Source organism: Azospirillum sp. B21 (assembly GCF_008364825.1).
In the GTDB taxonomy this organism is placed as follows: Bacteria; Pseudomonadota; Alphaproteobacteria; order Azospirillales; family Azospirillaceae; genus Azospirillum.
Genome location: NZ_VTTO01000016.1, coordinates 1 through 111,980, shown reverse-complemented (window position 1 = coordinate 111,980; position 111,980 = coordinate 1). Strand labels below are relative to the sequence as shown.

The window sequence follows — 111,980 nt, the reverse complement described above, 5'->3', positions numbered from 1 at the left end:
GTTTCATGCTGAACTTGGAAAATTGACTTTCAGACCACTCTTCCTCTTTAGATTCCTTGGAGGCGGCGACGCGGGCGGACAGGAATTCGACGAAATCGAAAACTTCGGCCTGCTTATCTTCGGGAAGGGCTTGCAGCTTCTTAATCAATTCAGCATAACCCATATCAGCCTCCTTTTCGGCAACCTATGGCCGATGACGAAACATAGTAGCAGGATCCGGCGGAACCGGCAGCCCTGCGCCGGCAGAACTCCCCTCACGCCCTCTCCCGCTCATCCTCGGACGGGCGCAGGGCCTGTCCGGTCGGGCACAGGCGCAGCAGCACGCAGCGGTCGCAGGCCGGCGCCTGATAATAGCAGCAGCGCTGGCCGTGCAGCATCATGACCTCGTGGTTGTCGTAGACCTGCTGGGCGTCCCATTCCGCCGGCAACTGCGCCGACAGCACGGCGTGGGAGGGGCCGACGGCGACGTTGGCGGGGATCAGGCCGGTGCGCACGGCGACACGGTGGTGATGGCTGTCCACCGGCAATGCCGCCTGCCGCAGTGTGGAGAAACTCAGCACCGCCGCGCTGGTCTTCGGCCCCACCCCCGGCAACTCCTCCAGCCAGGCACGGGCCTCCGGCACCGGCATGCCGGACAGCAGGTCGAGCGACAGGCTGCCGACCCGCTCGGTGATTCGGCGCAGGATGGCCTGGATGCGCGGCGCCTTCTGCTCCGGCCATGTGACGCCGGCAATGGTCGCCTCCACTTCGGCGACCGGGGCGTCGCGCACCGACTCCCAATCGGGCCAGCGCCGCCGGAGCGCCTTGAAGGCGGCGCCGGAGGCGGCATTCCTGGTGCGGTGCGACAGCAGCGACGACACCAGCTCGCTCAGCGGGTCGAGGCTGTGGAAATAGGCGACTGGGCAGCCGTAGACGGTGCACAGCAGCCGGTGGATCTCAAGCGCCTTGTCGCGCAACGCAGCCGGGTCGGTCATAAGAACCGACAACAGCCGAACCGGTAAGGCGTTACCGGTAAATCATCACGCCACTTTCCAGCCGCACTATCCCACCAGCCCCGACATCACCGCGCGCAGCTGCGCCGGCTTCACCGGCTTGTTCAGCACCAGACAGCCCGCCGCCTTGGCCTCGTCGGCCAGTTCCGGCGTACGGTTGGCGGTGACGATCACGGCGGGCAGGATGCGGCCGCAGGCGGCGCGCAGCCGCGCCACCTCGTTGACGCCCAACGCTCCGTCGTCGAGGTGGTAGTCGGCGATCAGCAAATCCGGCGGCTGCGGCATGCCGGACAGCAGGGCCAGCGCCTCGTCGCCGTTGGTGGCCGACACCACGTCGCAGGCCCAGCCACGCAGCAGCGCTTCCATCCCCGCCACCACCGCCGGCTCGTTGTCCAGCACCAGCACCGAGGTGCCGGCCAGCCGGTTGGTCATCGGCCGGGCGGCGACGCTGGCCGGGCGCACGGCGCGGCGCTCGGTCCCGCGCGGCACGGTGACGGCGAAGACCGAACCGCGGCCCGGCTCCGACCGCACGGTGATCGGGTGGCCCAGCATGCGGGCGACGCGGTCGACGATGGCGAGGCCCAACCCCATGCCACGGTCGCGCCCCTTGGTGACGGGCGTGTCGAGGCGGCGGAACTCCTGGAAGATCTCGGCGATCTTGTCGCGCGGGATGCCGGGCCCGTTGTCCCACACCTCGATCCGGATGCCGTCGCCGGTCCGGCGACAGCCGACCACCACCCGGCCGCCTTGGACATAGCGGAGCGCGTTGGACAGGAAATTCTGCACGATCCGACGCAGCAGCCGCATGTCGCTGCGCACCACCGCTCCCGAAGCCACCACCTTGAGGTCGATGCCGCGCTCCGCCGCCACGGCGGCATATTCGGTGGCGAGCGGCGCCAGGATGCCGCGCAGGGGGAAATCGGTCAGCTCCGGCGTCACCGCCCCGGCGTCGAGCTTGGAGATATCCAGCAGCGCCGACAGCAGATCCTCCACCGACGCCAAAGCCACGTCGATGTTTTCCACCAGTTCGATGTTGCCGGCCGGCTGCTCAAGGTCGGCCAGTGCCGAAACGAACAGGCGGGCGGCGTTCAGCGGCTGCAGCAGGTCGTGGCTGGCAGCGGCGATGAAACGGGTCTTCGACAAATTGGCCTGATCGGCCTGGGATTTCGCCTGCTGAAGCTGGTCGTTCAGCATCATCAGGGCGGATTTCTCCGCCTGTTCGGATGCGCGCCGCCGCTCCTCCTCGCGCTTGATGACGGTGATGTCGGTGTAGACGCCGACGATGCCGCCGTCGCGGGTGCGCCGCTCGTTCACCTGGATCCAGCGGCCGTCGGACAGCCGGTTCAGGAAGACCCCCTTCAGGTCGTGGCGATGCTCCATCCGCTCGCGCAGCCAGACGTCGGGCGGCGGTTCGCTGACAGCACCTGCGGCGGCGACCATCGCCACCAGATCGTTGAAGCGGATGCCGGCCTGGATGCGCCCGGCCACCGAGGGCCAGTAGGACAGGTATTTGCGATTGCACAGCACCAGCCGGTCCGCGGAGTCGAACAGGGCAAATCCCTCGTTCACCGACTCGATCGCCTCGAACAGCCGGGTGCGCATGGTATCCGCCAGCTCCTTGGCGCGGGCGAGGTCGCGGTTGCTGTCCTCCAGCTTGTGCAGGGCGCGTTCCAGCTCCAGCGTGCGTTCGCGGATCTTCTGCTCCAGCACGATGGCGGTCTGGAACAGCGAGAAGGCGCCGCCCTGGAAGTCCATCGACCGCTCGACACGGTCCATCAACACCTTGTTGATGCGCTGGAGCTTGGCGTTCTCGCGCTCAAGCTCGGCGATGCGGTCGGCGGGGTCGATCGTCCCGGCGGTCAGGCTGCGGGTGGGGATGCCGGCCATGGCTTAGCGCCCTCCAATGGCGACGCCCGTGAAGGTCTGGTTGACGTGCATGCCGTTCACCTGTTCGCCATAGGCGCAAAATCCGACAACCCGGTGACGGGCCAACCGTTCCGACATCACCGCATTCAATTGCCGCTGCTCCATCTCCAGCCGGCGCAGGATGCAGTCGCAGCCGAGGATCAGGTCGGGCGCGCCGACCTCCGCCTCGATGCCCTCGATCAGCCCATCGAAGTTGGAAACGGGATCCACCCCCTCCGCCACCGTCAGGACGATGCCCTCGTCGATGGCGCAGAAGAAGGTCAGGCTTTCGTCGTCGTTCACCTTCTGGATGGAGCGGACATGGTACTGGCCGCCGACCCGCACCACCACCGGGTGGGAGGCGAAGATCATCGGGGTCAGCGGCTCCCCCTCCAGCCCGACCAGCCGGGCGTATTCGCGGCCCGCCGGCTCAGCATTGATCTCGTGGACGATGCGGTGCTGCGGATCGGCGCCGGTAACCACCATCTTGCGGTCGGAGCTGACGAAATGCTGGGTGCGGAAGACGGTGAAGGGCCGATTGGTCGTGAACAGCGCCACCACCGCCGCATTGGGGTGGAATGCGCCCTCATGCAGGACGAAGGTGCGTTCGAAATGCAGGTCGTCGCCGGCCGAGGCGCCGAACAGCGGGATGTCGATCAGCGCGCTGTGCAGTGCGCTGACCACCGTCTCCTCGCTCATCGACAGGCCGTCGATCAGCAGCATGGCGAAGCTGCGGGCGTCCTCGCCCAGCGGCACCGGCCGCGAGGCCAGCGCGCGGTCGCGGCGCGACAGCAGGGAACGCGCGATGGCGGTGCTGTCGGCGATCTCGAAGCGGTCGACATGATCGACGAGTGCCGTGACGACGCAGAAATCTTCGGTCGGGAAGCCCACCGCGACCAGCGCATTGGTGGTGTAGCCGCCGGGGCCGATCTCCCCCGCCGTGGTGCAGCCGATGACCGGCACCATGCCGAACTCCGCCGCCAGCGCATCGGCCAGGGCGTTGCGGTCGTAACTGGGCGCGCAGAAGACGAGCACCAGTTCCAGCACCACATCGCCCAGCCCGGCGCGCAGCTCCCTTGCCGCCTCGTCGGGGCGTTCGGCATGGGTGACGGCGCGCGGCATGCCGTCGCCGGTCGCCGTCCTCGTCGGCCCCTTCACGGAAGTCTCCCGTGCGGACATGGCTTCCCCCTGCACCTCCCGCTCCGTCCGCGGATGCGATCCGGCAAGGGTACTCCAGGGATGGCGGCGGGCAAGGCCAATCCGCGGGCCGGTGAAGGAGGACATGGTGGAGGATGGCTCCCCGGTGATGGTCTGTCAGAGCGTGTTTGCAGGTTGCGGATCGGAAAGCTCCGCCAATTCCTCATCCGTGAACAGGCGGGCCTTGGCGGTGAAGCGCACGCCGTCCGGCGCCTCGATTGAAAAGCCGCCGCCGCGCGCCTGGATAACGTCCAGGATGACCTGGGTGTTGCGCCACCATTGGAAGGTGTCGTCGCCCATGCAGAAGGGCGCACCGGCGACCATGCCGAGACAAAGGTCGCGCTCGCCCAGACGGAACTCCCCCAGCGGCAGGCAAAGCGGCGCCGACCCGTCGCAGCAGCCGCCCGACAGATGCAGCATCAGCGGGCCGTGCTTGGCCGACAGGCGGACCAACAGGGCGATGGCTTCGGGGGTGGCGATGACGCGCTCTATTGGCGTGGGGGCGGTCGGCATGGTGGTCCTTTATCACGAAACCACGCGGGGAAAGAAAAAAGGCCGGGGGACTCGCCCCCGGCCCAGGTTTGCCCGATAGGGAGGAGCGGGGCTCAGAAGAAGCCGAGCGCTTTCGGGCTGTAGCTGACCAGCAGGTTCTTGGTCTGCTGGTAGTGGTCGAGCATCATCTTGTGCGTCTCGCGGCCGATGCCGGACTTCTTGTAACCACCGAAGGCGGCGTGCGCCGGATACAGGTGGTAGCAGTTGGTCCACACGCGGCCGGCCTGGATGCCGCGGCCCATGCGGAAGGCGCGGTTGCCGTCACGGCTCCACACGCCGGCGCCCAGGCCGAACTCGCTGTCGTTGGCGATGGCCAGCGCTTCTTCCTCGGTCTCGAAGGTGGTCACGGCGACGACCGGGCCGAAGATCTCCTCCTGGAAGATGCGCATCTTGTTGTGGCCTTCCAGGATGGTCGGCTGGACGAAGTAGCCGCCCTCCAGCTCGCCGCCCAGGTGGGAGCGCTCGCCGCCGAGCAGGACCTTGGCGCCCTCGGCCTTGCCGATCTCGATGTAGGAGAGGATCTTCTCCAACTGCTCCTGCGAAGCCTGAGCGCCGATCATGGTGGCGCCGTCCAGCGGATGGCCCTGGGTGATCTTGGCGACGCGTTCCACCGCCAGCTTGATGAAGCGGTCGTATATCGACTTCTGGATCAGGACGCGGCTGGGGCAGGTGCAGACCTCGCCCTGGTTCAGCGCGAACATCGCGAAGCCTTCCAGCGCCTTGTCCAGGAACTCGTCGTCGGCGGCCATCACGTCTTCGAAGAAGATGTTCGGCGACTTGCCGCCCAGCTCGACGGTCGACGGGATGATGTTCTCCGAGGCGTATTGCAGGATCAGGCGGCCGGTCGAGGTCTCGCCGGTGAAGGCGATCTTGGCGATGCGCTTGCTGGTGGCGAGCGGCTTGCCCGCCTCGATGCCGAAGCCGTTGACGACGTTGACGACACCGGGCGGCAGCAGGTCGCCGATGATGTCCATCAGGACCATGATCGCCATCGGGGTCTGCTCGGCCGGCTTCAGCACGATGCAGTTGCCGGCGGCCAGCGCCGGGGCCAGCTTCCAGGCGGCCATCAGCAGCGGGAAGTTCCAGGGGATGATCTGGCCGACGACGCCCAGCGGCTCATGGAAGTGGTAGGCGTAGGTGGTGTGGTCGATCTCGGCGATCGAGCCTTCCTGGGCGCGGATGCAGCCGGCGTAATAGCGGAAATGGTCGATGGCGAGCGGCACGTCGGCGGCGCGGGTCTCGCGGATCGGCTTGCCGTTGTCCAGCGTCTCGGCCAGCGCGATGACCTCCAGCCGCTCTTCCATGCGGTCGGCGATCTTCAGCAGGATGTTCGAGCGCTCGGTCGGCGAGGTGCGGCCCCAGGCGTCCTTGGCCTTGTGGGCGGCGTCGAGCGCCAGTTCCACGTCGGCGGCCTGGGAACGGGCGACCTCGCACAGCGCCTTGCCGGTAATCGGGGTCACGTTGGTGAAGTATTGGCCGTCCACCGGAGCCACCCACTGGCCACCGATAAAGTTGTCGTAGCGGGGGCGGAGCGCGATCTGCTTCTGGAGCGTGTCGAGAGCCTGGTGGAGCATTTGGGCCGTTCCTCTCAGTGTGGCGAACCGGACAGGTCCCCGGTCCAGCGCGTTTGTCTGCGCCATTCAGCCACTCTGGGAGGTGGAGGGTAAATTGTACTATGGAAGGAGAAGATCGGGTGGCGGGATTGTTCGTGCACCACCCGATCCCGCCAGCCTCGGGAGAGCCACCCACCGGGCGGCCGCTCACTCGGCGGCCGTTCACTCTGCGGGATGACGGCCCTCGACATAGCCCTTGCGCAGCTGCTCCTCGTACCAGCGGCGGTGATGCTCAATGGCCCAGGCCTCGTCGACATCGCCGCTGCCCATGGCGTCGAAGGCGCCTTCCATGCCGATGGTACCGATGTAGATGTGGCCGATCACCACCGCGATCAGCACGGCCGCCAGCAGCCCGTGGATGACGTGCATGATCTGCATGCCGCCGATCCCGGTGAAGGCGAAGGGCACCATCAGCAGATAGCCGGTGACCGCCATGCCGATCCCGCCCAGCACGATGCCCCAGAACACCCCCTTCTGTCCGGCGTTGAAGCGCCCGGCTTCCGGATGATGGCCGCCGGCCTTGGAAAACAGGCCGCCGCCGGTCTTGACCCATTGCCAGTCGGACTTTTCGGGAATGTTGTCGCGCATCCAGAGCGCTACGATCATCAGCAGCCCGACGACGAAGGGCACGCTGACGAAGTTGTGGATCGACTTGGAATATTCGGCCAGCGGGGTGAAGGCCTGATGGCCGATCAGCGGGATCAGCAGCGTCCGGCCGAAGGTGAGGATCACGCCGGTCAGCGCCATGGTCAGGAAGCTGACCGCCGTCGTCCAATGGGCGAAGCGGTCCAGCCCGTTGAACCGCAGGACCAGCCGCCCCGCCTTGCCGCCATGGATGCGGATGGTGCCGCGATAGAGGAAGAAGATCGTCAGCACCGCCGTCATGCCGATCGCCAGCCCGCCGATCGCCAGCCGCAGCGTGTGGCTGCGCCATTCCCGCCATTCCCGCCCTTCCGGCTGGACCAGCACCGCCAGCTTCTCGTCGGGGATGCTGACACGGCCGATCAGCTTGTCGTCCTGCGGGACGTAAAGCGGCACCTGCTCCTTCGTGGTGGGCGAGTTGGGGCCGGGCGCCTGATAGAGCTGCGCTTGTGCGAAAGTCGGAGCGGCCAGACTCTGAACGGCCAGCAGGGCGATCAGAAGCAGCAGGGCGTGCAGGGGGCGCATAGTCGGGCGCATGGGTTGGGTCTCCCGTTTAGGCGACTTCTTGCTTCGCTTGCCCCCACCCCAACCCTCCCCCGCTGGGCGGGGGAGGGGGTCAGTTCTTATACGGGAGAGGAGCGGCAGTCCCTCCCCCGCCCAGCGGGGGAGGTTAGGTGGAGGTCTAACGTCGCTCTCCTTCGGAACGCCTCACGCCCCTCCCGTACCCGGCCCGCCGGGCGCGAAGGGAGAGCCGCGGTCGTTGCGGCCGTAGGCGGTGGACCAGCCCGGCGCGCCGGAGCCGTAGCCGCGGCGCAGCGAGCGTTCCTGGTAGATGTCGGCCAGCACGGCGCCGTCGCCGCCCATCAGTGCGCGGGTGGAGCACATCTCCGCGCACAAGGGCAGCTTGCCTTCCGCCAAGCGGTTGGAGCCGTATTTCTGGTACTCCTCGACGCTGTTGTCGGCCTCGGGACCGCCGGCGCAGAAGGTGCATTTGTCCATCTTGCCGCGGCTGCCGAAATCGGTGGTGCGCGGGAACTGCGGCGCACCGAACGGGCAAGCGTAGAAGCAATAGCCGCAGCCGATGCACAGATCCTTGCTGTGCAGCACCACCCCGTCGGCGGTCTGCAGGAAGCAGTCGACCGGGCACACCGCGGCGCAGGGTGGGTCGTTGCAGTGCATGCATGCCATGGAGATCGACCGCTCGCCCGGCTTGCCGTCGTTCAGCGTGACCAGCCGGCGGCGGTTGATGCCCCAGGGGACCTCATGCTCGTTCTTGCAGGCGGTGACGCAGGCGTTGCATTCGATGCAGCGTTCGGCGTCGCACAGGAACTTCATCCGGGCCATGTTCTACCTGCTTCCCTGTCGCGTTCCGCTCACGCCGGCTCGACCCGGCAGAGGGTGACCTTGGTTTCCTGCATGAAGGTGACGGGGTCGTAGCCGTAGGTCGTCACCCCGTTGACCGGTTCGCCCAGCACGATGGGATCGGTTTCCGGCGGGTAGTTGCTGCGCAAGGACTCGCCCTGCCAGAAGCCGGAGAAGTGGAAGGGCATGAACACCGTGCCGCCGCCCACCCGCTCCGTCACCAGCGCCTTCACCTTGGCCTTGCTGCCGTCCTCCGGGCCATAGACCCAGACCCAGGCACCGTCCTTGATGCCCAGCCGTTCGGCATCCCCGGTGTTGATCTCCACGAACATCGACTGCTGCAACTCCGCCAGCCAGACGTTGGAGCGGGTCTCCTCGCCGCCGCCCTCGTACTCGACCAGACGGCCGGAGGTCAGCACCATGGGGAAGCGTTGGCGCAGGTCGCTGTCTGCCACCTTGAACTGCAGCGAGCGGGCAAGCTGGACCAGGCGGAAGTCGCGCCGGTCCTCGATGGCCGGGTAGGCCTTCACCAGCTCCGGCCGCGGGGAATAGATCGGCTCGCGGTGGATCGGCACCGGGTCGGGCAGGTTCCAGGCGACGGCGCGCGCCTTGGCGTTGCCGTGCGGCACGCAGCCATGCTTCAGCGCGACGCGGATGATGCCCATCGACAGGTCGGTCTGCCAGCTGACATTGTCGACCTCCGCCCCGCCGATGGCCTGGATGACGCGCATCTCCTCCGCCGTCAAATCCTTGTCCCAGCCCAGCTTCTTCAGCACGGCCATGGTGAATTCGGGATAGCCGTCCTCGATCTCCGACCCCTTCGAATAGGAGCCGTCGGCCAGCAGCGAGACGCCGTTGCGCTCCACCCCGAAGCGGGCGCGGAAGACGCCGCCGCCCTCCATGACATGCTTGGAAGTGTCGTAGAGCACCGCCGATCCCGGATGCCTGATCTCCGGATGGCCCCAGCTGGGCCAGGGCAGGCCGTAATAATCGCCGGCGCAGGGGCCGGAGGATGCCCGCATGGTGATCTTGTCGAAATCGGCCTGATGCTTCATGTGCATCTTCAGCCGTTCCGGCGACTGGCCGGTGGCGCCGATCGACAGGCAGCCGCGGTTCATCTCGCGCAGGATGTCCTCCGGCACCGGGCGCGTGTTCTCCACCGTGATGTGCTTGAACATCTCGTCGGCGAAGCCCAGCTTGCGGGCCAGCAGGTAGATGATCGTGTAGTCGTCCTTCGATTCGAAGATCGGTTCCACCACCCTCTCGCCCCACTGCATCGAGCGGTTGGAGCAGGTGCGCGACCCGTCCGTCTCGAACTGGGTACAGGCCGGCAGGATGTAGGTGCCGTTGCGCCGCTCCTTGATCGCCGCAAAGGTGGTCGGGTGCGGATCGGCGATGACCAGAAGGCTGAGCTTCTCCAGTCCCTTCACCATCTCCGGCATGCGGGTGACGGTGTTGCCGCCATGGCCGAAGCACATCATGGCGCGCAAGGGGCTGGGCTGGTCGATCTCGCCCGGCTTGGCCAGCACCGCATCGAACCAGCGGGTGGTCGGGATGCCCTTGGCCTCCATCAGATCCTTGGAGCCGAAGCGGCCCCTCAGATAGTCGTACTCGACATCCCAAACGCGGGCGAAATGCTTCCACGCCCCTTCGGCCAGCCCGTAATAGGCCGGCAGGGTGCTGACATCGAGGCCGAAGTCGGTGGCGCCCTGCACGTTGCAGTGGCCGCGATAGATATTGGCGCCGCCGCCCGCCACGCCGATGTTGCCCAGCGCCAGCTGCAGGATCGACAGCGCGCGGACGTTGGCGGTGCCCACCGTGTGCTGGGTGACGCCCATGCACCAGATCACGGTGCTGGGCTTGTTCTTCGCAATCACCTCCGCCACCCGGCGCAGCTGGGCCCCGGGGACGCCGGTCACCCGCTCCACCTCCTCGGGAGTCCATTTCTTCACCTCGGCGCGGATCTCGTCCATGCCGTAGACGCGCTGGCGGATATACTCCTTGTCCTCCCAGCCATTCTCGAAGATGTGCCACAGCAGGCCCCAGGCGATCGGGATGTCGGTGCCGGGGCGGATGCGGACATATTCGGTGGCGTGCGCCGCGGTGCGGGTGAAGCGCGGATCGATGACGATGAAGGGCGCGCGGTTGTGCTCCTTGCCGCGCAGCATGTGCTGCATCGACACCGGATGCGCCTCCGCCGGGTTGCCGCCGACGATCAGCAGCGCCTTGGAGTTCTGGATGTCGTTGTAGCTGTTGGTCATGGCGCCGTAGCCCCACGTGTTCGCCACGCCGGCGACCGTGGTGGAGTGGCAGATGCGCGCCTGATGGTCGACGTTGTTGGTCCCCCAGAAGGCCGCCAGCTTGCGGTAGAGATAGGCGCCCTCGTTGGAGAACTTGGCAGAGCCCAGCCAGAACACCGCATCCGGTCCCGACGCCTGGCGGATATCCGCCAGCTGGTTGCCGATCTCCTCGATCGCCTGGTCCCAGCTGATCCGCTGCCACACGCCGTCGACCAGCTTGAGGGGATATTTGACCCGCCGGGTGCCCTTGGTGAGCTCGCGCACCGATGCACCCTTGGCGCAGTGGGTGCCCTGGTTGATCGGGCTTTCCCAACCCGGTTCCTGCCCGACCCAGACGCCGTTCTGAACCTCCGCGATAACCGTGCAGCCGACCGAACAGTGGGTGCAGACGTTCTTGCGTGTCACCACCTCGATGTTTGGCAGGATGGGACCCGCCTCGGCCTTGCGGATCATCGCACCCGGTAGGACGCCGACGGCGGCGATGCCGCCCGCGGCAAGGCCGGACCGGCGCAGGAAGCCGCGGCGGCTGACGCCCGACTCCAGGCTGTCGGCCAGCGCTCCGAACAGACCGGAGCTTTTGCCACGCGACGCTTTCGCTGAGGACCGTTTGACCAGCATGGACACCCTCCGGACCGCTCTAGAGGCGGTTCAGCGCGTAGAAGCGCTTGACGTGTTCGGTTTCGCGGTAGCGGGCCTTCACCTGCTCCTGCGGCGATTCCATGGCCTGCGCCTCTTCGCCGGACGGCAGCACTGTGGCCACGGCGGCGCCGGCCGCACCCAGGCCCAGCGTCTTCAGGATGTCGCGGCGTTGCAGGGGATTGCGCGGGGGATCTTGCGGCGTCTTCATGCGTCGGCTCCCTCCAACTCGTCGATTTGTCTGTTCAGGGCTTCCTGCTCGATCTCCAGGAACAGGCGGCCGATGGCGCCGACCGGGCGGTAGAGACCGGCAGCCTCCGCCGTTTCCAAATCCTGGAAGAATCGCCCGGCCCAGGGCTTCAGGTGGCTGTCCAGCATGTGCCGCTGCACGGCCGGATCGGCCCCTTCGCGGATCAGCACGGCCATCACGTCGCAGAGCGCGGCGATGTGGTCCTCCGGCTCCGACACGTCGGGAGCACGCTCCAGCCCCAGCGCCTGCAGGTCGGCGCGCAGGGCCGACAGCGGCCGGTCGGTGAGAAAGCCCGTGCGGTAGTAGGAGGCATAGGGGACCAGTTCGCCCTGAACGACGCCGATGAACAGCGCGTTGAACTCCCGCTCCGCCTCCTGCGGGCCGGTGCTGCGGGCGCGCGACGCGAGGTCGTCGAAGGCATTGCCGATCGCCGTGGCATCGCCCGTGAGGCCGCCGAGCAATCCCAGCAGGTCGGCGGAGGGCGGAGCCGCCAGCGTCAGCGCCAGCAGCCGGTAGACGTCGGCCCGCAGGCCGTCCGCGCCGTTTTCCGGATCATGAACCGTCATCGCACTCCCGCAAGCCGCTCCCGACAGATCCCGAAGGCCGCAAAAGGCCCAGACTGGGATAACGGCCGGCGGGCGCAAAGGTTGCCCTGCCCGGTCGGGGCTACCCCACCGGGGTCATCCTTTTCCCCCGCCCACGGGGTTACTTCTGCGGACGGCCGGAGAAGTTGCGGTGTTCGATGGACGCCTCCTCCCCCACCCGCACGCCGGCGGAGGCGAAAGTCTCGTCGGCGCTTCGCGCGAACAGCGTTGGCATGACCGCCCAGGCGCCACCCGCCAGCACGACGATGGCGCAGAGCGCGGCGAGGAAGGCTTTCATCGGCATTTCTCCAGACAGCACGATCCGGGGCGAGGCCGCGCGGACGGCCCCGTCCACGACCGCCACAACACCCCCGACGCCGGAATGTTTCCCCGCCGTCTTTTCCGCTTGATATGCTCTAAGAGAGCACATATGGTTTTGCTCAGAACGAGCATACAGCGGAGCAGCCCGATGCCCGAGGTCGCCGAACTCGCCTACACTCCCGCCGTCGCTGCGGCGACCGCGCCGATCTACGACCGGATGAAGCGCGTCGTGCCGGCCATCGAATGGCCCTTCCACGCGCCGCTGGTCCACGCCATCAACGAGCTGAAGCGGGAACGCAACGCCGTCATCCTGGCCCACAACTACCAGACGCCGGAGATCTTCCATGGCGTGGCCGACATCGTCGGGGACAGCCTGGCGCTGGCCGCCAAGGCGACGCAGACCGACGCCGACGTGATCGTGCTGGCCGGCGTGCATTTCATGGCGGAGACGGCGAAGCTGCTGAACCCGGGCAAGACGGTGCTGATTCCCAGCCGCAACGCCGGCTGCTCGCTGGCCGACAGCATCACCGCCGCCGATGTCCGCCTTCTGCGCGAGGCGCATCCCGGCGTGCCGGTGGTCGCCTACGTCAACACTTCGGCCGAGGTGAAGGCGGAGGTCGACATCTGCTGCACCTCGGGCAATGCGGTGGAGGTGGTGGAATCGCTGGGCGTCGACCGGGTGATCTTCCTGCCCGACGAATATCTGGCGAAATATGTCGCCACCCAGACCAAGGTGGAGATCATCGCCTGGAAGGGCCATTGCGAGGTGCACGAGCGCTTCACCGGCGCGGAGATCGAGGATTTCCGCCGTCGTTTCGACCGGCTGACCGTGATCGCCCATCCCGAATGCCCGCCGGACGTGCTGGAGGCTGCCGATTTCGTCGGCTCCACCGCCCGCATGATCGACTTCGTCGGTTCGGAGAAGCCACCACGGGTGCTGATGGTCACCGAATGCTCGATGAGCGACAACGTCGCCGCCGCCTCGCCCGAGACGGAGTTCGTGCGTCCCTGCAACCTCTGCCCGCACATGAAGACGGTGACCCTGTCGAGCATCCTGGAGTCGCTGCAGACCCTGGAACCACGGGTCGAGATTCCCGACGCGCTGGCCGCCCGCGCCCGCCGCTCGGTGGAACGCATGTTGGCGGTGAAGCCGAAGTGAATCAATCCCCCTCCCCCGCCCAGCGGGGGAGGGTTGGGGTGGGGGCATCCGCGGCAAAGATCTCTTCGGCTGCGCCGAACCCCCTCATCCTAACCTTCTCCCCGCTTTCGGCGGACCACAGGTCCGCCTGTCGCGTCAGCGCAAACGAAGTTTGCGCGTGAGCAGGGGGGAGAAGGGATCCATTCGCGTTGCGTCTAGGAGTCCTCCCATGACCTCCAGCACGCCTTACGATGTCGTTGACGCCGAGGTGATCGTCGTCGGCTCCGGCCTTGCCGGGATGACCGCGGCGCTGCAACTGGCCCCGCGCGCCGTCACGCTGATCACCAAGACCGCCGGCCTGCCCGGCGGCTCCAGCCTCTATGCCCAGGGCGGCGTTGCCGCCGCGGTCGGCCCCGGCGACCGGCCGGAGGACCATGCCGCCGACACCGTCGCCGCCGGGGCCGGACTGGTCGACGCCGCGATGGCGGCCCTGCTGACCCGCGACGGCGCCGCGCTGATCCGCCGCCTGCTCGAGGACGGCCTTCCCTTCGACCGCGCCGCCGACGGCTCGCCGCTGCTGGGCCGCGAGGCCGCCCATGGCGCCGCGCGCATCGTCCATGCCGGGGGTGACGCCACCGGCCGCACGCTGGTCACCGCGATGGCCGAGCGCCTGCGCGCCGCCCCGTCGGTGCGGGTGGAGACGGATGCGTTCGCCGTCGATCTCGTGCTGCGCAACGGCCGGGTCTGCGGCCTGCTGGCCTGCCATCCGCAGGGCTGGGTGCTGCACCGCGCCCCCCGCGTCATCCTGGCGACCGGCGGCATCGGCGCCGCCTTCGCCCGCACCACCAACCCGGCGGAGGCCACCGGCGACGGGCTGGCCATCGCCGCGCGGGCCGGTGCCCGCCTGGCCGATCTTGAGTTCGTGCAGTTCCACCCCACCGCGCTCGCCGTCGATGCCGATCCGGTGCCGCTGCTGACCGAGGCGCTGCGCGGCGCGGGCGCCATCCTGCTCGACCGGGATGGCCGCCGTTTCATGCCCGACGAACATCCGCTGGCGGAGCTGGCGCCGCGCGACGTGGTCGCCCGCGCCATCGGCCGCCGCGTCGCGGCGGGGGAGCCGGTGTTCCTCGACCTCCGGCCGGCGCTGGCCACCAAGCCCGACGGCTTTCCCACCGTGCTGGCGCTCTGCGCCGAGCATGGGCTGGATCCCTTCGCCGAACCGATGCCGGTGGCGCCTGCCGCCCACTACCACATGGGCGGAGTGGTCACCGACGCCGACGGCCGCACCAGCCTGGACGGGCTGTGGGCCTGCGGCGAGGTCGCCTGCACCGGCGTCCACGGCGCCAACCGGCTGGCGAGCAATTCCCTGCTGGAGGCGCTGGTCTTCGGCGCCCGCGTCGCCCGCGACGTGGCCGAACGTCCCCTGCCCCCGCTGCCGCCCTTCGCCCTGCCCCGTCCGCCGGCGGTCGCCGCCGATGTCGGCCATATCCTGCTCGACGCCATCGGGGCGGAGGCGCGCACCGCGCTCTACGAAGGTGCCGGGCTGGTCCGCGACGGGCTGGGGCTGCTTGCCGCCCGGCGCAAGCTGGACCGGCTGGCGGCGGCACTGGACATGCTCCGTTGCGAGGATGACGACGCTCAGGCCCCGCCCTCGGTCGTCCGCCAGTGGGGCGAGGCGCGCAACCGGCTGCTGGTCGGCCGGCTGGTCGTCCATGCCGCGCTGGCGCGGGAAGAAAGCCGCGGCGCCCATTGCCGCAGCGACCATCCGCTGCCGAACCCGGCCTTCACCCGCCGCACCCTGACCCTCAGCGATCTGGCCGGCACCGCCGGCCCCCTGCCCGGAGACGCCGCATGCTGCATCCTCTGACCGTCGAGCCCATCGTCCGCGCCGCCTTGGCGGAGGATCTGGGCCGGGCCGGCGACATCACCACCGACAGCATCATCCCGGCCGACGCGGTGGCGACCGCCCGCATCGCCGCCCGCAAGGACGGCCGCGTCGCCGGTCTGGAGGCGGCGCTGATCGCCTTCCGCCTGCTCGATCCCGGCATCTCGGTGACGGTGGAGCGCGCCGACGGCGACGACGTGCCCCCCGGCGGCACCATTGCCACTCTGACCGGCAAGGCCCGCGCCCTGCTGACGGCGGAACGCACGGCGTTGAACCTGATGGGCCGCCTGTCCGGCATCGCCACCGCGACCCGTGCGCTGGTGCACGAGGTGGAGGGCACCAATGCCCGCATCGTCTGCACCCGCAAGACCACCCCGGGCCTGCGCATTCTGGAAAAGCACGCGGTGAAGCTGGGCGGCGGCTTCAACCACCGCTTCGGGCTGGATGACGCCGTGCTGATCAAGGACAACCACATCGCGGTCGCCGGCGGCGTGCGTCCGGCGGTGGAGCGCGTCCGCGCCGCCATCGGCCACATGGTGAAGGTGGAGGTGGAGGTCGACACGCTCGACCAGCTGGACGAACTGCTTGGCCTGCCGGTCGATGTCGTCCTGCTCGACAACATGGACCCGGACACGCTGCGCCGCGCCGTACGCATGGTGGACGGCCGGCTGCTGACCGAAGCCTCGGGCAACGTCACGCTCGCCACCGTCCGCGCCATCGCCGATACGGGCGTCGACATGATCAGCTGCGGCTGGCTGACCCACAGCGCCCCGAACCTGGATTTGGGGCTGGATATGTGACTTGAAAAGGACCCTCTCCCGCCCTGGGGAGAGGGTCCTTTTCCCCTACGCCGCCAGCTTCTCGACCGTACCGTCCAGGCCCATCAGAAGCAGTTCGACCTCGAGGTCGGGGTGGCGTTCCTTGACCATCGCCTTCAGCTTGGTCAGGTACTGGCCGTGCACCTCGGTCTCCTTGGCCGGATCGGACGCCACGTCCATGCCGAGGAAGACCCTGTAGGCGCCGCAGTCGCGGTGATCCATGACGATCACGCGCTTGATGTGGTGCAACTCCTTGGCGACTGCGACATGGTCCCAGAACGCCTCGCCCCAGGCCGGCTTCTTGTCGGTCAGGGCGCCCAGGCTGGCGCCGGCCAGAATGACGTGGTCGTAGTTCGCCTGCATGTTGCGGGCGTTCATGTAGCCGGCGACATGCCCCATCAGGCGATAATCCATGCAGGACAGCAGAAGCGTGTCGACGCTGCCGGCCTGGGCCGGGCGGCTCATCATCATCGGCGCCATCAGAGTCACGCCGGCACCCAGCGTCGCCAGCTTCAGGAACCCGCGGCGCGAGCTGTGTTCGCCCTGGCAGCAGCCATGGTGATGACCGGTCGAATGATCCATTGTGCCCTCCAACACGCCCCGAACCCATATCGGGGTTTCACGCGCGATGGTGGCGGGAGAATGGTAAAAATTTCAATATAGGGGCTTCCATCAAGTGGAAAAGCAATAAACATTCACCTCTGTGGCATTTTTCGGAAAGTTCGCCCCACAACCGTGTAACCGCAGACCATACGGCACAAAAGAAACGGGCCGCCCGGTGAGGGGCGGCCCGTTCCAAAGCATGGACGTTCCTGGTCGTCAGCGTCCGGCGATCACCCGCCGCGCGTGCTGCTGGGCGCCGGGGTTCCGACCGATCCGACGGTGCCGGAGGCCGGCGGCGGCGACGCGCTCGCGCTGTGGCTGGACGAACACTCCGCGTTGGCGATCCCCGCCGTCAGGAGTGCGGCGAGACCGAACAATGCGGCGACAACCGGACTGGCTCCATGAGACATTGGATCACCTCCTTTCTGAAACGTTGCGACCACCAATAGATTGACACAGCAGGGCGCTGGGTCAATGGACGATTCGACTGCCGCTGCTCCGTCTCCCATACGGACAGGTTTGGAGCCCATACCCGACCATTTTCATCGGGTTTCCAGCAGGCCGCTCATGGTCGCGAACAGCTCCGACTTGGCCTCGAACCCGATGCCGGGCAGGTCGGGCAGGCGCACCCGGCCGTCCTCCACGGCGATGCCGTCGGCGAAGCCGCAGAAGGGCTTGAAGACGTCGGGGTAGGATTCGTTGCCGCCCAGATGCAGGCCGGCGGCGATGTTCAGCGACATCTGGTGCCCGCCGTGCGGGACCACGCGGCGGCTCGACCAGCCGTTCTCCTTCAGCATGTCCAGCGTGCGCATATACTCCACCAGCCCATAGCTCAACGCGCAGTCGAACTGCAGCCAGTCGCGGTCGGCCCGCATGCCGCCATGACGGATCAGGTTGCGGGCGTCCTGGTGGGAGAACAGGTTCTCGCCGGTCGCCATCGGGCGGTCGTAGTGGGTGGCGAGTTCGGCTTGCAGCGCATAGTCCAGCGGATCGCCGGCCTCCTCATACCAGAACAGGCCGTAGGGCTTCAGCGCCTCCGCGTACGCGACTGCGGTATCGAGGTCGAAGCGGCCGTTGGCGTCGACGCACAGGTTCTCGCCCGATCCCACGACCTCCAGCACCGCGTCGATCCGGCGCAGATCCTCTTCCAGCGAGGCGCCGCCGATCTTCATCTTCACGACCTTGTAGCCGCGGTCGCGGTAGCTGCGCATCTCGTCCTGCAGCGCCTTCACATCCTTGCCGGGATAGTAATAGCCGCCGGCCGCATAGACCCACACGCTGTCGTCGGCCACCCCGCCGCGGAAGCGGTCGGCCAGCAGGCGGTAGAGCGGAACGCCGGCGATCTTCGCCACGGCATCCCACACCGCCATGTCGATGGTGCCGACGGCGACGGAGCGCTCACCATGGCCGCCCGGCTTCTCGTTGGTCATCAGCCGCGCCCAGATGCGGAACGGGTCCAGGTTTTCGCCCGTGTCGTCCAGCAGGCTGTCGGGAGCGGCGCTCATCAGCCGGGGAATGAAGCGCTCGCGCAGCAGTCCGCCCGCGGCATAGCGGCCGTTGGAGTTGAAGCCATAGCCGATCACCGGCTTGCCGTCGCGCACCACGTCGGTGACGACCGCCACCACGCTGCAGGTCATCTGGCTGAAATCGATGAAGGCGTTGGCGATGTCGGACTTGATGCCGGCGGTCTGCTCGCGGATTTCGACGATGCGCATGGCGGTTCCTCTTGCAGCGTGGTGGCGCGTTTCGTGCCGGCACTGTAGGGATGGTGCGGGCCACCGGGCCAATGCCAAGGCCGGAACGCATCATGCGGGTTCGGCATGGGGTGGCGGAGGGAACCATACAAAGCCCCTCTCCCCTTGCGGGAGAGGGGCTTTGAGTGGTTGCCCCGTAGGGATCCCGGCCCGGCAGACGTGACGAAGATTGGGCGATGGAACTCTCCTGGCTCGACGATTTCCTGGCGCTGGTGGATTGCGGCAACTTCTCCCGCGCCGCCGACGCGCGCCACCTGACCCAGCCGGCCTTCAGCCGCCGCATCCGCGCGCTGGAGGATTGGGCCGGCACCCCGCTGTTCGACCGCAGCGGCCAGCCGGTGACCCTGACGGAGGCCGGGCGCCGCTTCCGCCCTTTCGCCGACGAAACGGTGCGCCGCCTGCTGCAGGGTCGCGAAGAGGCCCGGCTCGCTGCTCAGTCGGAGGCCGCGACCCTGCGCTTCGCCGCCACCCACGCGCTGTCGCTGACCTTCTTCCCGTCATGGCTGCGGGCACTGGAAGCCCGCGCGCGGCTGGGCGCCATCACCCTGTCGTCGGACAGCATGGAGGCCTGCGAGAGGCTGATGCTGGCAGGCCAAGCGCAGTTCCTGCTGTGCCACGCCCACCCGGCGGCGGCCGGCCGTCTCGATGCGGAGTCCTTCCGCTCCATCGTCATCGGCAGCGACCGGCTGCTGGCGGTGACCGCCCCGGACGCCGACGGGCGGCCCCGCCATCTGCTGTCCGACCGAGAAACCGCGGCGCTGCCGCACCTGTCCTACAGCCGCGAGTCCGGCATGGGCCGCATCCTGGAGGCGGTGCGGGCGGTGCAGCCGTTGCCGGGCGCGCTCGACACCGTCTTCACCTCTCATCTCGCGGCGGTTCTGCGCACGCTGGCGCGCGACGGGCGCGGGGTGGCATGGCTGCCGGAAAGCCTGATCGCCGAGGATCTGGCCCGCGGAACCCTGGTTCGGGCAGGCGTGCCTGCCGGCGACGCACGCTGGACCGTGCCGGTGCAGATCCGGCTGGTCCGTCCCCGCGCGCGCCAGAGCAAGGCGGCGGAAAGCTTCTGGACGCTCGCGGTGGAGGCCGCGCTGTGGCGCAATGCCGAATCGTCGCCGGAGCCCGCCATCGCGGTTGCCGAGTTGGAACATCCCATGGAAAAAGAGTTGTGACGCTCGCCCCTTAAGGCACTTTGTTCGTTGACATTCCCGCCGATGGTCGTTCAACGAGTCGATTTCGCTGGCGCTAACCCTTTCGATCAGGCAAAATTTGCCTAGTTCGGGGTGCAGCCGGGCCTCGACGCCACCGGTCGGATGACCGAAGCCAAGACCTGTTCGCCGGCTGGTCCAAGAAGCGTCGCACCAGCGACCGGAGGAACCATCATGGGCGTGAGCAGCATCGGCGGTATCGGCGGCTATCAGCAGCAGCCCTACGTCACCCCGCTCAGCAGCGGTCCGGCCGCGGCGCAGCGGTCCACCTCGCCGGTCGAATCCGCACAGGAAGACCAGGACGAACGCACCCGCCGCCAGCAGGAGGCGCAGAGCGTCCAGTCCGGTTCCGGCGGCGGCAACACCACCCCGACCCGCGGCCAGACCCTGAACATCACGGTCTGATCGGCACCTGTCGCACGGCCGGAACGGCAGGGGAGTGAAACGGGGCGCCCGGCAACGGCCCGCTCCAGTCAGCGGACAACAGACGCGGGAGGCACCGATGGAGATCCGTGGCGTTTCCAGCACGACAGCAGTCCGCCCGACGGCCTTCCAGCCGACGGAGGGCGGCGTCGCCGCCTCTTCGGCAGCCTCTGTCCGACCCTCCCCCACCCAGACCGATGGTACTGCCACCGGGACGGAAGCGGGGAAGTCCTCCGGCCCCGGCTATATCAGCCCCTATCTGCGCTACGATCAGGGCGCACGGGTCGCGGTGCTCTATTTCCGCGACTTCGATACCGGCGAAACCCAGGACCAGATCCCGTCCCAGCGCGTCGTCGAGGAATACCGCCGCGCCGCCGACCGTCTTGCGCAGGACGACCAGAGGAAATCCGCCGGGACGCAGACGGCAAACGACGGCAAGGCCGATAGGGCTGCCGGTTCCACCGACGGAACGGCCGGGACGGCATCGGGGGCAGGCTCCGCAACGCCCCCAAGCGCCGTCGGGACCGGATCGGGCGGTACGTCGCTGGGCATATCCTTCGCCAGCGCCACCGGCAGCAGCGGATCGGCTGCATCCCCCAGTGTCTCATCCAGCGTTTCCACCGGTGCGGCGCCGGCTGTCAGCAGCTTCACGCCCGTCGCGGCGGGCGGCAGCTATGGCGGGTCGCCGGGCGGGCTCGTCTCCGTTACCGTCTGAGCGCTTCCACCCCTTGTGACGATGACGGCCGCAGCGTTTGGGTCGCGACGGATCGCTCCGCCCCCTGTTTGAAGTCCCGGTTCGGGAGGCTTCAACGACGGGGGAAAGCTACGATGGCCCAGGTTCGGCTGCACTGCACCACGGCAGGTCCCGACGACGGTCCCCTGGTGATCCTGCTGCATGGCTTTCCCGAATACGGCCGGTCCTGGCGCCGGCAGGTCGGGCCGCTGGCGGACACCGGTTTCCGCATGATGGTGCCGGACCAGCGCGGCTACAATCTCAGCGACAAGCCGCCGCGGATCGCCGATTACCGCATCGACCGGCTGGCGGAGGATATCCTGCGCCTCGCCGACGATGCCGGGCGTTCGCGCTTTTCCGTCGTCGGCCATGACTGGGGCGGGATCGTCGCGTGGTGGCTGGCGCTGACCCATCCCGACCGGATCGAGCGGCTGGCCATCCTCAACGCCCCGCATCCGGCGACCTTGCGCAGCCACATGATGCGGCACCCCGGACAGATGCTGAAAAGCTGGTATGTCGGCTTCTTCCAATTGCCCGGCCTGCCGGAACGGCTGATGCGCGCCAACGGATTCCGCATGGCCGAACGGTCGCTGCTGGCCACCAGCCGACCCGGCACCTTCAGCCACGACGATCTCGCCGGCTACCGGCAGGCTTGGCAGCAACCCGGCGCGCCGACGGGGATGATCAACTGGTACCGCGCCTTGCGGCTCCGCCCGCCCCTGCCGACGGCGCGCGTCCGGAGGCCGACGCTGATCGTCTGGGGCGACCGCGACGCTTTCCTGGATCGAAGTTTGGCGGAGGAGGCGGCGGCTCTGTGCGATACAGTGCAGGTTGAACACCTGACGCAGGCTTCCCACTGGGTGCAGCATGAGGAACCCGAAGCGGTCAACCGGTTGTTGGCCGACTTTCTCCACTCCGACGATGCGGCGGATGACCAGGGCCGGGAAGCGGCAACGGCGGAACGCGCCCCCGCCCCCTGACCGACACGGCCGGTGTCCGGCATGATGGCTGGCATGATGGCCTATTCATCGGCGGCACCGGCATTCCCCCGCTTCATCGCCATCGACTGGTCCGGCGCCCGCGGCAAGCGCTATGCCGGCATCGCAGTGGCGGAGTGCCGGGACGGCGATTCGGCCCCCGTCCTGGTGGACGGCCCCGGCGGCTGGTGGTCGCGGACGGCTCTGTTCGACTGGCTGCGAACAGAACTGGCGCGCGAACCGGCATTGGTCGGCATCGACTGCGCCTTCTCCCTGCCCTTTTCAGTGGCTGCGCGCGGCTTTCCCGGCCGGGAAGCTTCCGCCTTCGACCTGTGGGACGCGGTGGAGGAGGTCTGTGCCGGCGAGCCCGATTTCGGCGGCGGCCCTTTCGCCGTCCACCCGCTGCATGGCGCCGGCTTCTGGCATGGCGGCCCGCAGCCGGATTGGTACGAGGACCCGCACCGGGCGACCGAATGGGCCTGCCGCGCCGACGGGCTCGGCCATCCGCAAAGCCCCTACAAGCTGATCGGCTCGCGTCAGGTCGGCAAGGGCGCGCTCGCCGGCATGCGTGTGCTGCGCGCCCTGCGCGCGGCATTGCCCGGACGGCTGGCGGTCTGGCCCTTCGAGGACCCGGCGCCGGACGGCAGCGTGATGGTGGAGATCTACCCGCGCCTGTTCCTGAAACACACCGGCTTCGGCCAGCGCAAGATCCGCGACGCCGCCGAGTTGGACGAGGCATTGCGCCGGCTGGGATCGCGTCCGCTGGAGCGGACCGGCATCATCAGCGACCATGACAGCGACGCGCTGGTGTCGGCCGCCGGCCTGCGCCGGCTCGCCGGCATCCCGCGGGCCTGGACGCCTCCGGGGCTGGACGGAACGGCGCGGCGGCAGGAAGGATGGATTTTCGGCGTGGGGATGACGGGATCATGAGTGCGGTCGACGGTGTGCCGGCGGAAGGTTCAACCCAGGGCACGGCAGGTGGATCCAAAGCGGGCGGATCGCGCCGCCCGGCAATCGACGTCGCGCGTGGGTTGGCGCTGGTCGCCATGGCCCTCTATCACGCCAGCTGGGACGCCACCTATTTCGGTCTCGCCCGCTTCGACCTGCTGGGCGATCCGCTCTGGCTCGCCGCCCGCACGATGATCCTGTCGAGCTTTCTGCTGCTTGCCGGCGTCGGGCTGGTGCTGGCGACCCGCGACGGGCTCGACACCGGACGCTTCCTGCGCCGGCTGGGCCGGGTGGCGGCCGGGGCCGCGGCGGTGTCGGCGGCCTCCTACGCCCTGTTCCCCGACAGCCCGATCTTCTTCGGCGTGCTGCACCACATCGTGCTGGCGAGCGTCGTCGGCCTTGCCTTCGTCCGCCTGCCGGCGGCGCTGACCCTCATGGCGGCTGCGGCGGCGGTGCTGGCCGGCATCTCGCTGTCCTTCCCCATTTTCGACAACCCATGGCTGCGGTGGATCGGGCTGACCACGGTAGCGCCGGATTCCAACGATTTCGTGCCGGTCCTGCCCTGGATCGGCGCCGTGCTGACGGGAATCGGGCTGGCACGGCTATGGCCGGGGATCGGCGAGGGCGTGGCGGTGAGCGGTGCCGCCGGGCGGATTCTGGCGCTGGCCGGACGGCACAGCCTTGCGGTCTATCTGCTGCACCAGCCGCTGCTGTTCGCCATCGCCTGGGCGGCGGCGCAGATCCTGCCGGTGGAGGCGCCGGCGGTGCGCGATTTCCAGGCCGCCTGCGTTGCGAACTGCGAGCGCGCCGGCGTCGCGTCGGCGACCTGCACCGCCAACTGCCGGTGCGTGCAGTCGGAGTTGGCGCGGAAGGGGCTGTGGGAAGGCTTCGTCGCCAATCGCCTGAGCGAGCGGGAACAGCGCGGTCTCGAAGACGCGGTTGCCGTCTGCCGCAAGCCCTGAGAATGGGTGCGGCCGGGTGGCTGGCCGCCCCGAACCGATCAGACCGGATGGATCACACAGACTGGCGCTTTTCCAGCAGGCCGCGCAGCAGGCTGGTCAACGTCTCGGCCAGACGGTACTGGTCCTCGGGCGGCAGGGTGTCGATGACGCCCGCGAAGTCGTTGAGCGGATCGTGGCGCAGCAACTCCAGCGCCTTGGGCGTCGGATGCAGCTGGGTGACGCGGCGATCCTCCGGAACCGGAACGCGGACCAGCAGCTCCTTGCCCACCAGCACTTCCACCATCTGCGAGGCGGCACCGCGCGTGGTGGCGTGGAAATCGGCGAAGGCCGACACGGTGCGCTGGCTGTTGTTGGCGCCGGCGAAATAGCGCAGCGCCGTCCACTGCGACGGCTTCAGCCCGTGGGTATAGCCCAGGCTGTCCGCGATGTGGGCGATCTGCAGCATCACGTCGGCAATGGCCTGCGGCGACGCGCCGCCGGTGTGATCCGAGTGGGCGATGTCCATTCCGGCTCCAATGGGTCCGGCTCCAATGGCCCCGGCACCGATCGAACCCGCCCCGATGGGAGAACCGATCGGAGCGAGATCCAGCGCGCCGTTTTTCCGCACCGACATCCGGCCCGCAGCAACGCCGCGCACTTTTGCAAAGTCCATTTTTCTCCACTCTATAAAGTTTAGTGGCTATACGATGGGCGTACAAAGAGGCAGGCAGCTATCGCTGAAAGGCGGCAGCCACATCGATCATGAGATCGTCACATACTGTAGCGCGACGGAACTGAAAACGGAACCGTGAACACTTTGCCTGTTTGTTGCGAATTGTCGCATCGTCCACGGCGATCCGGCTAAGGCTCGATTGCAGGAAACCCTTGTGGAACACAGGCAAAATCGGCATATCGGCCATGCCGATTCGCTTCTTCGCCATGTTTCACTGGCGTAATCTTCGATTCGGCGGTATACGCGCGCGATGACCACATCCCCCGTTCCGAAGTCCGCATCGCCGGCCGCCGCTCAGACCATGGGCGCCCCGAAGGTCGGCATCGTCAGCCTCGGCTGCCCGAAGGCGCTCGTCGATTCAGAGCGCATCCTGACGCGCCTGCGCGCGGAGGGGTACGAGATCTCCCCCAGCTACGACGGCGCCGACGTCGTGCTGGTCAACACCTGCGGTTTCCTCGACAGCGCCAAGAAGGAATCGCTGGACGCCATCGGCGAGGCGATCAAGGAAAACGGGCGGGTCATCGTCACCGGCTGCATGGGCGTGGAATCGGACCTGATCCGGCAGATCCACCCCGACGTGCTGGCCGTCACCGGTCCCCACCAGTATGAACAGGTGGTCACCGCGGTGCACGAGGCGGTGCCGCCGACGCACAACCCCTTCACCGACCTGGTGCCGCCGGAAGGGCTGCGGCTGACCCCGCGCCACTACGCCTACCTGAAGATTTCCGAGGGCTGCAACAACCGCTGCAGCTTCTGCATCATCCCGTCCTTGCGCGGCGATCTGGTCAGCCGGCCGATCCATTCGGTCCTGCGCGAAGCGGAAAAGCTGGCGGTGGCCGGCGTCAAGGAACTGCTGGTCATCTCCCAGGACACCAGCGCCTACGGCGTCGACGTGAAGTACAAGACGGAGAAATGGTACGACCGCGAGGTCCGCACCCGCTTCTTCGACCTGTGCAACGAGTTGGCGAACTTCGACCTGTGGGTCCGCCTGCACTACGTCTATCCCTACCCGCATGTGGACGAGGTCATCCCGCTGATGGCGGAGGGCAAGATCCTCCCCTATCTCGACATCCCGTTCCAGCATGCCTCGCCCACCGTGCTGAAGGCGATGCGCCGCCCGGCCGCCCAGGAAAAGCAGCTCGACCGCATCCGCAAGTGGCGCGACGAGTGCCCGCATCTGGTCCTGCGCTCCACCTTCATCACCGGCTTCCCCGGCGAGACGGAGGAGGACTTCCAGTTCATGCTGGACTGGCTGAAGGAGGCTCAACTCGACCGCGTCGGCTGCTTCAAGTACGAGCCGGTGGAGGGTGCGACCGCCAACGACCTGCCCGGCGCCGTCCCGGAAGAGGTCAAGCAGGAGCGCTGGGAGCGCTTCATGGAGACGCAGAAGGCGATCAGCGCCGAACGTCTCCAGCAGAAGGTGGGCTGGACGCTGGGCGTGCTGATCGACGAGGTCGACGAGGATGGGGCCATCGGCCGCTCCTACGCCGACGCGCCGGAAATCGACGGCAACGTCTTCCTGAACGGCGAAACCGGCCTGAAGCCCGGCGACATGGTCGACGTCACCATCGAGCATGCCGACGAATACGACCTGTGGGGCAGCGTCGAGCGCGACCTGTAATCCAACCGGACCGCCAGTGACACGCTGATGGAGAGCGCCATGCCCGTCACGCCGGACGATGCCGAACTGATGGACGTCCAGCAGGGCGGGCGCTGCTTCTTCTGCGACGGGCCGGTGGGGGCGAAGGCGACCTTCGACCACCTGATCCCCCAGGCCTATGGCGGGATCGACGATCCGGCCAACGTCGTGCTGGCGCATCGCCGCTGCAACCAGCGCAAGGACGACCGTCTGCCGACCGACGAGGAACTCGACCGCTTCTTCTCCCTGCGCCGCTCCAGCCGGCTCGGCGTCTGGCCCCCCTTGCGCGCGCTGCGCGACGGGGATGAGGGCGCCGACGAGGAGGAGCGGTGGATGGCGGTGGCTCAGGCGATCGCGCGGGAACGGTAAGGCGCCCGATCCGGTTGATGGGAGGATACCTTATATAATGGGAGACTCCCCCCGATGACCGGTTCGCAGAACAAGCAGCCCCACACCGAACAGACCATCCGCCACACCGAGGGCGAGCAGAACACCGGCAATCACAAGAAGCCGGATGCCCCCGACGCCAAGGGCGCCGACCGTTTCGGCGGCACCCGCGCCGGCGCGGAGAATGTCGAGCCTAAGAAGTAGGCAACGGGAACAGGGCCTTTTCGGGCTGGCATCCCATGCCCGGCCTGTGCGAGACCTGTGCGAGATCAGGGGGACGGCGCCCACGGACTTCCTGCCCCAGGCGACCGCCCCCACCCCGCACCCGTGACCCGATGGCCCCTTCGATCTTCAAACGCTACAAGCTCCATTTCACCCGGCCGCTGCCCGGCCTGCGCCCCGGCCGGCCGGAACGGGATGCCATGGTGGAGCGCGTGCGCCGGCTGGCCAGCGAGAACGGCATGGCCGGCGACCTGCACGCCATCGCGCCCAATGCCGGCTTCGGCATCCTCGAAGTCCGCTGCACCGAACGGCTGGCCCGCCGCCTGTCCGACCTGTCGGAGATCGAAACCGTCCAGGAAGCCTGACCGCCGGACGTTCCCCTGCGCCTTACCCCTGCGCCGGTTCGGCGTGCCAAATCGCGCGATGGTGTTATGCGGCTGGCCGCAACGTCCCACAGCCCTAGGTCAGGCTCGACCGGTTCCGATAAGCGGGCCGGAAGCACCATGACCTCAGAGGGGAGACACCGACATGGCGATGCGGCAATCGGACGCCGAATGGCGCGGCGACCTGAAATCGGGCAGTGGCAAGATGCGGCTGGGCAGCGGGGCCTTCGAAGGCGCTTATTCCTTCCCGTCCCGCTTTGAAAACGGCCAGGGCACCAATCCGGAGGAGCTGATCGCGGCAGCCCATGCCGGCTGCTTCTCCATGGCGTTGTCGGCCGGGCTCGCCCAAGCCGGCCACACCCCGACCCGCGTCCACACCACCGCCAAGGTCCATCTGGAAAAGGCCGGCGCCGGCTTTGCCATCAGCCGTATCGAACTGGAGTGCGAGGCGGAGATCCCCGGCATCGACGAGGCCACCTTCCAGGAGCAGGCGGCCGGTGCCAAGGCCAACTGCCCGGTGTCGAAGGCGCTCGCCGGCACCGAGATCAGCCTGACCGCCAAGCTGGTCTGACGCCGCTGCGATCCGTGTGCCGCCCGGTCGACGGGCGGCGCATTCGCCCCTCGGCGTGCCGACAGAGATAATAAATCGACTTGGCCGGCATGAACCTGCCGGAAGGCAAGGGGTCGTCCGCGCCGCTGCTCGGCCGAAGGGCAGATTGACCCGACAGCTTCCGCCCACCCATAGTGCCGCGTTCCGCGCGCGGAAGCTCCCGTCTTCCGTCCGCCGTATCAATCGAACGACGGACAATGTTTGCCGCAGCCACTCGCCTTCTTAAGCCAGCACTTCTTCTGCTTGCGCTCGCGTGGGCTGCACCGGCGGCTGCGACCGATGCCGGCAGGCCGGCGACCGGGCCCGACCCGGTGATCCTGGCGCTGGACGGCGAATTCGGGCTGGCCAACAGCACCTCGGCCGAAGCCATTGAACGCGGCATCCTGACCGCCATCGACGACATCAACCGCCAGGGCGGTGTGCTGGGTGGTCGGCCGCTGACGCTGATCACACGCGAACACCGGTCGATCTCCGCCCGCGGCATCAAGAACATCCGGGAACTCGCCACCATCCCCGACCTGATCGCGGTGTTCGGCGGCCGGTTCAGCCCGGTGGTGATCGAGGAGCTGCCGGTCCTGCAGCAGACCCGCACCCTGTTCCTGGCGCCCTGGTCGACGGCGGACGGCATCGTCGACAACGGGATGAAGCCAAATTACATCTTCCGCCTGTCCTTGCGCGACGGGCTGGCCATGCCCTTCCTGCTGACGCGCGCCGCCGACCGCGGGCTGACCCGCGTCGGGCTGCTGCTGACCAACACCGCCTGGGGGCGCTCCAACCTGGAGGCGGCCAACCGTCATCTCGCCGGGCGTGACAGCCCGAGCGTGGTCGGCACCGCCTGGTACAACTGGCGCGACCGCACGCTGATCGAAAAATACGAGGAGCTGGAGGCCGCCGGCGCCCAGGCCATCCTGCTGGTCGCCAACGACGACGAGGCCGCCGTTCTGGTGCGCGAGGTGGCGGCCCTGCCGCCCGCCCGCCGCCTGCCGATCCTCAGCCATTGGGGCGTCACCGGCGGCGATTTCGTCGGTCAGGCCGGGCCGGCCCTGCAGGAGGTCGATTTCACCGTGATCCAGACGGTCAGCCCCTTCCGCATCCCGCCCGAACGTCTGGCTCCGGTCCTGGAGACCGCCGGGCGCCTGTTCGGCATCCACCGGCCGGAGGACATCGTGTCGCCGGTCGGCTTCCTGCACGCCTACGACCTGACCCGCATCCTGGCGCTGGCGATCGACCGCGCCGGCACCACCGACCGGGCCGCCGTGCGCGACGCGCTGGAGCAGGTCGGCCCCTATCGCGGGGTGATCCGCGATTTCGACCGCCCCTTCACCCCCGGCCGGCACGAGGCGTTGGGACCGCAAGACCTGCTGATGGCGCGTTTCCGCCCCGACGGCGTGCTGGTCCCGGTGGAATGAGCGCGCCGATGACCGGACCCGATCCCTACCGCCCCCCGAATGGCGGCATCCCCCCGAGCGCCATTCCAAGCGCGGCGCAGCGGATGCTGACCTCCGGCCGGCTGGCCCGCCGCTTCGCGCTGGTGTCGCTGATGCTGGGCGTGCTGATCGCCATCCTGATCGGCGCCAGCCTCTACGTGGTGTCGAGCCGCCATCTGGCACGCCAGCATCTCGCCAATGTGGAAGCGAACGCCAGCCTCGCCGCCCGTCAGACCGAAGGGCTGCTGAACACGCTGGCCACCACCGTGCGCGAGTTGGCCGACAACAGCGTGCTCGCCACGGCTCTGGTCGATTCCGCGGGCAAGGAAACCTATCTGGTCCCCTTCCTGGGCAGCTTCGATCACATCGCCAGCGTGCCCCTGGCGATCCTCTTCACCGATTTCGAAGGGGAGCGGATCGCCGACAACGGGCGCCGGTCGGGCACGCTGTCCATCACCGCCGCCGACATGGCTTGGCTGCGTGCGGCCATCGCCGCCGGAAGGCCGGCCGCCACCGTGATCCACCAGGCCGACACCCATTACCTGCTGGCGGCGGAGATGCTGATCTATTCCCGCACCAGTTCGCCGGAAGGGGCGCTGCTCTACAAGGTTCCACTCGACTCCCTGGTGCTGCATCCGGAAGCGGAACTGCTGCACACGGGGGAGGAACCGCGGCCGCTGGCTTCGGACATGATTGCGGTGACCGTTCCGCTCACCGTGCCGAACAGGCTCTCGACGCTCGGGCTGCAGCTTCGGCTGGAGGCGCCGGGCACGCCGACCACCGCTCTGCTGTCCTGGATGCTGCCGGCCTACGGTCTGGTCGCCGTCGCCGCCCTGCTGGCGATCTATATCGGCAGCCGCGCCGTCGGCAGCCACATGACCCGCTCCCTGCGCGAACTGGAACGGCTGGCCGGCTCCATCGCCACCGACGGATTCACCGGCCAGCGCGCCAGGGTGCGCGGCAACGACGAGGTGTCGGCGCTGGCCCGCGGCTTCAACGCCATGCTGGACCATATCGCGGCGATCCAGCGCGAGCGCGAGATGCGCGCGGCGGAGGAGATCACCATCCAGCGCACGCTGGCCGAACGGGCCGAACAGGCGCGCGCCGAGGCCGAAAGCGCCCGCAACGAGGCGGAGCGTTCGCGCCAGGAGGCGGTGATGGCGCTGATGGTGGCGGAGCGCGCCAACGCCGCCAAGACCCATTTCCTGGCTGCCGCCAGCCACGATCTGCGCCAGCCGGTGCAGTCGCTGGTCCTGCTGACCTCGGCATTGGCGCTGAGGCTGGGCGACCATCCCGCAGCTTCGCTGGTCGGCAGCATCGAGGCGTCGATGGACGCGCTGTGCCGGCTGCTCGACGCCATCCTGGACATCTCGAAGCTGGATGCCGGCACCGTCTCCCCCAATGTGCAGACGGTGTCTCTCGGCGCCATCTTCGCGCGGCTGGAGGGGGAATACCGGCTCCGCGCCGCGGAGAAGGGCATTGCCTTCCGCAGCGTTCCCACCGACGTGACTCTGAACGCCGACCCGGCCCTGCTGGAGCGGATCATCCGCAATCTGGTGGAGAACGCACTGCGCTATACCGACCATGGCCGCATCCTGCTGGGCTGCCGCCATGGCTCCGGGACCTTGCGCATCCAGATCTTCGACACCGGCATCGGCATTCCGCCGGAGCATCTGGAGCGGATCTTCCACGAGTTCTACCAGATCTCCAATCCCACCCGCGACCGCGGCAAGGGGCTTGGGCTGGGGCTCGCCATCGTCGACCGGCTGGCACGGCTGCTGGGATACCGGGTGCATGTCGCCTCCCGGCCCAACCGCGGCTCCTGCTTCACGCTGGAAATCCCGATGCCGGCCCTGTCCGCGCCGGCCATCTCACCTGCGGCCGAGGCAGCGGAGCATGCCCCGCAACCGGGGCGCGGCATCGCGCTTGTGATCGACGACGACCCGCTGGTGCGCGAGGGACTGACCCTGCTGATCGAGGATCTCGGCTGGCGGGCGATCGCGGCGGACAGCGCCGGCCATTCGCTCCGCCTGCTGCGGGAGCAACCGCGCCCGCCCGACCTGGTGATCGCCGACTACCGGTTGGAGGCGGGCGCCACCGGGCTGCAGGCGATCCACGCGGTTGAGACCGCACTGAAGGAGCAGGGGCACGCATCGCCGCTCAGCGTCGTGCTGACCGGCGACACCGCGCCCGAACGCATCGCCGACGCCGAGGCCAGCGGCTATCGCATCCTGCACAAACCCATCGCCGCCAAGGAGGTGGCGCAGTTGCTGAGCGACGCACTTCTGGCCGGGCCCGACCGCGACGACGCCCGCGGGCCCACACCTGAGGGCGCCGGCCGCCGCGACTCAGCCATCCTGCAGGGCTGAGCGCGCCAGCCGGCCGCTTCCCGCTGTCGGTACGCTATCCGCCCTGGGATTGCCCGGCAGCATCAACCTGGAGGGCGAGCCGCTCTATGGCGCGCACCGCCATCTCCTGGCGGTGTGCCGGGTCTCGTATTTCCTGCCGCAGATGGGCTGCCGCTGCGTCTTCCAGCGCGCCCCGCGCCTCCTCGGGCGTCAATAGACCCTTTTCAACCATTGCGATCACCAGCGATTCACAAATCGAGAGAGCGGCCATGCCTGCCGCCTCTTCCTCCGCCGTCATCATGCCCCCCGTCTGCTTGTTCCATGCATCGCCCCGGCGCCGGTGCTGCCCATCCGACATCGCAAAAGGCATAGGAACAACAGCGGGGTCTGTGGCGCGTCACACCACGTTTGAAGAAAATATCGGGCCGATTAACCTATGTTGTAGCCCTATTTGACGAAAGCCTTAAACGTTCGATACGACGCGGAACCGGTTGAACTTCGCATCCGTTCATCAAGGCGCCAATATTAGGACAAAGAAGGCAAAGAGACGATCATGACTCGCGCCCCGGCGAGCCGCGCCATCGAGCACACTCCATTGTGGCTCAAATTAAGCAGCTACCTCGTTCTGTCGGATGAGGAGAAATCGTACCTTTCCGATTTGGAAAGGACGATCGTGCGCGAGCCGCCCCGGACGGATCTTCTCCAGCAGGGCGAAAGATACCGGGATGTCCGCATCATGCGCGACGGCTGGGCAATCCGTCACAAAGCCTTGCCGGATGGACGGCGCCAAGTGGTCAACTTCGTCCTGCCCGGCGATCTCATCGGCATGTATTGCACTCTGTTCGAATCCGCGGACCACAGCGTCACCACCCTGACCGCGGTGGAGGTGGCGAGCTTTCCGCCAGAGCGGATCGGCGAGCTTTTCCGCTCTTTTCCGCGTCTTGCCGCCGCCCTCGCCTGGTCCGGCGCGCGGGAGGAGGCCATCGTCGCCGAACGCCTGCTCAGCCTGGGCCGGCGCACCGCACTGGAGCGCACCGCCCACCTGATCGTGGAGCTTCTGCGCCGGCTCAGCATCGTCAACATGGCGGCCGACGGGCATTTCGTGCTGCCGGTGACGCAGGAGATCCTGGCCGACGCGCTGGGGCTGAGCATCGTCCACATCAACCGCACCCTCCGCCGCCTGCGCGACAGCGGCCTGATCGAGTTGAACGGCCAGCGCATCACCGTCAACGACGTACGCCAGCTCGCCTCCGTCGGCCAGTTCGACGAACTGTACCTCCACCTGATCCGCGCGCCCCGCCGCCTGGAACGCGCCTTCTCCGGCGCCCACCACCACAACGGCGCCCGCCCTGACGGCGAAGACCGCCCGAAGGCGTAAGACTGCCTCCCCTTCCAAGACCTTCGCCCCCAACCGGCACCAGTCCCCTCCCCCGCCAAGCGGGGGAGGGTTAGGGTGGGGGCATGCGTGGCGAGGATTCTTGGAAATTCACGCAATGCGTCCCCCTCACCCTAACCCTCTCCCCGAGGGGGAGAGGGGATATTCCAGAGCCATAGTCAGTTATACCTGAGGCAGCGCATCTCCCCCTTCAGCCTGCCTTTCCTGCATCGCACAAAGTCCGACAAACCATACCGTCCGTGTATCGGCGTGAGCCTCTGCGCGCCATTTCCCAGCAGTGTGCCGCCTAGGCCGCACCTCCGATCACCAACTTAAATATCTGACAAAAAACGCTTTTACCCACTCCCACCACCCCACCCGGAAAGCGACACATAATTCCGCTTTACAGTCGTTGATCTGTATCATATTTTTCCCTGAGAAATTGTTCGCTGGACGCGCAATCCATCTCGGGGATGCCGATGTACACGCAAGGTTTGGATGCCAAGACCGAGCAGGGCGCTCAACCGTCTCCCCGGCTGGTGACGGAACAGGACGCCGCTCTCCAGGGCCGCTTCCAGGAGCGCGTCGACGCCGAAGAGAAGATCGAACCGCGTGACTGGATGCCGGAGGGCTACCGCCGCACGCTGGTCCGCCAGATCTCGCAGCACGCCCATTCGGAAATCGTCGGCATGTTGCCGGAAGGGAATTGGATCACCCGCGCGCCGACCCTGCGCCGCAAGGTGGCCCTGCTGGCCAAGGTGCAGGACGAGGGCGGTCACGGCCTCTACCTCTACAGCGCCGCTGAAACTCTGGGCGTGTCGCGCGACGAGCTGGTCGGCCAGCTGCTGTCGGGCAAGGCCAAATATTCCAGCATTTTCAACTACCCGACCCCGACCTGGGCCGACATCGGCGCCATCGGCTGGCTGGTCGACGGTGCGGCGATCATGAATCAGGTGCCGCTTTGCCGCTGCTCCTACGGGCCGTATGCCCGCGCCATGGTCCGCATCTGCCGGGAGGAGAGCTTCCACCAGCGCCAGGGTTACGAGCTGATGCTGGCGCTGGCACAGGGCACGCCGGAGCAGAAGCGGATGGCGCAGGACGCTCTGAACCGCTGGTGGTGGCCGTCGCTGATGATGTTCGGCCCGTCGGACGACCAGTCCGCCCACTCCGCCCAGAACATGGCCTGGAAGATCAAGCGCTTCTCCAACGACGAGCTGCGCCAGCGCTTCGTCGACGCCACCGTGCCGCAGGCGGAATTCCTGGGGCTGACCATCCCGGATCCGGAACTGCGCTTCAACGCCGAGACCGGCCATTACGAATTCGGCGCCATCGACTGGACCGAGTTCAACGAGATCCTGAAGGGCAACGGCCCCTGCAACCGCGAGCGCATCGAGGCCCGCCGCAAGGCGTGGGACGACGGCGCCTGGGTGCGCGAGGCCGCCACCGCCCACGCCGCCAAACGCAAGCAGCGCGCCCTGAAGAAGGCCGGCTGACCAAAGAATTCCGAGGGGACGAAACGATGGACCGTAAAGACTGGCCGCTGTTCGAGATCTTCATCCGGCCGAAGAACGGGTTGTCGCACAAGCATGTCGGCAGCCTGCACGCCGCCGACGCCCGCATGGCGCTGGACAATGCCCGCGACGTCTACACCCGCCGCGGCGAGGGCGTCAGCATCTGGGCGGTTCCGGCCTCCAGCATCGTGGCGTCGGACCCGTCGGAGAAGGCCAGCCTGTTTGATCCGGCCGATGACAAGGTCTACCGCCACCCGACCTTCTACGACATCCCAGCAGACGTGAAGAACATCTGATGAGCACGGATCTCAAAGAGGCCCTGTTCGGCTACACGCTGCGGCTGGGCGACACCTCGCTGGTGCTGGGCCACCGGCTGTCGGAATGGTGCGGCCATGCGCCGGAGCTGGAAGAGGACATCGCGCTGACCAACGTCGCGCTCGACCTCGTCGGCCATGCCCGCATGCTGCTGACCTATGCCGGCGAGTTGGAGGGCAAGGGCCGCGACGAAGACCGCCTCGCCTACCGGCGCGACGTCTTCGACTACCGCAACCACCTGCTGGTCGAGCAGCCGAACCGCGACTTCGGCCACACCATCGTCCGCCAGTTCCTGCACGATGCCTGGGCGGTGGAGCTGTATGAGCGGCTCTGCGCCTCGACCGACACCACGCTCGCCGGCATCGCCGCCAAGGCGGTGAAGGAGGTGCGCTACCATGTCCGGCACAGCGGCGACTGGCTGGTGCGGCTGGGCGACGGCACCGATGTCAGCCACGCCAAGGTCGCCGACGCGCTCGGCCGGCTCTGGCCCTACACCGGCGAGATGTTCGAGCGCGACGAGGCCGAACAGGCGCTGGTCGCCGCCGGCATCGTCCCCGACCCGGCCGACCTGAAGGCCGCCTGGACCGCCCGCGTCGAAGCGGTGCTGGAGGACGCCACCCTCGACCGCCCGGCCGACGGCTGGATGCAGAAGGGCGGCCGCCGTGGCGAGCACAGCGAGCATCTGGGCTATCTGCTGGCCGAGATGCAGTTCCTGCCGCGCGCCTACCCCGACGCGACGTGGTGAGGCCGAGATGCCGGATGCAGCGGGCTGCTGGGGACCGGAACCGGGCGCCGATGCGGTCGTGAAGGCCGCCTGGGACGCGCTGGCCGGGGTGATGGATCCGGAGATCCCGGTGCTGAGCATCGTCGATCTCGGCATCGTCCGCGCCGTGTCGGCGGATGCGGACGGGCGGCTGGCGGTGGCGTTGACGCCGACCTATTCCGGCTGCCCGGCGACCGGCGTCATCGTTCTGGAAGCGGAAACCGCGCTGGCCCGTGCCGGGCTCGACGCCCGCGTCTCGGTGGTGATCGCCCCGCCCTGGACGACCGACTGGATCAGCGACACCGGCCGGGAAAAGCTCGCCGAGGTCGGCATCGTCCCGCCGCCGCACTCCGGCAAGCGGTCGCTGACCGCACCGGACGAGGTGATCGCCTGCCCGCGCTGCGGCTCTACGGACACCCGCCAGATCAGCCGCTTCGGCTCCACCGCCTGCAAGGCGCTGCACGCCTGCAACGCCTGCCTCGAACCGTTCGACGTGTTCAAATGCCATTGAGTGGAAGCGCCGGCCGCGATGCCCCCACCCTAACCCTCCCCCGCTTCGCAGGGGAGGGAACTCCGCCGCCCTTGCACTTAACCCCCTCCCCCGCCCAGCTCTCGCACAAAGCTCCGCTTTGTGCTGACGCGACAGGCGGACCCTTGGTCCGCCGAGAGCGGGGGAGGGTTGGGGTGGGGGCAAGTGCGACGACCACTCCACCGGCCCGACCGAGGACCACCCCATGACCACCCCCAGCTTCCACCCGCTGACCATCCGCGAGTGCCGGCGGGAGACCGCGGACACCGTGTCGATCGCCTTCGACGTGCCGGCCGATCTCGCCGATCGCTTCCGCTTCGTCCAGGGCCAATACCTGACCCTCAAGACCCATATAGGGGACGAGGAGGTGCGGCGCTCCTACTCCATCTGCTCCGGCGTGGGCGAGGGCGAACTGCGTGTGGCGGTCAAGAAGGTCGACGGCGGCCTGTTCTCCACCCACGCCAACCAGTCGCTGGCGCCGGGCGCCGTGCTGGAGGTGATGACGCCGATGGGGCGCTTCCACACCCCCATCGACCCCACTGCGGCGCGCACCTACGTCGCCTTCGCCGCCGGCAGCGGCATCACCCCGGTGATGTCGATCCTGAAGACCGTGCTGGCGCAGGAGCCGAAGAGCCGCTTCGTGCTGGTCTACGGCAACCGCACCGTCACCTCCATCATCTTCAGGGAAGAGCTGGAGGACCTGAAGAACCGCTACATCGGCCGGCTGGTGATCCACCATGTGCTGAGCCGCGAACCGGAAGAGGCCGGGCTGCTGGGCGGTCGCATCGGCGCCGGTCTGGTCCGCGAACTGTGCGCCGGTCCGCTCAAGGCGGAGGACATCGACGCCGCTTTCCTCTGCGGCCCGCAGCCGATGGTGGAGGAGGTGCGCGATACGCTGGCCGCCTGCGGCACTCCGCCTGCCAACATCCATGTCGAACTGTTCGGCACCACGACTTCCGCGCGGCCCGCAGTCAGGAAGGTGGCGACCGACACCCCCACCGATGCCGCGACCATCGCCATCCTCCAGGACGGCAAGCGCAAGGAATTCACGCTGCCCTACGACGGCGAGAGCATCCTCGACGCCGCGCACCGGCATGGCGCCGACCTGCCCTATTCCTGCAAGTCCGGCGTCTGCTGCACCTGCCGCGCCAAGGTGCGCGAAGGCAAGGTGGAGATGGCCGAGAACTACTCCCTGGAACCGTGGGAAGTCGAAGCCGGCTATGTCCTGACCTGCCAGTCGCGCCCGCTGACCGAACGGGTCGTCATCGATTTCGACGCCGCCTGATCCAACGACAATAAGGAAACGCCCCGCCATGACCACCACCCCGCAGAGCCTGTTCGAGACGCACGAGGCGACGCTGCAGAAGGCCGTCGAGGCCTGCCGCAGCCGCGCCTACTGGTCGGCCTTCCCCGAAATGCCGAGCCCGCGCGCCTATGGCGAGACGGCGGCGGCCGATGGCGAGGCGGCCTTCGCAGCTTACCGCGACAAGCCCTTCGAACTGGACCAGCCGGGAGTCACCGGCACGGTGGGTGGCGAGCGCTCGCCCTTCGGCTTCGACCTCGGCATCACCTATCCGGTGTCGGACGTCGATGCGCTGGTGAAGGCGGCCAAGGCGGCGATGCCGGGCTGGCGCAAGGCGGGGCCGAACGGCCGGGCCGGCGTCTGCCTGGAAATCCTGAAGCGGCTGAACGCCCGCAGCTTCGAGATTGCCAATGCGGTGATGCACACCACCGGTCAGGCCTTCATGATGGCCTTCCAGGCCGGCGCCCCGCACGCCCAGGACCGCGGGCTGGAGGCCGTCGCCTATGGCTGGAAGGCGATGACCGACCAGACCCCGGCCGCCCGCTGGGAGAAGCCGCAGGGCAAGAACCCGCCGCTGGTGATGGACAAGCGTTTCGAGGTGGTCGGCCGCGGCGTCGGGCTGGTCATCGGCTGCGCCACCTTCCCGACCTGGAACGGCTATCCCGGCCTGTTCGCCAGCCTCGTCACCGGCAACGCGGTGATCGTGAAGCCCGGCCCCACCGCCATCCTGCCGCTCGCCATCACCGTGAAGATCGCCCGCGAAGTGCTGGCGGAGTGCGGGCTGGATCCCAACCTCGTCACGCTGGCCATCGGCGACACCGTCGCCAAGGATCTGGCCCTGCGGCCGGAAGTGGCGGTGATCGACTACACCGGCTCGACCGGCTTCGGCGACTGGCTGGAGCAGAACGCCCGCCAGGCCCAGGTCTACACCGAGAAGGCCGGCGTCAACACGGTGGTCATCGACGGCACCGACGACCCCAAGGGCATGGTGCGCAACCTCGCCTTCACGCTCAGCCTCTATTCCGGCCAGATGTGCACGACGACCCAGGTCATCTTCGTGCCCAAGGACGGCATCCAGGCCGGCCCGGACCGCATGAGCTTCGATCAGGTCGTCTCGGCGCTCGCCGGCGGCGTCGACAAGTTCCTGTCGGACCCGGAGCGCGCAGTGGAGGTGCTGGGCGCCATCCAGTCCGACGCCACGCTGGCCCGCATCGACGAGGCGGCGAAGCTCGGCACCGTCGTGCTGCCGTCGCGCGCCATCACCCATCCGAAATTCCCCGACGCCCGCATCCGCACCCCGCTGATCCTGACCATGGATGCGGCCGACGAGGACAAGTACGGCCATGAGCTGTTCGGCCCGATCTCCATCATCGTGAAGACCGACAGCACCGCCGACAGCCTGGAGCGCGCGGCCCGCCTGACCCGCACCAAGGGCGCGCTGACCACCGGCCTCTACAGCACCGACCCGCAGCTGATCGAGCAGGCGACCGACCTGTTCGTCGAGGCCGGCGTCGCCCTGTCGGTCAACCTGACCGGCGGCGTCTTCGTCAACCAGTCGGCGGCCTTCAGCGACTTCCACGGCACCGGCGCCAACCCGGCGGCCAATGCCGCGCTGTGCGACCTCGCCTTCGTCGCCAACCGCTTCCGCGTGGTGCAGAGCCGCGTCCCGGTTCTGGAGGCCGCCCAATGAACGAGACTATGGGGACCACCGACAAGACCATCCTCCTCGACATCGCCGACGGCGTCGCCACCATCACGCTGAACCGGCCCGACCGGCTGAACAGCTTCACCGCGGCGATGCATGAGGAGCTGCGCGAGGCCGTCGGCGAGGTGCGCGACGACAAGGCCGTGCGCTGCCTGCTGCTGACCGGCGCCGGCCGCGGCTTCTGCGCCGGGCAGGATTTGTCCGACCGCGCCGTCGCGCCGGGCGCCCAGGGTCCGGACCTCGGCGTGTCGATCGAGACCAACTACAACCCGCTGGTCCGGTCCTTGCGCGCCCTGCCGATGCCGGTGGTCTGCGCGGTGAACGGCGTCGCCGCCGGGGCGGGCGCCAACATCGCGCTGGCCTGCGACATCGTTCTCGCGGCGCGCTCGGCCAGCTTCATCCAGGCCTTCTGCAAGATCGGGCTGATCCCCGACAGCGGCGGCACCTGGACCCTGCCGCGTCTGGTCGGCCATGCCCGCGCCATGGGCCTCGCCATGCTGGGCGACAAGGTCTCGGCCGAGCAGGCGGAGGCCTGGGGCATGATCTGGAAGGCGGTGGACGACGACAAGCTGATGGCGGAGGCCGGCTCGCTCGCCCGCCAGCTCGCCACCCAGCCGACGCGCGGTCTGGCCCTCATCAAGCAGGCGCTCAACGCCTCCTCCGCCAACGATCTCGACACCCAGCTCGACCTGGAACGCGATCTCCAGCGCGAGGCCGGACGCACGCATGACTATCGCGAGGGCGTCGCCGCCTTCGTCGAGAAGCGCGCGCCGAAGTTCGAGGGGCGGTGATGGCGGCGCTCGATCCCTCCGTCACCGTCGCGGTGGTCGGGGCCGGCGCCATGGGCCAGGGCATCGCCCAGGTCGCGGCGCAGGCCGGCCACCCGATCCTGCTGGTCGATACCCGCCCCGGCGCTGCGCTAGCCGCCGTCGAGTCCATCGCCAGGGCGCTGACCGCGCTGGTGGAGAAGGGCAAGCGGACGGCGGCGGAGCGCGACGCCACCGTGGACCGGCTGCGCGCGGTGAACGGCCTGTCCGACCTTGCCCCCGCCGGGCTGGTGGTGGAGGCCATCGTCGAGGACCTCGACGTCAAGCGCCGCCTGTTCGCGGAGCTTGAGAGCATCGTCGACGCCGACGCGATCCTCGCCACCAACACCTCGTCGCTGTCGGTCACGGCCATCGGCGCCGGGGTGCAGCGTCCGGAACGGCTGGCCGGCCTGCATTTCTTCAACCCGGCGCCGCTGATGGCGCTGGTGGAGATCGTCAGCGGGCTCGCCACCGATCCGGCGGTGCTCGATACGCTGTTCGACACGGCGAGGGCCTGGGGCAAGAGCCCGGTGCGCTGCCGCTCCACCCCCGGCTTCATCGTCAACCGGGTCGCCCGCCCCTTCTACGCCGAGGGGCTGCGGCTGGTGCAGGAGCAGGCTGCCGATCCCGCCACCATCGACGCCATCGCCCGCGAGGCCGGCGGCTTCCGCATGGGGCCGTTCGAGCTGATGGACCTGATCGGCCATGACGTGAACTTCGCCGTCACCCGCTCGGTCCACGCCGCCTATTTCGGCGACCCGCGCTTCCAGCCCTCGCTGATCCAGCAGGAATTGGTGGAGGCCGGACGTCTCGGCCGCAAGACCGGCCACGGCTTCTACGACCACAGCCCCGGCGCCGCCAAGCCGGTGCCGCGCAGCGCCGAGCCGGCCGCGAAACCTGACCGCGTGCTGGTGCAGGGCGACCTCGGCCCCGCCGCATCGCTTGTCGGGCTGCTGCGCGAGGCCGGCATCGCCGTCGAGGAGACCGCCGGCTCCGGCGTTCTTGTCGTGGATGGCGTCACGCTCGCCCTGACCGACGGCCGCACCGCCACCGCCCGCGCTGCCGAGAACGGCATCGCCCCGCTGGTGCTGTTCGACCTCGCGCTCGATTACGCCAAGGCCACCCGCGTGGCGCTGGCCCCCGCCGACGGCACGCCGCTTGAGGCGGTCGCCGTCGCCGCCGGGCTGTTCCAGGCGCTGGGCAAGGCGGTGTCGGTGATCGACGACGTCCCCGGTCTGGTGGTGATGCGCACCGTCGCCATGCTCGCCAACGAGGCGGCGGACGCGGCGATGCAAGGCGTCGCCAGCGCCGCCGACATCGACATCGCGATGATCAAGGGGGTGAACTACCCGGCGGGTCCGCTGGCCTGGGCCGACCGCATCGGCCTGCCCCATGTGCTGGCCGTGCTCGACGCGCTGGCCCGCACCTACGGCGAAGACCGCTACCGCGCGTCCGCCCTGCTGCGCCGCAAAATCTCCGCAAGCCTTATTCCCTCTCCCCCCCGGGGAGAGGGTCAGGGTGAGGGGGTCGCACCGCGTGGCTTCACAAGCAGCGGAAACCCCAACGCCACCACCGACACCACGCCGCGCATCCCCCTCACCCCAACCCTCTCCCCGGGGGGGAGAGGGGGTAAGGAGCCGACCCTATGACCATCGACCCCCAATCCCTCGCCGAAGCGGTCGGCCGCGGCATGTACGAGCGCGACCATTGCGCCCAGTCCCACGGCATCGAACTGCTGGAGATCGCCCCCGGCTATGCCCGCATGTCGATGACCGTGCGCAAGGACATGGTGAACGGCCACGACATCGGCCATGGCGGCATGACCTTCACGCTGGCCGACACCGCTTTCGCCTATGCCTGCAACGCGGCGAACGAGGTGACGGTGGCCGCGGGCTGCTCCATCACCTTTCCGGCCCCGGCCAAGCTGGGTGACGTGCTGACCGCCGAATGCCGGGAGGTCCACAAGCGCGGCCGCTCCGGCGTCTACGACGTCACCGTTACCAAACAGGACGGCACGGTGGTCGGCCTGTTCCGCGGCCAGTCGGCGCGCATCGCAGGGACCGTGATTCCGGTGGCCTGAAGCCATCGAAGGCGCTGCCCCTGGCGGCCAGGCCCACGATCCCCATCTGTTTGTTTTCGGAGCGAACCATGCGTGAAGCCTACATCTGCGATGCCGTCCGCACCCCCTTCGGCCGTTACGGCGGCGGGCTGGCCCCGGTGCGCCCGGACGACCTCGCCGCGGTGCCGCTGAAGGCGCTGATGGAGCGCAACCCCGGCGTCGAATGGTCCGCCGTCGACGACGTGATCCTCGGCTGCGCCAACCAGGCCGGCGAGGACAACCGCAACGTCGCCCGCATGGCCGCGCTGCTGGCCGGATTGCCCGAGACGGTGCCCGGCACCACGGTCAACCGCCTCTGCGGCTCCGGCATGGACAGCATCGGCATGGCCGCCCGCGCCATCAAGGCGGGCGAGGCAGAGCTGATCGTCGCCGGCGGGGTGGAGAGCATGACCCGCGCCCCCTTCGTCATGGGCAAGTCCGACAGCGCCTTCTCGCGGCAGGCGGAGATCTTCGACACCACCATCGGCTGGCGCTTCGTCAATCCGCTGATGAAGGCAAAGTTCGGCATCGACAGCATGCCGGAGACGGCGGAGAACGTCGCCGCCGACCACAATATCTCCCGCGCCGACCAGGACGCCTTCGCCGTCCGCAGCCAGCAGCGCGCCGGCCGCGCCCAGGAGTCCGGCCGTCTCTCCCGTGAGATCGTCCCCGTCTCCATCCCCCGCCGGAAGGGCGAACCGACCATCATCGCCGCCGACGAGCATCTGCGCCCCGACACGACGCTGGAGGCGCTGGCCAAGCTCTCCACTCCCTTCCGCAAGGAGGGCGGCAGCGTCACCGCCGGCAATGCGTCGGGCGTCAATGACGGCGCCGCCGCGGTGATCGTGGCATCGGCCGATGCGGTAAAGCGCTATGGCCTGACCCCGCGCGCCCGTGTCGTCGGCACCGCGGTGGCGGGGGTCGCCCCGCGCGTGATGGGCATCGGCCCGGCCCCGGCGACGCAGAAGCTGCTGGCCCGCCTCGGCCTTTCCATCGGCGATATCGACGTGATCGAACTGAACGAGGCCTTCGCCGCCCAGGGCCTCGCCGTGCTGCGCATGCTGGGCCTGCCCGACGACGCCGAGCATGTGAACCCGAATGGCGGCGCCATCGCGCTGGGCCACCCGCTGGGCGCCAGCGGCACCCGTCTGGTCGCCAGCGCGGTGATGGAACTGGAGGACCGCAAGGCGACCCGTGCGCTCTGCACCATGTGCATCGGCGTCGGCCAGGGCATCGCCATGATGGTGGAGCGGGTCTGAACGAAAATCGGCATCGAATAAGGCCAACACCGGCCGTCAAGCGCCGGGCATCAGTACGAAGGGAGAAGCGCACCATGTCCATCATGACCGATACCGGCGTTAACCAGGGCGCGAAAGCCGGCATGGACCGCTACGAGTTCGCCGGCCGCGACGAGATCGTCGCGATGCAGACGGAGCGGCTGGCATGGTCGCTCCGCCATTCCTACGCCAACGTCGAATCCTTCCGCGCCAAGTGCGAGGCGAAGGGCGTCCATCCCGACGACTTCAAGGAACTGAAGGATCTGGCGCTGTTCCCCTTCACCGTGAAGGACGACCTGCGCCGCGCCTATCCCTACGGCATGTTCGCCGTGCCGATGGAGGACATCGTGCGCGTCCATGCCTCCAGCGGCACCACCGGGCGGCCGACGGTGGTCGGCTACACCAAGGGCGACATCGACGTGTGGTCGGAGGTCGTCGCCCGTTCCATCCGGGCGGCGGGCGGCACGCGCAACGACATCGTGCACATCGCCTACGGCTATGGCCTGTTCACCGGCGGCCTCGGCGCCCATTACGGGGCGGAACGGCTGGGCTGCGCCGTGGTACCGATGTCGGGCGGCCAGACCGAGAAGCAGGTCCAGCTGATCCAGGACTTCAAGCCGACCATCATCATGGTCACGCCGTCCTACATGCTGAACATCGCCGACGAGATGCGCCGCCAGGGCATCGACCCGCGCAGCACCAGCCTGCGCGTCGGCATCTTCGGCGCCGAACCCTGGACCGGCGCACTGCGCGAGGAGATCGAGCGCACCTTCAACATCCACGCGGTGGACATCTACGGCCTGTCGGAGGTGATGGGTCCGGGCGTGGCGTCCGAATGCGTCGAGACCAAGGACGGCCCGGTGATCTGGGAGGACCATTTCTATCCCGAGATCATCGACCCAGAGTCAGGCGAGGTTCTGCCCGACGGCTCCTATGGCGAGCTGGTCTTCACCACGCTCACCAAGCAGGGCATGCCGGTCATCCGCTACCGCACCCGCGACCTGACCCGGCTGCTGCCGCCGACGGCGCGGGGCATGCGGCGGATGGACAAGATCACCGGCCGCTCCGACGACATGCTCATCATCCGCGGCGTGAACGTCTTCCCGACCCAAGTCGAGGAGCTGATCTGCAAGATCCCGGCGCTGGCCCCACACTATGAGTTGGTGGTGAGCCGCGACGGCCACATGGACAACCTCGCCGTCCGGGTGGAAATGCATGACGGCGTCCATCCGTCGGAATGGGACGGCCACGCCAAGCATCTGCAGCATTCGATCAAGTCGCTGATCGGCATCAGCACCCGCGTCGATGTCGTCGAGCCCGGCGGCATCGCCCGCTCCATCGGCAAGGCCAAGCGCGTGCAGGACCTGCGTCCGAAGGCTTGATGATGCCCTCTCCCCCCCGGGAGAGGGAGAGAACTCAGCCCTTTTGCGACAGCAGCGGGAAGGCGTCCAGAACACCGGTCAGCAGGATCTGGACGCCGACGCAGAACAGCAGGAAGGCGAACAGCCGCGTCAGCACCCGCACCCGCGTCGGACCCAGGAAGGCGACGATGCGGTCGGCGGAGCGGTAGGACAGCCAGATCAGCGCGGCGATCGCCAGCGCCGCCCCCGACATGCCGATGAAGAACTCCATCAGCCCGCCGGCCCCGCGCGTCGGCCGGGTGGAGCCGAGTGCGATGGCGACCGAAATGGTGCCCGGTCCGGTGGTGAAGGGGATCGTCATCGGGAAGAAGGCCGATTCGGCCAGCCGGTCGTTATCGCCGGTCGGGGCCGCCTGCTCCTGCTTGCGCGCCTCGTGCCGTTCGGGCGCGGTCAGCAGCGCCCAGGCCCGTTCCGCCACCACGAAGCCGCCGGCAATCCGCAGTGCCGCCATCGACACGCCGAAGAAGTTCAGCACATAGGCGCCCGCCCACAAGGCGGTCAGCATGACGATGGCGGAATAGAGGCTGACCAGCCCGGCCAGCCGCGCCCGGTCACGCGGACTGCTGTCCGCCGTCACCTGACTGAAAATCAGCGCCATCGCGAGCGGATTGACGATGGAGAACAGGGCGGTGAAGGCGAGCAGGAAGCTGTCGAGCATGGGATCCGGGCTGTCGGTCGGCTGTCCGAACAGTTAGCTGGGACGGGACAATGCTGGCAAGAGCGGCGTTGCCGCCCCCTGCCTCACCCGGCTCACCCGTTGAACAGCGTCGCGTCGATCCGCCGGACCATCGCCACCAGCCGCGGCGCGAACTCCTCCTCCAGCTTTTGCAGATCGACCATGAAGGCCGGCCCGCCGCAGTTGAAGGCCAGCACCTGAGATCCGTCGCGCGGCACGAAGGGAACGCCGACGGCATGCACCTCCGACTTCCAGGCGCCGATGGAGCGGCAGTAGCCGCGCGTCCGGTAATCCTCGATGGCCTGGAGGATGCCGTCGCGGATCTCGGGCCAGCGCTCCCCCTCATGCTCCTCCAGCTTCGCCATCAAGGGCGCGCGCTCCGCCTCCGGCAGGGCGGCCAGATAGGCGCGGCCCATGCCGGTGGTCGACAGCTTGATGTGGGAGCCGACGTCGAGCGACAGGGTGATCGGACCTGTCGCCTTGCAGCATTCCAGATAGATCATGCTCAGCCGGTCGCGCCCGCCCAGCGCCACGGCAAGGCCGGTCTGGTCGGCCAGGTCCTGCATCAGCGGACGCGCCACCTGCCGGATGCCCATGCCCGACAGGCTGGCATAGCCCAGCGCCAGCACCGAGGTGCCGAGCCGGTATTTGCCGGTGTTCTGGTCGTAGGCGAGATAGCCCAGTTTGGCCAGCGTGTAGGTCAGCCGCGACACCGTCGGCTTGGGCAGGCCGGTGCGTTGTGCCAGCTCCAGGTTGCCCAGCATCGATTCGTTGCGGCGAAAGGCGCGCAGCAGTTCCAGCCCGCGGGCCAGCGCCGTGACGAAGCGCGGGTCCTTCTCGTCCTCCGCCAGATCGTCGGCGACCAGAGCCTCTTCCCGCCTGCGCATGACCCTATCCTCCCGCAAAACATCGCGGGACGATCCTGCCAGCGGCTGGCCGGCACGTCAATGAAACAACGTTTCACGATGCGAAATTTATACCCGCCGATCCGCACCGGCGCCTATTGCGTCGCCCCCAGCCCCAGCGTCACCATGCGTTCGTACAGCGACGCGCGCGAAATGCCCAGCAGCTTCGCCGCCCGCGCCTTGACGCCGTTGGCCTCCTCCAGCGCAGCGGCGATGGCGTGGCGTTCGGCGGCGTGCAGCACCTCCTGCAACGGCCGCGCCCCCGCCGCCAGCGGCAGCGCCGAGGCGCCGGCCGGATGCTGCATGCCGGGCAGCACGCTGCGGATGTGCGGCGCGGTCAGGATCGGCGCGTCGGTCAGCGCCACCACCCGTTCCAGCGTGTTGTAAAGCTCGCGGACATTGCCGGGCCAGTCATAGTCGCGCAGCACCTGCACCGCCGATTCCAGAAGCTCGCGCGGCGGCGTGCCCTGCTGGATCGCCAACTGCTCCAGAATGCGATCGGCGATGCTCTCGATGTCCTCCGGCCGGTCGCGCAACGGCGGAAGGGTGATCGGCACCACATTCAGCCGGTAATAAAGGTCGGCGCGGAACTGCTTCTCCCGCACCAGAGCGTGCAGGTCGCGGCTGGTGGCGGCGATGATGCGGACATCGACCCGCACCACCTTGTTGGAGCCCAGCGGCTCGATCTCGCGCTCCTGCAACACGCGCAGAAGCTTGGCCTGCACCGGCAGCGGCATGTCGCCGATCTCGTCCAGGAACAGGGTGCCGCCGTTGGCGAGCTGGAACTTGCCCTCGCGGTGGCGGCGGTCTGCGCCGGTGTAGGCGCCGGGGGCGACGCCGAAGAACTCCGCCTCCAGCAGGGTTTCTGGAATGGCTGCGACATTGACGCCGACGAAGGGCTTGGACGCCCGCGGGCTGGCGGAATGGATGGCCTGTGCCAGAAGCTCCTTGCCCGTCCCCGTCTCCCCCAGCAGCAGCACGGTGCTGTCCATCTGCGCGGCGCGGCGGCCCAGACGCTTGATCTCGCGGATCGATTCGCTGGCGCCGAGGAACTGCGAAAAGGAGTATTTGGCCCGGCGCTCATGCGCCAGCTCCTGCTGGGTGCGGGTCAGCTCCTCCTGCATCTTCTCGTATTTGCGGACCAGCGGACGCAGATACTCGGCGCGGTCGAACAGCACGAAGCCGATGGCGCCGATGATCGAGCCGTCGGTGCCGAACAGCGGCATCCGCGTCACCACGAAGGACCGGTCGCCGAACTCCATGATGTCCAGCGGCTGGGGCTGGCCGCTGTCGATCACCCGGCGCAGCTGGCTGTTGGGGATGACGTCCTCCACCTGCCGGCCGCGCGGATCGCCGGGAACGCCCAGCAGCGCCTTGTATTTCTCGTCCATCCAGGCGATGCGGCCATTGTGGTCGACCGCGACGGCGCCGACGCACATGGATTCCAGGTGTTCGAACAGGGAGTGCACCGCGCGCTGGCGCAACGCTTCGAAATCGACGGTGTCGCCCACGTCACCCTCCCAGACGGGACCGATCTTCGTCGTCCCGGTGTCGAGGCCCATTGCGGCGCCGGCTTTGGAGCCTGCTGCATTGCAACGCAATTTGCCAACAATATCAGAGGTCAACATAGTAGCCCATCCGTCGGATTAAAGGGAAGGCACACGGGATCGATCGGGTACGCGAGGACGATCCGCACCCGTTCATCAGACCAGAGCTTGACGGCACCGCAAGCCGGGACGCTTTTTAAAAAGGCAACCCGGACCTGTTCTCTACATCCTCCGCCATACCCTCTCTCTTCTTCGTGATTTTCAACCCACGCGGGTAGGAGAAAGGAAAAAGAGGGGGACCTTTCGGTCCCCCCTGGGGGAGTACGCGGAAATGGACGGCGGACTCAGTGCCCCCGCTTGGGCAGCCGGTGCAACAGTTCGCCGACGATGCCGCGGCGGAAGACCAGGACGCAGACGACGAAGATGCAGCCGATCACTACCGGCACCGGCAGGCTGGTGGCGGCGAGATAGCTTTCCAGCGTCACCACCAGACCGGCGCCGACCACCGGACCCAGCAGCGTGCCCATGCCGCCCAGCAGCGTCATCAGCACCACCTCGCCCGACATCTGCCACGTCACGTCGGTCAGGCTGGCGAGCTGGAAGACGATGGCCTTGGTCCCGCCGGCAAGGCCCGCCAGCGAGGCGGACAGCACGAAGGCGACCAGCTTGTAGCGGTCGGTGCGGTAGCCGAGCGAAACGGCGCGCGGCTCGTTCTCGCGGATCGCCTTCAGCACCTGCCCGAAGGGCGAATGGACGGTACGCCAGATCAGGGCGAAGCCGCCGAGGAAGATCGCCAGCACGGTGTAGTACATGGTCAGCGGCTGGTTGAGGTCGAACAGCCCGAACAGGGTGCCGCGCGGCACGCCCTGGATACCGTCCTCGCCATGGGTGAAGGGCAGCTGCAAGGCCAGGAAGAAGATCATCTGGCTCAGCGCCAGCGTGATCATGGCGAAATAGATGCCCTGCCGGCGGATGGCGATCAGGCCGAAGACCAGCCCCATCGCTCCGGCCACCGCAGTGGCGGCGAGCAGGCCGAACTCCGGTGCCCAGCCCCAGACCTTCACCGTATGGGCGGCGATGTAGGCGGCGCCGCCGAAGAAGGCGGCATGGCCGAAGCTGAGCAGGCCGGCGAAGCCGATCAGCAGGTTGAAGGCGCAGGCGAACAGCGCGAAGCACAGCACCTTCATCAGGAAAACGGGATACAGCACGAAGGGTGCCGCGATGGCGACCGCCAGCAGGAGGGCGGCGATCAGGACGGTGCCGGTGCCGCGGGAGGCCCCGCGCATGGCGATGGTGGTGGCGTTGCTGGCGACGGTCATGGATCAGCGCTCCCGTCCGAAGAGGCCCGCGGGCTTGATGAGAAGAACGATCGCCATCACGACGAACACGACAATGTTGGAGGCCTCCGGATAGAAGACCTTGGTCAATCCCTCCAGCAGCCCCAGCCCGAGGCCGGTGACGATGGCCCCCAGGATGGAGCCCATGCCGCCGATCACCACCACCGCGAAGACGATGATGATCAGGTTGGTCCCCATCAGCGGCGACACCTGATAGATCGGCGCCGCCAGCACGCCGGCCAGCCCGGCCAGCGCCACGCCAAAGCCGTAGGTCAGCGACACCATCACCGGCACGTTGATGCCGAAGGCCTGGACCAGCGTCGGATTCTCCGTCGCCGCGCGCAGATAGGCGCCCAGCTTCGTCCGCTCGATGGCGAACCAGGTGCCGAAGCAGATGGTGAGCGAGGCGACGACCACCCAGGCGCGATAGTTCGGCAGGAACATGAAGCCCAGATTCTGCCCGCCCTGGAGGGCTGCGGGGATCGGATAGGGCTGGCCCGACACGCCGTACTGGTGGCGGAACGCCCCTTCGAGGATCAGCGCCAGCCCGAAGGTCAGCAGCAGGCCGTAGAGATGGTCCAGCTTGTACAGCCGCGACAGCATCGACTTCTCCAGCGCGATGCCCAGCAGCCCGACCGCCAGCGGCGCCAGCACCAGCGCCCACCAGTAGCCGAGCCCGAGATAGGTCAGCAGCAGCCACGCCACGAAGGCGCCGACCATGTAGAGCGCGCCGTGGGCGAAGTTGATGACGTTCAACATGCCGAAGATCACCGCCAGCCCGAGGCTGAGCAGCGCATAGAAGGAACCATTGATCAGGCCGAGCAGAAGCTGCCCGAACAGGACTTGGGGCGGAACTCCCAGCAGGCTGAACATATCCGCGTCTCTCCCGGTTCGTGGTTGTTGTTCTTCTGGGTGGGAATTATCGGCTTCGAATGCCCCCACCTATCCTCCCCCGCTGGGCGGGGGAGGGACTGCCGCCACTCTCTTGTATCAGCGCTTGTCCCCTCCCCCGCCCAGCTCTCGCACAAAGCTCCGCTTTGTGCTGACGCGGCAGGCGGACCGTAGGTCCGCTGAGAGCGGGGGAGGGTTAGGGTGGGGGTCTAACTCCGACGCCCCCTCACTTCACCAGCGCGCAGCCGCTCTGCTTGGGGTCCATGAACGCCGTGTCGGCCGGGATGGTCTTGACGATCTTGTAATAGTCCCAGGCCCCCTTCGACTCGGCCGGGGTCTTCACCTGGGCCAGATACATGTCGTGGATCATGCGGCCGTTGGCAGCGATCCTGCCCTTCTTGGCGAACATGTCCTCGACCGGCATTTCGCGCATCTTGGCGGTCACCTTGTCGGCGTCGTCGGTCTTCGCCGCCTCGACCGACTTCAGGTAATGCTTCACCGCCGAGTAGACGCCGGCCTGCACCATGGTCGGCTTCTTGCCGGCCTTGGCCTCGAACTTCTTCGACCATTCGCGGGTCTGGTCGTCCATGTCCCAATAGAAGCCGGTGGTCAGCATCAGCCCCTGGGCCGACTGCAGCCCCAGCGCATTCACGTCGGTGATGAACATCAGCAGGCCGGCCAGGCTCTGGCCCGACTGGGTGATGCCGAATTCCGCCGCCTGCTTGACGGCGTTGACGGTGTCGCCGCCGGCGTTCGCCAGCCCGATCACGTCGGCTCCGGAGCCTTGCGCCTGCAGCAGGAAGGACGAGAAGTCGGAGGTGCCGAGCGGATGGCGCACCGATCCGGAGATGGTGCCGCCCAGCGACTTGACCATCTTGGTGGTCTCTTCCTCCAGCGACTGGCCGAAGGCGTAGTCAGCGGTCACGAAGAACCACTTCTTCTTGCCCTGCTCGTACAGGGCGCGGCCGGTGCCGGCGGCCATGGCGTAGTTGTCGTAGGTCCACTGGAAGCCGTAGGGGCTGCACTGCGCACCGCTCAGCGCCGTCGCACCCGGGCCGGACATCAGGAAGATGCGCTTCTTGTCCTTGGTGATGCCCTGAACCGCCAGCGCGGCGGCGGAGTTCGGCACGTCGGCGATCACGTCGACGCCGCCGGTGTCCACCCACTCGCGCGCCTTCGACGCGGCGATGTCGGCCTTGTTCTGGTGGTCGGCGACGACGATTTCGACGGGGGCGCCGGCGACCTTGTTGCCGAACTCCTCCGCCGCCATCCGTGCGGCGATGGCGGACCCCTCGCCGGCCAGATCGGCGTAGATGCCGGAGCGGTCGTTCATCACGCCGATGCGGATGACGTTGTCCGACACCTGGGCCGCGGCCGGAATTGCGGTCCCTGCCAGCGTCAGCAGGGCGGTGCCGGCGAGAAGAAGCGTGCGCATCGGAAGGTCTCTCCCTCTTGGATTTATTGTCGGCCGGTCCCCGTTGCGGAAACCTGCGGCCGTAATCGGGCAAAGCTCCGGCCGCCCGCCGCCCCGCTCTCGACTGGAGCGGGACGGCGTCGGTGCCGGGAATGATCGGAAGGCTGGACGGGTTACACGCCGAGATAGGTGTGGAGCTTGTCCATGTTGGCTTCGAGCTGGTCGTTGGGGATCATGTCCACCACATGGCCCTCCTCCATCACGTAATGGCGGTCGGCGATGGTGGCGGCGAAGCGGAAGTTCTGCTCCACGAGCACGATGGTGAAGCCGCGCGCCTTCAGCGCCCGCACCGCCACGCCGATCTGCTCGATGATGACCGGGGCCAGACCCTCGGTCGGCTCGTCCAGCAGGATCATGGTGGCGCCGGTGCGCAGGATGCGGGCGATCGCCAGCATCTGCTGCTCGCCGCCCGACAGCCGCGTGCCCTGGGTGCTCCCACGGCCCTTCAGGTTGGGGAACAGGTCGTAGATCTGCGGGATCGTCATCCCGCCCTCTTTCACCACCGGCGGCAGCGTCAGGTTCTCGTCCACGCTGAGCGAGGAGAAGATGCCGCGTTCCTCCGGCACATAGCCGATGCCCAGCCGCGGGATCTTGTGCTGCGCCATGCCGATCAGCTCCTGCCCCTGGAAGCGGATGGAGCCGGTGCGCTTGCCCATGATCCCCATGATGGCGCGCATGGTGGAGGTCTTGCCGGCGCCGTTGCGGCCCAGCAGCGTCACCACCTCGCCCTGCCGCACCTCCAGGCTGACGCCGTGCAGCACATGGCTTTCGCCGTAATAGCCGTGCAGGTCGGCGATCTCCAGCATCGCAGTCTTCGTCTGCATCCCGTCAGGCATGTCCGGTCCCCATATAAGCTTCCATCACCTGCGGGTTCTTGGAGACGACCTCGTACGGTCCCTCCGCCAGGATTTCGCCGCGGCGCAGCACGGTGATGGTGTCCGACAGGTGGGCGACGACTGACAGGTTGTGCTCCACCATCAGCACGGTGCGGTCGGCGGCGACGCGCTTGATCAGCGCCGCGGTGCCCTCGATGTCCTCATGACCCATGCCGGCCAGCGGTTCGTCCAGCAGCATCACCTCCGGGTCGAGCGCCAGGGTGGTGGCGATCTCCAGCGCACGCTTGCGGCCATAGGGCAACTCGGCGGCGGTGTGGCCGGCCCAGGGGGTGAGGTTCACCGCCTCGATCAGTTCCAATGCCCGGTCGTGCAGGTCGTAGAGCGACGATTCGGACTTCCAGAAATGGAAGCTGGTGCCGAGCGGCCGCTGCAGCGCCACCCGGACATTCTCCAGCACGCTCAGGTGCGGGAAGACGGCCGAGATCTGGAAGGAGCGGACCAGCCCCATCAGTGCGATGTCCGCCGGCTTGGTGCGGGTGATATCCCGGCCCTTGTAGAGGATCTGGCCGCGCGTGGGCGTCAGGAACTTGGTCAGCAGGTTGAACACCGTGCTCTTGCCGGCGCCGTTCGGGCCGATCAGCGCATGGATGGTGCCGCGGCGAACCTGCAGGTTCACCTCCTTCACCGCCACGAAGCCCTTGAACTCCTTCGTCAGATTGCGCGCTTCCAGGATGATGTCGTCGTTCGGTGCGGCGTTCATCGGTCGCGAATTCTCCTCCCGTTCGTCCTTATGTCCGGGCTTGTGCCCGGGGCTTATATCCGGGCTCCCGGCCCGGGGGCCGCCATGCGGCGGGACGTTTCACCGATTGTTGTACGCACGAAGCGTGCCACGGCAGGGTTCGCTTCGCTCGGGCCCTTGGACCCATTGTTTCTCCGCGGATTCGCCTCCGCCTCCCTCTCCCCGCTCCGGACCCTGGCACCGGAAAGTGTCGGAATCGCGGACACTCTGTCCGCCAAACATGACACCATCCAAAATGTCGGCGCGCAAGATCGTCCGTGTGGCCGACGCCATATTGCGGACTTGCCAAATCGGCACCGCACTGCAATGGTGGCCGTCCGACGGTGCCCTGCCCGTCCTGACGGGCGGCGGGGATAATAGGGAATGCGGTGCGGATCTCCGTTGCACGGGGTCCAAGGCCGCGGCTGCCCCCGCAACTGTGTGCGGCGAGCGTCCCGTCCATCATGCCACTGGTCCCTTTCGGGGCCGGGAAGGCGGACGGCGATGCCACGACCCGCGAGCCAGGAAACCTGCCGGCGGACACGTCGACCTTTCCCAACCCCGCCGGGTGTGGCGGGACAGCAAGGATTTTGTTCCATGACCACGCGTTCGCTCCACACTGCAGCCGGTTCCGCGACCCGCAGCGCCGCCCAGACCGCGGTCGCCGCCTTCGCCGCGATCCTGCTGGGCAGCTTCCTGCTGTACGGCGTCGGCTTCGCCCAGCCGCAGCAGATCCACGACGCGGCTCACGATGCCCGTCACTCCTTCGCGTTCCCCTGCCACTAAGCCAGGGTCATGGATCTGATCCGGCGGCTGTTCACAGCCGCCCTGGTCGCGGGCGTGCTCTCCGGCACGGCCGCTTCCGTCGTTCAGCAGGCGACGACCGTCCCGCTGATCCTCGAAGCCGAGAAATACGAAGTGGTGACCCCGCCTGCCGCTTCCGCCCCCGCCTCCGCCCCCGAGACGGCCCACCAGCATGGCCCGGTGCGCGAGGTCGGCGAAGGCGTGCCCACCACGCTGGACGAGGCGATGCAGCGCATCGGCCTGACCATCGCCTCCAACCTGCTGACCGGCGTCGCCTATGCGCTGCTGCTGTCGGCCGCGATGCTGCTGGCCGGCCGGCCGGTCGATGCGCGGCGCGGGCTGGTGTGGGGGGCCGGCGGTTTCGTCGCCGTGTCGCTGGCGCCCTCCTTCGGTCTGCCGCCGGAACTGCCGGGCATGGCCGGGGCCGATCTGGAGCTGCGCCAGCTCTGGTGGCTGGCCGCAGCGGCCGGGGCCGGCGTCGGCATGGCCGCGCTCGCCTTCGCCCGCAACCGCTTCGTCATCGCCGCCGCCGTCCTGGCCGCTGCCATGCCCCATCTGGTCGGCGCGCCTCATCCGGAAAGTGCCGAAGGCGCCGTCCCGCCGGAGCTGGCCGCCCATTTCGTCACCGCCTCGCTGGGCAGCGCCGCCCTGTTCTGGGCGATCCTGGGCGCGGTCTGCGGCTGGCTGATGAGCGGACTGGTCGGCGAGGCCGAGCACCGCCCGGCCCTGCGGACCCAGCCCGGCGCGCGTTAAGGAGTTACGTCCCATGTCCGCAGTTTCCAAGACGGCCGCCGGCAAGGTTCCGGCGACCGTCATCACCGGCTTTCTCGGCGCCGGCAAGACCACGCTGATCCGCGGCCTGCTGGAAAAGGCCGACGGCCGGCGGCTGGCCCTGATCATCAACGAGTTCGGCGATGTCGGCATCGACGGCGACATCCTGCGCGCCTGCGGCAACCCGACCTGCACCGAAGACGACGTGATCGAGCTGGCCAACGGCTGCCTGTGCTGCACCGTCGCCGACGACTTCGTCCCGGCCATCGAAAAGCTGCTGGCCCGGCCGCAGCCGCCCGAGCATATCATCATCGAGACCAGCGGCCTTGCCCTGCCGAAGCCGCTGGTCCAGGCCTTCCACTGGCCGGCGATCAAGACCCGGGTCACGGTGGACGGCGTCATCGCCGTGGTCGACGCCTCCGCCGCCGCTGAGGGCCGTTTCGCCCCCGATCCCGCGGCGCTGGAGGCCCAGCGCGACGCCGCCGGCACCGTCGATCACGAAACGCCGATCGAAGAGGTGTTCGAGGATCAGCTTCTCTGCGCGGACCTGATCGTCGTCAACAAGACCGATCTGCTGGCCGACGGCGACCTCGCCCGTGTCGAGGAACTGATCCGCGGCGCCCTCAGTCACACGGTCGGCCGCGACGCCAAGCTGGTGCGCGCTTCCCAGGGGGCCGTCGATCCGCTGGTCCTGCTGGGCGTCGGTGCGGCGGTGGAGGACGACCTCGCCAACCGTCCCAGCCACCATGACGATGAAGAGGGCCACGACCACGACGACTTCACCAGCTTCGTGGTGGAGCTGCCGCCGCAGCCCGATCCCGCCCGTCTGGCGATGACGCTGGAGCAGGTCGCCGGCCTGCATGGCGTGCTGCGCCTGAAGGGCTTCATCGACGTGCCCGGCAAGCCGATGCGCCTGCTGGTCCAGGGCGTCGGTACCCGCATCCAGACCCACTACGACCGCCTGTGGAAGCCCGGCGAGGAGCGCCGCAGCCGCCTGGTGGTGATCGGCGAGACCGGGCTGGATCGTGACGCGGTGACGCGGGCGGTTGTTGGGTAAGGGGCCGAATATGGTGCGGAGTTAGACCCCCACCTAACCTCCCCCGCTGGGCGGGGGAGGGACTGCCGCCGCTCTTCCGCACAAGCACCTGTCCCCTCCCCCGCCCAGCGGGGGAGGGTTAGGGTGGGGGCAAGTGTCCCCGCTCCTTGAACGTATCCGCGGACACCCATGCACCTGCTCGCCGCCCGCCAGGACGAACTGGACGCCGGCCCCCAGGCGGAAGACCTGGGGCAGACGCCGGCCGACCTCGTCATGCTGTCTTTCTCCGACAGCGACCTGACTGCGCTCGCCACCGCGTGGCGGGCCGGGCGCGACCGCTTGCCCAGCCTGCGCCTCGCCAACCTCAACCGGCTCGGCCATCCCCTGTCGGTGGACCTCTACGCCGACAGCATCGTCGCCAAGGCGAAGCTGGTGGTCCTACGCCTGCTCGGCGGCAGCGGCTATTGGCGCTACGGCCTCGACCGCCTGTCCGGCCTTTGCCGCGAGCGCGCCATCCCGCTGGCCGTCCTCTCCGGCGAGGCGCAGCCCGACCCGAACCTGACCGCCTACGGCACCGTCGCCCCCGACGCCACCGACCGGCTGTGGCGCTATTTCACCGAGGGCGGCCCGGCCAACATGGCCCAGCTGCTGGCCTGTGCCGCGACTCTCGCCGGCACGCCCCTGCCCCAGGACGACCCTGCCCCGGTGCCGCGCTTCGGCGCCTATGACGGCTGGAGCGGTCCCGCCCCCACCGACGCTCCCGTTGCGGCGGTCGTCTTCTATCGCTCTCACCTTTTGGCCGGCGATCTCGCCCCGGTCCATGCCCTGTGCGACGCACTGGCCGCCCGCAGCCTCGCCCCGCGTCCGCTGTTCGTGGCCAGCCTGAAGGAGCCGGACTGCGCCGCCTGGATGCGCGCCAGCCTGACCGCGCAGAACGCCGCAGTCGTCGTCAACACCACCGCCTTCTCCGCCGCCCGCGATGACGGCTCCCCGCTGGAAGCCAACGGCAGCCCGGTCCTGCAGGCCATCCTCGCCACCACGCCGGAATCCGGCTGGCAGGCCTCGTCACGCGGCCTCGGACCGTCCGACCTCGCCATGAACGTCGTGCTGCCGGAGATGGACGGCCGCATCATCGCCCGCGCCGTCGCCTTCAAGACGGCGGGGGAGCCCGACCCCGACCTGCAATTCGCCGCCCCGGTCCTGCGCCCGATCCCCGACCGTGTGGCTTTCACCGCCGACCTCGCCGCAAGCTGGGTCCGCCTGTCCCGCATCCCGCGGGCGGAGCGGCGGCTGGCGCTGGTGCTGTCAGACTATCCCGGCCCCGGCGGCGGCATCGGCCATGCGGTGGGCCTCGACAGCCCGGCCAGCACGGTGGCGATGCTTCACCGCCTGTCCGCCGAAGGCTACGGCCTGTCCGCCATCCCGGACAGCGGCGCCGACCTGATGGCGGCCCTGACCTCCGCCCCCACCCCGACCCTGTCGCTCGCCGACTATGAGCGACTCGCCCCGCCGGAGCTGCGCGCCCGCATCGCCCAGACCTGGGGCGAGCCCGAGGCCGATCCCGCCTGCCGCGACGGCGCCTTCGCCTTCCGCGTCCTGCCCTGCGGCAATGCCGTGGTTGCGGTACAGCCCAGCCGCGGCCACGGTCCTCTGACCACCGCCCAGCATCACGACCCCGACACGCCCCCCAGCCACGGCTATCTCGCCTTTTACCTGTGGCTGCGCCATACCATGGACATCCATGCCCTGGTGCAGATCGGCGCCCATGGCACGCTGGAATGGCTGCCGGGCAAGGCGGTGGCGCTGTCGGCCGATTGCTGGCCGGAGATCGTCGGCGGCGCCCTGCCGACCCTTTATCCCTTCATCGTCAACAACCCCGGTGAGGGCGTGCAGGCCCGCCGCCGCCTCGGCGCCGTGCTGATCGGCCATTTGACCCCGCCGCCGGTGGAGTCCGGCCTCTATGGCGAGCTCGCCGCGCTGGAAAACGCCATCGACGAGTATTCGCAGGCGACCGGGCTCGACCCGCGGCGGCTGGGCATGCTGCGCGAGACGATCCTCGACCTCGCCTGGAAATCCGGCGTCGCCGCCGACTGTAACCTGCGGCCCGACGACGATCCCGACGCCATCCTGTCGCGGCTGGACGCCCATCTCTGCGACATCAAGGAACTGCAGATCCGCGACGGTCTGCATGTCTTCGGCCACAACCCGACCGGCGAGCGCCGCGACCGCCTGACCGCCGCCGTTGCCCGCACCGCCGATCCGGTCATGGTCGCCGCCGCGGTGGACGCCTGCGGCGAGGCGGAGATGCGGGCGCTGCTCGACGGGCTGGACGGCCGTTTCGTCCGCCCTGGCCCCGGCGGCTCGCCGGCGCGTGGGCGGGCGGACACCCTGCCAACCGGGCGGAACCTCTATGCGCTCGACCCGCGCGGCGTGCCGACGCCGACCGCCTGGACGCTGGGATGGCAGGCGGCGGACGCGCTGATCACCCGCTATCTGCAGGATCATGGCGACTGGCCGCGGCGGCTGGTGGTCGATTGCTGGGGCACCCCCGCCATGCGCACCGGCGGCGACGAGCTGGCGCAGGCGCTGGCCCTGCTGGGCGTCCGTCCGATCTGGGAGAACGGCTCCGGCCGCGTCACCGGCTACGAGATCATGCCGGCCGGCGTGCTGGGCCGCCCGCGGGTGGATGTGACGCTGCGCATCTCCGGCCTGTTCCGCGACGTTTTCCCGCAGCAGATCGCCCTGTTCGATCAGGCGGTGCGTGCCGTCGCCGGACTGGACGAGCCCGACGACACCAATCCGCTCGCCGCCACCGCGCGGGCCGAGGAACAGCGCCTTGCGGCATCCGGCACCGACGCGGCGGACGCCCACCGCTGGGCCACCGCCCGCATTTTCGGCGCCGCCCCCGGCATCTACGGCACCGCGCTCTCCGGCATGATCGCACGCGGCGACTGGACCACGCGGGCCGATTTCGGCGCCGCCTATCTGGAGGGCGGCTGCCACGCCTATGGTGCCGGGCTGGAGGGGGTGCCGCTGCCGGCATTGTTCCGCCGCCGGGTGGGGGGGGCCGACGCCCTGGTCCACCACCAGGACCAGCGCGAGCATGACGTGCTGTCCACCGACGGCTTCATGCAGTTCGAGGGCGGTTTCGCGGCAGCGGCGGCGCTGGAGGACTCCGAACCGGCGCTTTACCATCTCGACAGCGCCGATCCGGAAAGGCTCGCCGTCCGCACGCTGGCGGAGGAGATCGCCCGCACCCTGCGCGGCCGGGCGGCCAACCCGCGCTGGATCCAGGGCATGATGCGTCACGGCTATCGCGGGGCGGCGGAACTGGCGGCCGGCGTCGACACGCTGTTCGCCTTCGCCGCCACCACCGACGCCGTACGTCCCGCCCATTTCGACCAGCTGTATGACGCGTACGTCGAGGATGCGGAGGTGTGGGACTTCCTGTCGCATGCCAATCCGGCGGCTGCCCGGCACATTCTGGCGCGCATGAGCGAGGCGCTCGACCGCGGCCTGTGGCATCCCCGCCGCAACTCCACCGCGGAGGATCTGCGGCGCCTCCGGGAGACCGCCGCATGACGAACCCTGTGCCGACCCAGCCGAGACGGCGCGGCACCTGCCCCGGCGTGCTGGCGCCGATGCAGGTCGGCGACGGGTTCCTGCTGCGCGTCCGCGTCCCCACCGGCGTGCTGCCCGCCGACCACGCCCGTCGCATCGCGGAGTTGGGCAATCGTTACGGCAACGGCCTGATCGACCTCAGCCACCGCGGCAACCTGCAGCTCCGCGGCATTCCCGCCGACGCGCTGGAGCCGGTGACCGACGCCCTGCGCGAGATGGGCTATGTCTCCAGCGATGCGGCGAGCGAGGCGGTGCGCAACGTCCTGTGCTCCCCCACCGCCGGGCTGGACCCCAGCGCGTTGATGGACGTACGGGCGGCGGCACGTACGCTCGACACGCGGCTGGCGGCGGATACGGCCCTGCACCGCCTGCCGCCGAAATTCGGCTGGCTGGTCTGCGGCGGCGGCATCGGCCATCTGGCGGACAGCAGCACGGACGTACGCTTCGACGCGGTGGACGCGGAGCGGTTCCGGGTGTCTCTCGGCGGGTCGCTGGCGAAGGCCGCACCGTTGGGGCTGTGCCGGGCGGAGGACGTTGCGGATGTGGCCTCCGCGCTGGGCCGCGCTTTCCTGGAATTGCGCGCATCGCTGCCGGAGCCGCCGCGCCGCATGGCCGGTTTGGTTGCCGCGATTGGAATTGAGCCGTTCGCAACGCGCCTCTCCCCGCTGATATCCCCTCCCCCGCCCAGCGGGGGAGGGTTAGGGTGGGGGCAAGTGCCGCACCTCATGGATGTCTTCGGCTCCGCCGAACCCCCTCATCCCAACCTTCTCCCCGGGGGGGAGAAGGGACTCATAGCCGGGAAAGTGGTCGCCTTCCCCTTCGGCCGCCTCACCGCCGCCACCCTCTCCGCCCTAGCCTCCGCCTGCACCGAAATCCGCATTACCCCCTGGCGCGCCCTGATCCTCGTCGGCCCCTCCGCCGACGCCGAAACCGTCGCCCATGCCCACGGCGCCATCCTGTCGCACACCGACCGCCGCCTGAAGCTGACCGCCTGCAGCGGGGCTGGCGGCTGCGATGTCGGCACCACCGACACCCATGCGACGGCGCTCGCCATCGCCGAGCGCGCAGGCCCCTTGCTGGACCATGTGCGAATGGTGCATGTGTCGGGCTGCGCCAAGGGCTGCGCCCATCCCGCCATCGCCGATGTCACCCTGACCGCCCGCGACGGGGTGTATGACGTCGCCCTGAACGCCAAACCCGGTGACGATTCCCCGCACACCGGCCTGTCCCCCGCCGACGCCGTGGCCCGCGTCGCGGATCTGTTGACCGAGGAGTCCGCCGGTGCCTGAGCCGCTCTACGACTATATCCGCGACGGAGCGGCCATCTACCGCCAGTCCTTCGCCACCATCCGGGCGGAGGCCGACCTGTCCGCCATCCCCGACGACCTGAAGCCGGTGGCGGTTCGCGTCATCCACGCCTGCGGCATGGTCGATGCGGCCCAGGACCTGCTGTTCTCCGCCGATGTCGGCGCCGCCGCCCGCGCCGCCCTGCGCTCCGGCGCGCCGGTCCTCTGCGACAGCGAGATGGTCGCCCATGGCGTGACCCGCGCCCGCCTGCCGGCGGACAACGCGGTGGTCTGCACGCTCCGCGACGCCGCCGTGCCCGATCTGGCCAAGAGCATCGGCAACACCCGCTCCGCCGCCGCGCTCGACCTGTGGGGCGACCGGCTGGGCGGATCGGTGGTCGCCATCGGCAACGCGCCGACCGCGCTGTTCTACCTGCTGGAGATACTGGCGGCCGGTGCGCCCAAACCGGCGGCGATCCTGGGCTTCCCGGTCGGCTTCGTCGGCGCGATGGAAAGCAAGGAGGCGCTGGCCGAAAACCCCTTCGGCGTCCCCTATCTGGCGATCCGGGGCCGGCGCGGCGGCAGCGCCATGGCCGCCGCCGCCGTCAACGCGCTGGCGAGCGACGTGGAATGAGCGGCGATATCTCCTCCCCAAATCCGTCCACCCTGGGCACCCTGTTCGGCGTCGGCGTCGGCCCCGGCGACCCGGAGTTGATGACGCTGAAGGCGGTGCGCACCATCGGCGCCTGCCCGGTCGTCGCCTATTTCTGCAAGCGGGGCACCAGGGGCCAGGCCCGCCGCATCGCTGACCAAGCCATCACTCCAGACCAGATCGAGCTGCCGATGGTCTATCCGGTGACGGTGGAACTGCCGCCGACCCACCCGGAGTATGGCCGCCAGATCGAAGCCTTCTTCGATGAGTCGGCCGAGCGCATCGCGGAGCATCTCGCCGCCGGCCGCTCCGTTGCGGCGCTGAACGAGGGGGATCCATTCTTCTACGGCTCCTTCATGCATCTGTTCCTGCGGCTGTCCGGCCGCTTCAAGGCGGAGGTCATCCCCGGCGTCACCAGCATGGTGTGCAGCGCCTCGCTTCTGCCGCGCCCGCTGATGCTGCGCGACGACGTGCTGTCGGTGATCCCCGGCACGCTGGACGAGGCAGCGCTGGTCCGCGCGCTGACCGCCGCCGACGCCTGCGTGGTGATGAAGCTGGGCCAGAACCTGCCCAAGGTGCGCCGCGCCATCGCCGCCGCCGGGCTGGCCGAGCGGGCGTGGTATGTGGAGCGCGCCAGCATGGACGAACAGCGCTTCATGCCCTTCCTGGAGGCGCCGGACGTCGCCCCCTACTTCTCGCAGATCGTCATTCCGGGCGAGGGCAAACGCGGATGAGCGGCCCTGAGAACAATGGCTGGCTCAAAGTCGTCGGGCTTGGCCCCGGACCAGAGGACTGGCTGACGCCGGAGGCCCGGCGCGATCTGGCCGAAGCGACCGACCTCGTCGGCTATTTCCCCTATGTCGATCGGGTGCCGCCGGGAAATCAGGTGCGCCACGCCTCCGACAACCGGGTGGAGTTGGACCGCGCCCGTTTCGCGCTCGATCTGGCGGCACAGGGCCGGCGGGTGGCGGTGGTGTCGGGCGGCGATCCCGGCATCTTCGCCATGGCCGCCGCCATCTTCGAGGCGCTCGACGATCCTGACGCGCCGGAGGCTTGGCGCGCGGTGCCTCTGTCAGTCGATCCCGGCGTTTCCGCCATGCAGGCCGCCGCCGCGCGGGCCGGGGCGCCGCTGGGGCATGATTTCTGCGCCATCTCGCTGTCCGACAATCTCAAGCCGTGGGATGTGGTGCTGAAGCGCCTGCGTCTGGCGGCGGAGGCGGATTTCGTCATCGCGCTCTACAACCCGATTTCCAAAGCCCGTCCCTGGCAGCTTGGCGCCGCCTTCGACGCCCTGCGCGACATCCGCGCGCCCGAGACCCCCATCGTGCTGGGCCGCGCAATCGGCCGCCCGGACGAGGAATTGACCGTCACGACCTTGGGCGAGGTGCGGGCGGAGCAGGCGGACATGCGCACGCTGGTCATCATCGGCGCCTCGCACACCCGCTTCGTGGCGCGGGCGGATGGCGGGCGCTGGGTGTATACGCCCCGGCATTATCGGGGGTGAGGATGTGCGTGACGACCAATCCGCCGCGAGTAACCCTCTCCCCCCCAGGGAGAGGGCTGGGTGAGGGGGACGCGCGGCGAGGATTCTGGGGAAGTCACGTGGTGCATCCCCCTCACCCCGACCCTCTCCCCGAGGGGGAGAGGGGGATTCAGCAGGGGGAAGAGTCAGCCCACCCCCTCCAACCATCCCACCGCCGCATCGACGTCGTGCAATTCCGCCACACCGTTGCCCGCCGGCCGCTCCACCATCACCACCGGCAGGCCAAGCTCGCGCGCGGCTTCCAGCTTCGCGTCGGTGGCGCGTCCGCCGCTGTTCTTGCTCACCACCACCTCCACTCCCTCCCCGCGCATCAGCGCCAGTTCGCCCTCCACGGTGAAGGGCCCGCGGTCGAGGATCAGGCTCATGCGTGGCAGGGCCGGCATCGGCTCCGGCGGATCGACGGCGCGGATCAGGTAGCGCTTGTCCGGCGTCGCCTCGAAGGCCGCGACCTCCTGCCGGCCGATGGTCAGGAACACGGGGTCGCCCAGGCCGCGGAGCGCCAGCGCCGCGACATCCATGTCCGGCACGCCGATCCAGCGGTCGCCCGGCCCCGCCACCCAGGCCGGCCGGGTCAGGACACGCAGCGGCACGCCGACCTGTGCACAGGCCGCGGCGGCATTGGCGGAAATCTGCGCCGCGAAGGGATGCGTCGCGTCGATCACCGCACCGATCCCCTCGGTGCGCAGGTAACCGGCCAAGCCCTCCACCCCGCCGAAACCGCCGATGCGGGTCGGCAGCGGCGGCAGGACCGGATTCTTCGTCCGGCCGGCCAGCGACACGCGGGCGTCGATGCCGGGATGGCCGGCCAACCGTTTCGCCAGCGCCGTCGCCTCCGTCGTGCCGCCCAGGATCAGGACTTTGACCATTTCCCCCTCCCCACCCGTCAGGATCGGCGCCATGGATAGCATGGGAACGGCCCGCTGGCTCAGCATCGTCGGCATCGGCGAGGATGGCTGGGACGGTTTGTCGCCTGCCGCCCGCGCGGCGGTCGAAGGCGCGGCCATCCTCTATGGTGGCAACCGTCACCTCGATCTCGTGCCGGTCGTTGCCGGACAGGAACGATTGCCCTGGCCGTTGCCGATCACCGACGCCTTCCCCGGCCTGATCGCGCGGCGCGGACAGCGGATCTGTGTGCTGGCGAGCGGCGATCCGTCCTGGTACGGCGTCGGCGCCACCCTGTCGCGACTCGTTCCGGCTGCGGAAACGACTGTGATCCCGGCGGCGTCCGCCTTCAGCCTCGCCGCATCTCGGCTGGGCTGGCCCCTGCAGGACTGCCGCTGCCTGACCGTTCATGGCCGTCCGCTGGAGCAGGTCGTTCCGCATCTGCAACCGAACTCCAAACTTCTGCTTCTTTCCTGGGACGGAACGACCCCGGCGAAGCTCGCCGCCCTGCTGCGCGCCCGCGGCTTCGGGAAGTCGCACCTGACAGTGCTGGAGGCGATGGGTGGACCGCGCGAAGCCCGGCTGGAGGCGACCGCCGACGCCTGGACCGCCGAACAGGTCGCCGACCTCAACACCATTGCACTGGACTGCGTTGCCAGCCCCGGCGCCCAAATCCTGCCGCTGGCGCCCGGCCTGCCCGACGACTGGTTCGAGCATGACGGCCAGATCACCAAGCGCGAGGTGCGTGCCGTCACCCTGTCCTTCCTGGCCCCGCGCCGGGGCGAGCTGCTATGGGACGTCGGCGCCGGGTCGGGCTCCATCGGCATCGAATGGATGCTGTGCGACCCCGCCAACCGCGCCATCGCCGTTGAGCACCACCCGGAGCGCATCGACCGCATCCTCGCCAACGCCGCATCCTTCGGCGTTCCCGGCTTGGCTCTGGCGCGCGGCAAGGCCCCGGCAGTGCTGGCCGGGCTCGAGCAGCCGGACGCCATCTTCATCGGCGGCGGGTTGACCGCGGATGGCGTGCTGGCGGCCTGCTGGGACGCCCTGCCCGCCGGCGGCCGGATCGCCGCCAACGCGGTGACGCTGGAAAGCGAGGCGGTGCTGTTCGATGCGCACAAGCGGCTGGGCGGTGAACTGACCCAGATCGCCGTTGCCCGCGCATCGGCGGTCGGCGGCTTCCGTGGCTGGCGCGCCGCCATGCCGGTCACGCTGTGGCGAGCGGAAAAACCGCATGGGGAGGGCACATGGACCGCCTGACGCCCGATGCCCTGCTATTCGGCCCGGTTTTCGTGGGGCTGGGTTGCCGCCGCGGCTGCGGTTGGGAGGAGATCGCCGGTCTGGTCGTCGCCGCCTTCGACGAGGCGGCCCTGCCCGACGCCACGCGCCAATTGGCGGCCCTCGCCGCCCCGGCGATGAAGGCCGACGAAGCGGGGTTGGCGGAGGCCGCCCGCGCGCTCGGCCTGCCGCTGCGCTTCATCGAGGAGGACGCGATGCTGGCGGCGCAGGACCGCGTCCACACCCGTTCCTCCACCGTGCTGGCCGCGGTCGGGCTGGCCTCGGTCGCGGAGGCCGCGGCGCTGGCCGCCGCCGGGCCGGGATCGCGCCTGCTGCTGCCGCGCCGCTCCACCCCCCGCGCCACCGTGGCACTTGCTTTGCCCGCAGTCGCCCTTTCGGAGACCCGTTCATGACCGTCCATTTCATCGGTGCCGGACCGGGCGCTCCCGACCTGCTGACACTGCGTGGTCGCGACCTGATCGCGCGTTGTCCGGTCTGCCTCTATGCCGGCTCTCTGGTGCCGAAGGAGATCATCGCCCACGCCCCCGCCGACGCCCGCATCATCGACACCGCCCCGCTGACGCTGGAGGAGATCGTCGCTGAGTTCCAGGCCGCACATGCCGCCGGCAAGGACGTGGCCCGGCTGCATTCGGGCGACCTGTCGGTCTACAGCGCATTGGGCGAGCAGACCCGCGCGCTGCGGGAACTGGGCATCCCCTACACCATCACCCCCGGCGTGCCGGCCTTCGCCGCCGCATCGGCCGCGCTGGGGCGGGAGCTGACCCTGCCGGAGGTCAGCCAGACGCTGATCCTGACCCGCACCGAGGGGCGCGCGTCGGCCATGCCCGCCAACGAGACGCTGGAGGTGCTGGGCGCTTCGGGCGCCACGCTGGCGATCCACCTGTCGATCCACGTCATCGACCGGGTGGTGGAGCGGCTGACTCCGCTCTACGGCGCCGACTGCCCGGCTGCGGTGGTCTATCGCGCGACATGGCCGGACGAGCGGGTGCTGCGCGGCACGCTGTCCAACATCGCGGCGCAGGTCGCGGCCTCACCGATGGAACGCACCGCACTGATCCTGGTCGGCCCGGCGCTGGGCCATGAGGAGTTCCGCTGCAGCGCGCTGTATGACGGCAGCCATGTGCGGCGTTACCGGGGGCTGGGGGAGTGAGGTTGCGTGCCCAGCACGCAAAAAGGCCCTCTCCCCCCCGCTCACGCGCAAACGAAGTTTGCGCTGACGCGACAGGCGGACCTCCGGTCCGCCGAAAGTGGGGAGAGGGTTGGGTGAGGGGGATCCGCTTGCCGGACGCTCCCCGCCACGCATCCCCCTCACCCTGCCCTCTCCCCGGGGGGGAGAGGGTTCACAAGAGCGAGAGATGGCGCACACCCAACGACCCGCCCCTGGCGGTCGGTGACGAGCACCTCGACAGCGACCGGTGCATCCTCCAGCACCTGCTGCGCGGCTCGGCGGGCCAGCTCGGCCACATGATCTGCCAGCCGCAGGCCGGCGGCATCCGCCATGCCCAGCACCTGCGCCGCCGTGTTGGCGCCGCGCGCTTGCGTGATCAGCTCCGGCCCGGCCCCCAGTTCCGCCAGCCGCCCGGCCAGCCAGTCGAAATCGACAGCATGGCGCTTGCTGTGCAGATCCATCAGCCCGCGCGCCAGCTTGCCGAACTTGGCGAAGCCGCCGCACAGGGTCAGGCGCGGAATGGGATGCCGGCGCAGGTATTTCAGCGTGCCTCCGACGAAATCGCCCATGTCGATCAGTGCCTGTTCGGACAGGCCGTAGCGCGCCACCACCGCCTTTTCCGACAGATCGCCGGTGCAGGCCGCGACATGGGTCAGTCCGGCGGCGCGCGCCACGTCGATGCCGCGCTGGATCGAGGCGATCCAAGCCGCGCAGGAATAGGGCACGACGATCCCCGTCGTCCCCAGGATCGACAGCCCGCCCAGAATGCCGAGCCGGCCGTTCATGGTGCGCTTGGCGAGCTGCTCGCCATTCTCCACCCCGACCTCGACCACCACGTCGGCCGGCTGGCCGGCCGCGGCGGCCGCCTCCCCTACCGCCTGCGCGATCATGCTGCGCGGCACCGGGTTGATCGCCGGTTCGCCGACGGCCAGCGGCAGGCCGGGCAGGGTCACGGTGCCGACGCCGGGACCGGCGCGGAAACTCACGCCGCTGCCCGGCGCTCCACGCCACACCCGCGCCCGCACCAGCGCGCCATGGGTCACATCGGGATCGTCGCCGGCATCCTTGACCACGCCGGCCGCGGTCCAGGGTCCATCCGGCCCCTCCCCCCGCTCCGTCACCGCCAGGGCAAAGGCCGGGGTCTGGCCGCCGGGCAGGGTCACGGCCACCGGATCGGGAAACTCCCGGCCGAACAGAGCTTCAGCAGCCGCCCGCGCCGCAGCAGTGGCGCAGGTTCCCGTCGTCCAGCCGCGGCGCAAGGGTGTAGCATGCTCCCCGGCACCCTCCGCACCGCCTTCCGTCTTCTCCGAGCCCGAGTCCGCGTTCATGTCGTTTGAGTCGTCCATTCCCGAAAGCGTCCTGGTCCCCTTCGCCCCCGGCAGCGTCTGGCTGGCCGGGTCCGGCCCCGGCGACCCCGGCCTGCTGACCCTGCTGGCGCTGCAAGGTCTAAGGCAAGCCGACGTCATCGTCCATGACGCGCTGGTCGGCGAACGGATCATGGCGCTCGCCAGCCCGTCGGCAAGGCTGGAGTTCGCCGGAAAGCGCGGCGGCCGCCCCTCCGCCCATCAGGACGACATCACTAACCGCCTGATCGAACTGGCGAAGGAGGGCCACCGCGTCCTGCGCCTGAAGGGCGGCGACCCCTTCGTCTTCGGCCGCGGCGGCGAGGAGGCGCAGGCGCTGGCGGCGGAGGGCATTCCCTTCCGCATCGTCCCCGGCATCACGTCGGGCATCGCCGGCCCGGCCTATGCCGGCATTCCGGCGACCCACCGCGACACCAACCAGGCGGTGATCCTGGCGACCGGCCATTCGCTGGGCGGCGGGCCGGATTGGCGGGCGCTGGCCGCCACCAGGGCGCCGCTGATCCTCTATATGGGCTGGAAGGCGCTGCCGACCATCGCGGCGGAGCTGATGGCCGGCGGCCTGTCCGCCGACACCCCGGTCGGCGTGGTGACGGAAGCGACGACCGCCAACCAGAAGAGCCTCGTCACCAGCCTCGGCACCTGCGTTGCCGATCTGGCGGCCAGCGAACTGGAGCCGCCCGCCATCATCGTGATCGGCGAGGTGGTGCGGCTGCGCCCGGCGCTGGAGTGGCTGCCGGGCCAGATGGCGCTGCACCATGGCTAATGGCATCATCATCGCCGCCCCGGCATCGGGCACCGGCAAAACGACGCTGACGCTGGGGCTGCTGGCGGCGCTCCGTGCCCGCGGCGTGGCGGTGGGGGCGGTGAAGTCGGGACCGGACTACATCGACCCGGCCTTCCACCGCGCCGCCACCGGCCGGCCGAGCGTGAACCTCGACACATGGGCGATGGGGCCGGACCTGCTGGATGGGCTGGCCGCCCGCGCCGCCGAGGGCGCCGACCTGCTGGTCTGCGAAGCGCTGATGGGCCTGTTCGACGGCGTGGCCGGGGTCGGCGCCACCGGCACCGGATCGACGGCGGAGATCGCGGCGCGCACCGGCTGGCCGGTGCTGCTGGTGGTGAACGCCAAGGGACAGTCGCAGTCGGCCGCGGCGTTGGTGAAGGGCTTCGCCACCTACCGCGACGACGTGACCATCGGCGGCGTCGTGCTGAACAATGTCGGCAGCCCGCGCCACACCGCACTCGCCGGCAACGCCATCGAGGCGTTGGGCATCCCCCTGCTGGGCGCCCTGCCGCGCGCGCCGGACCTCAGCCTGCCTGAACGCCATCTCGGCCTCGTCCAGGCCGACGAGACGGAGGGGCTGGTCGACCGGTTGGCCGCACTCGGCCGCTTCGTCGCCGAGCATGTGGACCTGGACCGTGTCGTTGCGCTCGCCAAGCCGTCCAAGGCCGGGCCGGGCAACGACGCCCCTGCCCTGCCGCCGCTGGGCCAGCGCATCGCCATCGCGCGGGATGCCGCCTTCACCTTCGTCTATCCGCACCTGACCGCCGGCTGGCAGGCGGCGGGCGCGGAGCTGCGTTTCTTCTCCCCCCTGGCGGACGAGGCGCCCTCGCCGGATGCGGACGCCGTCTATCTGCCCGGCGGCTATCCGGAGCTGCATGCCGGCCGCCTCGCCGCCAACCGCCGATTCCGCGACGGCCTGCGCGCGGCGGCGGAGCGGGTGCCGGTCTATGGCGAGTGCGGCGGCTACATGGTCATGGGCGAGACGCTGGAGGATGCCGACGGCGTCACCCACCCGATGGCCGGGCTGTTGGGGGTCCGGACCTCCTTCGCCAAGCGGCGGCTGCATCTGGGCTATCGCCGGACGGCCCTGCTGGCCGACGGGCCGCTGGGACCGGCGGGATCGCCGCTGATGGGGCACGAGTTCCACTATGCCTCGACCCTTGCCCGCGGCGACGACGCGCCGCTGCTGCATGCGACGGCAGCGGACGGCAGCGACCTGGGAGCGCTGGGCAGCCGGCGCGGGCTGGCGCTGGGGTCCTTCGTCCATCTGATCGCGCGGGGGTAAGGGGATGGAGGATGACTTCACCCCGGCGGAGCGTGACGCGCTCTACAAGGCGATCTTCTCCCGCCGCGACGTGCGCGGGCAGTTCCGGCCCGATCCGGTGCCGGACGAGGTGCTGACCCGCATCCTGCTGGCCGCGCACCATGCGCCGTCGGTGGGGTTCATGCAGCCGTGGAACTTCATCGTCGTCACCGATCCAGCCGTGAAGTCCCGCATCCACGCCGACTTCACCCGCGCCACCGAGGAAGCGGCGGCGATGTTCGAGGGGGAACGGCGCAGCCTCTACAGCCGGCTGAAGCTGGAAGGCATCCGCGAGGCGCCGATCAATCTCTGCATCACCTGCGACCGCGAGCGCTCCGGCCCGGTGGTGCTCGGCCGCACCCACATGCCGGCGATGGACCTCTACAGCTGCGTCTGCGCCGTGCAGAATTTGTGGCTGGCGGCGCGGGCGGAAGGTCTGGGGGTAGGCTGGGTCAGCATCCTGCACGAGGACGCGCTGCGGGACGCGCTGGGCATCCCGGAACGCATCGTGCCGATCGCCTATCTCTGCCTCGGCCACGTCACCCATTTCGAAGCGACGCCGGAACTGGAAACCAAGGGCTGGCGCAAGCGCCTGCCGCTGGAGGATCTGGTGTTCCGCGACCGCTGGCAGGGGGAGTGAAGGGACGGGCGCCACCCCCGTGCGGGGATGGCGCCCGTCGCCTGTTCAGCCGATCGGGTTGGCGAACAGGAAGTTTTCCGCCGTCAGGGTGCCGCGGTCGACGCTCATCAGCTTGAGGGTGCTGGTGCTGCCGATGTCGATCGACAGGTCGGCCCCGTTCTGGACGGAGTGGGTCAGCACGTCGTTCAAGCTGGTGAAGCCGGCGACGCTGCGCAGGTCGATGACATCGCCGCCGGTGCCGGCCTGGAAATCGCCGATGCAGTCCCAGCCGTCGGCCGCGCCCTGCACGAAGGTATCCCGCCCGGCGCCGCCGACCATGTAGTCGTTGCCGCCATTGCCGGTGATGGTGTCGTTGCCGCTGCCGCCGGCCAGATACTCGCCCGCCGAGGTCCCGGTGACGGTCTGGCCGGTACCGCCGGTCGAACCACCACCGGTGGAACCGCCGCCCGTGCTGCCGCCGGGAGAGGCCCCAGGCGAAGCATTGAGGAAGGAGAAGTTGGCGGCGGTCAGGCTGCTGCGGGTGACGTTGGCCAGGGTGACGCTGTTGTTGTCGTCGAAACGGACGATGGTGTTGGCGCCCTCCTGGGTGGTGGCGGCCATCACCGCGTTAAAGTCGGTAAGCCCGGCCCAGCCCGCGACGTTCAGCACGTCGCCGCTGCTGCCGGCCTGGAAGTCGGCGACATAGTCCCAGCCGTCGCCGGGCTTGAAGACGAAACTGTCGCTGCCGGCGCCGCCGACCATGTAGTCGTTGCCGCCATTGCCGGTGATGACGTCGTTGCCGCTGCCGCCGGCCAGATAGTCGCGGGCATCGGTGCCGGTCAGCGTCAGGCCGCCCGTGGAGCCGCCAGTGCCGCCTCCGGGAGTGCCGCCGCCAGGAGTCCCGCCGCCGGTATCGCCCCCGCCCGTGTTGCCGCCGGTGCCGGCCTGACCCAGCGTGATGGTGTTGCCGGACAGGCTGATGTTCGACGCGGCGAAGCTGCCGGCGATGCGCAGGGTCACGTCGGCCCCGGCGGTGCCGTTCATCCCGATATGGACCAGGGTGACGCCGTTCACCGTCTCCGCTTGGACCTGGCCGGCCTGGAGCGTGCCGCCGCTGCCGGTGCCCACGCTGCCCGACAGCGACGCACCGGCGATAGCGAAGGCGTCGCCGGTGACCGCGCCGGTGATGCCGGTGAAGCCGTTGGCCTGGGCCGCCGTCATCGTCACGGTGTGGCGCTGGCTGCCGGTCAGGGCCAGCGTCTCGACACTGGTCAGCGTCATGCCGCTGATGTCGATCTTCGGCGACGCGACGTCGTTGTGGTATTCCAGATTGTAGCCGTTGAAGCTGGTCAGATTGTCCGACCGGACCTCCAGCGTGTCGGTGCCGGTGCCGCCGTCGAAGCTGACGGTGCCGGCGTCATATTGGCTGACGACGATGTAGCGGTCGTTGCCGGCCTCGCCGAAGATCGTGTCGGCCTGGGTCTGGGTATAGCTGCCGGCGGTGACGATACCGGCCAGGATGGTGTCGTCGCCATCGCCGCCGTGGATGGTGTCGCGTTCCCAATCGCCCTTCAGCAGGTCGTTGCCGGCATCGCCGTAGATCAGGTCGGCACCGCCGCCGCCGGCCACCGTGTCGTCGCCGAGTTCACCATGCAGCTCGTCGTTGTCGGCGCGGCCATACATCAGGTCGTTGCCGCCGCCGCCGAAGACGCTGTCGTTGCCGTCGCCGGCCTCCAGCGTGTCGTTGCCGGCCCCGCCATGCTCGACGTCGTTGCCGCCATGGCCCCAGAACCACACCGCGGTGTCGCCCGCCGTCAGGCTGTCGGCATATTCCGAACCGATCCAGCGCTGGATGTTGACGAAGGTATCGCCGGCCGCCTCGCCGGTGTTGTTGGCGCCGTTGATCAGGTCCAGCGTAATGCCGGCGGTGGCGTCCTCGTAGGTGACGATGTTGAAGCCGCTGCCGCCGACATAATGGTCGGCGCCCAGCCCGCCATTCATGGTGTCTCCGGCCGCAACGCCGGTGTTGCCGCCGCCGACCAGCGTGTCGTTGCCGATCCCGCCGACCAGGCTGTCGTTGCCGGTGCCGCCGACGATGCTGTCGTTGCCGGCCAGCCCGTTGATCGTGTTGCCGCCATTGTCGCCGACCAGCGTGTCGTTGCCCGACGTCGGGGTGCCGCTGTAGGCCAGCCGGTGCGGCCAGGCATCGGCGCCCGCGAAGGGACGGGCCGCCAGGATCGGGCCGGTCACCACGTCGAGCTCCCAGGAACCGCCCTGGTCGGCATGGCCGACCGGGTGGCTGGCGGCGGCGACGCGCGCGCCGGTGACGGCGGCCAGACGCTCCACGAAGCGGCGGCCGTTGCCTCCGGCGCCGACGTCGCAGGCATGGATCAGGATCTCGGTGCCGGTCGCATCGGGCCAGCGGCGGTCCAATAGGGCGCTGGTGTCGAGCGGCATCGCCCCCAGCTTCACCACGCCCGGCGCGCCATGGGCGATCAGGTGGACCGCCGCCGGCCCCGTCTCCAGGGCGTCGGCGATCAGGCCGAGAGCGTCCTCGTCGGCGGCCACCCGGATCACCGTCACATCCGGCGCGTGCCGGCCGATCAACGCGTCGATATCGGCCAGCCCGGCGTCGGCAAGAATGATCCCGTGCATGAAAACCCCTTTCTGGGGAGTTGTTGGAAATCGTTTTGCGCGTACTGTGATGTACGGGATCCTGCCCAGGCCACAACGCCCAATAAGCCGATCATTCCTTGGGAAGCATCGCGCCCGGCCGGGCGAGCTGATTTCTCCGGAATGGCGAAAGAGGACGGTCACAATCGATTTCGACGCCCTCCGGCTACTCCGCTCCGGGGCGCCGTCTTTCCACTCATTTGTCAAAGCGGGGTAGATGCGGTCTCTACTACCCCCAATTCGGGAACATTCGGTGCGCCGACTGGCTGGGGCCAATTTGTTTGACCTATATCGGAATGCGGCGCATCGTTCCGGGCAGACCTGCAGCGCAACGGAGTGCGCCCGATGTCCCTTCCCGATTCCTTCACCGCCTTCGTCATCGCCGACGACAACGGCAAGCCCAAGGGCTCCTTCACCACGCTTTCGCCGTCCGATCTGCCGGACCACGAGGTGCTGGTCGAGGTCTCCCATTCCACGGTCAACTACAAGGACGGGCTCGCCGTCACCGGAAAGGCGAAGATCGCCCGCAAGCTGCCGATGGTCGCGGGGATCGACCTCGCCGGCACGGTGGTCGAGTCGCGCTCTCCCGACTGGAAGGCCGGCGACCGGGTGGTGGTCAACGGCTGGGGCCTGTCGGAGACGCAATGGGGCGGCTACAGCCGCTATCAGCGGGTGAAGCCGGAGTGGCTGACCCGGCTGCCCGACGCCTTCACGCCGGAACAGGCGATGGGGATCGGCACCGCCGGCTACACCGCGGCGCTGTGCGTCGACGCGCTGGAACGCTGGGGCGCGATCCGGCCCGGCGGCCGGGAGGTGCTGGTCACCGGTGCCGCCGGCGGCGTCGGATCGGTGGCGGTCGCCCTGCTGGCCAGGCGCGGCTATGCCGTCACCGCCTCCACCGGGCGGCCGGAAACGCACGAGTATCTGCGCGGCCTTGGCGCCGGCGGCTTCATCGACCGCGCCACCCTGCTGGAAAAGGGAGCGCCCCTGCAGAAGGAGCGCTGGGCCGGCGGCGTCGATTCGGTGGGCGGCCCGACCCTGGTCAACGCCCTGGCGCAGACGGTGTGGGGCGGCGCCATCGCCGCCTGCGGGCTGGCCGGCTCGTCCGACCTGCCCGGCACGGTGCTTCCGCACATCCTGCGCAGCGTGACGCTGATCGGCATCGATTCGGTGATGGCCCCGGCGGACCGCCGCGCGTCGGCCTGGGCAAGGCTGGCCCGCGATCTCGATCCCGGCCACCTGTCCTCGATGTACGAGGTCCATCCCTTCGCCGACCTGCCGGCGCTGGGCGAACGCATCCTGGCCGGCCAAATCCGCGGCCGGGTGGTTCTGGATCTGACGGCCTGACAAAAAATGGGCCATCGGGGAGTGCCCGATGGCCCAGTCCAGGAGAGAAGCTTTTCAGGGGAGTTTTTGTTCAGGAGAGCTTTGGCCCCTCCCGGTTCAGTTCATCAGCAGACGGGGCAGCCACAGCGAGAAGCCCGGAACATAGGTGACCAGGAGCAGCGCCACGAACAGCGCCCCATAGAAGGGCGTGATGGAGCGCATCACCTCGCCCACCGACACGCCGCCGATGGCGCAGCCGATGAACTGGGTGGTGCCGACCGGCGGGGTGTTCAGGCCGAGCGCGCAGTTGATCAGCATCACGATGCCGAACTGCACCGGGTCCATGCCGTAGGCCATGGCGATCGGCAGGAAGATCGGCGTGCAGATCAGGATCGTGCTGGCCATGTCCATGAAGGTGCCCAGCAGGAACAGGATGATGTTGATCAGCAGGAAGATGACGATCGGGTTGGTCGAGATGCCGGCCAGCAGTTCGCCGGTCATGTCCGCCACCTCGTAGAGCCCCATGAGGTACTGGAACATCGTCGACACGCCGATCAGCAGCAGCACCACGCCGGTGGTCTTCACCGTCTTGGCGGCGGCGGCCAGGAACTTCTCCAGGCTCAGCGTGCGGTAGACCAGCGTCGTCAGCAGCAGCGCGTAGATCACGGCCACGGAAGCGGATTCGGTCGCGGTGAACACGCCGCTGGTGATGCCGGCCAGGATGATGACGACAATCAGCATGCCCGGCAGGGCGGCGGCGAAGGTGTGCAGCAGGATGTCCCAGCCGGGGAAGGTCCCCTTCGGGTAGCCGCGGCGGACCGCGACGTAATAGGCGGCGCCCAGGTTGCAGACCATCAGCAGCAGCGCCGGCATCAGGCCCGCGGCGATCAGCGATCCGATGGACGCCTTTCCGCCGGCGGCCAGCGCGTAGATGATCATGTTGTGGCTGGTCGGCATCAGCGCGCCGACAAGCGCGGCGTGGGTGGTGACGTTGACCGCGTAGTCGGCGTGGTAGCCCTCCCGCTTCATCATCGGGATCATCACGGCGCCCATGGCCGACACGTCGGCGACGGGGGAGCCGGCGACGCCGCCGAACAGGGTGCAGGCCACCACGTTGGACATGCCCAGCCCGCCGCGGATGTGGCCGACCATGCTCTTCGCCGCGCCGACGATCTTGTCGGCGACGCCGCCGTGCAGCATCAGCTCGCCCGAGAAGACGAAGAAGGGAATGGCCAGGAACGAGAAGACGTTCATCCCCGACATCATCTGCTGGAAGACCACCGCGACCGGCAGGCCTTCATAGAGGATGGTGCAGAGCGCCGACAGGCCGATGGCGAAGGCGACCGGAATGCCGAGGATGAGGAAGCCGAAGAAGGTGATGCTGAGGATCATCAGTTCCATGACGGCTTTACCTCCTCGCCGCGCAGGATGGCGACGATATGCTCGATGGAGAACAGGACGATCAGCACACCCGACAGGACCAGCGGCACGTAGCGTACGGCTTCGGAGATGTGAAGGTTGGGGATCGTGTAGGACATGACCGAACTGCCGAGAACCCAGCCGTTGTAGGCCATGCAGCCGCCGAAAATTCCGACCAGCGCGTAGATGAAGATGTCCATCTTGCGCCGCGCACTGTCAGACAGCATCACCAGCAGGGATTCGAGCCCGATGTGACCGGCGTCGCGGACCCCGACGGCGGCACCGATCAGGGTGACGTACAGCACCAGCACGATGGCCAGGCTTTCCGCCCAGGTCGGCGAGTTGTTCAGCACGTAGCGGCCGAACACCTGATAAAAGACGACCGCGACGATCGCCATCAGACCGATGATGGCGACATACATGCCGGCCTTGGCCAGCGCCGCGTTCATCCGGGTCAGCCAGCCGGCGGAATGCGGCGGGCTGACATCCATTGCTTGCAGCTCGATATCCATGCTGCGGCTCCCCTTGGGTGGCGGCACCGTCCCGCCGGGGACGGCGCCGCGCCTCACCCCTTGCTTACTTGGTTTCCTGGACGCGCTGCACGAGGCTCTGGAGCTTCGGCGTGTTGGCGAACTTGTCGTAGACGGGCTTCATCGCATCGATGAATTCCTGCTTGTTGGCGACCTCGACGATCTGGGCGCCGGCCTTGGTCACGACGTCCTTCGACTTCTGCTCGCGCTCTTCCCACAGCTTGCGCATGTAGGGCACCGACTCCTTGGCGGCCTGACGGACCAGAGCCTGGTCGTCCTTGGACAGGCGGTCCCAGGCGACCTTGGAGAAGACCAGCACTTCCGGCGCCATCGCGTGTTCGGTCAGCGTGAAGTACTTGGCGGCCTCGAAGTGGCGCGAGGACTCGTAGGACGGGTAGTTGTTCTCGGCCGCATCGACGATGCCGGTCTTCAGCGCGGTGTAGACCTCGCCGAAGGGCATCGGCGTGGCGTTGGCGCCCAGCGCCTGGATCATGGCGACGAACAGGTCGGACTGCTGGACGCGGATCTTGGCGCCCTTCATGTCGGCCAGCGTCTTGTAGGGCTTGGCGGCCGAATACATGCTGCGCGAGCCGCTGTCGTAGAAGGCGAGGCCGACCATGCCCTGGCTTTCCATCGCCGCCAGGATTTCGTCGCCGATCGCACCGTCCAGGACGCGGCGCATGTGGCCGGTGTCGCGGAAGATGAAGGGCAGCGCGGTGACCATCGTCTCCGGCACCACGTTGTTCAGCGGCGCCACGTTGATGCGCATCATCTCGAGCGCGCCGATCTTCAGCTGCTCGATGGTGTCCTTTTCGTTGCCGAGGGCGCCGTTCGGGAACACCTTGATGCCGAGACGGCCGTTGGTGCGTTCCGCCAGCAGCTTGCCGACATAGCGCGCGGCCTCGACGGTCGGGTAGTCGGTCGGGTGGATGTCGGCCGACCGGAAGTCGCGGGCGGCGGCCGGAGCCGACAGCATCGGCGCGGCCATCATGCTGCAGACGGCACAGGCGGCCAGCAGCGCGGTGCGGACCGAAGTCAGAGCAAACTTCATAGGTTCTCCTCCTGAGTGCGGGGCCGGAGCCCGAGCGGGCCGGCCTCTCTTGTTCTGGTGTTTCCAGATTGCCTGGTGGCCGGTGGGCCGCCCGTGTGTGACTGGATGAACCGTGGGCCGGTGACAGGCGAAGCGTGGATGAGATCCCTTTGCCGAGACCGGCTTTCGCAGCGCTGCGACCGCACGACGCGCGGCCGGAAATTGCGCATGGCCGACACAGGCCCTGCCCTTGCCCCCATCCTCATTCCGCTCCGCTCGGCAACGGTGCCGCCCCCCGGCGGCGCCCTGTTCACGTCACTTAGGATATTAGTATATCACTCTGCGTGCAAGTCTGAAAGTTCAAGCCGGAAACTACCGTTCGGACTTTAAACTGAATCAGATTGGCGGGGAGAGAGACAAAGTGGCTGCGGACCTGGGTTTCAGCCAGTACACGGATCGCCGCAGGGGGTTGGGTGCGACATTCGGCCCCAGCTCTCGCCGCAGCCCTTCCCCCCAATTCGCTCAAACGCGGCGGCCAATCATATCAAGGCCGATCCTCTCCGGCCGGTCAGCCGTGACCGTTGACCAGCGGCCACACTTCCAGAGCGCCGCGGTATATCATGTGCAGGGCGACATACAGGATGACGGCGAGGCCGACATAGGCCAGCCAGCGGTGCTTCTGCAGAATGCGGGCGATGACACTGGCGGCAAGGCCCATCAGGGCGATCGACAGGGTCAGGCCGATAACCAGCACCCCCAGATGCTCGCGCGCGGCGCCGGCCACGGCCAGAACGTTGTCCAGCGACATCGACACGTCGGCGATGACGATCTGCCAGACCGCTTGGCCCAGGGTCTTGCGCGGGCCGGCCGTCTCGGCTCCGCCGTCGTCTTCCAGCACCTCGACCGCCTCGTCCTCCTCATGGGACTGGCGCAGCTCGCGCCACATTTTCCAGCAGACCCACAGCAGCAGCACGCCGCCGGCCAGCAGAAGCCCGATGATCTGGAGAAGCTGGGTGGTGACCGCCGCGAAGGCGATGCGCAGCACGGTGGCGGCCAGGATGCCGATCAGGATGGCCTTGCCGCGCTGTTCCCGCGGCAGTCCGGCGGCGGCGAGACCAATGACGATGGCGTTGTCGCCGGCCAGCACCAGGTCGATCATGATGACCTGAAGCAGCGCGAGAAGCGCCTCAGTTGTGAATAGCTCCATCATTTGAGCGGGTGTCCTCGCATCACGAAAAAGTCGGTCGGAGCGAGCGCGCGAGGGCTGTTCGGACCGGCCGGGTCATGCCGAAGCATCGACGGACGGCGTCGGTCGGGGGCACGGGGCGCGGGCCGCTCCTTGGTGTTCCCAGTCCGACATCGCAACCGGTGAGGTTGCCAGAGGGGCCCGGCCTGGTGCTGGCGCTTTACGCCAAAGCGGTGGTTTCCGCAAGGCCGCACACCGCGCGGACCGGCGGAAGGAGTTCGGGTTGCGGGGTCAGGGTTCGGCCACCTCCACGGTTGTGCCGCCGTCGGCGGCTTGCAGGATGGCCTCGATCAGGCGGTGCACCTTCAGCGCCTCCCGCCCGTCCACCCGCGGCCGGCGCCCTTCGTCGAGCGCGTCGAGGAAGTCGGACAGCACGGCCCGGTGATGCTGGTGCGAGAAAGCCATCGGGTCGGCGCCGCCGCCCAGCGTGGCACCGTCCTCACCGGCGGAGATGCGCTCGCCGCCGACCAGCTGCACCTCCAGCCGGTCGCCGGACAGCACGGCGGACCCGCCGGTTCCGGCGATCTCGATCCGCTCCGGATAGCCGGGATAGGCGGCTGTGGTGGCGTCGATGGTCGCCAGCATCCCGTTGCCATAGCGGAGGGCGGCGGCGACCACGTCTTCCGTATCCATGCTTTTACCCATGCCCGTGGCCGGGCTGCGAAGCACGCTGGTGGCGGCGAAGCCGGCGACACGCTCCGGCAGGCCGAGCAGCCCGACGAAGGCGTCCAGCGTGTGGATCGCCTGGGTCAGCAGCACCCCGCCGCCGTCCCGCGACTTCATCCCTCGGCCGGGCTGGTCGTAATAGGCGGCGTCGCGCCACCAGCGCACCGACACAGCCGCCGACAGCGGCCGGCCCAGCGTGCCGTCGCGCATCAGCCCGGCCAGCCGCTCCACCGAGGCGCGGAACCGGTGCTGCAGGACGACGCCCAGCGTCAGCCCGGCCGCCTCCATCGCCGAGACCACGGCGCGCGCGCCCTCCGGCGTGGCGTCCAGCGGCTTTTCCAGCAGCACATGCTTGCCGGCGGCGGCACAGCGGGCGACCAGTTCGGCATGGCTGTCGGGCGGGGTCAGCAGCAGGACGGCCGACAGCGTCGGATCCTCAAGCAAGGCCTCCATCCGGTCGACCGTCGGCAGGCCGTGGCGGGCGGCGAAGGCCGCGCGTCGCTCGGCCGACGGGCTGAAGCAGCCCGCCACCTCCACCCGGTCCTGAAGGTCGATCAGGCTCTGCGCATGGGGCGCCGAGGCCATGCCGAGGCCGATCACGCCGATGCGGCGGCGGCCGGGTGCAACCGAAGGGGTGATCGGGGCGGCCATCAGGGCGTTCCTTCCATGACTGCGTCGGTCAGGCTGCCGGAGAAATAGAGCGGCGCGGCGTTGCGCACGTCGTCCACCGTGATCTGCAGGTTGTCCAGGTGCAGGATCAGGCTCCGTTCGGCCCGGTCCGGGTCGTGGGCGGCAATGCCCTCGACGATGGCCTCATGTTCGGCGATCACCGTGCGCATGCGGCCGGGAACCGGCAGGGTCAGCCGCCGGCAGCGGTCGAGCTGGACCTTGGCCTGCTGGATGATCGTCCAGAATCCGGGATAGCCCGCCATTTCGGTGATCAGGGCGTGGAAGGTCTCGTCGGCCTGATGGAAGCCGTTGGCATCGCCGGCCGCATCGACCTCGCGCTGCTGCTCCAGGCAGGCGCGCAGGGCGGCGATCTGGCTGCGGCTGGCACGCTCCGCGGCGAAGCGTACGGTGGCGCGCTCCAGCACCTTGCGGATCACGCCGGCTTCCGGCAGCGCCTCCAGCGGGATGCGGGCGACGAAGGTGCCGGATTGCGGGAAAATCTCGATCAGCCCCTCGTCCGCCAGCCTCAGCACCGCCTCGCGCACCGGCGTGCGGCTGACGCCATAGGCTTCGGCGATCTGCTTCTCGACGATCGGGTCGCCCGGCTTGCGCCGCAGCGACACGATCTCCGCCCGCAGGTCGCGGTGGATGGCGTCGGCGGCCGTCGGGCCGCGCCGCACGTCGCGCCGGGCCGGCGGGCGGATCTGCAGTGGGGCGGTCTTGCCCGGCTTGGCCGGACGGGTGGCAGCGGTGGAACCGGTTTTGGCCGGCGGATTGCCAGATGGCATGGCGTCCAGCCTCCTCAGGAGCGACTGTCACCAGAATACTAATATATCAGCTAGGGCGGCAAGCAATTTCGCTCATCCCCCGTCGCGTACGGGTGTGACAAAGGCGCCCGCACTCCCGTCATGGCTGTGGAGGGAAGGGCGGCGCGCCCTTATAGTTCAGCCGCCAGCTTGGTTCCCTGGGCGATGGCGCGCTTGGCGTCCAGTTCCGCCGCGACGTCGGCGCCGCCGATCAGGTGGACGGCAAGGCCGGCAGCCTCCAACGGGGCCTGCAACTCGCGCAGCGGCTCCTGACCCGTGCACAGCACGATGCTGTCGACGGCCAGCGTCTGCACCCGCTCGCGCTTCTCGCCGAAACTGACGGTCAGCCCCTCGTCGTCGATGCGTTCGTAATTCACCCCGGACAGCGCCTGGATGTTCTTCATCTTCAGCTGGGCGCGGTGGATCCATCCGGTGGTCTTGCCCAGCCCGGCGCCGGGTTTGCTCGCCTTGCGCTGGAGCAGGACGATCTCCCGCGCCGGGGGCGTCAGGTGCGGACGGATGCCCGCGACGCCGCCGCGCGCTTCGGCCGGGTCGGCAACACCCCATTCGGCACGCCACAGCGCCGGCTCCAGGCTGGGCGACGGCCCCTCATGCGCCAGGAATTCGGCAAGGTCGAAGCCGATTCCGCCGGCCCCCACCACGGCGACGCGGCGGCCCACCGGCTTCGCGCCGCGCAGCACGTCGACATAGGTCAGCACCTTCGGATGGTCCTGGCCGGGGATCTTCGGGTCGCGCGGCACCACCCCGGTCGCCAGAACCACCGCATCGAACCCGGCGCCAGTCAGGTCGCCGGCGCTCACCCGCCGGCCCAGATGCAGCGCCACCCCCGTTTCCGCCAGCCGGTTGCGGAAATAGCGCACCGTCTCGTGGAACTCCTCCTTGCCGGGGATCAGCTTGGCCATGTTGAACTGGCCGCCGATCTCCTCGGCTCCGTCGAACAGATGCACCTCGTGCCCGCGCTCCGCCGCGGTGGTGGCGCAGGCCAGCCCGGCCGGGCCGGCGCCGACCACGGCGACACGCTTGCGCTGCCGGGCGGGGGCGATCACCAGTTCCGTCTCGTGGCAGGCGCGCGGGTTGACCAGACAGCTGGCCGTCTTGCCGGAAAAGATATGATCCAGGCAGGCTTGGTTGCAGGCGATGCAGGTGTTGATCGCCTCCGGCCTGCCCGCCGCCGCCTTGGCGACGAAGTCCGGGTCGGCCAGGAAGGGCCGCGCCATCGACACCATGTCGGCCAGCCCTTCGCCGATCACCGCGTCGCCGACCTCGGGCGTGTTGATGCGGTTGGTGGTGCAGAGCGGGATCGACACCGCCTCTTTCAGCTTCCCCGTCACCCAGGCGAAGTTGGCGCGCGGCACGCTGGTGGCGATGGTCGGCACCCGCGCCTCGTGCCAGCCGATGCCGGTGTTGATGATGGTGGCCCCGGCCGTCTCGATGGCCTGGGCAAGCTGCACCACCTCCTCCCATGTGCTGCCGTCGGGGATCAGGTCCAGCATGGAGAGGCGATAGATGATGATGAAGTCGCGCCCGACCGCCTCGCGCATGCGTGACACGATCTCCACCGGGAAGCGCATGCGGTTCTCGTACGAGCCGCCCCATTTGTCGGTGCGCTGGTTGGTGTGGGTCACCAGGAACTGGTTGATCAGGTAGCCTTCCGACCCCATCACCTCCACCCCGTCATAGCCGGCCTCGCGCGCCAGCTCGGCGCAGCGGACATAGGCGCGGATCTGGCGCTCCACCCCCCGCGCGGTTAGGGCGCGCGGGGTGAAGGGGGTGATCGGCGACTTGATGCGCGACGGCGCCACCGACAGCGGGCTGTAGGCATAGCGGCCGGCATGCAGGATCTGCAGCGCGATCTTGCCGCCTTCGGCATGGACCGCGTCGGTGATGACCCGGTGCGCCCGCGCCGCGCCATGCCGCGCCAGGGTGGAGCCGAAGGGCGACAGCCAGCCCTCCACATTCGGCGAGAATCCACCGGTCACCATCAGCCCGACCCCGCCACGCGCCCGCTCGGCGAAATAGGTGGCCAGCCGTGGGAAGTGGCGGCGGCGGTCCTCCAGCCCGGTGTGCATCGACCCCATCAGCACCCGGTTCTTCAGTACCGTGAAGCCGAGGTCGAGCGGGGCCAGCAGATGCGGGTAGGGCTGGGAGCCGGGCATGGTCACGGGCTGGCTCACTGGGTGGTTCCTCCGGCTTTTGAAGACGGCGCTTCTGGTGGCGCTGGGGATACGGATGATCCGTGCTGCGGAGCCTAGTTCGAGTTGACGTAAGCGTCAACATGGTTCCGCAACGACCCACGCGCCCTCTTCCGCATTGTTCGCCCGCCACGCTTTCCGCTGGATGAAAAAGCCGTCCGACGAACTGGCTCAAGGCCCGGCGCGGCGGTCAAGCTCCCGACCCAAGGGCCGCCCCTCCATCCGCGGCGGCCAATTCGCGCAACCGGGAGTTCGGCCATGGTGCAGTTCGCCGCCAACCTGACGATGCTCTACAACGAGCATCCCTTCCTCGACCGATTCGCCGCGGCGGCCGATGCCGGCTTTCGTGGCGTGGAGTATCTGTTCCCCTACGACTTCCCCGCCGACGCGCTGGCCGAGAAGCTGCGCCAGCATGGCCTGACCCAGGTCCTGCACAACCTGCCCGCCGGCAACTGGGGCGGCGGCGAGCGCGGCATCGCCATCATGCCCGACCGCGTCCAGGAGTTCCGCGACGGCGTCGCCCGCGCCATCGACTATGCCGGCACGCTGGGCTGCAAACAGGTCAACTGCCTCGTCGGCATCCTGCCGCAGGGGGGCGACGCCGCCGCGGCGGAAAGCACGCTGACCGGAAACCTCGCCTATGCCGCCGACGCGCTGGCCGGGGCCGGGATCAAGCTGCTGATCGAGCCGATCAACACCCGCGACATCCCCGGCTTCTACCTGAACCGCACCAAACAGGCGCTGGACCTGATCGCTAAGGTCGGCTCCGGCAATCTGTACGTGCAGTACGACATCTACCACATGCAGATCATGGAAGGCGATCTGGCCCGCACGATCGAGGCCAACCTCGCCCGCATCGCCCATGTCCAGCTGGCCGACAACCCCGGCCGCTTCGAGCCCGGCACCGGCGAGATCAATTATCCCTTCCTGTTCAAGCATCTGGACGCCATCGGCTACCGCGGCTGGGTCGGCTGCGAATACAAGCCGAAGACGACGACGGACGAGGGGCTCGGCTGGTTCGCCCCCTACAAGACCGAACCGGCGCACGCCTGAGGCGTCCCCAACATCACGCGAGAAAGGACCACAGTCATGAAGGTCGGATTCATCGGTCTCGGCATCATGGGCACCCCGATGGCGGGGCATCTGCTGGACGCCGGTCACACGCTCTATGTTCACGACATCAAGCCGGTGCCGGCCGAGCTGACCGACAAGGGCGCCATCCCCTGCCCGAGCGGCCAGGAGGTCGCGGCGGCGGCCGAGGTCATCATCATCATGGTGCCGGACACGCCCCATGTCGGCGCCGCCCTGTTCGGCGAAAACGGCGTCGCCGCCGGCCTGTCGGCGGGCAAGATCGTGGTCGACATGTCCTCGATCTCCCCCATCGAGACCAAGGAATACGCCAAGCGCATCAACGACCTCGGCTGCTCCTACCTCGACGCCCCGGTGTCGGGCGGCGAGGTCGGGGCCAAGGCCGCGTCGCTGACCATCATGGTCGGCGGCCCGCAGGAGGCCTTCGACACGGTCAAGCCGCTGTTCGACAAGATGGGCAAGAACGTCACGCTGGTCGGCGGCAACGGCGACGGCCAGACCACCAAGGTCGCCAACCAGATCATCGTCGCCCTGACCATCGAGGCGGTGGCCGAGGCCCTGCTGTTCGCCTCCAAGGCCGGCGCCGATCCCGCCAAGGTCCGTCAGGCGCTGATGGGCGGCTTCGCCTCCTCGCGCATCCTGGAGGTCCATGGCGAGCGGATGATCAACCGCAACTTCACCCCCGGCTTCCGCATCGAGTTGCACCAGAAGGACCTCAACCTCGCGCTGAGCGGCGCCAAGGCGCTGAACCTGTCGCTGCCGCACACGGCGAGCTGCCAGCAGCTGTTCAACGCTTGCGCCGCGCAGGGCGGCTCGGCCTGGGATCACTCCGGCATGCTGCGCGCGTTGGAACTGCTGGCGGGGCATGAGGTGGGGGCGAAGTGAGCGGGTGGAGAGTCGTCGGCTAACGCTGCCCCCACCCTAACCCTCCCCCGCTCTCAGCGGACCTACGGTCCGCCTGCCGCGTCAGCACAAAGCATAGCTTTGTGCGAGAGCTGGGCGGGGGAGGGGACAAGCGCTGATACGGGAAAACGGCGGCAGTCCCTCCCCCGCCCAGCGGGGGAGGATAGGTGGGGGTGTAACGCCGCAACGCTCCAACACCCCCACCCCACCCGCACCATTCCCCAACCCTTCATTCCCGTGCATCCTATCCGCCCCGCTCCCCACGCGACCATGAGCACCGCCATGACCACAGACGCCCTGCTCCACGACCTGTTCCAGGCGGCGCTGACCGCGGTGACTGCCGAGACCCGGCTGCCGGCGGCCCTGCCGCAGCCGCCGAAGGGCCGCACGGTCGTCATCGGCGCCGGCAAGGCGGCGGCGGCCATGGCGAAGACGGTGGAAGACCATTGGCCGGGGCCGCTCACCGGCCTCGTCGTCACCCGCTACGACCATGACCTGCCGACCGAGCGGATCGAGGTGGTGCAGGCCAGCCATCCGGTGCCCGATGCCGCCGGGCAGGAGGCGGCGCAGCGCATCGTCGAGATGGTGCAGGGGCTGACCGCCGACGACCTCGTGCTCTGCCTGATCTCCGGCGGCGGCTCCGCCCTGCTGGCCCTGCCGGCGCCCGGCATCACGCTGGACGACAAGCGCGCCGTCGCCAAAGCCCTGCTGAAGAGCGGCGCCGACATCGGCGAGATGAACTGCGTGCGCAAGCATCTGTCGGCGGTGAAGGGCGGCCGGCTGGCGGCCATGGCCCACCCGGCGCGCGTCGTCTCGCTGCTGGTCTCCGACGTGCCGGGAGACGATCCGTCGGTGATCGCCAGCGGTCCGACCGTGCCCGACCCGACCAGCTTCGCCGACGCCCGCGCCATCCTGGCAAAATACGACATCACCCCGCCGCCGGCCGTGGCCGCCTTCCTCGAAGCGGCGGCGGACGAAACGCCCAAGCCCGGCGACCCGCGGCTGTCCGGCGCCGAGACCACCATCATCGCCACCCCGCAGGACGCGCTGGAGGCCGCGGCGGCACTCGCCCGCGACCGTGGCTACACTCCCGTCATCCTGGGCGACGCCATCGAAGGCGAAGCGCGCGAGGTTGCCAAGGTCCATGCCGGCATCGCCCGGCAGGCCGCCCGCCATGGCCAACCGGCCCCGGTCCCGGCGGTGATCCTGTCCGGCGGCGAGACCACGGTGACGGTGCGCGGCCAGGGGCGCGGCGGCCGCAATGTCGAATTCCTGCTGGCGCTGGCCGTGGCGCTGGACGGCCATCCCGGCATCTGGGCCGCCGCCTTCGACACCGACGGCATCGACGGGACGGAGGACAATGCCGGCGCCATCCTGCGCCCCGACACGCTGAAACGGGCCGAGGCGATGGGCCTCGATGCCAAGGCCTTCCTCGCCGACAACGACGGCTACAGCTTCTTCAAGGCGCTGGGCGATCTGGTCGTCACCGGCCCGACCCGCACCAACGTCAACGACTTCCGGGTGATCGTGGTCGACCGCAGCTGAGGCCTGACAACGAATATCGACTGACAGATATTGACATCTGTCAGTCGATAGCGGATAACCTCTCCATCACGCATCGATGGAGGGACACATGGACACGCGCGCACTCGGCACATCCGGCCCCACCGTTTCCGCCCTCGGCCTCGGCTGCATGGGCATGTCCGACATGTACGGCCCGGCCGACCGGGCGGAGGGGATCGCCACCATCCATGCGGCGCTCGACGCCGGGGTGACGCTGCTCGACACCGGCGACTTCTACGGCATGGGCCACAACGAGATGCTGATCGGCGAGGCGGTGCGCGGCATGCCGCGCGACCGCTTCCAGGTCAGCGTGAAGTTCGGCGCCCTGCGCGCGCCGGACGGCAGCTGGCTCGGCTACGACGCCCGGCCGGCGGCGGTGAAGAATTTCCTGGCCCACACGCTGACCCGGCTTGGGCTGGACCACATCGACATCTACCGCCCGTCCCGCCTCGACCCGAACGTGCCCATCGAGGACACCATCGGCGCCGTCGCCGACATGGTGAAGGCCGGCCATGTCCGCCACATCGGCCTGTCGGAGATGGGAGCCGACACCATCCGCCGCGCCGCCGCCGTCCACCCGATCTGCGACCTGCAGATCGAATATGCGCTGATTTCCCGCGGCATCGAGGACGCCATCCTGCCGGCCTGCCGCGAACTCGGCATAGGCATCACCGCCTATGGCGTGCTGTCGCGCGGCCTGATCAGCGGCCATTGGAGCAAGGACAGAGTCGGGGACAGCGCCGGCGCCACCGGCGACTTCCGCGCCCACAGCCCGCGCTTCCAGGGGGAGAATCTCGACCACAACCTCGCCTTGGTCGAGGAACTGCGCCGGGTCGCCACGGCGAAGGGCGTCAGCGTCGCACAGATCGCGATTGCTTGGGTGCTGTCGCGCGGTTCGGATATTGTGCCGCTGGTCGGCGCGCGGCGGCGCGACCGGCTGACCGAAGCGCTGGGAGCCCTGGAATTTGACCTCACCCCCGATGACCTCGCCGCGATCGAACGGGCGGTCCCGCCCGGTGCGGCCGCCGGCGACCGCTACGCCCCGCAACAGATGGCGATGCTCGACAGCGAGCGGCGCTGAGGCACAGTCCAATGGCTGAGGCGGCGCTGACCCCGGACCGCATCCTGGAGGCGGCGGAGGAGGTGCTGCGCCGCTACGGTCCCGCCAAGGCCACGGTGGTGGACGTCGCCCGCGCGCTGGGCGTCAGTCACGGCAGCGTCTACCGCCATTTCCCCAGCAAGGCCGCGCTCCGCGACACGGTGACGGAGCGCTGGCTCGCCCGCGTCTCCGACCCGCTGGCCGCCATCGCCGAGGAAAGCGGCCCGGCACCCGCCCGCCTGCGCCGCTGGTTCGACGCGCTGATCCAGTCCAAGCACCGCAAGGCCGGCGACGATCCGGAACTGTTCGCCACCTACATGACGCTCGCCGCCGAAGCCCGCGAGGTGGTGGCGGAGCATGTGGCGCATCTCTGCGGCCAGATCGCCCGCATCGTCGCCGACGGCATGGCCGACGGCAGCTTCGCTCCCGGCGACGCCGCCACGGTCGCCCGCGCCCTGCTCGACGCGACCGCCCGCTTCCACAACCCCGCCCACGCCGCCGAATGGGCTTCCCCCGACAGCACCGCGGCGTTCGAGGCGGTGTGGGCGCTGGTCATGCGCGGGCTGGAGGTTAGGGATATCCCCTCTCCCCCCCGGGGAGAGGGTTAGGGTGAGGGGGATGCACAAGGTGGATTTGGTGGACGAGCAGCAGTGCGCGCTGCTTGATGACCCTCGCTGCGCGTCCCCCTCACCCAGCCCTCTCCCCAGGGGGGAGAGGGTTACCGCTTCGGGGAGAGGTTAGCGCCACCCTCACCCCGCCTTCGCCTTCGTCAGCTGCGCGATGTAAATGCGCGTCAGCGACTTCAGGATCGGCGGCATCGCCATCACCGCGTCCTCGAAGCTGCGCTTGTCGATCACCTCGCAGATGCCGCCGGCGACCGCCACCGCGGTGACGTCGGGCAGACGGCCGGTCAGCAGATAGATCTCGCCGAACAGGCTGCCCGGCCCGAAGGTCGTGATGTCCTCGCCCAGCGTGCCGCGGCCGGGGCGGAGCGCCACGCGGCCGGACTGGATCAGGTAGGCGGCGTTCACCGGCTCGTTGGGGCCGAAGAAGACATGCCCCTCGCGGATCATCCGCCGGTCGACCACCTTCTGGAACGAGTTGGTGGAGCGGAAATCGACCGCGTTGCCGAACCGCTCGGTCGGCGGCAGGCCATAGTCGCGGCGGATGGCGGCGATCAGGCTCTGCAGCAAGTATGACGCCAGCGGCGGGCTGCGCTTCAGCAGGCCGCGGAAGGCGTCCCGCGTCACTTCGACGCAAACGACCTCGGTCAGCGAGCGCACGGTGGCGCTGCGCTCCCCATCGTCGATCAGCGCCATCTCGCCGACCACGGCGCCCTTGCCGACCACCCCCAGCCGCCGGGTGCCGCCGTCCGGCGTGGTCAGCAGCACTTCCAGCTCGCCGGATTCGATCAGCCACGCCCGGTCGGCGCGTTCGCCCTGCCGCATCATCACGATACCGGCACCGATGGTGAAGCGCTTGGGACCGGTTGCTGCGGATTGCGTCATGGAGAGGCTCGGGAGAGGCGAAAGGTTATGGCGGCACTCTACCCCATGGCGCCATGGCCGTCAGCCGCCGGTCTTCATGACCCCGCTGCGGTCGCGCGCCGGCCCGCCGCCGCGGCCCCCTCCATAGCCCAGATGTTGGCGCAGGAAGGTGACGACTTCCGGAGCATCCCATTCCACCGCCCCCTCGACGCGGCCAAGCTCGCGGCCTTCCGGATCGACCAGGATGGTGGTGGGCAGGCCGCGCAGGGACAGCGCCTTCATCGAATCCGACGCCGGGTCGAGGAACACCGTCAGGTTCTGCACCCCCGTCTTCTTGTAGAAGGGCTCCACCGCCGCCCGCCCGCCGCGGTCGAGCGACAGTGCCACCACCTGGAAGGCGTCGCCGCCCAGTTGGGCTTGCAGCCGGTCGAGCGAGGGCATCTCCTTCACGCAAGGCCCGCACCACGTCGCCCACAGGTTCAGCAGGATCACCCGGTCCTTGAAGTCGGCGAGATCGACCCGCCTCCCCTCCGCGTCGATGAAGGACAGCGGCGGCATCGGCTTGGGCTCGGCCCCCTTGAACTTCTCCAGCTTGTCGACACCGGATGAGGCGACGGGCGTGGCGTCTGACGGGGCGTCCGGCGCGCCCAGCCGCAGCACCTCCGGTGGCGTGGGCGCCGCACCGGCGCTCCACCACAGGCCGGCCCCGGCCATGCACACACAAACCGTTGCGACAGCCGCCAAAGTCCGCATACTCACGCTTCCTCGCTCCCCTTCACCCGAATGCCCCGGTATCCGTCCCCATGAGCGCCGATCAGACCCCGCAGAATTCCGCCGCAACCACCGGCGTCCCCACCGGCTCTGCCGCACCCGCCGCCAGCCAGATGTGGGGCGGGCGATTCGCGCGCGGTCCCGCCGCCATCATGGAGAAGATCAACGCCTCCATCGGCTTCGACAAGCGGCTCGCCGACCAGGACATCGCCGGGTCGAAGGCCCATGCCGCGATGCTGGCCAAGCAGGGCATCATATCCCAGGCCGACGCCGACGCCATCATCGCCGGCCTCGACCGCGTAAAGGCAGAGATTGACGCCGGCAGCTTCACCTTCAAGGTGGAGCTGGAGGACATCCACATGAATGTGGAGGCCCGGCTGGCCGAACTGATCGGCGAACCGGCCAAGCGCCTGCACACCGGCCGTTCGCGCAACGATCAGGTGGCGACCGACTTCAAGCTGTGGGTGCGCGACGCCATCGACCGGACCATCGTCGGCCTGACCGCGCTGCAGACCGCCCTGATCGACCTGGCGGAGCAGCACACCGGCACGGTGATGCCCGGCTTCACCCATTTGCAGGCGGCGCAGCCCATCAGCTTCGCCCATCACCTGCTGGCCTATGTCGAGATGTTCGGGCGCGACCGCAGCCGCTTCCGCGACGCCCGCTGCCGGCTGAACGAATGCCCGCTGGGCTCGGCGGCGCTGGCCGGCACCCCCTACCCCATCGACCGCTTCATGACGGCGGAGGCGCTGGGCTTCAACCGGCCGACCGCCAATTCGCTGGACGCGGTGTCCGACCGCGACTTCGCGCTGGAATACCTGTCGGCGGCGTCGATCTGCGCCATGCACCTGTCGCGCTTCGCCGAAGAGATCGTGATCTGGTGCTCCGCCCAGTTCCGCTTCATCAAGCTGTCGGACGCCTTCACCACCGGCTCGTCCATCATGCCGCAGAAGAAGAACCCGGACGCGGCGGAGTTGGTGCGCGCCAAGGCCGGCCGGGTGATCGGCAGCCTGAACAGCCTGCTGATCGCCATGAAGGGCCTGCCGCTGGCCTATTCCAAGGACATGCAGGAAGACAAGGAACCGGTGTTCGAGGCCGACGATACGCTGGCGCTGTGCATCGCCGCCATGGAAGGCATGGTGCGCGACATGCAGCCGAACGTTCCGGCGATGCGCGAGGCGGCCGACCGCGGCTTCCTGAACGCCACCGACCTCGCCGACTGGCTGGTGCGGGAGCTGGACATGCCCTTCCGCGAGGCGCACCACGTCACGGGCCGCGCCGTGAAGGCGGCGGAGGACCGGCGCGTCGGCCTGACCGACCTGACGCTGGCGGAGTTGCAGGCCATCGAGCCGCGCATCACCGAAGCGGTCTATCCGGCGCTGAGCATCGAGGCGTCGCTGAACAGCCGCACCAGCTTCGGCGGCCCGGCCCCGGTCCGCGTGCAGGAGGCGGTGAAGGCCGCCCGGGAGCGTTTCCTGTGAACCGTCACGTCACTCTGACCGTTCTCGCCCTGGCCGGCGTGCTGGCGCTGGCGGGCTGCGGCAAGAAGCCCAGCATCGTCGACAGCCCGCGTCCGGAAGGTCAGGTCGATCCCTTCCCGCGCACCTATCCCAACCCCTCGCTGGACCCGAAGCCCGGTAAGCCGGCCGGTTCCGGAGTCCAGTTCCCATGAACGCCGCCCGCACCGGTGCCCCCGCCTACAGTTCGCCGAACGGCTCGCCCATGAGCGTCTTCGCCTACCGCAACGGCGTGCTGCACGCCGAATCCGTGTCGCTGGAGGATGTGGCGCGCGAGGTGGGCACCCCCTTCTACCTCTATTCCACCGCGGCGCTGGAATCGCACTACAACGCCTATGCCGGCGCCTTCGCCGGCCAGGATGCCGGCGTCTGCTACGCGCTGAAGGCGAACTCCAACCTCGCCGTCATCCGCACCCTGTCCAGGCTCGGCGCCGGCGGCGACGTGGTGTCGGTGGGCGAGATGAAGCGCGCGCTGGCCGGCGGCATTCCGGCCGAGCGCATCGTCTTCTCCGGCGTCGGCAAGACCCGCGACGATCTGCGCGCCGCGCTCGAGGCCGGCATCCACCAGATCAACGTGGAGTCGGTGCCGGAGTTGGAGGCGCTAAGCGAGGTTGCTTCGTCCATGGGCGTGGAGGCCCCCATCGCCTTCCGCGTCAACCCGGATGTCGACGCCAAGACCCACGCGAAGATCGCCACCGGCAAGAAAGAGAACAAGTTCGGCATCGACTACGACCATGCGCGCGAGATTTATCAGCGCGCGGCGGCCCTGCCGGGCATCAAGCCGGTCGCCATCGCCGTCCATATCGGCTCGCAGCTGACCGACCTCGCCCCGTTCCGGGCGGCTTACGAGCGGGTGGCAGCCCTGCTGCACCAGCTGCGCGAGGACGGCCACGACATCCAGCGCCTGGACCTCGGCGGCGGGCTCGGCATCACCTACAAGAACGAGGCGCCGCCCGATCTGGCCGATTATGCCGCGATGGTGCGCTCCATCACCGGCAATCTCGGCTGCCGGATCACGCTGGAGCCCGGCCGCTCGCTGGTCGGCAATGCCGGCATCCTGGTCAGCCGCGTCATCTATGTGAAGCAGGGGCTGCACCGCCGCTTCGCCATCGTCGACGCGGCGATGAACGACCTGATCCGCCCGTCGCTCTACGACGCCTATCACGGCATCGTCCCGGTGGCCGAGCCGGCCGACGGCGTCGCGGCGGAGCCCTACGACGTGGTCGGCCCGGTGTGCGAGAGCGGCGACACCTTCGCCGTGCAACGCCCGCTGCCGCCGCTGGCCGACGACGACCTCGTCGCCTTCCTGTCGGCCGGCGCCTATGGCGCGGTGATGGCCTCGACCTACAACACCCGGCCGCTGGTGCCGGAGGTTCTGGTCAACGGCGACCGCTTCTCCGTCATCCGCCCCCGCCCGACGGTGGAGGAGATGCTGGCAGCCGAGCGCGTGCCCGACTGGCTGTAAGGAGTCCTGGCTGTAAGGGCTCGTTCATGATGGGAAGAGGCTCCGGCCTCTTCCCATCCCCTCAGGTGCGGATCAGCCCGTCCGTCTTGGACGGCTCGGCCGGCGGATTGACTGGCGGATTGACCGGGCCCGGCGACAGTTGCCAGCCGTCGAGCGCACGCTTCAGCGCGTCCAGCCCGGCCCCGGCGGAGGATTTGGCCTCGTCGGCGGCGCGGGTGATGGCGGCACAGAGTTCGGCGCGCCGCTTGGGATCGTCGCGGCTTTCCTCCAGCGCGCGCCCGACATCGTCGGTCGTCCCGCCGTTCTTCGCATCGGGCGGCGCCGTCTTCGGGTCGATGCCCAGGAGCGGCAGCAGATACTCCCGCCCCTTCTCGCGCGCCAGCGCCACCGCCTTGTCCCCGAACCGCTCCGCCGTCGCCAGACCGGCGTCCCAGGTGCTGAGCGCGGCCGAGACGGTCGGGCTGCAGCGGCCGGCGGGATCCTCCGGCGACGCCGTCTGCGCCTGCAGCGGGGCGGCCGAGAGCAGCAGGACCGCCAGGGCCGGCACGGCAAGGCGGCGGATGGAACTGGATGGGCACGTCATGCGGGCAAACCTGTGGTCTTGAAGGGGCCTAACGGTCATTTGGGGAGGCGGCATGCGCCTTTCCATGGCCCCGCCCGATCCGGTACCGCCGGCCCGGATCATTCCGTCTAGCGCCTGGAAAGTGCGCAGAGGCCGCAACCTGTGGCGATTTTGCTACCAAATGACTGTTTCATGACTGTTACATGACATGCCGCCGCTGCACTGCGCGGCGAAGCGTGCTAAGAGCAGCGCCAAATCACCCCAGTTACCGCGAGTCACCGTCCCATGCTGCTGCGCGCTTTCCGTTCGCTGATGCCGAAGGAGGAACGCTTCGTCGACCAGTTCGTCGAGCAGGCCCGCCACATCGTGGCCGCAGCCGCCGCCCTGGAGGCGGTGATGGACGCAGGACCGGAGGAGCGGGCGCAGAAGATCGCGGCGCTGAAGCGGGTGGAAAAGGACGCCGACCGCATCGCCAAGGATGCCGGGCGCGACCTGCACCGCGCCTTCATCACCCCCTTCGACCGCTCCGACATCCTGTCGCTGATCAACGCGCTGGACGACGCCATCGACCTGATGGACGAGGTGCCGCGCCATGCCGGCCTCTACGGCATCGAGACGTTCGACGAGCCGATGCGCCGCTTCGTCGTCCTGATCCGCCAGCAGGCCGACGTGATGGTGGAACTGATGCCCCTGCTGGGCGCCATTGCCCGCAACGCGGAACGCATCGACCATCTCTGCGGCCGCATGTCGGACCTGGAGGACGAGGCCGACGACGTTCTGCGCAGCGCGCTGCAGTCGCTGATCGCCGAGAAGCCGGACATGATCGCCTTCCTCGGCCGGCGCGAACTGTACGAGATGCTGGAGGCGGTGACCGACCGCTGCGACGACGTCGGCGACCTGGTCGCGGGCATCACGCTCGATCAGGTCTGAGGCGACGGCAATGGAGGCCCTCCAGCTCGCTCTGCCGGCGATCATCTTCATCGTCTTCGTGGCGCTCGCCTTCGACTTCATCAACGGTCTGCACGACGCGGCGAACTCCATCGCCACCGTGGTGTCGACCCGCGTGCTGTCGCCCAAGCTGGCCGTGCTGTGGGCGGCCTTCTTCAACTTCATCGCCTTCCTGTTCTTCGGCCTGCATGTCGCCACCACCATCGGCACCGGTCTGGTCGACCCGCTGGTGATGGACCCGGCGGTGATCCTGGCGGCGCTGATCGGCGCCATCGGCTGGAACCTGATCACCTGGTATCTCGGGCTGCCGTCCTCGTCGTCCCACGCGCTGGTCGGCGGCATCGCCGGGGCGGGCATCGCAAAGGCCGGCTTCGGCGCCATCATCGCCAGCGGCTTCACCAAGACGGCGGTCGCCATCGTGCTGTCGCCGGGCATCGGCCTGCTGCTGGCCCTGCTGTTGATGCTGGTGGTGTCCTGGGTGCTGCGCCGCTCCGCCCCCTTCACGGTCGACCGGCAGTTCCGCCATCTCCAGCTCGTCTCCGCCGCTCTCTACAGCCTTGGCCATGGCGGCAACGACGCGCAGAAGACGATGGGCATCATCGCCGTTCTGCTGTTCAGCCAGGGCATGCTGGGCGATACCTTCTACGTGCCCTTCTGGGTCATCATCACCTGTCAGGCGGCGATGGGGCTGGGCACCATGATGGGCGGCTGGCGCATCGTCCGCACCATGGGCTCGCGCATCACCGACCTGAAGCCCTATCAGGGATTCTGCGCCGAGACCGCGGGCGCCATCACGCTGTTCGGCGCGACGTGGCTCGGCATTCCGGTTTCGACCACCCACACCATCACCGGCGCCATCGTCGGCGTCGGCTCCGCCCGCCGCACCTCGGCGGTGCGCTGGGGCTTGGCGGGCCGAATCGTCTGGGCCTGGGTGCTGACAATTCCCGCCTCCGGCATCGTCGCCGCCCTGTCCTACCTGCTGGTGGCCGGCCTGCTGACCCCGTAAGCGGGCCGCCGGGCCGCCCGGCCGGGCGGGAAATCGGGGGCAGGAACACGACGCGAACGGATAAACCCTTCGTTCAGCAGCGCGGCCTTGACCCGGAAGGGCTGGAACGGCAGGATCGGTGCGGTGGAGACAGGATACCGGTCATGCCGCATATCGAACGCACCGACCAAGGCGAGCAGTATGTGCTTCCCGGCACCGAACGCCGGACGGCTCCCGGCTTGCCCTATGCGGCGGAAGCCGATGGCCAGCTGACCCTTCATTTCTACGCCCCGCCCGAGAAGTCCGAACGCCGGTCCCGCCCGACCTCCGCGCGCGCCCTGCCCGCCACCCCGGCGATGCCCGCGGTGATGCCGGCCGCGATGACCCAGGTCCAGACCTCCACGTCGGGAGAGGCCACGGCGCAAAGCCTGTTCGGCCGCCGCCTCGCCCATTTCCCGCAGGTGTTCGAGCAGCCCTGAGGGGCAGTCGGCAGTTTCCCGCGCAGGGGCGTCACCCCGACATTTCACGATGGATTACGCAACGCCCGTACGGCTGCGGTCGGATGCAAGCGTGCGGGCGACCTGACGCAGCAGGAGCTCGCGGTCATAGGGCTTGCCGATGTGCCCGTTCATGCCGGCCTCGCGGCACTGGCGCCGTTCCTCTTCCGATGAGCCGGCAGTCAGCGCCAGGATCGGCACATCGCCGCGGGGCGGCGGCATCGCACGGATGGCCCGGCTGGCCTCCAGCCCGTCCATGCCCGGCATCTGCACGTCCATCAGCACCAGATCGTAGTCGCCGGCCCGCATCGCCTCCACCGCCTCGGCACCGTCGGCGACCAGATCGATGCCATAGCCGCTGTCACGGAACAGGGCGGCCAGCAGTTCGCGGTTGATCGACAGATCCTCGGCGATCAGCAGGCGCGGCGGCCCGGCCGGCCGGGGTGCGGCGGGAGCCGGCACGGAAACCAGGGGAGCCGCCGGGACGGAGGAAGGCGCAGTCACCGCCGCCCCGCGCGCCCCGGCGATGCGGGCCAGCTGCTGGCGCAGTTCGTCGATGGAGAAGGGCTTGGCGATCATCGCCACCTCGGGTCCGAAGGCGGCGGGGTTGCCGACGGCATGCGCGGCGAAACCGGAGGCCAGCAGCACCGGCAGGCCGGGGCGCATGCGGGCGGCCTGCCGCGCCAGCTCCGTACCGTCCATGCCCGGCGGCATGACCACGTCGCTCAGCATCAGGTCCAGCGGCTCCGGCCCGTCCAGGATCACCAGCGCCTCGTTGGCATTGGCCGCCGCGATCACGCGGTGCCCCCAGCCGCGCAGCAGCCCGGCCACCATGTCGCGCACGGTCGGGTCATCGTCCACCAGCAGGACCGACAGCGGCTGCACCGCTGGGGCCGGGGCTGGGGCCGGGGCGGCAGGAATCGGGACAGGCGCAGGCGCCGCCCGGGGTGCCTGCCGGGGTTCCGGGGGCAACAGGCGGGCAGCCGGCAGGCGCACCGTCACCGTGGTTCCGACGCCCAGCGTGCTGCGCAGCGCCAGGGTGCCGCCATGCAGTTCCACCAGCCGTTTGGTCAGCGGCAGTCCCAGCCCGGCGCCCTCGATGCCGCGGTTGGCGGCACTGTCCACGCGGGCGAAAGGCTCCAGCACGCGGTCGACATCCTCGGGCGGAATGCCGAGGCCGGTGTCGGTGACGCGGATCACCGGAACACCGTCCTCCACAGCGGCAGACAGGGTCACGGAGCCGCCCGACGGCGTGTATTTCACCCCGTTGGCGATCAGGTTCAGCAGGATCTGGCGGATGCGCCGGTCGTCGCCGCGCAGGTGCCGCACCGCAGGCGCCACCGCCGCCGACAGCAGCACGCCGGCACGCTCCGCCCGCGGGGTCAGCATGCGGACGGCGAAGTCGGCCGCCGCCTCCAGGTCGCAGCGCCCCTCCTCGATCGGAAGCGCGCCGGCTTCCGCCCGCGCGTGGTCGAGGATCTCGTTGATCAACTCCAGCACATGCTGGCCGGAATCGCGGACATTGGCGGCATATTGCCGGTAGACCGGGGTGCCGACCGGCCCTTCCGCCTCGCGCGCGATCAGGTCGGCGAAACCGATCACCGCGTTCAGCGGGGTGCGCAGCTCGTGGCTCAGCCCGGCCAGGAATTCGCCCTTGGCGCGGTTGGCGGCCTCGGCGGCCCGCCGCGCGGTCTCCGCCATGTCGCGGGCATGGTCGAGTGCGGCGGCCAGACGGGCGCTCTCGTCGCGCTCGGCGCTGGTCCGCTCCACCGCGTTGCGCGCCTCGGCCAGCGCCACCTGCGCCTTGCGCTCGCGATCCAGGTAACGCAGGCCCCAGGCCAGCGCCGCCAGGATCGCCAGCAGCCCGACGACGGTCTCCACCACCGTGTACAGGGTGCGGGTGCGCCATGCGGCCATCGCCTCGGTCCGGTCGATGCCGGTCAGCACCACCAACCCGTAATCGCGCATCGTGCGGTAGGCGGCGATGCGCAGCACGCCGTCCAGCACCGATGGCGACAGATATTGCCCTTCCGGCGCCTCGCGCAGTTTGCTCTGGAACAGCAGCCCGCCGGCGACCGACCGGCCCACCGAGGCCTCGGTCGCCGGGCGGCGGGCGACGACCTCGCCGTTCGGACGGTAGACGCCGATCAGCGGATCGAACTCGAAGCCCAGCATGTTGTAGAAGTCGGTGAGGGTATCGACCCGGATCGACGCGGACGCCACGCCGACGAATCGCCCCTCGTCGTCATGCAGCGGGCGGGACACCGGGAAGACCAGCGGCTGGCTGCCGGTGCGGCCGGGCTGCCCGGCGCCGATATGCAGGCGCATGCCGCTCCGCAGCGCCTCCAGCCCGGCCGGATCGGCGAAGCCGGCGATGCGGTTGGGAAAGCTGGCCGATTCCAGGACGGCGCGGCCGTCGGCGTCATAGATCCAGATCGCGTCCGCGCCCTCGATATGGGCTGCATATTCGCGCAGGCGGGTCCAGTGCTTCAGGTCGCGCACCTTCTGCGGCCCGCCGGCCTCCGCCACCATCGCCGCCGTCTGGTCGAGCGCGATGTCGGCCGTACGCACCGTCCGGTGGACATGGTCGTCCACCAGCCGGGCCATGTCGCGGACCATGGCGAAGCGGCGCTGCTGAGTGTCCTGGTAGTCGTAATAGATCCTGTGCGCCGCGTTGCCGGCCAATGCGGCCAGGACGACCACCACCACCAGAGCGCCCCGGACGAAGCGTCCCACAGATCCTCCCGGAATTCCCCGACCCGCCGCGCGATGCAGCCCGACCAACGCGGCCAAACCGATGCTTCAGCTCCAAACTATCATGAATCCCGCCGTCCCGGCGCGCTATTCGACGGCGACGCGCCTCAGGGTTTGCCCCGATAGCGGGGCGCCGTGGCGGCATGGGGCGATCTCCCGCAGAAAAATCGCCGCCACCCCCATCTTGCACGGGGTACCCCACGGGCCCAAATGCGCGGGCGTCTCGACCATTGGGGAGGTAGGAACATGGGTCTGTTCGATATGTTCAAGGGCAACGCTCCGCTGGAGCTGAACCCGCGCCGGGCGCTGGTCGTCTCGCTGATCTACTGCATGGGATCGGACGGCGAGATCGATCCGGAGGAGGTGGGCCATCTGGTCTCCGTCCTCGGCCGCAACGCCACGCGGGAGGAACTGGACCGCTGCTTCAAGTTCGCGCGCAGCACCCCGCCCGACACCTTCCTGGGAGAGGTCGCGCCGAAGCTGAACGAGCAGCAGCGCCTGTGCATCCTGCTGAACATGATCGACAGCGCCATGGCCGACGGCGAGGCGGAGCAGGGGGAACGCGACCTGATCATCCGCTTCCAGCAGGCCTTCGGCTTCGACGACGCCAAGCTGCAACCCTATTTCCAGGCGCTGGTGGTGAAGAACAGCCGGACCGTGCTGGACGCCTGACGGCCGGGTGAAGCCGGCTTCCGGTCCCGGCCCGCCGGGACCGGGAACGGCCGGCAACGCCTTGCCCGGATGGGGAAAACCGCGGACGGCGCAAGAGGGGATTGCCGCAGGAGTTCGGCGGAATTTGCCGCGTCTGACCCGCGAAACGGTCACAGGCGGAATAAACCGCCCCGACCTATGTTGATGCAGGTTAGAGGCCGGCCACCGTCAGCTTTGCCGTTGCGCCCGCTGTGGCATGAACGTTCAATTGTCACAGCCGAACGTCATAGGCACCGTTGTGGGAACTGGTCCGAAGGTTTAATCTGTTCGTACCCCCAACCAATTCCCGAACATGGGAAGGTGCCATCCATGAATCTGCACAGTCTGGCCAGCGACATGGTGCAAACCGTTCTGGCCTGTGAAAAGGCGCTCCCCGGTCGGGCGAACGCCGACGATCAAGATCTCGCCCGGCACATCCTGGTCGAACCCGACCACGCCTGGCACGTTTGCGAGACCTACGCCCGCGCCGTCCGCATACCGGTCGAACAGCTCCCGGTCAGCCAGCTCCGCGGCCTCATCAGCGACATCGTCCTGTCGAAGCTTCCCCGTTACGACTGAGTTTCTCGATCCCAAGGGCCGGCGCCGTATCCGGCCGATGGCCGGAACGATCCGGGTACTTCATTCCCGCAATTCCTGTTCCGTGGTGCCACCATGGCGATCGAGCTTCATTCCTTTACCGTAACGCTGGCCGTCGCGGATTCCTCCGGCTGTTCCAGCGCCGCCGAACATCGTGCCCGCATCTGGAAGGCCGTGTCCGAGCTGTCGGCCGCCGTCCGCAATGCCGGCATGGCGACCGAGGCCCGCTTCCGCGGCCAGGACCGCCAGGGCCATGTCCTGTTCGAGGCGACCGACACCGGCGCCGCCTTCCTGCGCGGCCTGCCCGCCATCGCCCGTGTCGACGACGCGCGCATGGGCAGGGGGCGCGTGCAGCTTCGCCACTGACTTCGTCGCCGAAGGGCCGCCGGGTATCCCCCGCCGCATAAACGAAGGCCCGCCGCTCCAATCCGGAGCTGCGGGCCTTGCCGTTTTCAGCGCATGACGGTTCCGCTCAACGCGCGCGGTGGCGCAGGGGCCGGACGTTGCTTTCGGTTTCGACCTCTTCGGTCGGACGCACCTTCTTCAGCTGGACGATGAAGCGCTCGGCGCCGTTCTCCATGACCGCGATGCCGGTCAGGCCATGCGCCCAGTCGCACGGGACGACGTGGATCTCCTTGATGGTGGCGGTACCGGCGGCAAGCTCCGCGCGATCCAGGACCACGTCCCCGACCCGGAACCCCAAATAGGCGTCTATCAGCATTCTGTTGGGTGTCCGTCTTCCGTTTCAGCCCACGCACCGGGTCCGGCACCAGGGGCCGGGCTCCTTCACGATAAGCCATCTTGCCACAGATTGGGCTTTTCGCGACGCTTTCCCAGCGACGGCGTCGCAGTAAACCGACGGAGACCTCCGATGGTTCCAGCCGCGGACGGCCGGACATTGTTGCCGGCGGGGCGATTGGGATAGGGTCTGCCGGCTTTTGCATCCTCCTTTCCATCCCTCCCGAGAGGTCCGTCGGTCGTGCAGAGTTGGCTGGTCCTGGCCGTGTCGGCGGCCTATCTGGGGGTGCTGTTCGCCATCGCCTGGTGGGGAGACCGGCGCACCGCGGGCGGAACGCTGGTGCTGTCCTCCCCGCGCGCGGCCGGCATCCTCTATGCGCTGACGCTCTGCATCTACAACACGAGCTGGAGCTTCTACGGGTCGGTCGGGCGGGCATCGGCCAGCGGCTTCGATTTCCTGCCGATCTATCTGGCGCCGATGATCCTGCTGCTGGCCGCAAGGCCGGTGCTGACCAAGATCATCGCCATCACCAAGGCGCAGAACGTCACCTCCATCGCCGACTTCATCGGTGCGCGCTATGGCAAGAGCCAGGCGGTGGCGGCTCTGGTGACGCTGACGGCGCTGGTCGGCGTGCTGCCCTACATCGCGCTCCAGCTGAAGGCGGTGGCGGCCAGCTTCGACGTGCTGACCGCGCCGTCCCTGGCCTCGCCGGCGGCCCTGCCGCCGCCGATCTGGGGCGACACCGCCTTCGCGGTGGCGCTGTCGATGGCGGTCTTCACCATCCTGTTCGGCGTCCGTCACATCAACGCCAGCGAGCATCACCGCGGCCTGATGCTGGCCATCGCCTTCGAGAGCCTGGTGAAGCTGACCGTCTTCCTGGCGGTGGCGGCCTTCATCGTCTGGGGCATGTTCGACGGCTACACCGACCTGATCGCCCGGCCGCAGGCGGAACCGCTGCTGTCGCCCAGCTTTTCCGACCCCACATGGTGGTCGAACACGGCGATCTCGCTGATCGCCTTCCTCTGCCTGCCGCAGATGTACCATGTGATGACGGTGGAGAACGACAATCCCCGCCATCTGCGTGCCGCCGCCTGGATGTATCCGACCTATCTGGTCGCGCTCAGCGCGCTGATGATTCCCATCGCGGTGGCCGGCCTCGTCACCTTCGGCGACGGAATCAACCCCGACACCTTCATGATCACCCTGCCCATCGCGGCGGGAGCCAGCGGCTTCAGCCTGCTGTCCTTCATCGGCGGCCTGTCGGCGGCGACCGGCATGGTCATCGTCGCCGCGGTGTCGCTCAGCACCATGCTGTGCAACGACGTGGCGATGCCGCTGCTGCTCAGCCGCCCGCGCTTCGCCGCCCGCGTCGGCCGGCGCGACATGGTCGGCACGCTGCTTCTGGTGCGGCGGCTGTCGGTGCTGGGCATCCTGCTGCTGGCCTATGTGATGCACCGGCTGGTCGACCGCGATTACCCGCTGACCGTCATCGGCCTCCTCTCCTTCGTCGCGGTGGCACAGTTCGGGCCGGCCTTCTTCGGCGGGCTCTACTGGCCGCGGGCCAACAGGGTGGGGGCGCTGGCGGGGCTGGGCGCCGGCTTCCTGCTGTGGGTCTACACCCTGCTGGTGCCGTCGATGGCCCGCATCGTCCCGGTGCCCGACGCGCTGTTCGATGTCGGCCCCTGGGGCATCGGCTGGCTGCGCCCGCAGGCGCTGTTCGGGATCGAGGGGCTGGACCCGATCTCCCACGCCAGCCTGTGGAGCCTGCTCGCCAACCTGATCGCCTTCGTCGCCGGCTCCCTGCTCGCCCGGCCCAGCGCGGTGGAGCGCACCCAGGCCGTCTTCTACACCACCGCCACCGCCGACCAGGACGACGACGACACCCCCCAGGCGCTCGCCAAGCTGGCCGACCTGCGTGCACTGGCAATCCGCTTCGTCGGGGCGGAGCGGGGCAACGCCGCCTTCGATGCTTATGCTGCCGGCCGTAAGGGCGAAACCGGCCCGGCCGACCTCGACGCCGTCCGCTTCACCGAGACGCTGATCGCCGGCGCCATCGGTGCGGCGTCGGCGCGGGTGGTGATGGCGGCCTCGCTCCAGGGCCGCTCGCTGTCGCGCGGCGACGCCATGGCGATGCTGGACGAGGCGTCGGAGGCGCTGCGCTTCAACCGCAAGCTGCTGCAGGCGACGTTGGAGAACATCGGCCAGGGCATCTGCGTGATCGACGCCGATCACCGCATCGCCGCCTGGAACCACCGCTATCTGGAACTGCTCGACCTGCCGGCCGACATGGTGCGGGTGGGCGTGCCCTTCGCCGATCTGGTCCGCTTCAACGAGCGGCGCGGCGAATACAGCGCCCACGACATGAAGGCGCTGCTGACCAACCGCGACACCGCCAACCTGCAATGGCCCTACCGCTACGAGCGGCGCCGGCCCGACGGCACGGTGCTGGAGATCGTCGCCAACCCCCTGCCGGAGGGCGGCTACGTCTCCACCTACACCGACGTGACCGAGCGCTACCGCGCCGCCGAGGCCCTGCGCGAGGCCAACGAAAGCCTGGAGCACCGGGTGCAGGAACGCACCGACGCCCTGCAGCAGGCCAAGGCGGAGGCCGAGGCGGCCAACGCCAGCAAGACCCGCTTCCTCGCCGCCGCCAGCCACGACCTGCTGCAGCCGCTGAACGCCGCCCGCCTGTTCGTCTCGGCACTGGAGGAAAGCATCCGCGTTCCCTTGCCGACGGTGGAGCAGCGGGTGTCCGAATGCGGCATGATCGACAATGCCGCCGCCGCCCTGCGCTCCACCGAGATGCTGCTGGGCGGGCTGCTCGACATCTCCTCGCTGGATGCCGGCAATGTCCGGGTGCAGATGCGCAGCTTCGCCATCGACGAATTGCTGGGCGGGCTGGGTGTGGAGTTCTCCGCCCTGGCGCAGGAACGCGGGCTGACGCTGAAGGTGGTCGGCTGCGGCGCCGCGGTGCGGTCGGATCCGCAGCTGCTGCGCCGGGTGCTGCAGAATTTCCTGTCCAACGCCATCCGCTACACGCCCAAGGGCCGGGTGCTGCTCGGCTGCCGCCGCCACCGCGACCCCATTCATGGCGACCGCCTGCGCATCGAGGTGTGGGACACCGGCCCCGGCATCCCCGAGTCCAGGCACCACGAGGTGTTCGAGGAGTTCCGCCGGCTGGGCGGTGAAGACGGCAACGGCGACCCGACCGACAAGGGGTTGGGGCTGGGCCTCGCCATCGTCGACCGCATCGCCCGGCTGCTCGGCCATCCGGTCAGCATGCGCTCCACCGTCGGGCGCGGCACCGGCTTCACCGTGGAGGTGCCGATGGAGCAGGCGCGCGCCGCCCCGGTCGTCCGCCCGGTCTCCGTCCCCACCGCCCTGTCGGCCGGACTGCTGGTGCTGTGCATCGACAATGAGGAGCCGATCCTGGCCGGCTTGCGCGCCCTGCTCGGCCAATGGGGCTGCCGGGTGGCGACGGCGTCGGACGTGTCCGGCGCGCTGGCGGCGCTCGCCCCCTTCGACGGCGCGCTTCCCGACGTGGTCTGCGTGGACTATCACGTCGGAGGCGGGCAGACGGGGCTTGCGGTTCTGCAGCGGTTGCGGGAATTGTGGGGCCGTCCGGTCAAGGGGCTGCTGCTGACCGCCGACCGGTCCGAAGCGGTGCGGGCCGAGGCGGAGCGTTGCGGCTGCGGCGTGCTCTACAAACCGGTGAAGCCGGCGTCGCTGCGCCGCTTCCTGAACGGAGCGGCCCTGCAGACGTCTGCCGTGGCCGAACGGTAAGGCCGGAACCGGACAAAAGCCGGACGGCCGCGAATGGGGGGGAGTGCGGAAGCCATGGGCGAGGACAGCGCAACGGGAGAAGGAACGACCATCGTCATCGGCGACGACCACCCGCTGGTGCAGGCGGCGCTGCGCGACGCGCTGGGCAAGGCGATGCCGGAGGTGCGGGTGATCGAATGCCCGGACCTCGACTCGGTGATGACCGCGGTGGGGCGGCGGCCGGCCGACATCGACCTCGTGCTGCTCGACCTCAACATGCCCGGCACCCACGGCTTCGCAGGCCTGTTCATGATGCTAGCCCACCACCCGACCGTGCCGGTCGCCATCCTGTCGGCGCTTCAGGACTCCGACACCATCCGCCGGGCGCTGGCCTATGGCGCCTCGGGCTACATTCCCAAATCGCTGTCGATGCCGGCGATGGCCGACGCCATCCGCGCCATCCTGTCCGGCGAGACCTGGGCGCCGCCGCTGTCCGCCGCCTCATCCGAAGCCGACGAGGCCGATGCCGCCCGCCGCTTCGCCTCGCTGTCGCCGCAGCAGCTGCGCATCCTGACCATGATCGTCGACGGCAAGCTGAACAAGCAGATCGCCGGCGAGCTGAACGTATCGGAGCAGACGGTGAAGGTCCACGTCTCCAGCATCCTGCGCAAGCTGAACGTGGTCAGCCGCACCCAGGCCGCCGTGGTCGCCGGCCGGCTGGCGGTGGGCGGGGATGTGCTGCGGTAGAAGACGGTGTCAGCTGATGGTCCTTTGCCCGCCACCCAGGGTTTTCGACCTCAGAATGACCCATGGCGTCTCCGACCCACGGAATTCGCAGATCGACAGGAGCTGGTTGAAATCCCCGATTCCTCTGATGATCGGCGGAGCCGCGACGACACGCCGGCTGAGATCGACGATTTCGATGTCATGGGTTGCATGGAACCGGCTCATGAATCCGTCCAGGCTGCGGTCGCCGCTCGGATGCACCTCGACGACCATGTCCAGGTCGGCAAGTTGCGGGAAGCTGTCGAGGTTCAGCAGGGTGAACTCGCCGCCCTCGATGTCGCAAAACAGCAGGACCTTCTTTTCCACCGGGACCTCCGACTGTCCCGGAACGAATTCCGCTCCCAGGCGGATCCGGGATGCCAATCCGTTGTCCGCAGCGATGACGGCACATGCCTCACGCAGATGCGCCTGAATTTCATAGGCATGCACAACCGCATCGGGAAACATGCGCCCTAGTCCTGCCGCGTAGTAGCCTTCGGCGCAGCCGATATTGAGAACAACCCCATAGCCGCGATCGCCCAGCCCAACGATATGCGGTTGCAGATTCGCTTCGTATGTCCCCAGCAGGCGGGGGAACAGGCTGCCTTCGAATATAGGAGGATCGTACAAAAGCCCTTCGAAAATTCCACTCTTCACGGTCATGGGGCTATTGTCAAAAAGCTGTGCGAAGAGCGCAAAGTGCTTGTATTGGACCAGCAGATCCAGAAGCTCAGAAATTTTCTTCGGATCTGTCTCGCTCTCTTTTCTAACGACCAAAACTCTATTATAGATTTTCCCCAACAAAGCTGTGACCTGAGATTTTGCGCGCACTACAGATCTCCCAAAGGGTAACCGGAAAATTATAGCCGATGCCGAGTGCATGTCATAGGAGATGGGCGGATGGCCGCTTCTCTTTCCGGCTTGGTGGTGTGATCGCACTCGGCCCTCTAGCTCGCCGATAGAGACCGCGGAGCACGTTCTCCTTATGTGCTCGTCCTATGGCCGCCGCCGCCGCGAGTTGCTACTGTGGCTTCTCCGAAAGCCGGAATGAAAGCCACGGGCCAGCAATGATCGCCCCAACCGAACCGACCGGCGGCGAACCGCACAATGCCCGGCACTGCGTCTGCCGCGACTGCGCCGCCGCCCCATCAAGCGCAGGCCAGGGCGAGGTCACGCGCTGCCCGAAATGCGGCAGCCGGCGGCTGTTCCGCCATGCGGAACTGCACAGCCTGTCCATCGGCCACATCGACTGCGACAGCTTCTATGCCACGGTGGAGAAGCGCGACCGGCCGGAACTGGCGAGCCGGCCGGTGATCGTCGGCGGCGATGACCATCGCGGGGTGGTCGCCGCCTGCTGCTATGTCGCGCGAATGTCGGGCGTCCGCTCCGCCATGACGATCCGCGAGGCGCTGGACCGCTGCCCCGATGCCACCATCATCCGTCCCAACATCGCCAAATACAAAGAGGTCGGCCATCAGGCCCGCGCGATCATGGAGGCCTTCACCCCCCTGGTGGAGCCGATCAGCATCGACGAGGCCTATCTCGACCTCACCGGCGTCGAGGACCGTCTCAGCATCAGCCCGGCCCAGGCGCTGGTGGAGATCGTCCGCCGCTTCGAGCAGGAGCTGCGCATCACCGCCTCCATCGGCCTCAGCTACAACAAGCTGCTGGCGAAGATCGCATCGGACCTCGACAAGCCGCGCGGCTTTTCCGCTCTCGGCCGGGCGGAGGCGGCGGGCTTCCTGGCGCCCAAGCGGGTCACCATACTGTGGGGCGTCGGCCCGGCGCTGGAGCGCAAGCTGTTCGCCGACGGCATCACCCGCGTCGGCGACCTGCAGGACAAGGACGAACATTGGCTGGTCAAGCGCTACGGCGCCATGGGCCGGGTGCTGTACAGCTACTCCCGCGGCGAGGATTCCCGCCGGGTGACCCCTGAGTCGCCAAGCAAGAGCATCTCGTCGGAGGAAACCTTCGACTGGGACGTCACCACCCTACCCGCCCTGGCGCAGGAGCTTCGCCCTCTGGCCGACAAGGTCGCCCGCCGGCTGGAACGCGAAGGGCTGCTGGGCCGCAGCGTGGTGCTGAAGCTGAAGACCAAGGATTTCCAGCAGCTGACCCGCTCCCGCCGGGTGGAGCCGACCCGCTCAGCCGACGCGATCCTGGCCGCCGGCGTCGCGCTCCTGGAACGCGAGGTGGACGGCCGCGCCTTCCGCCTGATCGGCATCGGCTGCACCGACCTGACCCACCCGGAAACCGCACCGGATCCGGAACTCGATCTGTTCGGGTGAGAGGTGGCATGAAAGATCAGCGGCCTTGACACATGGCTGTATTTCCCATCAGACGGCACGAACGGGAGCAACGTCGCGAGGCTGGAGGATGGGCGTGCAGTCGCTCTCCCGACCGCGGATCATGCGGCGACGGCGCCCCCGTCCGCAATGGGAGGCTCGACGGCCAAAACGGTCAGGGTCTTCGCCTCGCCCTCGCGCGTGTACCATGTGATCGACTGTCCTTCCGCGACGCCAATGAGGGCCGCGCCAATGGGAGTCAGCACCGACACCCGACCGGTCGCGAGGTCAGCATCACGCGGATAAACCAGGGTGACAGTCCGCTCCTGCCCGGTTACCTCGTCCCGGAACGCCACGCGTGCGCCCATCGTGACCACCGGCGTCACGAGTTCGCTGGCATCGATCACCGCCGCGCGCTCCAGTTCGACCGTGAGGTACTCGTATACATCGGGCAACCTCTCGGAAACGGCCTCTACCAGAGCCGAGAGGCGGTCATGGTCGGTGGCGGTCAGCACGATGGGCGGAAACTGGTCTGCGGGACGCATCAAAGTCTTCCTTTGCTTTTCTCGGCATGCGCAAGCGACCGCCAGGCGGCGCCCCCCGGTGGACGCCTCATCGGTCATGCAGCGGTTGCACGTGATAACCCCGCGGCCGCATGGATGCGGTTCGAGCGGATCTCTTGGATTCGGAGACTATGTTGGCCCCGGACGGTCCGGGAGCCTTGCCTCAGGCGACCAGATCCGGGGCGGGCGAGCCTGCGTGAACGCGGCCTGCACGCAGGAGGTTACGGATTTGGCGGGGCGGCAGTGTCATGGTTCCCCAAGCTTGGACAGGTTCGCTCCGGAATTCAAGGATTACCCGATCACGACGGGGGCACGCGGCCCCTCCCACTCCCTGAAGCAAGCCCTTCCGGAGCGAACGCGCGCCCTTGGGCAAGAGGAAGACGTTCCCGCAACGGTCAGTCCGCCTGTTCCTCCAGCGCCGGCAGGCTGCCGGGGCGCACCACGCTGCGGATGGCGAAACTGGACTGGATGCGCTGGACGCCGGGCAGGCGCGACAGCGAGTCCTTGTAGATGCGGTCATAGTCGGCCGGGTCCTGCGCCACCACCCGCAGCAGATAATCCGAACTGCCCGACAGCAGGTAGCACTCCCGCACCTCCGGACAGCGGCGCACCGCGGTGTCGAAGCGGCGCAGATACTCCTCGGTCTGACGTTCCAGCGTGATCTGGACGATGACGGTGACTGACCGCTCCTCGTCCGCCGTCTCGATGATGGCGGTATAGCCGCGGATCACGCCGGAATGCTCCAGCATGTGCAGGCGGCGCAGGCAGGCCGATGGCGAAAGCCCGACCTCCGCCGCCAGCTTGGCGTTGCTCATCCGGCCATCCTTGCGGAGAAGGCGCAGGATCTTGTGGTCCAGGGCGTCCAGGGCGTGCATGCAACTTTATTCGAAGACGTGGAGGATTCTGCGAAAGCTCCACCACACTATGGGGGATTCATGCAAGGCTTTGCAGAGATTCACCCGATCGGACGGACGTATAGTGGCCTATCCGAGACAATCCGCCTGACCGATGGTTTCCAGTGACACCAGATCGGGTTCGACGGGGGTTCGCATCGGGGAGAACTCTCATGGTCACTTCTTGCATGGTCACGCGCATCGGCGTGCCCAAGGAAATCAAGAACCACGAGTACCGTGTCGGGCTGACGCCGGCATCGGTCCGCGAACTGGCGGCGGACGGCCATGCCCTGCTGGTGCAGAGCGGCGCCGGCGCCGAGATCGGCTTTTCCGACGAGGCCTACCGCGCAGCGGGGGCCGAGATCGCCGGGTCCGCCGAAGAGGTGTTCGCGAAGGCCGACCTTATCGTGAAGGTGAAGGAACCGCAGCCGGCGGAATGTCGCAGGCTGCGACCGGATCAGGTGCTGTTCACCTACCTGCACCTCGCCCCCGATCCGGAACAGGCCCGGCTGCTGATGGAAAGCGGCTGCACCGCCATCGCCTACGAGACCGTCACCGACCGCGCCGGCCGCTTGCCGCTGCTGGCGCCGATGTCGGAGATCGCCGGCCGCATGGCGATCCAGGTCGGCGCCGTAGCATTGCAGAAAAGCAACGGCGGCTCCGGCATCCTGCTGGGCGGCGTGCCCGGCGTTCTGCCCGGCAAGGTGCTGGTCATCGGCGGCGGCGTGGTCGGCGCCAATGCCGCCCGCATGGCGATGGGTCTGGGCGCCGACGTGACCATCGCCGACCGTTCCATGCCCCGGCTGGCCCAGCTCGACGACCTGTTCGGGCCGCGGCTGAAGACCGTCTATGCCTCGGCCGACACGCTCGACCGCTTGGTCGCCGACAGCGATCTGGTGATCGGCGCCGTGCTGGTGCCGGGGGCGGCGGCGCCGAAGCTGGTCCGCCGCGACCAGTTGGCCGGTATGCGCCGCGGTTCGGTTCTGGTGGACGTCGCCATCGACCAGGGCGGCTGCTTCGAGACCAGCCACGCCACCACCCATTCCGACCCGACCTATGTGGTGGACGGGGTCGTCCATTACTGCGTCGCCAACATGCCGGGTGCGGTCGCCCGCACCAGCACCGAGGCGCTGAACCACGCCACCCTGCCCTTCGTCCAGGCGCTCGCCGGCAAGGGGTGGAAGCGGGCGCTTGCCGAGGATCCTCACCTGCTGGAGGGACTGAACGTCCATGCCGGTCACTTGACCTACGCGGCGGTCGCCGACGCCCTGGGTCAGCCCTTCACCGACCCCCGCGGGCTGGTCGGCTGAACATGTGAACAGCTGTTGACAAAGAACTGAACGAAATTCGACAAAAATATCGATTTCAGAAATTTCGTTCTGAAATCGATATCGACAGCGCGAGGAATGTTGTTTTTTTCCGCCGCAGGAAAGAGAGTGTTGCGCCTACGGATCAAGTTGCTTTACCTGTCTGTGACAAGAAAAAGGGCAGCATCCGCCACCGGCACCCAAGTGCCGGGGTGAGAGGCCAAGAACAGAATAGAACAGGGTAAGGCTCGGCGCCTTTCGCCGACTGGGCTGGGCCGGACGGCCGTTCCGTCCGATCCGGCCGATTCACAACAGGTTTGCCCGGCAGCCATGCCGGTGGGGACGCCACGGCCGCAAGCCGTGCCGCGCAAGTGGGAGCTGTTGACCATGGCCGAACGACGGAATGCCGCCCGGGTGCGGGACCGCGCCCCCGCGACAGTGTCGCGCGTCCGGATGACGTCGCCGCTCGTCCTGATGGCCGTTGGTCCGATTCCGGGCCGCCGGACCATCCCGGCCCTCCACATGCAGACCCGCACGGGTCCCCCATACCGCCTTTGACCGAAGCCCCGCCGGATCCCGCATCCGGCGGGGCTTCGGCAAGAACCGGGTGCGGCGGCGGGGTTCCAAGCGTCCCCTGCCTTGGTCCTGGATGTTCTCCCCCGTTCATCCGGATCGGAACTCCGCCGCCGCACACGGCTCAATCCAGTTTTTTGAGTGCCTGCCTATTCGGTGATCTGGGAGAGTGGGAGAAGAGCGCCTGATGGATTATTTCATACAGCAATTGATCAACGGCTTGTCGCTTGGGGCGATTTACGGCCTGATCGCGATCGGCTACACGATGGTGTACGGCATCATCGGGATGATCAACTTCGCCCATGGCGAGATTTACATGATCGGCTCCTTCGTGGCGCTGATCACCTTCCTGGCCATCGGCGCGCTCGGCATCACCTGGGTGCCTCTGGCCCTGCTGGTCATGCTGCTCGCCTCCATGCTGTTCACCAGCGTCTATGGCTGGACGGTCGAGCGCATCGCCTACCGGCCCCTGCGCTCCTCACCCCGGCTGGCGCCGCTGATCTCCGCCATCGGCATGTCGATCTTCCTGCAGAACTACATCCAGCTCCTCCAGGGCGCCCGCTCCAAGCCGCTGCAGCCCATCCTGCCCGGCAACCTCACCCTGATGGACGGCGCCGTCTCCGTCAGCTACGTGCGCCTCGCCACCATCGTCATCACCCTGGTCCTGATGGTCGGCTTCACCATGCTGATCAACCGCACCTCGCTGGGACGCGCCCAGCGCGCCTGCGAGCAGGACAAGAAGATGGCCGGGCTGCTCGGCGTCAACGTCGACCGCGTCATCTCGCTGACCTTCGTCATGGGCGCAGCCCTCGCCGCCGTCGCCGGCATGATGGTGCTGCTGATCTATGGCGTCATCGACTTCTACATCGGCTTCCTGGCCGGGGTGAAAAGCTTCACCGCCGCCGTGCTCGGCGGGGTCGGCTCGCTGCCCGGCGCCATGCTCGGCGGCGTGGTCATCGGCCTGATCGAGGCCTTCTGGTCCGGCTATGTCGGCTCCGAATGGAAGGACGTCGCAACCTTCTCCATCCTCGTCCTCGTCCTGATCTTCCGGCCCACCGGCCTGCTCGGCCGGCCCGAGATCGAGAAGGTGTAAGCGCCATGACCATGCACTCCAACACCGTCTCGTCCGCCGCGGGCGGCGCTGCCCGCGGCGTCGACTGGGCCGCCACGATCAAGGACGCCGGCCTCGCCGCCTTCGTGGCATTGCTGCTGACCGTGCCGCTGGTGGGCTTGCGCACGGTCGACCGCCCCACCGGGCTCGGCATCGAAGCCCGGCCGGAGGAGGTGATCGCCTCCATCGCGCTGGTCTTCTTCGGCCGCCTCGGGCTGGGGCTGATCCGCCAGGGCATGGCGCTGCCGGTGCTGATCCTGGCGCTGC

At 68.7% G+C, this 111,980-nt stretch carries 107 protein-coding genes and 1 riboswitch (1 of these 108 running past the window's edge); of the genes, 63 read left to right on the top strand and 44 right to left on the bottom strand.

Annotation, left to right across the window (positions count from 1 at the left end):
- The 12 genes from FZ983_RS26985 to FZ983_RS34345 all read right to left on the bottom strand — a co-directional run.
- Positions 1–163 carry the 5' portion of a DUF2281 domain-containing protein gene (locus tag FZ983_RS26985; RefSeq protein ID WP_149227185.1) on the bottom strand. Its footprint begins 71 nt before the window's first position, so 163 of the gene's 234 nt are visible here — the first part of the coding sequence; it begins with the start codon at positions 161–163; its stop codon lies off the left edge, out of view.
- 91 nt (positions 164–254) lie between these two features.
- On the bottom strand, positions 255–986 hold the full coding sequence (locus tag FZ983_RS26980; protein ID WP_247883999.1) for a Fe-S cluster assembly protein HesB: 732 nt from the start codon (positions 984–986) through the stop codon (positions 255–257).
- Between the two features lie 54 nt (positions 987–1,040).
- Positions 1,041–2,879: a NahK/ErcS family hybrid sensor histidine kinase/response regulator gene (locus FZ983_RS26975; RefSeq protein ID WP_149227181.1), complete on the bottom strand. Its 1,839-nt coding sequence runs from the start codon at positions 2,877–2,879 to the stop codon at positions 1,041–1,043.
- A gap of 3 nt (positions 2,880–2,882) precedes the next feature.
- On the bottom strand, positions 2,883–4,055 hold the full coding sequence (nosP, locus tag FZ983_RS26970; RefSeq protein WP_247883998.1) for a nitric oxide-sensing protein NosP: 1,173 nt from the start codon (positions 4,053–4,055) through the stop codon (positions 2,883–2,885).
- Positions 4,056–4,211: 156 nt separating this feature from the next.
- On the bottom strand, positions 4,212–4,607 hold the full coding sequence (locus FZ983_RS26965; protein WP_149227176.1) for a DUF779 domain-containing protein: 396 nt from the start codon (positions 4,605–4,607) through the stop codon (positions 4,212–4,214).
- 92 nt (positions 4,608–4,699) lie between these two features.
- Positions 4,700–6,220 carry an aldehyde dehydrogenase gene (gene adh / locus FZ983_RS26960; RefSeq protein WP_149227174.1) on the bottom strand — a complete coding sequence of 507 codons (1,521 nt, stop codon included), beginning with the start codon at positions 6,218–6,220 and terminating at the stop codon, positions 4,700–4,702.
- 201 nt (positions 6,221–6,421) lie between these two features.
- Positions 6,422–7,438, bottom strand: a complete 1,017-nt coding sequence (locus FZ983_RS26955) for a formate dehydrogenase subunit gamma (protein ID WP_247883997.1) — start codon at positions 7,436–7,438, stop codon at positions 6,422–6,424.
- Positions 7,439–7,609: 171 nt separating this feature from the next.
- The gene (gene fdh3B / locus FZ983_RS26945) at positions 7,610–8,245 is read right to left on the bottom strand and encodes a formate dehydrogenase FDH3 subunit beta (protein WP_014189539.1); all 636 of its coding nucleotides are present in this window, start codon (positions 8,243–8,245) and stop codon (positions 7,610–7,612) included.
- A gap of 29 nt (positions 8,246–8,274) precedes the next feature.
- Positions 8,275–11,181 (bottom strand): formate dehydrogenase subunit alpha, encoded by a 2,907-nt coding sequence (locus FZ983_RS26940; protein ID WP_149227172.1) that lies wholly within the window; start codon positions 11,179–11,181, stop codon positions 8,275–8,277.
- Positions 11,182–11,200: 19 nt separating this feature from the next.
- A complete protein-coding gene (locus FZ983_RS26935; protein ID WP_149227170.1) occupies positions 11,201–11,410 on the bottom strand; it encodes a twin-arginine translocation signal domain-containing protein in 210 nt (69 codons plus the stop codon).
- Positions 11,407–12,015: a molecular chaperone TorD family protein gene (locus FZ983_RS26930; protein ID WP_149227169.1), complete on the bottom strand. Its 609-nt coding sequence runs from the start codon at positions 12,013–12,015 to the stop codon at positions 11,407–11,409. Before FZ983_RS26930 ends, FZ983_RS26935 begins: the two co-directional genes overlap by 4 nt.
- A gap of 139 nt (positions 12,016–12,154) precedes the next feature.
- Positions 12,155–12,331 (bottom strand): hypothetical protein, encoded by a 177-nt coding sequence (locus FZ983_RS34345; RefSeq protein WP_188092531.1) that lies wholly within the window; start codon positions 12,329–12,331, stop codon positions 12,155–12,157.
- Between the two features lie 171 nt (positions 12,332–12,502).
- On the opposite strand from FZ983_RS34345, the gene nadA reads away from it, so the two are divergent.
- The 3 genes from nadA to nadC all read left to right on the top strand — a co-directional run bounded on the left by nadA (position 12,503) and on the right by nadC (position 16,177).
- On the top strand, positions 12,503–13,513 hold the full coding sequence (nadA, locus tag FZ983_RS26925) for a quinolinate synthase NadA (RefSeq protein ID WP_149227168.1): 1,011 nt from the start codon (positions 12,503–12,505) through the stop codon (positions 13,511–13,513).
- A 208-nt stretch (positions 13,514–13,721) separates the two neighbouring features.
- Positions 13,722–15,359 (top strand): L-aspartate oxidase, encoded by a 1,638-nt coding sequence (locus FZ983_RS26920; RefSeq protein ID WP_149227166.1) that lies wholly within the window; start codon positions 13,722–13,724, stop codon positions 15,357–15,359.
- A complete protein-coding gene (gene nadC / locus FZ983_RS26915; RefSeq protein ID WP_149227164.1) occupies positions 15,344–16,177 on the top strand; it encodes a carboxylating nicotinate-nucleotide diphosphorylase in 834 nt (277 codons plus the stop codon). Before FZ983_RS26920 ends, nadC begins: the two co-directional genes overlap by 16 nt.
- A gap of 45 nt (positions 16,178–16,222) precedes the next feature.
- Here the strand turns inward: nadC and FZ983_RS26910 are convergent, their stop codons facing one another.
- From FZ983_RS26910 to FZ983_RS26900, 3 genes are all read right to left on the bottom strand, one after another.
- Positions 16,223–16,777, bottom strand: coding sequence for a carbonic anhydrase (locus FZ983_RS26910; RefSeq protein WP_149227162.1), 555 nt, complete (start codon positions 16,775–16,777; stop codon positions 16,223–16,225).
- A 251-nt stretch (positions 16,778–17,028) separates the two neighbouring features.
- Complete coding sequence (locus FZ983_RS34340) at positions 17,029–17,208, bottom strand: hypothetical protein (RefSeq protein ID WP_188092530.1); 180 nt, start codon at positions 17,206–17,208, stop codon at positions 17,029–17,031.
- A gap of 132 nt (positions 17,209–17,340) precedes the next feature.
- The gene (locus tag FZ983_RS26900) at positions 17,341–18,513 is read right to left on the bottom strand and encodes a mandelate racemase/muconate lactonizing enzyme family protein (protein WP_149227160.1); all 1,173 of its coding nucleotides are present in this window, start codon (positions 18,511–18,513) and stop codon (positions 17,341–17,343) included.
- Positions 18,514–18,728: 215 nt separating this feature from the next.
- Here FZ983_RS26900 and FZ983_RS26895 point away from each other — a divergent pair, with 215 nt between their 5' ends.
- From FZ983_RS26895 to FZ983_RS26870, 6 genes are all read left to right on the top strand, one after another.
- On the top strand, positions 18,729–19,721 hold the full coding sequence (locus tag FZ983_RS26895) for a LysR substrate-binding domain-containing protein (protein WP_149227158.1): 993 nt from the start codon (positions 18,729–18,731) through the stop codon (positions 19,719–19,721).
- Positions 19,722–19,931: 210 nt separating this feature from the next.
- Positions 19,932–20,162 carry a hypothetical protein gene (locus tag FZ983_RS26890; protein ID WP_149227156.1) on the top strand — a complete coding sequence of 77 codons (231 nt, stop codon included), beginning with the start codon at positions 19,932–19,934 and terminating at the stop codon, positions 20,160–20,162.
- A gap of 97 nt (positions 20,163–20,259) precedes the next feature.
- On the top strand, positions 20,260–20,895 hold the full coding sequence (locus FZ983_RS34335) for a hypothetical protein (protein WP_188092529.1): 636 nt from the start codon (positions 20,260–20,262) through the stop codon (positions 20,893–20,895).
- 113 nt (positions 20,896–21,008) lie between these two features.
- Positions 21,009–21,893: an alpha/beta hydrolase gene (locus FZ983_RS26880; protein ID WP_149227152.1), complete on the top strand. Its 885-nt coding sequence runs from the start codon at positions 21,009–21,011 to the stop codon at positions 21,891–21,893.
- A 33-nt stretch (positions 21,894–21,926) separates the two neighbouring features.
- Positions 21,927–22,820, top strand: a complete 894-nt coding sequence (locus FZ983_RS26875) for a hypothetical protein (protein ID WP_247883996.1) — start codon at positions 21,927–21,929, stop codon at positions 22,818–22,820.
- Entirely contained in the window at positions 22,817–23,800 is a 984-nt protein-coding gene (locus FZ983_RS26870) for a heparan-alpha-glucosaminide N-acetyltransferase (RefSeq protein ID WP_247883995.1), read from the top strand. Before FZ983_RS26875 ends, FZ983_RS26870 begins: the two co-directional genes overlap by 4 nt.
- A gap of 52 nt (positions 23,801–23,852) precedes the next feature.
- On the opposite strand, the gene FZ983_RS26865 is transcribed toward FZ983_RS26870, so the two are convergent.
- Both FZ983_RS26865 and FZ983_RS34330 read right to left on the bottom strand, forming a co-directional pair.
- Complete coding sequence (locus tag FZ983_RS26865) at positions 23,853–24,305, bottom strand: MarR family winged helix-turn-helix transcriptional regulator (protein ID WP_149227146.1); 453 nt, start codon at positions 24,303–24,305, stop codon at positions 23,853–23,855.
- Between the two features lie 205 nt (positions 24,306–24,510).
- Positions 24,511–24,699, bottom strand: a complete 189-nt coding sequence (locus FZ983_RS34330; RefSeq protein WP_188092528.1) for a hypothetical protein — start codon at positions 24,697–24,699, stop codon at positions 24,511–24,513.
- A gap of 114 nt (positions 24,700–24,813) precedes the next feature.
- On the opposite strand from FZ983_RS34330, the gene rimO reads away from it, so the two are divergent.
- The 7 genes from rimO to FZ983_RS26830 all read left to right on the top strand — a co-directional run bounded on the left by rimO (position 24,814) and on the right by FZ983_RS26830 (position 31,549).
- Positions 24,814–26,133 carry a 30S ribosomal protein S12 methylthiotransferase RimO gene (gene rimO / locus FZ983_RS26855; RefSeq protein ID WP_149227236.1) on the top strand — a complete coding sequence of 440 codons (1,320 nt, stop codon included), beginning with the start codon at positions 24,814–24,816 and terminating at the stop codon, positions 26,131–26,133.
- A 39-nt stretch (positions 26,134–26,172) separates the two neighbouring features.
- Positions 26,173–26,520: an HNH endonuclease gene (locus tag FZ983_RS26850; protein WP_149227142.1), complete on the top strand. Its 348-nt coding sequence runs from the start codon at positions 26,173–26,175 to the stop codon at positions 26,518–26,520.
- A 54-nt stretch (positions 26,521–26,574) separates the two neighbouring features.
- The gene (locus tag FZ983_RS34325; protein ID WP_188092527.1) at positions 26,575–26,742 is read left to right on the top strand and encodes a hypothetical protein; all 168 of its coding nucleotides are present in this window, start codon (positions 26,575–26,577) and stop codon (positions 26,740–26,742) included.
- A 131-nt stretch (positions 26,743–26,873) separates the two neighbouring features.
- Complete coding sequence (locus tag FZ983_RS26845) at positions 26,874–27,125, top strand: hypothetical protein (RefSeq protein WP_014189516.1); 252 nt, start codon at positions 26,874–26,876, stop codon at positions 27,123–27,125.
- Positions 27,126–27,288: 163 nt separating this feature from the next.
- On the top strand, positions 27,289–27,714 hold the full coding sequence (locus FZ983_RS26840; protein ID WP_149227140.1) for an OsmC family protein: 426 nt from the start codon (positions 27,289–27,291) through the stop codon (positions 27,712–27,714).
- Positions 27,715–28,064: 350 nt separating this feature from the next.
- Entirely contained in the window at positions 28,065–29,162 is a 1,098-nt protein-coding gene (locus tag FZ983_RS26835) for an ABC transporter substrate-binding protein (RefSeq protein ID WP_149227138.1), read from the top strand.
- 8 nt (positions 29,163–29,170) lie between these two features.
- Positions 29,171–31,549, top strand: coding sequence for an ATP-binding protein (locus FZ983_RS26830; protein WP_247883994.1), 2,379 nt, complete (start codon positions 29,171–29,173; stop codon positions 31,547–31,549).
- Between the two features lie 34 nt (positions 31,550–31,583).
- Here the strand turns inward: FZ983_RS26830 and FZ983_RS26825 are convergent, their stop codons facing one another.
- Entirely contained in the window at positions 31,584–31,829 is a 246-nt protein-coding gene (locus FZ983_RS26825) for a hypothetical protein (RefSeq protein WP_149227134.1), read from the bottom strand.
- Positions 31,830–32,201: 372 nt separating this feature from the next.
- Here FZ983_RS26825 and FZ983_RS26820 point away from each other — a divergent pair, with 372 nt between their 5' ends.
- From FZ983_RS26820 to paaK, 12 genes are all read left to right on the top strand, one after another.
- A complete protein-coding gene (locus tag FZ983_RS26820; RefSeq protein WP_211102997.1) occupies positions 32,202–32,906 on the top strand; it encodes a Crp/Fnr family transcriptional regulator in 705 nt (234 codons plus the stop codon).
- 476 nt (positions 32,907–33,382) lie between these two features.
- Positions 33,383–34,396, top strand: coding sequence for a 1,2-phenylacetyl-CoA epoxidase subunit PaaA (paaA, locus tag FZ983_RS26815; protein WP_149227130.1), 1,014 nt, complete (start codon positions 33,383–33,385; stop codon positions 34,394–34,396).
- 26 nt (positions 34,397–34,422) lie between these two features.
- Positions 34,423–34,710: a 1,2-phenylacetyl-CoA epoxidase subunit PaaB gene (paaB, locus tag FZ983_RS26810; RefSeq protein ID WP_149227128.1), complete on the top strand. Its 288-nt coding sequence runs from the start codon at positions 34,423–34,425 to the stop codon at positions 34,708–34,710.
- Positions 34,710–35,474, top strand: coding sequence for a 1,2-phenylacetyl-CoA epoxidase subunit PaaC (gene paaC, locus FZ983_RS26805; protein WP_149227126.1), 765 nt, complete (start codon positions 34,710–34,712; stop codon positions 35,472–35,474). Before paaB ends, paaC begins: the two co-directional genes overlap by 1 nt.
- A 7-nt stretch (positions 35,475–35,481) precedes the next feature.
- Entirely contained in the window at positions 35,482–36,003 is a 522-nt protein-coding gene (gene paaD, locus FZ983_RS26800) for a 1,2-phenylacetyl-CoA epoxidase subunit PaaD (protein ID WP_149227124.1), read from the top strand.
- A 223-nt stretch (positions 36,004–36,226) separates the two neighbouring features.
- The gene (paaE, locus tag FZ983_RS26795; protein ID WP_149227122.1) at positions 36,227–37,306 is read left to right on the top strand and encodes a 1,2-phenylacetyl-CoA epoxidase subunit PaaE; all 1,080 of its coding nucleotides are present in this window, start codon (positions 36,227–36,229) and stop codon (positions 37,304–37,306) included.
- Positions 37,307–37,334: 28 nt separating this feature from the next.
- Positions 37,335–39,014, top strand: a complete 1,680-nt coding sequence (gene paaN, locus FZ983_RS26790) for a phenylacetic acid degradation protein PaaN (protein WP_149227120.1) — start codon at positions 37,335–37,337, stop codon at positions 39,012–39,014.
- A complete protein-coding gene (gene paaG, locus FZ983_RS26785) occupies positions 39,011–39,820 on the top strand; it encodes a 2-(1,2-epoxy-1,2-dihydrophenyl)acetyl-CoA isomerase PaaG (protein WP_247883993.1) in 810 nt (269 codons plus the stop codon). The genes paaN and paaG overlap by 4 nt, the downstream gene beginning before the upstream one ends.
- Complete coding sequence (gene paaH, locus FZ983_RS26780; RefSeq protein WP_149227118.1) at positions 39,820–41,484, top strand: 3-hydroxyacyl-CoA dehydrogenase PaaH; 1,665 nt, start codon at positions 39,820–39,822, stop codon at positions 41,482–41,484. Before paaG ends, paaH begins: the two co-directional genes overlap by 1 nt.
- Positions 41,481–41,915: a hydroxyphenylacetyl-CoA thioesterase PaaI gene (gene paaI / locus FZ983_RS26775; protein WP_149227115.1), complete on the top strand. Its 435-nt coding sequence runs from the start codon at positions 41,481–41,483 to the stop codon at positions 41,913–41,915. The genes paaH and paaI overlap by 4 nt, the downstream gene beginning before the upstream one ends.
- A 68-nt stretch (positions 41,916–41,983) precedes the next feature.
- Entirely contained in the window at positions 41,984–43,192 is a 1,209-nt protein-coding gene (gene pcaF, locus FZ983_RS26770; RefSeq protein WP_149227113.1) for a 3-oxoadipyl-CoA thiolase, read from the top strand.
- A gap of 74 nt (positions 43,193–43,266) precedes the next feature.
- Complete coding sequence (gene paaK / locus FZ983_RS26765; protein WP_188092526.1) at positions 43,267–44,592, top strand: phenylacetate--CoA ligase PaaK; 1,326 nt, start codon at positions 43,267–43,269, stop codon at positions 44,590–44,592.
- Between the two features lie 34 nt (positions 44,593–44,626).
- Here the strand turns inward: paaK and FZ983_RS26760 are convergent, their stop codons facing one another.
- The 8 genes from FZ983_RS26760 to FZ983_RS26725 form a co-directional block, all read right to left on the bottom strand.
- Positions 44,627–45,289, bottom strand: coding sequence for a MarC family protein (locus tag FZ983_RS26760; protein ID WP_149227111.1), 663 nt, complete (start codon positions 45,287–45,289; stop codon positions 44,627–44,629).
- A 92-nt stretch (positions 45,290–45,381) separates the two neighbouring features.
- Positions 45,382–46,194, bottom strand: a complete 813-nt coding sequence (locus tag FZ983_RS26755) for an IclR family transcriptional regulator (RefSeq protein WP_149227109.1) — start codon at positions 46,192–46,194, stop codon at positions 45,382–45,384.
- Positions 46,195–46,307: 113 nt separating this feature from the next.
- Positions 46,308–47,774: a sigma 54-interacting transcriptional regulator gene (locus tag FZ983_RS26750; RefSeq protein ID WP_149227107.1), complete on the bottom strand. Its 1,467-nt coding sequence runs from the start codon at positions 47,772–47,774 to the stop codon at positions 46,308–46,310.
- Between the two features lie 329 nt (positions 47,775–48,103).
- A complete protein-coding gene (locus FZ983_RS26745) occupies positions 48,104–49,045 on the bottom strand; it encodes a branched-chain amino acid ABC transporter permease (protein WP_247884001.1) in 942 nt (313 codons plus the stop codon).
- Positions 49,046–49,081: 36 nt separating this feature from the next.
- Positions 49,082–49,969, bottom strand: a complete 888-nt coding sequence (locus tag FZ983_RS26740) for a branched-chain amino acid ABC transporter permease (protein WP_149227103.1) — start codon at positions 49,967–49,969, stop codon at positions 49,082–49,084.
- 244 nt (positions 49,970–50,213) lie between these two features.
- Positions 50,214–51,422: an ABC transporter substrate-binding protein gene (locus FZ983_RS26735; protein ID WP_149227101.1), complete on the bottom strand. Its 1,209-nt coding sequence runs from the start codon at positions 51,420–51,422 to the stop codon at positions 50,214–50,216.
- 152 nt (positions 51,423–51,574) lie between these two features.
- The gene (locus tag FZ983_RS26730; protein ID WP_149227099.1) at positions 51,575–52,297 is read right to left on the bottom strand and encodes an ABC transporter ATP-binding protein; all 723 of its coding nucleotides are present in this window, start codon (positions 52,295–52,297) and stop codon (positions 51,575–51,577) included.
- Complete coding sequence (locus FZ983_RS26725) at positions 52,290–53,057, bottom strand: ABC transporter ATP-binding protein (protein ID WP_085092200.1); 768 nt, start codon at positions 53,055–53,057, stop codon at positions 52,290–52,292. The genes FZ983_RS26730 and FZ983_RS26725 overlap by 8 nt, the downstream gene beginning before the upstream one ends.
- 343 nt (positions 53,058–53,400) lie before the next feature.
- Positions 53,401–53,628, top strand: a riboswitch (cobalamin riboswitch).
- 44 nt (positions 53,629–53,672) lie between these two features.
- Here FZ983_RS26725 and FZ983_RS26720 point away from each other — a divergent pair.
- The 8 genes from FZ983_RS26720 to cobJ all read left to right on the top strand — a co-directional run bounded on the left by FZ983_RS26720 (position 53,673) and on the right by cobJ (position 62,749).
- The gene (locus FZ983_RS26720; protein ID WP_149227097.1) at positions 53,673–53,861 is read left to right on the top strand and encodes a CbtB domain-containing protein; all 189 of its coding nucleotides are present in this window, start codon (positions 53,673–53,675) and stop codon (positions 53,859–53,861) included.
- A gap of 9 nt (positions 53,862–53,870) precedes the next feature.
- Positions 53,871–54,632, top strand: a complete 762-nt coding sequence (locus tag FZ983_RS26715) for a CbtA family protein (RefSeq protein WP_149227095.1) — start codon at positions 53,871–53,873, stop codon at positions 54,630–54,632.
- A 13-nt stretch (positions 54,633–54,645) separates the two neighbouring features.
- Positions 54,646–55,707, top strand: coding sequence for a cobalamin biosynthesis protein CobW (cobW, locus tag FZ983_RS26710; protein WP_149227093.1), 1,062 nt, complete (start codon positions 54,646–54,648; stop codon positions 55,705–55,707).
- Between the two features lie 168 nt (positions 55,708–55,875).
- Positions 55,876–59,268 carry a cobaltochelatase subunit CobN gene (gene cobN, locus FZ983_RS26700; RefSeq protein ID WP_149227091.1) on the top strand — a complete coding sequence of 1,131 codons (3,393 nt, stop codon included), beginning with the start codon at positions 55,876–55,878 and terminating at the stop codon, positions 59,266–59,268.
- Positions 59,265–60,596: a precorrin-3B synthase gene (gene cobG / locus FZ983_RS26695; protein WP_149227089.1), complete on the top strand. Its 1,332-nt coding sequence runs from the start codon at positions 59,265–59,267 to the stop codon at positions 60,594–60,596. Before cobN ends, cobG begins: the two co-directional genes overlap by 4 nt.
- Entirely contained in the window at positions 60,589–61,227 is a 639-nt protein-coding gene (locus FZ983_RS26690; RefSeq protein WP_149227087.1) for a precorrin-8X methylmutase, read from the top strand. Before cobG ends, FZ983_RS26690 begins: the two co-directional genes overlap by 8 nt.
- The gene (locus tag FZ983_RS26685; RefSeq protein WP_149227085.1) at positions 61,224–61,979 is read left to right on the top strand and encodes a precorrin-2 C(20)-methyltransferase; all 756 of its coding nucleotides are present in this window, start codon (positions 61,224–61,226) and stop codon (positions 61,977–61,979) included. Before FZ983_RS26690 ends, FZ983_RS26685 begins: the two co-directional genes overlap by 4 nt.
- On the top strand, positions 61,976–62,749 hold the full coding sequence (gene cobJ, locus FZ983_RS26680; protein ID WP_149227083.1) for a precorrin-3B C(17)-methyltransferase: 774 nt from the start codon (positions 61,976–61,978) through the stop codon (positions 62,747–62,749). Before FZ983_RS26685 ends, cobJ begins: the two co-directional genes overlap by 4 nt.
- Before the next feature lie 164 nt (positions 62,750–62,913).
- Here cobJ and FZ983_RS26675 read toward each other — a convergent pair whose 3' ends face one another.
- Positions 62,914–63,654, bottom strand: a complete 741-nt coding sequence (locus FZ983_RS26675) for a cobalt-precorrin-6A reductase (RefSeq protein WP_149227081.1) — start codon at positions 63,652–63,654, stop codon at positions 62,914–62,916.
- Between the two features lie 40 nt (positions 63,655–63,694).
- Here FZ983_RS26675 and cbiE point away from each other — a divergent pair, with 40 nt between their 5' ends.
- The 3 genes from cbiE to cobM are packed head-to-tail and all read left to right on the top strand — an operon-like array spanning position 63,695 to position 66,122.
- Positions 63,695–64,933, top strand: a complete 1,239-nt coding sequence (gene cbiE / locus FZ983_RS26670; protein WP_149227230.1) for a precorrin-6y C5,15-methyltransferase (decarboxylating) subunit CbiE — start codon at positions 63,695–63,697, stop codon at positions 64,931–64,933.
- Positions 64,921–65,364: a cobalamin biosynthesis protein gene (locus FZ983_RS26665; RefSeq protein WP_149227079.1), complete on the top strand. Its 444-nt coding sequence runs from the start codon at positions 64,921–64,923 to the stop codon at positions 65,362–65,364. Before cbiE ends, FZ983_RS26665 begins: the two co-directional genes overlap by 13 nt.
- Positions 65,361–66,122 carry a precorrin-4 C(11)-methyltransferase gene (cobM, locus tag FZ983_RS26660; RefSeq protein ID WP_149227077.1) on the top strand — a complete coding sequence of 254 codons (762 nt, stop codon included), beginning with the start codon at positions 65,361–65,363 and terminating at the stop codon, positions 66,120–66,122. The genes FZ983_RS26665 and cobM overlap by 4 nt, the downstream gene beginning before the upstream one ends.
- A 158-nt stretch (positions 66,123–66,280) precedes the next feature.
- Here cobM and FZ983_RS26655 read toward each other — a convergent pair whose 3' ends face one another.
- On the bottom strand, positions 66,281–67,468 hold the full coding sequence (locus FZ983_RS26655; RefSeq protein WP_149227228.1) for a cobalt-precorrin-5B (C(1))-methyltransferase: 1,188 nt from the start codon (positions 67,466–67,468) through the stop codon (positions 66,281–66,283).
- On the opposite strand from FZ983_RS26655, the gene cobA reads away from it, so the two are divergent.
- From cobA to bluB, 3 genes are read left to right on the top strand one after another with little or no spacing between them, the layout of a single operon-like run.
- Positions 67,467–68,267: a uroporphyrinogen-III C-methyltransferase gene (gene cobA / locus FZ983_RS26650; protein WP_149227075.1), complete on the top strand. Its 801-nt coding sequence runs from the start codon at positions 67,467–67,469 to the stop codon at positions 68,265–68,267. The two genes, FZ983_RS26655 and cobA, sit on opposite strands and share 2 nt — an antisense overlap.
- Positions 68,260–69,573, top strand: coding sequence for a cobyrinate a,c-diamide synthase (locus FZ983_RS26645; RefSeq protein ID WP_149227073.1), 1,314 nt, complete (start codon positions 68,260–68,262; stop codon positions 69,571–69,573). Before cobA ends, FZ983_RS26645 begins: the two co-directional genes overlap by 8 nt.
- Positions 69,574–69,577: 4 nt before the next feature.
- Positions 69,578–70,231 carry a 5,6-dimethylbenzimidazole synthase gene (bluB, locus tag FZ983_RS26640; RefSeq protein ID WP_149227071.1) on the top strand — a complete coding sequence of 218 codons (654 nt, stop codon included), beginning with the start codon at positions 69,578–69,580 and terminating at the stop codon, positions 70,229–70,231.
- A gap of 45 nt (positions 70,232–70,276) precedes the next feature.
- Here bluB and FZ983_RS26635 read toward each other — a convergent pair whose 3' ends face one another.
- The gene (locus FZ983_RS26635) at positions 70,277–72,865 is read right to left on the bottom strand and encodes a DUF4347 domain-containing protein (RefSeq protein ID WP_149227069.1); all 2,589 of its coding nucleotides are present in this window, start codon (positions 72,863–72,865) and stop codon (positions 70,277–70,279) included.
- Between the two features lie 363 nt (positions 72,866–73,228).
- On the opposite strand from FZ983_RS26635, the gene FZ983_RS26630 reads away from it, so the two are divergent.
- Entirely contained in the window at positions 73,229–74,230 is a 1,002-nt protein-coding gene (locus FZ983_RS26630) for an MDR family oxidoreductase (protein WP_149227067.1), read from the top strand.
- A 96-nt stretch (positions 74,231–74,326) separates the two neighbouring features.
- Here the strand turns inward: FZ983_RS26630 and FZ983_RS26625 are convergent, their stop codons facing one another.
- The 7 genes from FZ983_RS26625 to FZ983_RS26595 all read right to left on the bottom strand — a co-directional run bounded on the left by FZ983_RS26625 (position 74,327) and on the right by FZ983_RS26595 (position 82,752).
- The gene (locus FZ983_RS26625; RefSeq protein WP_149227065.1) at positions 74,327–75,610 is read right to left on the bottom strand and encodes a TRAP transporter large permease; all 1,284 of its coding nucleotides are present in this window, start codon (positions 75,608–75,610) and stop codon (positions 74,327–74,329) included.
- Positions 75,601–76,140, bottom strand: a complete 540-nt coding sequence (locus FZ983_RS26620; RefSeq protein WP_149227063.1) for a TRAP transporter small permease — start codon at positions 76,138–76,140, stop codon at positions 75,601–75,603. The genes FZ983_RS26625 and FZ983_RS26620 overlap by 10 nt, the downstream gene beginning before the upstream one ends.
- A 64-nt stretch (positions 76,141–76,204) precedes the next feature.
- Positions 76,205–77,209 carry a TRAP transporter substrate-binding protein gene (locus tag FZ983_RS26615; protein WP_149227060.1) on the bottom strand — a complete coding sequence of 335 codons (1,005 nt, stop codon included), beginning with the start codon at positions 77,207–77,209 and terminating at the stop codon, positions 76,205–76,207.
- 547 nt (positions 77,210–77,756) lie between these two features.
- On the bottom strand, positions 77,757–78,398 hold the full coding sequence (locus tag FZ983_RS26610; protein ID WP_149227058.1) for a TerC family protein: 642 nt from the start codon (positions 78,396–78,398) through the stop codon (positions 77,757–77,759).
- Between the two features lie 267 nt (positions 78,399–78,665).
- Complete coding sequence (locus tag FZ983_RS26605) at positions 78,666–79,751, bottom strand: Gfo/Idh/MocA family oxidoreductase (protein ID WP_149227056.1); 1,086 nt, start codon at positions 79,749–79,751, stop codon at positions 78,666–78,668.
- On the bottom strand, positions 79,751–80,557 hold the full coding sequence (locus FZ983_RS26600; protein ID WP_149227054.1) for a GntR family transcriptional regulator: 807 nt from the start codon (positions 80,555–80,557) through the stop codon (positions 79,751–79,753). The genes FZ983_RS26605 and FZ983_RS26600 overlap by 1 nt, the downstream gene beginning before the upstream one ends.
- A gap of 149 nt (positions 80,558–80,706) precedes the next feature.
- A complete protein-coding gene (locus FZ983_RS26595) occupies positions 80,707–82,752 on the bottom strand; it encodes an NADPH-dependent 2,4-dienoyl-CoA reductase (RefSeq protein WP_149227226.1) in 2,046 nt (681 codons plus the stop codon).
- Positions 82,753–83,046: 294 nt separating this feature from the next.
- On the opposite strand from FZ983_RS26595, the gene hyi reads away from it, so the two are divergent.
- The 5 genes from hyi (at position 83,047) to FZ983_RS26570 (ending at position 88,050) form a co-directional block, all read left to right on the top strand.
- Positions 83,047–83,841, top strand: a complete 795-nt coding sequence (gene hyi, locus FZ983_RS26590; protein WP_149227052.1) for a hydroxypyruvate isomerase — start codon at positions 83,047–83,049, stop codon at positions 83,839–83,841.
- A 36-nt stretch (positions 83,842–83,877) separates the two neighbouring features.
- The gene (gene glxR / locus FZ983_RS26585) at positions 83,878–84,762 is read left to right on the top strand and encodes a 2-hydroxy-3-oxopropionate reductase (protein WP_149227050.1); all 885 of its coding nucleotides are present in this window, start codon (positions 83,878–83,880) and stop codon (positions 84,760–84,762) included.
- A 300-nt stretch (positions 84,763–85,062) separates the two neighbouring features.
- A complete protein-coding gene (locus FZ983_RS26580) occupies positions 85,063–86,325 on the top strand; it encodes a glycerate kinase (protein ID WP_149227048.1) in 1,263 nt (420 codons plus the stop codon).
- 88 nt (positions 86,326–86,413) lie between these two features.
- Positions 86,414–87,424 carry an aldo/keto reductase gene (locus tag FZ983_RS26575; RefSeq protein WP_149227046.1) on the top strand — a complete coding sequence of 337 codons (1,011 nt, stop codon included), beginning with the start codon at positions 86,414–86,416 and terminating at the stop codon, positions 87,422–87,424.
- 11 nt (positions 87,425–87,435) lie between these two features.
- Complete coding sequence (locus FZ983_RS26570; protein ID WP_149227044.1) at positions 87,436–88,050, top strand: TetR family transcriptional regulator; 615 nt, start codon at positions 87,436–87,438, stop codon at positions 88,048–88,050.
- Between the two features lie 141 nt (positions 88,051–88,191).
- Here the strand turns inward: FZ983_RS26570 and FZ983_RS26565 are convergent, their stop codons facing one another.
- Positions 88,192–88,950, bottom strand: coding sequence for a cyclic nucleotide-binding domain-containing protein (locus tag FZ983_RS26565; protein WP_149227042.1), 759 nt, complete (start codon positions 88,948–88,950; stop codon positions 88,192–88,194).
- Positions 88,951–89,010: 60 nt separating this feature from the next.
- A complete protein-coding gene (locus FZ983_RS26560; RefSeq protein ID WP_247883992.1) occupies positions 89,011–89,643 on the bottom strand; it encodes a TlpA disulfide reductase family protein in 633 nt (210 codons plus the stop codon).
- An 89-nt stretch (positions 89,644–89,732) separates the two neighbouring features.
- On the opposite strand from FZ983_RS26560, the gene argH reads away from it, so the two are divergent.
- Genes argH through lysA form a run of 3 tightly spaced genes read left to right on the top strand, consistent with a single transcriptional unit; the run spans position 89,733 to position 92,682 of the window.
- Entirely contained in the window at positions 89,733–91,181 is a 1,449-nt protein-coding gene (gene argH / locus FZ983_RS26555) for an argininosuccinate lyase (RefSeq protein ID WP_188092525.1), read from the top strand.
- Positions 91,178–91,372 carry a hypothetical protein gene (locus FZ983_RS26550; RefSeq protein ID WP_149227040.1) on the top strand — a complete coding sequence of 65 codons (195 nt, stop codon included), beginning with the start codon at positions 91,178–91,180 and terminating at the stop codon, positions 91,370–91,372. The genes argH and FZ983_RS26550 overlap by 4 nt, the downstream gene beginning before the upstream one ends.
- Before the next feature lie 50 nt (positions 91,373–91,422).
- Positions 91,423–92,682: a diaminopimelate decarboxylase gene (gene lysA, locus FZ983_RS26545; protein ID WP_149227219.1), complete on the top strand. Its 1,260-nt coding sequence runs from the start codon at positions 91,423–91,425 to the stop codon at positions 92,680–92,682.
- A 61-nt stretch (positions 92,683–92,743) separates the two neighbouring features.
- Here the strand turns inward: lysA and FZ983_RS26540 are convergent, their stop codons facing one another.
- Complete coding sequence (locus FZ983_RS26540) at positions 92,744–93,265, bottom strand: hypothetical protein (protein WP_149227038.1); 522 nt, start codon at positions 93,263–93,265, stop codon at positions 92,744–92,746.
- A 264-nt stretch (positions 93,266–93,529) separates the two neighbouring features.
- Here FZ983_RS26540 and FZ983_RS26535 point away from each other — a divergent pair, with 264 nt between their 5' ends.
- The 3 genes from FZ983_RS26535 to FZ983_RS26525 all read left to right on the top strand — a co-directional run bounded on the left by FZ983_RS26535 (position 93,530) and on the right by FZ983_RS26525 (position 95,656).
- A complete protein-coding gene (locus FZ983_RS26535; RefSeq protein ID WP_108548800.1) occupies positions 93,530–94,174 on the top strand; it encodes a DUF47 family protein in 645 nt (214 codons plus the stop codon).
- A 10-nt stretch (positions 94,175–94,184) separates the two neighbouring features.
- Positions 94,185–95,198 carry an inorganic phosphate transporter gene (locus tag FZ983_RS26530; RefSeq protein WP_149227035.1) on the top strand — a complete coding sequence of 338 codons (1,014 nt, stop codon included), beginning with the start codon at positions 94,185–94,187 and terminating at the stop codon, positions 95,196–95,198.
- Positions 95,199–95,341: 143 nt separating this feature from the next.
- Positions 95,342–95,656, top strand: coding sequence for a hypothetical protein (locus FZ983_RS26525; RefSeq protein ID WP_149227033.1), 315 nt, complete (start codon positions 95,342–95,344; stop codon positions 95,654–95,656).
- Between the two features lie 54 nt (positions 95,657–95,710).
- Here the strand turns inward: FZ983_RS26525 and FZ983_RS26520 are convergent, their stop codons facing one another.
- Positions 95,711–98,410, bottom strand: a complete 2,700-nt coding sequence (locus tag FZ983_RS26520; protein ID WP_149227031.1) for a response regulator — start codon at positions 98,408–98,410, stop codon at positions 95,711–95,713.
- A gap of 264 nt (positions 98,411–98,674) precedes the next feature.
- On the opposite strand from FZ983_RS26520, the gene FZ983_RS26515 reads away from it, so the two are divergent.
- From FZ983_RS26515 to FZ983_RS26505, 3 genes are all read left to right on the top strand, one after another.
- Positions 98,675–99,100: a TerB family tellurite resistance protein gene (locus FZ983_RS26515; RefSeq protein ID WP_188092524.1), complete on the top strand. Its 426-nt coding sequence runs from the start codon at positions 98,675–98,677 to the stop codon at positions 99,098–99,100.
- Positions 99,101–99,448: 348 nt separating this feature from the next.
- Positions 99,449–99,697 (top strand): hypothetical protein, encoded by a 249-nt coding sequence (locus FZ983_RS26510; RefSeq protein WP_085092051.1) that lies wholly within the window; start codon positions 99,449–99,451, stop codon positions 99,695–99,697.
- Positions 99,698–99,790: 93 nt separating this feature from the next.
- Positions 99,791–100,081 carry a hypothetical protein gene (locus FZ983_RS26505; RefSeq protein WP_149227029.1) on the top strand — a complete coding sequence of 97 codons (291 nt, stop codon included), beginning with the start codon at positions 99,791–99,793 and terminating at the stop codon, positions 100,079–100,081.
- Between the two features lie 106 nt (positions 100,082–100,187).
- Here FZ983_RS26505 and FZ983_RS26500 read toward each other — a convergent pair whose 3' ends face one another.
- Complete coding sequence (locus FZ983_RS26500; RefSeq protein WP_111070105.1) at positions 100,188–100,436, bottom strand: hypothetical protein; 249 nt, start codon at positions 100,434–100,436, stop codon at positions 100,188–100,190.
- A gap of 258 nt (positions 100,437–100,694) precedes the next feature.
- On the opposite strand from FZ983_RS26500, the gene FZ983_RS26495 reads away from it, so the two are divergent.
- Positions 100,695–104,237, top strand: a complete 3,543-nt coding sequence (locus tag FZ983_RS26495; protein WP_149227027.1) for a PAS domain-containing hybrid sensor histidine kinase/response regulator — start codon at positions 100,695–100,697, stop codon at positions 104,235–104,237.
- A gap of 54 nt (positions 104,238–104,291) precedes the next feature.
- On the top strand, positions 104,292–104,963 hold the full coding sequence (locus tag FZ983_RS26490; protein ID WP_149227025.1) for a response regulator transcription factor: 672 nt from the start codon (positions 104,292–104,294) through the stop codon (positions 104,961–104,963).
- Between the two features lie 9 nt (positions 104,964–104,972).
- On the opposite strand, the gene FZ983_RS26485 is transcribed toward FZ983_RS26490, so the two are convergent.
- Entirely contained in the window at positions 104,973–105,812 is an 840-nt protein-coding gene (locus tag FZ983_RS26485; RefSeq protein WP_149227023.1) for a hypothetical protein, read from the bottom strand.
- Between the two features lie 236 nt (positions 105,813–106,048).
- Between FZ983_RS26485 and FZ983_RS26480 the strand changes: the two genes are divergently transcribed.
- The gene (locus FZ983_RS26480; protein WP_149227021.1) at positions 106,049–107,269 is read left to right on the top strand and encodes a DNA polymerase IV; all 1,221 of its coding nucleotides are present in this window, start codon (positions 106,049–106,051) and stop codon (positions 107,267–107,269) included.
- 119 nt (positions 107,270–107,388) lie between these two features.
- Here FZ983_RS26480 and rnk read toward each other — a convergent pair whose 3' ends face one another.
- Together rnk and FZ983_RS26470 are read right to left on the bottom strand one after the other, a co-directional pair.
- Positions 107,389–107,811 (bottom strand): nucleoside diphosphate kinase regulator, encoded by a 423-nt coding sequence (rnk, locus tag FZ983_RS26475; RefSeq protein ID WP_247883991.1) that lies wholly within the window; start codon positions 107,809–107,811, stop codon positions 107,389–107,391.
- 413 nt (positions 107,812–108,224) lie between these two features.
- A complete protein-coding gene (locus FZ983_RS26470) occupies positions 108,225–108,704 on the bottom strand; it encodes an Lrp/AsnC family transcriptional regulator (protein ID WP_149227017.1) in 480 nt (159 codons plus the stop codon).
- A gap of 206 nt (positions 108,705–108,910) precedes the next feature.
- Between FZ983_RS26470 and ald the strand changes: the two genes are divergently transcribed.
- The 3 genes from ald to FZ983_RS26450 form a co-directional block, all read left to right on the top strand.
- Complete coding sequence (gene ald, locus FZ983_RS26465) at positions 108,911–110,032, top strand: alanine dehydrogenase (RefSeq protein ID WP_149227215.1); 1,122 nt, start codon at positions 108,911–108,913, stop codon at positions 110,030–110,032.
- A gap of 757 nt (positions 110,033–110,789) precedes the next feature.
- A complete protein-coding gene (locus FZ983_RS26455; RefSeq protein ID WP_149227013.1) occupies positions 110,790–111,695 on the top strand; it encodes a branched-chain amino acid ABC transporter permease LivH in 906 nt (301 codons plus the stop codon).
- Between the two features lie 5 nt (positions 111,696–111,700).
- Positions 111,701–111,980 (top strand): DUF3382 domain-containing protein (locus tag FZ983_RS26450; RefSeq protein WP_149227011.1); only part of this gene is annotated, 280 nt, incomplete at its 3' end.

Bases quoted from the DNA above. Each gene is read 5' to 3' on its own strand.
- cobG (WP_149227089.1), top strand. From the start codon at position 59,265: ATGACGAACCCTGTGCCGACCCAGCCGAGACGGCGCGGCACCTGCCCC.
- paaN (WP_149227120.1), top strand. From the start codon at position 37,335: ATGACCACCACCCCGCAGAGCCTGTTCGAGACGCACGAGGCGACGCTG.
- FZ983_RS26490 (WP_149227025.1), top strand. From the start codon at position 104,292: ATGGGCGAGGACAGCGCAACGGGAGAAGGAACGACCATCGTCATCGGC.
- FZ983_RS26890 (WP_149227156.1), top strand. From the start codon at position 19,932: ATGGGCGTGAGCAGCATCGGCGGTATCGGCGGCTATCAGCAGCAGCCC.
- FZ983_RS34335 (WP_188092529.1), top strand. From the start codon at position 20,260: ATGGAGATCCGTGGCGTTTCCAGCACGACAGCAGTCCGCCCGACGGCC.
- FZ983_RS26740 (WP_149227103.1), bottom strand. From the start codon at position 49,969: ATGTTCAGCCTGCTGGGAGTTCCGCCCCAAGTCCTGTTCGGGCAGCTT.
- cobN (WP_149227091.1), top strand. From the start codon at position 55,876: ATGCACCTGCTCGCCGCCCGCCAGGACGAACTGGACGCCGGCCCCCAG.
- FZ983_RS26525 (WP_149227033.1), top strand. From the start codon at position 95,342: ATGCCGCATATCGAACGCACCGACCAAGGCGAGCAGTATGTGCTTCCC.
- FZ983_RS26615 (WP_149227060.1), bottom strand. From the start codon at position 77,209: ATGAAGTTTGCTCTGACTTCGGTCCGCACCGCGCTGCTGGCCGCCTGT.
- FZ983_RS26910 (WP_149227162.1), bottom strand. From the start codon at position 16,777: ATGGATCATTCGACCGGTCATCACCATGGCTGCTGCCAGGGCGAACAC.
- FZ983_RS26635 (WP_149227069.1), bottom strand. From the start codon at position 72,865: ATGCACGGGATCATTCTTGCCGACGCCGGGCTGGCCGATATCGACGCG.
- FZ983_RS26730 (WP_149227099.1), bottom strand. From the start codon at position 52,297: ATGCCTGACGGGATGCAGACGAAGACTGCGATGCTGGAGATCGCCGAC.
- FZ983_RS34340 (WP_188092530.1), bottom strand. From the start codon at position 17,208: ATGTCTCATGGAGCCAGTCCGGTTGTCGCCGCATTGTTCGGTCTCGCC.
- FZ983_RS34345 (WP_188092531.1), bottom strand. From the start codon at position 12,331: ATGAAAGCCTTCCTCGCCGCGCTCTGCGCCATCGTCGTGCTGGCGGGT.
- cobJ (WP_149227083.1), top strand. From the start codon at position 61,976: ATGAGCGGCCCTGAGAACAATGGCTGGCTCAAAGTCGTCGGGCTTGGC.
- glxR (WP_149227050.1), top strand. From the start codon at position 83,878: ATGAAGGTCGGATTCATCGGTCTCGGCATCATGGGCACCCCGATGGCG.
- FZ983_RS26750 (WP_149227107.1), bottom strand. From the start codon at position 47,774: ATGGGCCTCGACACCGGGACGACGAAGATCGGTCCCGTCTGGGAGGGT.
- FZ983_RS26825 (WP_149227134.1), bottom strand. From the start codon at position 31,829: ATGATGACGGCGGAGGAAGAGGCGGCAGGCATGGCCGCTCTCTCGATT.
- FZ983_RS26940 (WP_149227172.1), bottom strand. From the start codon at position 11,181: ATGCTGGTCAAACGGTCCTCAGCGAAAGCGTCGCGTGGCAAAAGCTCC.
- FZ983_RS26530 (WP_149227035.1), top strand. From the start codon at position 94,185: ATGGAGGCCCTCCAGCTCGCTCTGCCGGCGATCATCTTCATCGTCTTC.
- FZ983_RS26715 (WP_149227095.1), top strand. From the start codon at position 53,871: ATGGATCTGATCCGGCGGCTGTTCACAGCCGCCCTGGTCGCGGGCGTG.
- FZ983_RS26535 (WP_108548800.1), top strand. From the start codon at position 93,530: ATGCTGCTGCGCGCTTTCCGTTCGCTGATGCCGAAGGAGGAACGCTTC.
- lysA (WP_149227219.1), top strand. From the start codon at position 91,423: ATGAGCGTCTTCGCCTACCGCAACGGCGTGCTGCACGCCGAATCCGTG.
- adh (WP_149227174.1), bottom strand. From the start codon at position 6,220: ATGCTCCACCAGGCTCTCGACACGCTCCAGAAGCAGATCGCGCTCCGC.
- FZ983_RS26840 (WP_149227140.1), top strand. From the start codon at position 27,289: ATGGCGATGCGGCAATCGGACGCCGAATGGCGCGGCGACCTGAAATCG.
- FZ983_RS26605 (WP_149227056.1), bottom strand. From the start codon at position 79,751: ATGGCCGCCCCGATCACCCCTTCGGTTGCACCCGGCCGCCGCCGCATC.
- FZ983_RS26655 (WP_149227228.1), bottom strand. From the start codon at position 67,468: ATGAACGCGGACTCGGGCTCGGAGAAGACGGAAGGCGGTGCGGAGGGT.
- FZ983_RS26965 (WP_149227176.1), bottom strand. From the start codon at position 4,607: ATGCCGACCGCCCCCACGCCAATAGAGCGCGTCATCGCCACCCCCGAA.
- FZ983_RS26505 (WP_149227029.1), top strand. From the start codon at position 99,791: ATGGCGATCGAGCTTCATTCCTTTACCGTAACGCTGGCCGTCGCGGAT.
- paaB (WP_149227128.1), top strand. From the start codon at position 34,423: ATGGACCGTAAAGACTGGCCGCTGTTCGAGATCTTCATCCGGCCGAAG.
- FZ983_RS26920 (WP_149227166.1), top strand. From the start codon at position 13,722: ATGACCTCCAGCACGCCTTACGATGTCGTTGACGCCGAGGTGATCGTC.
- FZ983_RS26975 (WP_149227181.1), bottom strand. From the start codon at position 2,879: ATGGCCGGCATCCCCACCCGCAGCCTGACCGCCGGGACGATCGACCCC.
- rimO (WP_149227236.1), top strand. From the start codon at position 24,814: ATGGGCGCCCCGAAGGTCGGCATCGTCAGCCTCGGCTGCCCGAAGGCG.
- FZ983_RS26830 (WP_247883994.1), top strand. From the start codon at position 29,171: ATGACCGGACCCGATCCCTACCGCCCCCCGAATGGCGGCATCCCCCCG.
- FZ983_RS26620 (WP_149227063.1), bottom strand. From the start codon at position 76,140: ATGGATATCGAGCTGCAAGCAATGGATGTCAGCCCGCCGCATTCCGCC.
- paaI (WP_149227115.1), top strand. From the start codon at position 41,481: ATGACCATCGACCCCCAATCCCTCGCCGAAGCGGTCGGCCGCGGCATG.
- FZ983_RS26595 (WP_149227226.1), bottom strand. From the start codon at position 82,752: ATGCCCGGCTCCCAGCCCTACCCGCATCTGCTGGCCCCGCTCGACCTC.
- FZ983_RS26865 (WP_149227146.1), bottom strand. From the start codon at position 24,305: ATGGACATCGCCCACTCGGATCACACCGGCGGCGCGTCGCCGCAGGCC.
- FZ983_RS26455 (WP_149227013.1), top strand. From the start codon at position 110,790: ATGGATTATTTCATACAGCAATTGATCAACGGCTTGTCGCTTGGGGCG.
- FZ983_RS26755 (WP_149227109.1), bottom strand. From the start codon at position 46,194: ATGCGCAGGCGGGAAGAGGCTCTGGTCGCCGACGATCTGGCGGAGGAC.
- FZ983_RS26895 (WP_149227158.1), top strand. From the start codon at position 18,729: ATGGAACTCTCCTGGCTCGACGATTTCCTGGCGCTGGTGGATTGCGGC.
- FZ983_RS26880 (WP_149227152.1), top strand. From the start codon at position 21,009: ATGGCCCAGGTTCGGCTGCACTGCACCACGGCAGGTCCCGACGACGGT.
- FZ983_RS26580 (WP_149227048.1), top strand. From the start codon at position 85,063: ATGACCACAGACGCCCTGCTCCACGACCTGTTCCAGGCGGCGCTGACC.
- hyi (WP_149227052.1), top strand. From the start codon at position 83,047: ATGGTGCAGTTCGCCGCCAACCTGACGATGCTCTACAACGAGCATCCC.
- FZ983_RS26560 (WP_247883992.1), bottom strand. From the start codon at position 89,643: ATGGCCGGGGCCGGCCTGTGGTGGAGCGCCGGTGCGGCGCCCACGCCA.
- FZ983_RS26630 (WP_149227067.1), top strand. From the start codon at position 73,229: ATGTCCCTTCCCGATTCCTTCACCGCCTTCGTCATCGCCGACGACAAC.
- pcaF (WP_149227113.1), top strand. From the start codon at position 41,984: ATGCGTGAAGCCTACATCTGCGATGCCGTCCGCACCCCCTTCGGCCGT.
- fdh3B (WP_014189539.1), bottom strand. From the start codon at position 8,245: ATGGCCCGGATGAAGTTCCTGTGCGACGCCGAACGCTGCATCGAATGC.
- paaC (WP_149227126.1), top strand. From the start codon at position 34,710: ATGAGCACGGATCTCAAAGAGGCCCTGTTCGGCTACACGCTGCGGCTG.
- ald (WP_149227215.1), top strand. From the start codon at position 108,911: ATGGTCACGCGCATCGGCGTGCCCAAGGAAATCAAGAACCACGAGTAC.
- FZ983_RS26745 (WP_247884001.1), bottom strand. From the start codon at position 49,045: ATGCGCGGGGCCTCCCGCGGCACCGGCACCGTCCTGATCGCCGCCCTC.
- cobM (WP_149227077.1), top strand. From the start codon at position 65,361: ATGACCGTCCATTTCATCGGTGCCGGACCGGGCGCTCCCGACCTGCTG.
- bluB (WP_149227071.1), top strand. From the start codon at position 69,578: ATGGAGGATGACTTCACCCCGGCGGAGCGTGACGCGCTCTACAAGGCG.
- FZ983_RS26470 (WP_149227017.1), bottom strand. From the start codon at position 108,704: ATGCACGCCCTGGACGCCCTGGACCACAAGATCCTGCGCCTTCTCCGC.
- argH (WP_188092525.1), top strand. From the start codon at position 89,733: ATGAGCGCCGATCAGACCCCGCAGAATTCCGCCGCAACCACCGGCGTC.
- paaG (WP_247883993.1), top strand. From the start codon at position 39,011: ATGAACGAGACTATGGGGACCACCGACAAGACCATCCTCCTCGACATC.
- FZ983_RS26845 (WP_014189516.1), top strand. From the start codon at position 26,874: ATGGCCCCTTCGATCTTCAAACGCTACAAGCTCCATTTCACCCGGCCG.
- FZ983_RS26565 (WP_149227042.1), bottom strand. From the start codon at position 88,950: ATGACGCAATCCGCAGCAACCGGTCCCAAGCGCTTCACCATCGGTGCC.
- FZ983_RS26600 (WP_149227054.1), bottom strand. From the start codon at position 80,557: ATGCCATCTGGCAATCCGCCGGCCAAAACCGGTTCCACCGCTGCCACC.
- FZ983_RS26685 (WP_149227085.1), top strand. From the start codon at position 61,224: ATGAGCGGCGATATCTCCTCCCCAAATCCGTCCACCCTGGGCACCCTG.
- FZ983_RS26500 (WP_111070105.1), bottom strand. From the start codon at position 100,436: ATGCTGATAGACGCCTATTTGGGGTTCCGGGTCGGGGACGTGGTCCTG.
- FZ983_RS26735 (WP_149227101.1), bottom strand. From the start codon at position 51,422: ATGCGCACGCTTCTTCTCGCCGGCACCGCCCTGCTGACGCTGGCAGGG.
- FZ983_RS26610 (WP_149227058.1), bottom strand. From the start codon at position 78,398: ATGATGGAGCTATTCACAACTGAGGCGCTTCTCGCGCTGCTTCAGGTC.
- FZ983_RS26515 (WP_188092524.1), top strand. From the start codon at position 98,675: ATGGGTCTGTTCGATATGTTCAAGGGCAACGCTCCGCTGGAGCTGAAC.
- FZ983_RS26955 (WP_247883997.1), bottom strand. From the start codon at position 7,438: ATGCGCCCGACTATGCGCCCCCTGCACGCCCTGCTGCTTCTGATCGCC.
- cbiE (WP_149227230.1), top strand. From the start codon at position 63,695: ATGGGAACGGCCCGCTGGCTCAGCATCGTCGGCATCGGCGAGGATGGC.
- FZ983_RS26665 (WP_149227079.1), top strand. From the start codon at position 64,921: ATGGACCGCCTGACGCCCGATGCCCTGCTATTCGGCCCGGTTTTCGTG.
- FZ983_RS26480 (WP_149227021.1), top strand. From the start codon at position 106,049: ATGATCGCCCCAACCGAACCGACCGGCGGCGAACCGCACAATGCCCGG.
- FZ983_RS26625 (WP_149227065.1), bottom strand. From the start codon at position 75,610: ATGGAACTGATGATCCTCAGCATCACCTTCTTCGGCTTCCTCATCCTC.
- cobA (WP_149227075.1), top strand. From the start codon at position 67,467: ATGTCGTTTGAGTCGTCCATTCCCGAAAGCGTCCTGGTCCCCTTCGCC.
- FZ983_RS26540 (WP_149227038.1), bottom strand. From the start codon at position 93,265: ATGACGTGCCCATCCAGTTCCATCCGCCGCCTTGCCGTGCCGGCCCTG.
- FZ983_RS26675 (WP_149227081.1), bottom strand. From the start codon at position 63,654: ATGGTCAAAGTCCTGATCCTGGGCGGCACGACGGAGGCGACGGCGCTG.
- FZ983_RS26720 (WP_149227097.1), top strand. From the start codon at position 53,673: ATGACCACGCGTTCGCTCCACACTGCAGCCGGTTCCGCGACCCGCAGC.
- FZ983_RS26575 (WP_149227046.1), top strand. From the start codon at position 86,414: ATGGACACGCGCGCACTCGGCACATCCGGCCCCACCGTTTCCGCCCTC.
- FZ983_RS26645 (WP_149227073.1), top strand. From the start codon at position 68,260: ATGGCTAATGGCATCATCATCGCCGCCCCGGCATCGGGCACCGGCAAA.
- FZ983_RS26870 (WP_247883995.1), top strand. From the start codon at position 22,817: ATGAGTGCGGTCGACGGTGTGCCGGCGGAAGGTTCAACCCAGGGCACG.
- nadC (WP_149227164.1), top strand. From the start codon at position 15,344: ATGCTGCATCCTCTGACCGTCGAGCCCATCGTCCGCGCCGCCTTGGCG.
- rnk (WP_247883991.1), bottom strand. From the start codon at position 107,811: ATGCGTCCCGCAGACCAGTTTCCGCCCATCGTGCTGACCGCCACCGAC.
- paaE (WP_149227122.1), top strand. From the start codon at position 36,227: ATGACCACCCCCAGCTTCCACCCGCTGACCATCCGCGAGTGCCGGCGG.
- FZ983_RS26900 (WP_149227160.1), bottom strand. From the start codon at position 18,513: ATGCGCATCGTCGAAATCCGCGAGCAGACCGCCGGCATCAAGTCCGAC.
- cobW (WP_149227093.1), top strand. From the start codon at position 54,646: ATGTCCGCAGTTTCCAAGACGGCCGCCGGCAAGGTTCCGGCGACCGTC.
- FZ983_RS26935 (WP_149227170.1), bottom strand. From the start codon at position 11,410: ATGAAGACGCCGCAAGATCCCCCGCGCAATCCCCTGCAACGCCGCGAC.
- paaD (WP_149227124.1), top strand. From the start codon at position 35,482: ATGCCGGATGCAGCGGGCTGCTGGGGACCGGAACCGGGCGCCGATGCG.
- FZ983_RS26570 (WP_149227044.1), top strand. From the start codon at position 87,436: ATGGCTGAGGCGGCGCTGACCCCGGACCGCATCCTGGAGGCGGCGGAG.
- FZ983_RS26725 (WP_085092200.1), bottom strand. From the start codon at position 53,057: ATGAACGCCGCACCGAACGACGACATCATCCTGGAAGCGCGCAATCTG.
- FZ983_RS34325 (WP_188092527.1), top strand. From the start codon at position 26,575: ATGACCGGTTCGCAGAACAAGCAGCCCCACACCGAACAGACCATCCGC.
- FZ983_RS26850 (WP_149227142.1), top strand. From the start codon at position 26,173: ATGCCCGTCACGCCGGACGATGCCGAACTGATGGACGTCCAGCAGGGC.
- paaH (WP_149227118.1), top strand. From the start codon at position 39,820: ATGGCGGCGCTCGATCCCTCCGTCACCGTCGCGGTGGTCGGGGCCGGC.
- nadA (WP_149227168.1), top strand. From the start codon at position 12,503: ATGCCCGAGGTCGCCGAACTCGCCTACACTCCCGCCGTCGCTGCGGCG.
- paaA (WP_149227130.1), top strand. From the start codon at position 33,383: ATGTACACGCAAGGTTTGGATGCCAAGACCGAGCAGGGCGCTCAACCG.
- FZ983_RS26510 (WP_085092051.1), top strand. From the start codon at position 99,449: ATGAATCTGCACAGTCTGGCCAGCGACATGGTGCAAACCGTTCTGGCC.
- FZ983_RS26930 (WP_149227169.1), bottom strand. From the start codon at position 12,015: ATGACGGTTCATGATCCGGAAAACGGCGCGGACGGCCTGCGGGCCGAC.
- paaK (WP_188092526.1), top strand. From the start codon at position 43,267: ATGTCCATCATGACCGATACCGGCGTTAACCAGGGCGCGAAAGCCGGC.
- FZ983_RS26875 (WP_247883996.1), top strand. From the start codon at position 21,927: ATGATGGCCTATTCATCGGCGGCACCGGCATTCCCCCGCTTCATCGCC.
- FZ983_RS34330 (WP_188092528.1), bottom strand. From the start codon at position 24,699: ATGGCCGATATGCCGATTTTGCCTGTGTTCCACAAGGGTTTCCTGCAA.
- FZ983_RS26760 (WP_149227111.1), bottom strand. From the start codon at position 45,289: ATGCTCGACAGCTTCCTGCTCGCCTTCACCGCCCTGTTCTCCATCGTC.